A 112,159-nucleotide genomic window follows, 5' to 3' on the forward strand; every position below is an offset into this window, starting at 1 on the left:
GGTTGCTTCGCAGTTTGACCAACCCGACCTTGTCGACGACGCGCATGTCCGCATGCGGCGAAGCCTCCCGCACGCAACGGTGCGACGGGTGCACCAGTACCGGAGTTGCCTTGCAGCTGGCGTCGTATGAGCTGCCGAACCAGTTCATGGCTCCCGAAAGCTGGTTGGCATGGTCCTTGGAGATCGAGCGGCCGTCATTGTCCACGCCGCTCTTGCATTCGATGACCAGGAAGTTCAATCCGCCCAGAGCCCATAGATTGTCGGGTCCGCCGGATCTGAATTCGCGGTCGGGCCGCTGCGAACCGAACCCGAGCAACGAACCGAGATCGCGCATCGCTCCCTCGAACTGGTCGGTTCTCTCCTTGTCCCACTGCAGGTCGTCGCAAAGCGCGTTGACGTAGTAGACGAACTGGTTCGTGTCCAGAAAACGTCCCGCCATGTACTCCACCGCGGCCTTAGCCTGGCTTACGGCGGGCGAATCCAGCTTCACGAAGCCGATTCCGGCGATCGGCTTCACAACCCTGCGGTTAAGCGTGGAAGCGGACAGCAGGGTCTGCTGCGCAGCGACCGGATCTGTCCGATGGATAACTTCGGCAAGTTGCTGCTTGAGGTAACCCTTGGTCGCTTTTTCGCTTTCCAGGTTGACAGCGTCCTGTAACAGGCCGACCGCCACCGAATGCCGCGCGTCGCGTACGGCGTTGAATGCCTTGCGGACCGGCTCGGTGGACGGATCGACGTGGCTTGCCGCGCCCTCTGGGGTATTCGCCAGACGCTCGCGACCGGCACGCCACCAGTTCATCCCGTCTTCGGTATTCCGCTCCATGCACAGGTCGAGGATCGGCCGAAGATCGGAAATGGTCTTACCTTTGATTTGCCGGGTGACTTCGCGACCCATGTCCATCTGCGTCAACGTCGCCGGCGTCAGGAGCCCGCGGGAATCGGGCTGGTTGATCCTCTGGGTCAAGCGAGCGCCGAGCAGGAGCACGGCGCATCGATCCTCGCCCGACCGTACGCCTCTGCCCATCCCCTGTTCTATCCTCTGCATCTGGCGGCGGAGTTGGGACTGGGTATCCTCTAGGATGGCCGCTTCGTGCCGCTCGATAAGACCGTGCACCTCCGGAAGACCGTCGATGATCAACAGGCGGCATGCGTCGTCGGGAAGGTCGACACCGTCGTAACGGTTCACCAACACCGTCAACCCTACATGGCCCGCCTTCAACCCGGCCACGCCGGCGCTGATGTTTGACTTCATGAGAGTTTGGGAGGCGACGTCGGCCCAATACTTCGATCGCCGTTCGGACGGAACGATGACGACGACGTTGCGCGTTTGGGCCACGTCGGCCGCGAGCGACTTGACGTCGTCGTCGGTAATCGCATCGTTGACCTCGTGCGGCACGATGATCATGCGGTCGCCGATTTCACCGGCGCCCTTTGGCTTGATCGGGTCGGCAACGGCGACCGGATCCGCGTCGAACTGCTCGATCAGCATGCCGTCGTCCGCTAGTGTCGCAGTCATGTAGATGCGACGCTTGGCCTTGACGAAGCTCGGGATCACGTCGATCGGCAGGCACTTCGGAGCGATCTCGACGCCGCCTGCGCCGAACACGCATTGGCACTGCGACATCACCTCTTTCAGCAGCGGCCATGAGAACCGCAGCTGGTCGCCGTCGCGGTGCGGGTGCAAAAGGGCCAATACCTGGTCCTGCTTATCTTGCCATGCCCAGAACGGAACCGGCAAAAGGGAGTTAGGATCTTCGTTCTTGACCTCGACGTAGCCGACAAGCGATTGCTGCCGAAGAGAGTCTTCGAATAGGTCGAGAAGTTTGTCATAGGCAGGATGATCGGCCGCGAGCCGGATGGTGAACTGGCTGGCTACCGAACTCAGGCATGCATGCGCGTCGTCGATGACCACCGTTCCGACAGGTATCTGGACACCGTCGGATCCGACGCCGAAGATGGACCGTCCGTTGACAAGCCTATCGATATTGGCCACCGCGATAGAGCGGCCCGCCAGATAGTCCGCGCTACGCGGGTCGTCGGTCGCCGAAATGCCGAGCGCCTTGGCCTCTTCAAGCACTTGACCGACGAGATAGTTGTCGGGAGCCAGATACAGTGCAGGCCCCACGCCTTCGTTGAGCGAACTCTGGAGCGCGACGAGACCGACGAGCATCTTGCCGGAACCGGTGTTCATCTTGATGGTGTTGTCGGACCTGGTGCGCTTGATGTGCCAGCTATCGAGCACCTCGCCCTGGTTGTACGACAAGAACTTGAAACGCGGGTGGCGGATCAAGGTGGGAAAGATTTTGCGGGGTTCGGTGTTGGCGTTACCGGGGCCCTTGCCCCCGCCCAGCGAGCCGAAATCGAGCATCTTAAATCCTCAGGTAAGTATATGACGCTATCGCGCGATGATCTCACGTGATCACGCGAACACTAGGGCGATTCTCGCTCGATCAGTTCGATAATATGGCTTCCGATCCGCATTGCACGACGTAACGCCCATACGGCCCATGCTTGCATCCGGTTGGTCGAGCATACCGCGGGTCGGGAAGATTCAACCTGTCACCGCTCCACTGATTTGACGTCACCCTCGCGCTATCGGGCGACCCTGTCGATGAAGGCGTGAAACGCGACCAACTGCGATTTCACGAACTCGCGGGTAGGTTCGTCGGACAGCAGTCCTCCCTCACCTTCGAAGCCGCGTCGCCGATCATGACTTCCGGTTTGTTCATGGAATAGGCGTCCAGGAACACAAGGATCTGGCGGAGGTGGTATTGCGCTCTCGCCCCGCCGAGCGAACCGATGGATGCGGTCTGGATCAGGACCGGTTTCCCCGCGAACGGCGCCGGCTGAACGCGCGATATCCAGTCGAGTGCATTTTTGAGAACGCCGGGCACCGAATAGTTGTACCCCGGCGTGACGAAAGCGATCCCATCCGCACGGCGCACCTGTTCGGCCAAAGCCAGGACCTAACCCACGTAGGGTGACCGCAGCGGCCGCGTAGGATACGGCGGCCAAACCCATGTTGCCGCAATCACCACGCCGCCGACGGCGACGCCCAAAGTGCCCTTGGATTGAAAGCACCTATGTTTACGGACGAGGCATGCCTTGGCGCTCTGGAGGCGAGCCGCATTACCCGAACCTCCTCGCCGCAAAACTTGGAACGTACGCACAGAGTCAGTTTGCCTTTGCCGCCTGATTTGCGGTGGCCGCTATCGGCTTCGCGATGTTGGGTAGCTTGGGCTTCTCCATTCTGCCGGTCTTTGCCGCGATCGCCGTAGCTTTGGCGCAACGTCTAAGTCCGGCGTGAGCAGCGGCGTGCCGCTCACGCCGGACTGCTGGCTCACGCGCGTTCGAGGGCTACGGCAATGCCCTGCCCGACACCGACACACATTGTGGCCAAGGTTTCAGAACGCCGTGAGCTCCGCTGACTCCCCGAATTCGATATTGTCATAACCGACGATAGAGAGTTGCTCCGGCACATCCACGCCATTGACCTTGGCCCAACGCATCGCGCCAAGGGCGTACATGTCACCGGTTGCAAAGAGAGCCTTCAAACCAAGGTTTCGCTGGTTCAGCCGCTCCGTGGCCTCATAGCCAGCGGCCATACTGAAGCCGATGGGTTCACAAATCTGGTTGTCGTCAAGCGGAAGCCCGTGCATCCGATGAGCATGCTTGAATCCCTCGATTTTCAACGGTTTGTCCCCCAGCGGTTCAAGCGCGCCGATCTTGGTATGTCCCAGCGCGATGAGATGGGTAGTGGCATCGTATGACGCCTGGAATTCGTCCACGCCGACGGCATCGAGGCCCGTGTCGCGCATACCAGCATGACGATCGGGAAGTTATGGGATCGGAGTCGACGGAAATGATCCAAATTGGTGTGGTCTACCGGATAGATGAGCAGACCATCGACGCCATTGCGGCGGAACATGTCGATGGCGGCTATCAGGTCCGGTTCCCGCTGAGGTCTCACGGAAGTCGCTTGGGTGTGTCTTCGATATCCACAATGGCCCAACGGCGTCGCGGATCGGCCGTCTCCTCCTGCCGCAATGATCGCTAAGGCGCGCGGTACGGAACGCCGGACAATGTGACCTTGGTGGCGGAATACCCTTTGTATCTTAAGAAGGTTTCGACGCTGTGCGCTGTCAAAGTCTGCCGGGGGGACGGACCTACGACAACCTCTTTCAGCGGCAGCCGTCCTCCGTGCTTTTTCGAGCCGTTGTGGTCGCCGGTCCGCAGATAAGGGATGATTCCCGTCGGCCCGATACGAAATCGCAATCCCCCATCGTACAAGTCGGCCTGACGATGCGAGAGCACGATCCTGACTTCGGCTTCTTGCTTGAACGCCTCGTGCTTGAACCCCAAAATGCCCGCCGCGATCGCCTCGGAAAGATAGTCCACATAGTGACCGTCGTGCGCTCTCGGCATTCGATCGCCCATCGCGACGACGTCCAGGCCGTACTGTAGTTCAAAGCGTCGGATGATCGACAACAGAAGCACTCGCTTTTGCCGACCATCGTATATGGCTTTGTAAGGCATCTGCTCCGGACCGAAAAAAACCGGCACCTCGCCGTCGCCGGGCTTTGCCAGTACCAGGCACAGTCCTCCGGCCGCGTACCCACGCCACTGACCGAGGTCGTCCCGCGAGGTGGAAAAGCAAGCGACGAAATTTCCGAACTCCTGCGGGCTCGACAGTTTTTCGAGGACGCCCTCCAAGATCGACGCAAATCCCGAAATTCTCGAGCGACGCGATGCGTGGCCAAGTGTGTCGCGTGCCAGGCGCAGGCCTTCCAGGTTTTCCTCGGTGTCGTTCAGAAAGCGGTTGTCGGACGCCCAGAACCCGTTTTCTTCGACAATACCCTTCAGTCCGGACAGTGAGGTATAATGGTATAGATCGGTTCCGTGGCCGAAGACATTCTCGCGTCTCCCACGATGTGCGAGACGTCTATCGCCATTGTCGTCCGTACCGAAGAAGGCGGAAAGAAAACCTGTCCGGAAGGTCGCCTTCGATCCGGTTCCGGTACTCGAGTTGCTATCGTAGATGTCGGACGTCATGTCGGCCCCCGGCGCTGGCTATATTCCGAAGTTCCATTTTCGCGGTCACGGCGTCAAACGATACCCCGCCATATCGGCGAGAGTTGCCCGTAGGTTCGGCTTGCGGCGCCAAACCTTACTCCTTGAGGAGCATAGTCGAGTTTGTCGACGCCATGTTGTCACGGTGGCGCTCTCGAGCGGCCGATACGCCTCCGGGATCGCTACACCTCCATAACCGGAAGCGGAACTTGGACGCAGCTCGGGACGACGCACCGCGGTCACCGATCCGGATCTCGCTGCTCCGGCTTGGACGGAAGCAGGTGGGGCACGACCGCGAGGATGATCAGGATAATGAACGACGAAAGTACGGCGGTGGCCTCCAGACCCAGTCCCGCCATGACGCCGATGCCCGCCGTGGCCCAGATGTTGGCTGCCGTCGTCAGCCCTTCCACCTGGTTTTTGGCCGAGCGGACGATTATCGCTCCCGCGCCGAGGAAGCCGATGCCTTGTACGATGCCTTGCAGCACCCGCGACATGTCGCCGATGGCCATGCCGCTCTGTGAAGGACCGAGGACGAAAAGCGCGGCGCCCACAGCCACCAGCATATGCGTACGTACGCCGGCGCTACGCCCCTTGCGTTCCCTCTCGTACCCTAGGATGCCGCCGAGGATCGCCGCCAGCGCGAGACGCATGCTGATGCGGGTCAAGGTCGGAATGTCGGGCACGTCCGAAAACTCGTTTACGGCCGTAGACCAAATCTCGTCGAACACGGTAGCTCCCTGTCATCGTTGCCGAAGGACCTGACTAGCTTGTCACGGCGGTGGCGGAAACCCTTCTTCCCTCGCCCGGTCGGTCGTACGGGCAGGACAGGACGATATACCGGCGGCCGGGGACGACGAAGCCGGCCGGGCTCCGACCGCCGAGCGAGCCAACGGAGCGGACAGCAAGCCGCAATGTCATGCGCGCCTAACGGATCGCGGTCCCCCTCAAGGGTGCCGCACTTCCGGAGTTCACTCACGGAACACACTCCGACTTTGTTGCTCAGTAAGGTAGAGAGACCGGTCTCGCCTCGAAATGCACGACCGCAGCCCGGCCTTCGTACCGCGCCCGTGAAATCTCTTCGCGGGAAACCTCGAAGCCGAGCCCGCCGATCTCGGTTACGCAGTCTTTAATGCCGTGGACACCTGCCAGGAAGTCCCGGAAGGACTGCCGGGCCTCGCCCTTCGCGTCGTCAAAATTCTCGTTTACATGCATCTTCCACGGTCCCATCCAAATCCGTCGGATCAGAGTGGGCCCTGCCCGACGGGCAGTCAAACGCCCGTTTCGGAAACAGGTCCGCTCCCGTCGCACCGGACAGGCCGAGGTCAAGCGTCCTTTCCTGTCGGCGCGCCGACGTCGTAGGTCGGAATCTTGGCGATCGCCGCCAGGCAGACCTCGGGCCACAACGTGCCGTATTTCTGGCCGACGTTTTCGGCCGCGTGGCCGTCGATGCGGTTGACGACCTGCTCCTTGACGTCCGATTCCATGAACTGGCTGCGAACCCGGTGCCGCCAGCCGTGGTTGGGCGCCACGCTCTCGTCGGTGACGCCGACCGCCTCGCTCCGCACCCATTCGGCGATGCGCTGGCCGACCTTGACGGACTGCGGGTTCGCCGCGGCGCCGCCGCGCCGGCGCCCGGTGTCGTAGAACAGGCGCTCGCCCTTCTGCCTGCGGGCCCAGTCGACGAACCCCTGTTCGAGCAGATGGGGATGGACCGCGACCTCGCGCTGGCCGTGGTTCTTGGTGGTACCGGCCTCGGGCGTGATCCGGAGCATCCAGATCAGGGTGTCGTTCTTGGAATGCTTGCGCTGCAGAACGTCGTCGGGCCGCAGCTGAGTGATCTCGTTGACCCGCGCGCCGGTGTAGGCGCACAGCCACGGCACCCAGCGCCGGGCCGCGGCGCCGTACGCCGTCATCCGCTCCGGCGTCGGAGCGAGCGTGGCGCGCAGGATCGCCTCGGCCTCGGCTTGAGTAAAACCCTTGTCCTCGCGCGGGATCTTGCGTTTGCCCTGCTTGTCGAAACGGGCGTCGCCGTGCAGCGCCACCTGCACGTCCTCAAAGGGGTCGGTCGCGATCTTGCGGTTCTTCCTGGCCCATTTGAAAAAGGCGCGCGGATGCGCCAGGTCCGCATAGCGCACCGTCTGGAGCGCCACTTCCTTGATGCGCTTCTCCTTCCAGCGCACCGCGTCCGTGTCGGTCACCAGGCCCGGGATATCGTGGCCGAGGAAAGCGAACAGCGCCGCCAACACGGCCTTCTGGCGCTTGACCGAGGAAGCGCTCGGCTTCTTTTCGGCGAGATAGACCTCGTAGAGCGTCCGCCACGTCTCGGTCGAGCCGACCGCGGGGAAGCGGTCCGCCTGCGGGTCGGGGCCGTAGTCGCCCCGCGCGCGCCGGATCAGCGTCCGGTAGGCCTGGGCGAGGCCGGCCGCGGCGAGCAGGCACAGCGCGGCGAGAGACCTCTCGGTCAACTCCACGCCCCGCTTTTCGAGATACGGCCGCACCAAGGGGCCGATCTCGCGCCGCGCGATCCAGCGGGGTCTGCTGGTCAACGCCGTGCCCCAGGCCTGCCGCTCGTATCCGGGCTCGCGTTCGTGCGGCTCGAGGCAGATCTGGATCCCGCGCAGTTTCACCGTCCAGGCGTACTCCTCTCCCGGATCGCTCTCGTGCGCCTTGAGGAAATCGCGGTAGATCTCGCCGGCGAAGGCGGTCAGGGTCGCCTTGGGAAGGTCGATCGGGCCGCCGGTCGGGGTCGGCGCCTTAGGGCGCGACAGCAGATCGCGCCACTCCCGGTCGACCTGCAGGGCGACCTCCGCATGGCGGACCTTGGCCTCCTCGGCGTCGCGGGTGCCGAGCGAGATCTTGACCTCGCGCTTGCCTACGAGCGGTCTGAGACGCTCGGGCACGCCCTTGCGGAACATGTAGATGCCGGTCGACGGGTGAGCGCTCGGTCTGCTCATTTTCAGGACCACTTTTTGTACCACTCCTCTGTACCAAAGGGGTGCCGACAAGTCCAGATTTGCTGGGTTTTTCCCAATTTCCGGCGGTTTCCGCGGGAAATGGCGGAGAGAAAGGGATTCGAACCCTTGAGACGGTTCCCCGCCTACACACTTTCCAGGCGTGCGCCTTCGACCACTCGGCCACCTCTCCGCATCGCCTTGGCTCCGGGGTGGAAATCCCGGACAGGCCAGCTGTTAAGCCGGCGCGAGCGAGGCGCAATATACGCATCGGCGCTCCATGTGCAAGTGATCACGACACCGGGATGACGATTGTTTTTATCCCGGAGGGTTACCACCTTGTGAGCCAGGGTTGCCGCGTGGCACAATTGAACCTGCGCACGGGGTGGAACGAGGCGGGCCAAACTCGACTTATCCCCGGGAGCACGGGGAGAGACATGCGGCTGATCCTGAGAATTGCGGGCACCTGGCTGATCGGCCTGGCGGTGGTGCTATTGGTTATCGACGGCACGAAATCGCTCGGCGCCAATGGTTTGGTATTCACCAGCCTGGCCGACCTGTGGACAAGTGTGCATCAGGGCAGCCTGATCGCGCTGCAGGGGTTTTTCGCGGAGCGGTTCTTTGCCGATCTGCTTGGCGCAGCGCTCGAGGCGGTGCTGGACACGCCGGCCTTTGCTGTCGCTGGCGTGCCGGGTGTGGTGCTGGCCCTCATGGGGCGGACGCGACGGCGCGAGCAGTTTCTGCGCGCCGACCAGATCTGAAGCGGCCCGACGCCCGCAAGACAAAATGATGCAGTGAAAGGATGATGCGACATGTTTTTCAAGTCCAAGCCGACCACAATTCCCAGCGCTGCCGAGGCCCTGCCGGGGCGGAGCGTGGTGATGTCCGTAGCGCCGGAGCATTTCGTCAACGGGCAATCGCTGAAGGGCCCCTACCCCGACGACGCCGAGACTATCTATCTGGGGCTGGGATGTTTTTGGGGTGCGGAGCGGCTGTTCTGGCAGTTGCCGGGGGTGATCGTCACCGCCGTGGGCTATCAGGGTGGCTCGACGCCGAACCCGAGTTACGAGGAAGTCTGCTCGGGTCAGACGGGCCATACCGAGGCGGTCAAAGTGGTCTATGACCCCAAGCAGATCAGCCTCGACAAGCTGCTTAAAGTGTTCTGGGAAGAGCATAATCCGACCGAGGGCATGCGGCAGGGCAATGATGTCGGGACGCAGTATCGCTCGGCCATCTATACCACGACGCCGGAACAGGCCGCTGTGGTGGAGCAGAGCCGGGACGCCTATCAGGCGGCGCTGAGCAAGCAGGGCCTGGGGGCAATCACGACGGAAGTGGCTGAGGCGCAAGAATTTTTCTATGCCGAGACCTATCACCAGCAGTATCTGGCGAAAAATCCGCGCGGTTACTGCGGGCTGCAGGGGACTGGCGTGAGCTGCCCGATCGGGGTTGGCGTCGCTGCCGAATAGGCCAAAATCGAGTCACTTCAGGGTCGATCCGCGACAGCGGACCGGCCCTTTTCGTTAGCGGACTGTTAACATTGAGTGTCACCTATCCCGCCATCATGCGACGCGAGGGTTTCGAGGCCTTCGTGCTCGGCCTTCCGGCCGCGACTCTGGTCCGACAATGGCGCGATGATTCGGTCGCCAAGGTGGGTGGCAAGATTTTCTGCCTGCTCGACCGCGACCCTGGCGAGGTGTGGCTAAAAGTCTCCGACATGGCTTATGAGTTGCTGACCGAGCTGGACGGCATTCGCCCGGCGCCCTATTTCGCGCGGGCGAAATGGGTGGCGATTTCGGTCGGGAGCCCGCTCAGGGCAGACGAGATCGAGGCTTATATCACCGAAGCGCATCGCATCATTGCCGGCAAACTCAGCCGCAAGGTGAGGACCGAGCTCGGGCTTTAGTCAGGCAGGACCGCCAGCACGACCAGCGGGCTGTCGGGCAGGCTGACGTCATCGAGCCAGGCGGGGAGATTTCCGGCGGCATAGAGATTGGCGAAGCTGTCGGGGGCGCGGTCTTCGAGGCCGGCGACTTCGGGCATGCCGGGGCAGAGGACGACGAGGCCGATGCCGCGTTCGTCAAGAATCTCGCGCGCCGTGGCGATGGGGTCGTTGAAGAAGCGGAAGGTGTCGCGGACGCCGCGCTGGTTGCGGTGATAGGGGGCGGAAACAACCTCGTGCGGCGTATAAAGCAGCATATGGGCGCCCAGGTCGATCGGCGTCATGACGCGCTCGGGCGGCAGGGCGGCGAGATCGGCGAAGGCCGATGGGAGCAGGCAGGCCTCCTTGCTGGCGCGCACTTCTGCCACCTCCTGAGCACGACCGGGCCAGGTGTTGACCACAAGCGTCACGATCAGCGACAGCACGACGCCGGAAAAGACCAGCCAGCTGCCGAGCAGTCCAAAAATCTGCGGCAGGCGTTGTTTGGCGAGGTAGCGCTGGCGGGCGGCGACGATGAGCCAGGCAGCTGCGGGCATGGCTGGCATGATGGCGAGGCGCGCGCCGCGGATCTGGATCAGCATGATGAGGGCTGTGGCCAGCAGGAAAACCAGCAGCACCGCCCATTCGTCGCGCTGCTGCGGCACGCGCCAGAGGCGGACGAGGATGACCACCACGGCCAGCAGCGCCGGCAAGGCGACGGCCACGGTATAGGCCGGAAGATCGTGGATGGTGACGAAGAGCGGCCGCGCCTCGATGATGCCGGCAATCCAGTTCTGCTGCAGCCAGGGATCGAGTGCGGCATAGGGGCCGCCGAGGCATTGCGGATAGATCAGCACGATCGCTGCGACACCGGCGAGGCCGAGGACGGCGAGCGCTGCGAAGCGCTGCCAGGCGGCGCGCAGGGGCAGGAAGCTAGCCAGCGTGAAGACGAGCCCCACGACCAAGGCAATACCGACATAGAAGGGCGAGATGACGTCGCAGGCGGCTTCCAGCCAGCGGCTGGGCGGGCGGAAGATGGCGAGGTGGATCAAGGAGGCCGCGGCAAAGCTCAGGCCGAAGAGGCGCATAGTGCGGGCGCGCGCAGGATCAAAGACCCAGACCAGGCCCATGACCGCGATAGCGGCGCCGATCGGTGGCAGGGATTCGGTGGCGATGGCGAGCGCCGTTGCGGCAAAGAGGCCGCAGAACATGGCAAAGCGCGGGCGGCGCATGGCTTCGACAGCGGCCCAGACCATGGCAACCGTGAGCAGGATGATGACATTGTGATGGTCGACGCGGCCGGGGGTGAATTCGGCGGTGACCGCCGGGCTCAGTACCGGCAGGATCAGGGCGGGCAGCACGCCCTCGGGGCCGACGAGACGATTGGCCAGTAGCGCCGATAGCCAGAGCAGCAGTCCGAGCAGGGCCATGGGCCAGATGGCGCCGGCAGCCACCATGGCGGTATCGGCACCCAGGACGGGCGTGAAGAGCATGACCAGCAGGCCAATGGGCAGGTCGACGAGGCGCGACCAATGTAGCTCGGCGCCCCATGGCGTGTTGAGGCGATGGGCGGTCAGGTCATACCAGTTCTGGCCGTGGATGAAGTCGCGCACCATGACCATGCGCATGGCGTCATCGGTATCGGCGAAGAAGGGCTCGCCGGCGCGGCCGAAAGTGGCGCGCACCATCAGGATGACCACCGCAATGGCAAAGACCGCAAGGACGAGACGAAGGTCGGGGCGGCGCGTGTCGGTGGTCACGATGAGGTCCTGCGGTGAACTGGCCGCACGATGGATCGGGACGAGTTAAGATGGGGTATGGGGGGGCCTTGGGCCCTCGTCATTTCCGCTTGGCGCGCTTTGATCCCACCCCTATGGATCTGGATCCGCTTGCACAAGAAATGTGCATTGCGTTTCTTTTTCAGTCAATATACCAAGATGTTTCTTGTTTAATTCGCAGGTGCTGTGATGAGCGATGCCGTTGAGGGCCGGTGGGCCGAGATCTTTACGCCACGCTATGCGACGGTGACGCTTATCCTGTGCCTTGGTGTCGCGCTTCTGGCATTCAACGCGTTTCTTGCCTCGATTTCGCTGCCGACGGCGGTGCAGGAAATGGGTGGCGTGGCGCTGATTTCCTGGGCGCTGACGCTGTTCCTGGTGTTTGCCATCGTGGGTGGGTCGGGCGCGGCGCTGTTCAAGCAGCGGCTGGGCGCGCGGACGGCACTGCTGGTTTCGGCAGGCGTGTTCCTGCTGGGTACGGTGATTGCCGCCTCGGCCTCGTCGATGGAGCAGGTGCTGGTGGGCCGGGCGCTGCAGGGGCTTGGCGAAGGCGTGGTTTCGGCCATCTGCTTTGCGCTGATCCCGGAGCTCTTTCCATCGCGGCTGGTGCCGAAGGTGTTTGGCCTGCAGGCGATGATCTGGGCGATCGCGGCCTTTGGCGGGCCGGCGGCGGCTGGGCTACTGACCGAGCTGGTGTCGTGGCGAGCGGCCTTCCTTGTCAATGTGCCGTTCGTAGCGGTGTTTGCGATCATGGTGATGATCAAGGTGCCGGCACACTCGCCGGGCGATCAACGGGTGGTAAGCTTTCCCGGCTTGCGGCTACTGGTGATCGGCGTGGCCATCATGCTGGTGGCGCTGGCGGGCGTAGTGGCGCCGCTGTCGGCGACGGCGCTGCTGGTGGCCGCTGCCGTGCTGCTGGTGGGCGCCGTGTGGATGGATGGACGGGCGCGGGACCGGCTGATGCCACCCGATGCCTTCCGGCCGGTTTCGGTGGTCGGCACAGGGCTATGGATGGTACTGCTGATCAATGTCGCGGGAGCGGGCTCGGCCGTCTATCTCGTGCTGGTGGTGCAGGAAATGTGGGGCTACGGGCCAACGGCAGCGGGGGCGCTGGCAGCGGTGCTGGCCGTAGCCTGGAGCATGTCGGCCATTACCGTGGCCAATGTGCGCAGCAAGGAGACGCGCAAGATCCTGATCCGGCTGGGACCGGCGATGATCGGGCTGGGCCTGCTGCTGGTGCTGGCCGGGCTGGAACTCGATCAGGTGGTAGTGGTGATTGTGGGCCAGTTGATCATCGGTTCGGGCTTTGGCACCTGCAATGGGTATCTCAACCTCACCATGATGGAAGCGGCGAGCGATACGGAGCGCGACCGGACTTCGGCGCTGATGCCGACGACGCAATCGGCCGGCAATGCCATCGGGGCGGCGCTGGCGGGGGTGGCGGCCAATGCGGCAGGCATGGCGAGTGCCACGGGGGTCGCAGACGTGAAGCTGGCCGTGGTGCCGGTCTATCTGCTGGGCGCGGTGACGGCGGCGCTGGCGGCTGCCGCGGCCTGGCGGATGGTGGGGATGATCAGACCGCAAGACCAGAGCTCGAGTTTTGCGGCGGGGTAGAGAGTCCTCCACATTCACGATGTCATCCCGGCCTTGAGCCGGGACCCATCTCGATATGTCATCACGTCCGCTAGGTCTTCGTGCTGAACATGGCCACCTTGCGGCAAGCCACGGATCTCAGGATGGGCCCCGGCTCAAGGCCGGGGTGACACCGAGTGTGCGGTGGGCCCGGACGGCATTCCCAGAAATAAAAAGGACGGTGGCCGCAACCACCGTCCAGTTTGTCAGGGAGAAAACGAGATGCGGGACGTTACCCGCGGGGCTGAGGGACAATGCGCAGGTAGGGCTTGGGTTCCTTCCAGCCGCCCGGGAACTTTTCCTTGGCCGCATCGGCGGAAACCGACGAGGCGATGATGACGTCCTCGCCGTCCTTCCAGTTGACCGGGGTGGCGACCGAATATTTTGCCGTCAGCTGCAGCGAGTCGATGACGCGCAGCACTTCATCGAAATTGCGGCCGGTGGAAGCCGGGTACTCGATCTTGAGCTTTACCTTCTTGTCCGGGCCGACGACGAAGACCGAGCGCACGGTCAGCGTGTTGTCGGCATTGGGATGGATCATGTCGTAGAGCTTGGCGACTTCGCCCTTGGTGTCGGCGAGCAGCGGGAAGTTCAGAGCGGTACCCTGGGTTTCCTCGATGTCCTTGGCCCAGCCGCCGTGGTCTTCGAGCTTGTCGACCGACAGCCCAAGTACCTTGACGCCACGCTTGTCGAATTCGGGCTTGAGCTTGGCCGTATAGCCCAGCTCAGTGGTGCAGACGGGCGTGAAATTCTTGGGATGGCTGAAGAGCACCGCCCAGAAGCCATCGATGTAATCGTGGAAGTGGATCGGGCCTTCGGTGGAATCGACGGTGAAATCGGGGGCGGTGTCGCCAATCAAAATGGACATTCTTTAGCCTTTTCCTCGCGGGCCAAAGCCCGTCTATGCTTTGAGACAGAATATCGTACTCCTGGGCACGCTATGAAGCGGCAGGGAGCGGAATGCTTTTATATTCTGGCGGGTTAATGCGCCATGGCGTTCCAAGGCTCCCGCCCGGATCGAAATGCCGCCAGGCTAGCGCGCAGTCGGCACGCCGTTGGTCCAGGTGACCTGCTCGGTGTTGAGCGGAATGACCGAGAGGCTCATCTTGCCCGAGCCCTGCTGGATTTCGCGGGCATGCGCCAGGTAGATCAGCGAATTGTTGGCCTGGTCATAGACCCGGGAGACACGCAGCGACTTCCAGATCAGCGAACGCCCTTCCTTGAAGATTTCCTCGCCACCGCCGCGCAGGGAAATATCGCCGATGGTGATCGGGCCGGTGACCGAGCAATCGAGCGCGGAATATGAGGGGTCCTCGAACCAGTTGCCCTGGCTGATGCGATCGATGAAGGAGCGGTTGAAATAGGCCAGATGGCAGGTCACGCCAGCCACCTCGGGATCCGCCACCGCGTCAATGGAGATATCATTGCCGGTCCAGTCGACCCCAACATTGCCCACTTCGCGGCTATCGCCGCAGGCGGCGAGCGTGACGGCAATCAGGGCAGCAGTAGCAAGGGCGGCAAGGCGTTTCATCGGCGTCGCTCCGGCGGGGTTTGTTCCCATCACACATGGCCCCGCGGCGCGGCGACCACAAGAGTGTCAGTGGGTGTTTTCGCGCAGCTTCTTTTCGAGCAAGCGGACCAGCAGGGACAGTGAAATGGTCATGGTGAGATAGAGGAAGGCCACGACATTATAGGTTTCAAAGAAGAGGAATGTGCCGGAGGAATAGACCTTGCCAAGCTGGGTGATGTCCTGGACGCCGAGGGCCGAGACCAGCGCTGAATCCTTGATCATCGAGACGAAGTCATTGGCGAGCGGCGGCAGGATGGTGCGCAGGGCCTGGGGCAGGACGATGAGGCGGAAGCACTTCCAGCGGGAAAAGCCGAGGGCGCGCGCCGCCTCGATCTGGCCCTTGTCGACGGCTTCGATGCCAGCGCGGAAGATTTCGGCGATGAAGGCGGAATAGCAGACAGTGAGCGCGAGGATGGCGCGCCAGACGAAATCGAACTGGCGGATGGTGATGGTGGCATCGAGGGGCTGCAGCAGCCAGTTGACGGCACTGACGAGGCCGGGAGCACCGACGAAGGCGACGTAGAACAGAAAGACCAGAACCGGAATGCCGCGGATGATTTCCACGTAGAAGGTGGCGATCTCGCGGAAAACGCGGTTGCCGGAGGTGCGGGCCAGGGCGACCAGCAGGCCGATGAGCGTTGCCGCGGCAAAGGCGACCAGGGTCACCCAGACGGTGGTGATGACGCCGCCGGACAGGGCGCGGAAAATCTGGGCATAGGTGCCATTGGCGGTAATGCCCCAGAGGCCGAGCACGAAGAGCAGCGCGATGGCGAGCAGCCACCACGGGGTCTGGGAGAGGATGGAGGGTTTGCGGGGGATGTAGGTCATGAAAGGCGGGATCGCGACAGGGCCGCGATACCGGGATGTCCGTTATTGGGCCGAGTTATACTCGTAGAACCACTTCTGCTGCAGCGTGTCCATGGTGCCGTCGGACTTGATCTGGGCAAGGGCGGCGTTGATGGGGGCGGTCAGGTCGGAGCCGGGGGTGAGGATGAAGCCGAAGTCTTCCGAGCCGAGCGGGGTGCCGATGACTTTGAAGGCGCCGGGATTGGCGCCGATATAGCCATTGGCCGAGGTCTGATCCATCAGGACGGTATCGACGTCGCCCGACTGCAGTGCCTGGACCGAGGCGCCGAAGGTGTCGAAGAGCTTGATGCGCGGATTGGCTTCGTCGCCATCGAGCACATTGTAGACGGCGACATAGAAATTGGTGGTGCCGGCCTGGGCGCCGACCAGGTTATTGGTGTCAGCCGCAAAAGTGGCGGCGTCGGTGAAGCGGTCTTCGTCGGCGCGAACCAGCATCAGCTGTTCGGAGGTCAGATAGCTGTCGGAGAAATCGACCTGTTCCTTGCGTTCGTCATTGATGGTGATGCCATCCATGCCGACGTCGAACTGGCCATCGCGCACGGCCTGGATCATCACGTCCCAGGAGGTCAGCTCCCATTTGACCGTGGTGTTAAGGCGCTTGGCGATCTCGTTGAAGAGGTCATACTCAAAACCGATGCCTTCGCCGGTGGCCGGATCGGCAAAGTTGAGCGGGACATAGGCATTTTCGGTGACGGCGACGATTTCGCGACCGGCCAGATCGGGCAATGCGTCCCGGGCGGCGACGGGCAGGACAAGGGCGGTGAGCGCCGCAGCAGCGGCGAAAAGCTTGATGGCGGTCATGAGGCGGCAGTCTCCCGAGCAAGAATTTGCCGGGAGACTAGACCGAAGAAGTCGGGTTTGGAAATGGCTTTGTGACGCAATTACGTCCGCAGCATGCCGCCAGATTGCTTGGTGACAGCAGCGATAATGCTGGCCGAGACCTTGTCGATGTCTTCATCGGTCAGCGTCCTGTCGGCGGGTTGTATGATGACTTCGATGGCGACCGACTTCTTGCCCTCGCCGACATGGCTGCCCTCGAAGACGTCAAAGACGGTGACGTCCTTGATCAGCGCCTTGTCGGCCCCCTTTGCCGCCTTGAGGATGGCGCCGGCGGTGACCGCCTTATCGACGATAAAGGCGAAGTCGCGACTGAGCGGCATCAGGGCCGAGAGGTCGAGTGCCGGCTTGGTTTTGGTCGCCTTCCTGCGCGGTTCGGGCAGGGCATCGAGGTCGAGCTCGAAGGCTGTGACGGGGAAGTCGATGTCGAGTTCTGCGGCCCAGGCGGGATGCAGTTCGCCGAACCAGGCGAGAGTCTTGGGACCTTGGCGGACGACACCGCCGCGGCCGGGATGGCTCCAGGGGGCGGGCTCGGCAAGGATCTGCACCTTGTCGATGTCGTAGCCGAGTGCATCGAGCACGGCGGCAAGATCGGCCTTGGCATCAAAAACGCCGACGGCTTCGGGCTTGCCGGACCAGTGGCGGCCCGAACCATCGAGTTTTGCCGTGCCGGTGCGAATGCCGGTGGCATAGGTGTGCTGGCCATCGGGGTTTTCCGAGAGGAAGACCTGGCCGACTTCGAAGAGCGCGAGGTCGGAGGTGCCACGATTGGCATTGCGGCGCGCGGCCGACAGGAGACCCGGCAGGAGCGAGGGGCGCATGTCGGTCATGTCGGAGGCAATGGCATTGGCCAGCTGCAGGCCTTCGGAACCGCCGCCGAAGCGGGTGGCTTCGTCGTGGCTGATGAAGCTCCAGGTGACGGCTTCGTCGAGACCACGGGCGGCCAGCGAACGGCGGGCGATGCGGCGGCGGTTCTGGATGGTGGTCAGCATGCGCTGGGCGACATGAGTGAGGCGCGGCAGGGGTTCGAGCGGGACGTTGTCGACGCCGACCATGCGCATGACCTCTTCGACGAGGTCGGCCTTTTGCGTGACGTCGGGGCGCCAGGACGGCACCTTGACGGTGAGCTCATCGCCCTTGGCGTCGCTCGCAAAGCCGAGGCGGTCGAGGATGGCGACCACGTCGGCGGGCGCGACTTCGAGGCCGGTGAGGCGGCGGGTTTCGTTGAGCGGGAAGGTGACCACGGTATCGAGGAAGACGTCGTCGCCGGAGATCACCGGCTCCCGCGGCTCGCCACCGCAGAGATCGAGGACGAGGCGGGTGGCCAGTTCGAGGCCGGGTTCGGTCAAGGCGGGGTCGACGCCGCGTTCAAGGCGATAGCGGGCGTCCGAGACGATGCCGGTCTTGCGGCCGGTGCGGGCGATCAGGTCCGGATCCCAGGAGGCGCATTCCATGAAGACGTTGGTGGTCGCTTCGGTGACGCCCGAGCGGATGCCGCCCATGACGCCGCCGAGGCAGAGGGGACCCTTGTCATCGGCAATGACGGTCATGGTGTCGTCGAGGGTGTAGACCTTGTTATCCAGCGCGTCGAAAGCCTCGTTGCGCGCATTGCGCAGGACGGGCTGGCCCACGAGCGTGTCGGCATCATAGGCGTGCAACGGACGGCCCCAGCCGAGCGAGACGAGATTGGTGATATCGACCACGGTGTTGATGGGGCGCAGGCCCACGGCACGCAGGCGCGCCTGCAGCCACTCGGGGGACGGGCCGTTCTTGATGTTCTTCAAATAGCGACCAGCGAATTTGCGGATGGCCTTGGGTTCGTCAGCGTCGAACTGATGCGGCAGGGCGGCGATGGGGCTCACGCCCTTGGAGGCGACCGGGGACATGTCCGTGGTCTTGAGCGTGCCGAGGCCGAAGGCGGCGAGATCGCGCGCCACGCCATAGACGCCGGTGGCATCGCCGCGATTTGGGGTGATGGAAATATCGAAGACCACGCCGTCGATACCGGCGAAATCGACATATTTCACGCCGATGGGGGCATTTTCGGGAAGCTCGATGATGCCGTCATGGTCGTTGCTCAATTCCAGCTCGGCGGCGGAGCAGAGCATGCCGTTGGACACCTGGCCACGGATATTGCCCTTGCCGATGGTCATGTCCTTGCCCGGAATATAGGTGCCGGGGAAGGCAAAGACGGTCTTGAGGCCGGTGCGGGCATTGGGCGCGCCGCAGACGACGTCGATCAGTTCGCCGGTGCCGGCATCGACCTTGCAGACGCGGAGCTTGTCGGCATTGGGATGCTGTTCGGCGGAAACGACATGGGCGGTGACGAAAGCCGAGAGGGCCGCGCCCTGGTTTTCGACGCCTTCCACTTCAAGGCCAACCGTGGTGAGGGCCGTGGATATCTCATCGACCGAAGCGGTCGTGTCGAGGTGATCCTTGAGCCATTCGAGGGTGAACTTCATATTTTCGGCCTTTAACGGAAGTCTGACTTGGTGCCGGTGATCGGCGGTAACTGGCGGGAAATCTTGAACAGTTCGACGAGCACATTGGCAAAGCCCTGCGCGTCATCGATGGCTTTGTGCGTGTGGGCGACATGGCCATAGAATTCGGCCGGCAGCTTGCTCATGCCCCAGTCGAGATAGGGCGCACCACGCAAAGTGCCGGCCATGGTGTAGAGGCAGATGCCACCGCCGCGGAAAATCTGGCGGGTCTTGAAGGGACCTGACAGGGCGCGGGTGCCGGCAAATTCATCGAGATAGTGGTCCATCCACAATCCGTCGAAAATCATCGGCGCGGCGACGAAAACCTTTGGGCCGGGCAGGCTATCCACCCAATCGGCAAAGCGCGGCATGACTACCGAAGGCTCTTCGGCATTGGTTGTGGCCGCGGCCCAGGCTTCTGGCTGCGTCTGCCACCAAGCCATGGTGGTCTCGTTAGTGGTGCGATCGGGGCGCTGCAGGAGCTGGGCCTCGAACGTGCCATGCGGCGTGCCATCGGCTTCAATCGCCACCGAGGCAAAGCTCAGCATGGAATTATGCAGGGGCGTCGGCCCGTCGGCCTCGATATCGGTGACGATGAAGATGGGCGAGGCGACGAGATTATAGATGGCGCGGCCGGCGGGCAGGATTTCGACCAGCCGGAAGGTCTCGCAGACAACGTCCATATCGGGAGAGAAGCCGCCATTGCGGGCGAAGTAGCTTTCGTGGCCTTCACGCCAGGCGGCGTAATCGCCCTCGCCTTCCCGATCGGTGAAGGCGGGATCGATGTCGTCGAAATGCCGGATCTCGATGCTCTGGGTTTCGATGACGCAGGCCGGCTCGCCCGCGCCATTGCGCACCAGATCGCGCCGCCCGACCTGGGGCAACGGCTCCTTGCCCGGACCATAGTCACGCAATGCGCCACAGGTGGCGGTCTTCTTGCCGGAGAGGACAAGACCCAAAAGCTCATCAGCCAGTTCCGGCGAGTCACCGAAACTGAACTGGATGGCGCTTTGATAGTGGGGCGGAAGGGTGGTCACGAGTTCTTTTTCACGTAGTCATCGAGGACGTCGTTGATACGGCTCTGCCAGCCAGGACCGGTGGCGCGGAAATGTTCGACAATGTGATGGTCGAGACGCAGGCCGATACGGTCCTTGACTTCGGATTTCTGGGGGCCGCGCTGGCCGCGCGCCCGACCGTTGTCGAGCGCCTCCAGCAGTTCGGGAAAGTCCGTAATTGGTCGTGCTCGAGCAAAATCTTCAGCCGTAGCCTCAGGGATATCATCGCCCACGCGCTTTTCGAAGTCGTCCAAAGACTCGCCTGGACGTCGCCCGTCAAGCGTGCCGGGGATCCTTACCCTCGTCATATCTCTTGCATTCGCGCTCATTGGCTTTCCTCATGGAGATGATGCGAATTCTGTTACCGCGTGGCGTCCAACAGAAGGTGTGCAGGCGGTCATCGAGATAGCCGTAGGAAATAAAACGGGCTTCCTCATAATCTCTTCGCAGGTCGGGCCAGGTGCGAAGACTGTCTCGATCAACATAGACAAAATCGGCAAAATCGAGCCCTCGATTGACGAGCGCGTCCTGCCGCTTGTCTTCGTCCCACTCCAGTTCCATTCACTACCACACTTATTTAATTGTGGCCACGATCAAATCAAGAGCTGAGGCCTCCAAACAACGTCGGCAGGTCCAGCGGACGGAAGCCGTAGTGGTCGAGCCAGCGCTGGTCGGCGTCGAAGAAGGCGCGGAGGTCCGGCATGCCATATTTCAGCATGGCGATGCGGTCGATGCCCATGCCCCAGGCAAAGCCTTGGTAGACGTCGGGATCGAGGCCGGCATTGCGGATCACGTTCGGATGCACCATGCCGCAGCCGAGGATTTCGAGCCAGTCATTGCCCTCGCCGATCTTCACCTCTGACCCGGAGCGATCGCATTGCACGTCGACTTCCATGGACGGCTCGGTGAAGGGGAAAAAGCTCGGGCGGAAGCGCAGGGTGACATTGGGGACTTCGAAATAGGCCTTGAGGAATTCCTCGAGCACCCAGCGCAACTGACCGATATGGCTGGACTTGTCGATGACGAGACCTTCCACCTGATGGAACATGGGTGTGTGGGTCTGGTCGCTGTCATTGCGATAGGTGCGACCGGGCATGACCACGCGGATGGGGGGATCCATGGCGGGAGTGATGTAGCTTGCCGCCGGCTTCTCGTTGCTCTTTTGCATGACGCGCATCTGTACGGGCGAGGTGTGGGTGCGCAGCACCTTTTTCACCCCATCGGCACCGGGTTTCATGAAGAAGGTGTCGTGCATTTCACGCGCCGGGTGACCCTCGGGGAAGTTCAGCGCGGTGAAATTGAAATAGTCGGTCTCGATATCGGGACCTTCGGCGATGGAGAAGCCCATGTCCGAGAAGATGGCGGTGATTTCGTCGATGGTCTGGCTGATCGGGTGAATGCGGCCCTTTGCCGTCGGTGCGGACTGCAGAGGCAGGGTGATGTCGACGGTTTCGGCCCTGAGGCGAGCATCGAGGGCGGCGGACTTGAGGGTCGCGCTCCTCTGCTCGATCAAGCCGGCGATCTCCTGCTTGAGCCCATTGATGGCGGGACCGGCGCTCTTGCGCTCTTCGGGCGCCATGGTGCCGAGCGAGGCGAGGAGCGCGGAGACGCTGCCCTTCTTGCCCAGGGCCGAAACGCGTACGGCATCGAGCGCGGTCTCGTCACTGGTGGCGGCAATCGCAGCCGAAAGCTCGGCGCGGAGGGTGTCGATCTGGCTTTCGAGGGACATGGTATTTCTCAACTCGGACAAGTGCGGCGGTTAGATCAAAAGAAAACGCCCCGCGCTAGCCCCGAAGGACCAGCGCAAGGCGTTGATTTGACCTCAGCAGAGCTGGGGAGAGTTAGGCGGTGACGCGCTCGTGGGTCGTCTTTTCGACGCCTTCGAGGTAAGCGAGAGCAGCCTTGGCCTTGGCGACCAGCACGCCGAACGCTTCGGGCTGGGTGATCGCGAGATCGCTCAGCACCTTGCGGTCAACGGCAACCTCAGCCTTGCTGAGGCCGTCGATAAATCGACCATAGGTCAGGCCGTAATCGCGCACGGCAGCGTTGATGCGCTGGATCCAGAGAGCGCGGAAGTTGCGCTTCTTGACGCGGCGATCGCGGTAGGCGTACTGGCCGGCCTTTTCGACGGCCTGCTTGGCGATACGGATCGTCGACTTGCGGCGGCCATAATAGCCCTCCGCAGCCTTGAGAACCTTCTTGTGACGGGCGTGATTGGTAACGCCTCTTTTAACGCGTGACATGTGTCAGCTTCCCTTCAGCGTTAGCGGTTGTACGGCATGTACCACTTCACCAGACCCTCGTCGCCCTTGGACAGGATCTTGGTGCCGCGGTTGGTGCGGATGTACTTTGCGTTGTGGTTGATCAGGCGGTGACGCTTGCCAGCGACGCCTGCCTTAACGCGACCGGTCGCGGTGAAGCTGAAACGCTTTTTGGCGCCAGACTTCGTCTTCATCTTTGGCATTTTGCGGGTCCTTCAGAGTAGTTCGGATGGATTTGGCCCATCGCATTCAGAGACCGCCACGGCATGCCTTTTGGCCGGGCGATCCGGAGAAGTCGGCTCTATAGGGGGAATCCGGGGGACTGGCAAGGCCCGGCACGCTATTTCCGGCGCGGTTGATAGACCAGATTGACGCTCTGCCCCGACTGGCTGGAATGGATCAGCTCGAGCTGGACCGGCGGCTCGCCGGTATCGGCGAAAAGCCTGACGCCGGCGCCGATGACCACCGGCGCCACTTGAACCACGATCTGATCGACGAGGCCAGCCCGCAGCAGGGCCGAACCTAGTGTGGGTCCCAGAATGACGACCATCCGGCCATTGGCCGTGGTTTTGGCCTTTGCCACGGCGCCGGGCAGGTCATTGCCGTCGGCAAACATATAGCGTGCGTCATCAGGAAAGGGCCGGCGGGTGACGACATATTCGGGGATGTCATCGAGGCCATAGGCCTTGGGTACCTCATCCCAGGTCAGCGAGAGATCATAGCCGCGGCGACCGCCCAAGGTGCAGCCAATATTGGCCATGACCTCGTCGACGATGGGATTGTCGGGCGGCGGCCCGTCGGTTGGACCCATCATGAAGCCGAGGCTGTCGTTGCGATCGGCGGCAAAGCCGTCGAGGCTGATCGCGGTGTGCCAGATGACGCCGTCGCGCTTGAGCATTTAATCTCTCCTCGGGTGAAGGATATAGGAAAAATGCACCACTTGCAATATGCAAGTGGATTCTTCGGGTGATCACTAATGTCGATCGATCACGAGGCGGTGTTCACGACAGCGAAATAATCTTTGAAACCTTTTATCGGGCGAATGCGTAATTCCTACCGAGCTCGAAACGAACCGAGCAAGCGTTAACCAAAGGAATTCGTTATGAAATTCGTCAAGACCTTCGCCATTGCCGCCACTCTTGTTGCCGGTGTTTCGGCTGCCAATGCCAGCACGCTCAACACCACGCTGAACTCTTATGGCGACATCAGCTCGGCCCGCAGCGCAAGCGTGCTGACCGTCAACGAGACTGAAGCCAAGCTGCTCGGCTATGACACCGACGTGCACTCGATCCGTGCCCGCGTCGAGAATAACCAGGCGCTGGTCCAGACCCTCGAACGCCAGGGCTTTACCGTCGACCAGATCGTTGGTGCGACCGGTGGTGAGAACGACCTGACGCTGTTCGCCCTCTAATCTGCGTCAAAGCCTAGCAAGCGGCTGGCCCCATGGGGCCGGCCGTTTTCGTTTGCGCGTGGCGACGCAGGCTCAACGGATCAACAGGCGTTCGGTGCACACTTTGTTGCCGCTTAGTGAACATTCAAACTAGTGTGTTCAGAAAATCGGCAGATCGCTCTGGTGCGAGAGCGGTTTGAGGCCCATATGCCAATCGGGTTCGCAAGTGAGCGAGCCAGAGTTAGTTCAAGGAATTCGTTATGAATATCGTCAAGACCTTTGCCGTTGCCGCCGTGCTGTTTACCGGCGTTTCCGCAGCCAATGCCGCTACGCTCAACAGCGAGCCGAGCTCGGGCAGCGCAATCGGCAGTGCCCTCAGCGCCTCCGTGCTGACCGTCAATGACACCGAAGCTCGTCTGCTCAAGTATGACAATGACGTCGCCTCGATCCAGGCGCTGATCAACGGCAACCGCTTCCTCGTGCAGAGCATCGAAGCCCAGGGCTTCAGCGTTGAGAACATCGTTGGCGCCAGCGGCGACGAAAATGGCCTGACCCTGTTCGCGATCTGATCGCACAAAAGGGTTTTCCCAAACGGCCGGCCCCAGGGGGTCGGCCGTTTTGCATTTCAGCTGGCGCGGGCGCGATAGGCCTCGGGCCGCTGCTCACTGGAATAGACGCCGACGATGGTGTCGAGTTCGCTGGCCTGGGCCTGGCTCTGCTCGATGGCGGCATTGGTCTCTTCCACCAGCGCCGCATTGTCCTGGGCCACTTCATCCATTTGTTTCATTGCATCAAAGACCACGGCAACGGCGCGGGACTGCGCCTGGCTGGAGGTGGCGATGGCCTGCATGCGGGTGCTGTCGGCATCGACGGCCTGGCTGATGGCGGCAAGGGTGCGGGCGGCGTCTTCGGCAAGGCGGGAGCCGCCCTGAACGGCGGTGGCGGCTTCAGCAACGAGGCTCTTGATATCGGCCGACGCCTGGGCGGTGGACTGGGCGAGGCGGCGCACTTCCACCGCGACCACGGCAAAGCCCTTGCCAGCCTCGCCGGCCCGCGCCGCTTCGACCGAGGCATTGAGAGCGAGCAGATTGGTCTGGAAGGCGATGTCCTCGATCAGGCGGGTGACGGTGGCGATGCGGGCGGAGGCATCGGCGATGCCGGTCATGGCCTGGGTCATGCGGTCCATCACTTCGCCGCCGGTGCGGGCCAGCTCGGCGGATTTGTGGGCGCTGGTGGCGACCTGATCGGCCAGGGCAGCATTGCGGGTGATGTCGCCGGAGAGGGTCTCGATGGCATTGCTGGTGGTGTCGATGGCAGCGATCTGACGGCTGGTACGGGTCGAGAGATCGTTGGCGCCGTGCAGAATGTCATCGGTGGCGCGGCGCAGCATGCCCGAGGAGGTGGCGAGACGGGTCATGGTGTGCGCCAGACCTTCGGCCAGGGCATTGGTATCGGCCTGAAGTCGGCTGAATGCGCCCTGGTAAGTGCCCAGCATGCGGCGATTGAGGTCGGCGCTGGCGAGGGCTTCGAGCACCATGCCGGCATCCTGGAGGCCGCGAGCGACGGTTTCAAGCAGGGCATTGACGTGATCGGCGAGGCTATCGAGCTCGGGCATGCCATAGTTGCGGTTGAGCCGCTGGCTGAAATCGCCTCGGGTGGCAGCAGTGACGACGGCTTCGAGGTCGTGCTGCAGGGCTTCGCGACGGGCAGCGATCGTAGCGGCCTCACGCATGTCGTCGTCGCGGCGGGTGCTGTCGTCGCGGAGCTGGCGGCCGTTGGCGCCGAAAACTTCGAGGGCCGTGGCGATGCTGGCCAGTTCGCCGAGGCGATCGGCGACGGCGAGATTGGCGTCAAAATCACCCTTGGCCATGGCCTGCATGGATTGGGCGACCGAGCGGATGGCGCGGGACAGCCAGCGGGCGGTGACGAAGGCCAGCGCAATACCGACAATCAGGGCAATGCCGCCGGCGACGAGGGCTGACAGGCTGAGTTGGGTGCTCTGGGCAGCAGCAGCCTGGTCGAGTTCGGCCTGACGGGCGGCGGCCTCGTCGGCGTCATTGCCGAAGCTGGCGGCGAGGGCGGCGTCGATCTGGGCAACGTCGGTGCCGAGGCTCTGGCGCTCAACGAGGCGGGCGAAGACCTGATCGACCGTTGCAGCGAAGGTATCGAGTTCGGCAAGGACGGTATCAACGGCGGCTAGATCGGCGGTCTTGAAGAAGGTGGCGCGGAGCTCGCCGAGCGTGGTGCGGCTGGCATCGGCAAGCGTGCTGGCGGCAGCGTGAGCCGCGTCGTCAGGGGTGGCCAGCATGTCGGTGACGGCGATGCGCATCTGCAGCAGGTTCTGCATGGCGAGGCCGGATATGGCGGCGGCCTTGGCATTGAGGCCGGATGACTGGCTGGCCTGCTGGATCAGCGCGGCCAGCGTATTGGTGGCGTTGAGGCCGGCCTGTTCCATGGCGCCGCGCAGGGTTTGCACGTCACCATCGAGGGCGATCATGGTCTGGATGGCGGCGCGATATTGCGCGGTGCCTTCGCCGGGCACGGCGTCGACCAGCGACAGGGCTGCTTCGGCGGTCGCGGGGTCGGGCTGGCGCTGGTAGGTGGCCACGGCGAGGCGCGCATCGGAAAGAATACTGGCGTGCAGCGAGGCAGCGCCAGCCTCGTCGGTGGCAGCGCGGAATTGATCGAGGTTTGTCGCGCCCAGGTGGACGCTGCCCAGGGCGATCGCCACGATCAGCGCCATAAGCGCGATCAGGCTGCCAAAGGCGAAATAGATACGACCAGCAATGCTGAGACGCGACAGGTTCATTATGCGAGCCCTTGGTGTGACGTCTCCTCCCTGCCAGCCGGGTACCGGCGGGAGGTTAAGCCAAGGTCAATAGGTTCGTCATGCGAACTTCATAGAAGGCGGAGGACCGCAGAATGACTAGCTTCTTGATGTGAAACCATTTTTGGCAACGAGCATGGGCTCGAGGTGATCTTCGAAGAGCAGGCCTGGATTGGCGGCGAGGGCCGCTGCGTAGCGGGCCTCGGCATCGAGCGAGATGGTGAGGAAGGCGGCGAGGCCGTCAACGTCCTGCTGGCCGAGGCCATAGTGGCCGGCCTCAAGACGGCGCAGGATCTCGCGCTTGGAGGCGATCATGCCGGCGGCGATATTGCTGCCATTGCTCATCGAGTTCGAACGCTTGACGTAGTCATGCAGCGGCGTGCCGAGGTGGAACGAGAGGGGCACGGTGCGATAGAGCTGCAGCAAGAGCTCCAGATCGGTCATGTTGCTCATGGTGGGATCGTAGCGGCCATCGGTGCGGCGGCGATCCCAGAGCACCATGGAGTCCATCGAGAGGCTGACGAATTTATGCATACCGGGGGTGAGGACGCGATCGGGACCCTGGCCGACGAAGCGCAGGTGGGTGAAGTCATCGCTCATGACATCGAGCGCCGTAGTGACGATGGCGTGCTGCTCAAGGCCTTTGAGTGCCAGCTCAAGCTTTCGCGGTTTCAGGCGGTCATCGGCATCGAGGATGGCGCAATAGGGCGCGGTGATTTCGTCGAGCGCGACATTGCGGGCATTGGAGGCGCCGCGGCCGATGCCGCCACTGGACCGGTAGCGGATGCGCGGGTCGGCAAGGCCTGCTGCGGCAAGCATGGCGGCATAGTCGGCGCCATCGTCGGCCACGAGCCAGAGCTGCCAGTCGGCGTGGGTCTGGGCGAGGACACTCTGCACCGTGGTGACGATCGTGTCCTCGGCGCGATAGGCCGGGGTGATGATGGCGACGGTCTGGTCCAAGGCCTCTTCCCGCTCTTGAATGGGACGGCATCTGGTCCCATATGTCTCCCCAGACGCGCGATGCCACTCTCTATCGGGTCCGCGTCAATACGTTGCTTGATAATCAAGGACGGCGTGGATGTCGCGTATTTCGGTGTTTTCCGCCCCATTTCTCCTCGGCTTCGACAGTTTCGAGGAGCGAGTCGACCGGCTGGCCAAGTCCGCCGACGGCTACCCGCCCTACAATATCGAGCGCACCACCGATGCCGAAGGCACGGAACGGTTCCTGATCTCTATTGCCGTCGCCGGCTTTAGCGTGAATGAGCTGGACGTGCTGGCCGAGGACAACACGATCGTGGTCCGCGGCAAGCAAAAGGATGAAGCCGGCAAGGAGTTCTTGCATCGCGGAATCGCGGCGCGACAATTCCAGCGCAGTTTCCTCCTTGCGGAGGGGATGATCGTGAAAGATGCAACTTTAGGGCATGGTATGCTCGTTGTTGCTGTAGAGCGTCCGCAGACGCCCAAGATCGCCCGACGTATCGATATTCGCTCAGTTTGAGGAAAGGGCCGACGAGATGTATGAGAAACGCAACGAAAACCTGACGGCCGAAGCACTGAATCACCCGCTCAAGATGTTGACGCGCGCACAGTTCGCAGCGCTGGGCGGGGACGCCGTGGCCTATGTGCGCCCGGTCAGTGGGGCCATTTTGTCCACCATGATTCATGACGCCGAGTTCGAAGCCGAGGGCGATTACCAGCTGGTGATGTCTGCCGATGGCACGCCGCTGCTCGTCACCGACACCGAAGATGGCGTGCTGGACTGGCTGGGCGACAAGAATCTGGGTCTGGCGACCCTGCACTAGGCAGCAAAGAGAAATTTCAAAGGGCCCTCCGTTCGCGGAGGGCCTTTTCCTTTTTGCGAAGAGTGCACCCCAACCTGACTTCCGGAGGGACAGATCCAGTTTGTGGCAATATCCAGCCTCACCCACCGGCCGGATCCCTCCCCCTGTCAGGGGGAGGTTAGGTGGGGGTATCCGACGAAAAACAAGAGCCCCGGACCTTGGTCCGGGGCTTTCATAATTCTTGAGCCGAGTTCAGGCTGCGTAATTGGCTTCCGTCGGGGCCGTCAGGATGGCGCGGAGGCCAGCCGGATCGGAGGTCTGGCGCAGCTCGTCCACCACCGCTTCGGTGCGGAGGAGGCGCGCCACCTTGGAGAGCGCCTTGAGGTGATCGGCACCGGCGCCGGCAGGCGCGAGCAGCATGACCACCAGATCGACCGGCTGATCGTCAACCGCATCGAATTCGATGGGGTTGTCGAGCCGGGCGAAGAGCGCCACGACATCTTTCAATCCGGCGATCTTGCCATGGGGAATGGCAATGCCATTACCGAGGCCGGTCGAGCCAAGCTCTTCACGGCTGGTGATGGCCCCCAGAATATCGGCGGCATCGTGGCCACTGATTTCCGCGGCGCGGGTTGAAAGCGCTTCAAACAACTGGCGTTTCGTCTTTACGCCCGTGCAACAAAGCACGGCGCGCTCAGCCAGGATATCGGCCAATTCCATACAATCTGCCCTGGATCAACTTTGCTTACTGTGGCGCCGGGGCAGGATCAATTGGCCCCGAGAGCTGGATCAATCCAGCCAATATTGCCGTCGGAGCGGCGGTAAACCACATTCAGCCCGCCATGTCCAGCATGACGGAACATCACAACCTGTCCACCGGTCAGGTCCAGCTCCATCACGGCCTCTTCCACGGAGAGTTGGCGCAGGTTCTTGGTGGTCTCGGCAATCACCGGCGGTGCATAGTCTTCGTCGAGTTCCTCAAGCTCTCCATCGGCTCCGAAAACGGTATAGGAGGCGGTGAGACCATCTGACGCGCCGTTGAGGCCGCGCGGGCGCTGCTTGAGCTTGCGATTATAGCGGCGAAGGCGCTTTTCGATATTGAGCGCCATGACCTCATAGGCGCTGGTGGCGTCGCCGCCCTGGGCGCTGGCTTGCAGCATGGCGCCAGAATCGAGGTGAACTACGCAATCGGCGCGAAAGCCGATGCCATCGGGGGTGAGAGTGAGATGTCCGTCATAACCGCCGTCGAAATATTTACCGACCACGGCAGCGAAGTGATCCTCCGCCTTGCCGCGCAAGGCATCGCCAACGTCCATGTTCTTTCCCGAAACGCGTAAAGTCATGGCTTCCTCTTTCCTTTTGTCGTTGCTTGACGCCAGGATCTCGAAAAGCCGGTTCCCGGATTTTCGGGATCGCGTCTGACACATGCCATGTGGGGATGTGTCAGGCCCGATGCTAGACCCGTGCGCGTCCGGTACACAATGCTCAAGTGTCGCAGGCGGTTCGTTTATCGCTTGGACTTGGCCACACAATGGCCTTAGCCTTCGCGAGCGGTTAAGGGCGACAGGGTGATTTGCGCGAGGATTGGGGCACGCCCTCGTGGTTAGAGGCGTGGCACTAGCCGACTTGTTGAAGGTTCTTCTTTTGCCGCCGGCGGATCACTGAACTCGGGATGTTCATGCCTTCGCGGTATTTGGCGACGGTGCGGCGGGCGACGTCGATACCCTGCTCTTTCTTGAGCACCTCGGCGATGGTGTCATCGCTCAGAATATCACTCAGCGCTTCGGCATCGATGAGCTGGCGGATGCGGTGGCGCACCGCTTCGGCCGAGTGATCGCCGCCGCCATCGCTGGATGAAATGGCGGTGGTGAAAAAGTATTTCATCTCGTAGAGGCCGCGCGGCGTCGCCATGTATTTGTTGGAGGTGACGCGGCTGACGGTGGATTCATGCATGTCGATGGTTTCGGCGACCATCTTGAGCGTCATCGGCCGCAGATGGGCGATGCCATGGGTCAGAAAGCCGTCCTGCTGGCGGGTGATTTCGGCGGCGACCTTGAGAATGGTCTGGGCGCGCTGGTCAAGGCTCTTGGTCAGCCAGTTGGCCGTGGCCAGGCAATCGCTGAGGAAGCTCTTTTCGCCAGGATTGCGGGCCTTTTTTGTGACCGTCGCGTAATAGACGCGGTTGACCAGAACGCGGGGCAAGGTTTCGGAATTGAGCTCGATCTGCCAGGCGCCATCGGGACCGCGGCGCACGAAGACATCGGGTACCACCGCCTCGACCGGACCGGAATCAAAGGCCAGGCCGGGCTTGGGATCGAGCCGGCGCAGTTCGGCCAGCATATCGGTCAGGTCTTCGCGGTCGCAGCCAATGGCGCGCATCAGGCCGACCATATTGTGCTCGGCCAGCATGGACAGATTGTCGAGCAGCGCCATCATCATGGGATCGAGGCGGTCGCGGTCGCGCAGCTGGATGGCTAGGCACTCGGGCACCGAGCGCGCGAAAACACCGATGGGATCGCAGCCCTGCAGCGCTTCAAGCACGGCTTCCACATCCGGCAATTCAGCGCCGAGCTGGTCGGCAATGGTGTCGAGATCGGTGCTGAGATAGCCGGCCTCGTTGAGCCCATCGATCAGGTGGCGGGCGATGAGGCGATCCGCGGCCGTGCGCAGAATCATGTTGGCCTGATTTTCCAGGTGATCGCTGAGCAGGGGCTTGCTGGCGACGAACTGGTCGATGTCGGGCGCTTCGCCGCTCTCGCTGCTGCCATTGCGGTCGAGCCGGCTCTGCGGATTGAGCTGATCCTGCTGGGCCTGGTCGGGGAAGACGTTTTCGACGGCAGTATCATAGCCATCGGCGATGGCGTCGGCATCCTGGATGCGTTCGCCGCGCTCGACGGTATCCTCGTAGGCGCTGATTTCCTGGCTGCGCTCGGGTGGCTCGGGTGGTTCGACATCGCCGGGCTCGGCGCCATCCTCGCGCTCGAGCAGCGGATTGCGCAGCAATTCGGCATCGACGAAATCATTGAGCTCAAGGTGGCTCAGCTGCAGCAGACGAATCGACTGCATCAATTGCGGCGTCAGCGTCAGGCTTTGGGCCTGGCGAAATTCAAGACGCGGCGAAAGTGCCATTAACAGCTTACCCTAGCGCATACCGGTCCAATCCCGGCCTCTTCCCGGGCGGACCATGACCTATTTTTGTGCAGGGGGCAAGTTTAGAGGCAAGTATTGTGCCAACTACAGGGAGAAGCTTTCGCCGAGATAGACGCGGCGGGCGTCGGGGTCGGCGCTGATGGTTTCGGGGCGACCCTGAATCATCACCTTGCCGCCGTGGATGACATAGGCGCGATCGACCAGCCCCAGGGTTTCGCGCACGGCGTGGTCGGTGATCAGCACGCCGATGCCGCGGCGAGTCAGCTGGTGGACGAGGCCCTTGACCTCGCTGACGGCGATGGGATCGACGCCGGCAAAGGGCTCGTCGAGCAGCATGAAGACCGGATCGGCGGCCAAGGCGCGAGCGATCTCGACGCGGCGACGTTCACCACCGGAGAGCGAGAGGGCATTGGACTTGGCGATATGCTGGATGGAGAATTCCTCGAGCAGGGATTCCAGCCGCGCCTTGCGCTCGGCCCTGCCCTTCACGTGGTTTTCGAGCACGGCCATGATATTGCCGGTGACGGTGAGCCCGCGGAAAATCGAGGGTTCCTGCGGCAGGTAGCCGATGCCCAGCTGGCCGCGCTGAAACAGGGGCAGGCGGGTGATGTCGCGGCCATCGAGGCTGATTAAACCGGCGTCGGGCTTGAGCAGGCCCATGATCATGGTGAAGACAGTGGTCTTGCCGGCGCCATTGGGGCCGAGCAGGCCAACGGCCTCGCCGCGCCGCACGGCAATGGACACGTCGCGCACGACGCTACGCTTGCCAAAGCTCTTGGCCAGGCTATGGGCGACCAGCCAGCCGGTCTGGTCGATGCGGGGCTTGTCGGCGCTCTGGGTCATTGGGTGGTGAAGGTTCCCGTGACGCGGCCGGAGCTGCCGGTGGAGGTGAAGGTCGAGACATTGGTGGCAAGGTTCACCACCAGCTCGCCGGCCGCGACCGTGCCGCCAGAATTGGTCACATGCACATTGCCCGTGAGGCGCAGCAACTGGTCGGCGGGGGTGAAGACGGCGCGGTCGCCGGTTGCATCCTGGTCGGTGGTTTTCAGCCGCACCGAGCCGGTGGCAACGAAGGTCTTGATATCGCTGGTGCCGCCATCGCCATAGGTGGCCACGACCTTGTCGGCCCAGACATCGACCGTTGGATGGACGACTTCGACATTGCCGGTAAAGACCGCTTCCTGGGTGTTTTCATCGACCGTGAAGAGATCGGCGGTGATATCGACCGGCTGTTGCGCGAAGGCGGGATGCAGCGTGGCAGCGAAGGCCAGGGCGAGCAGAAAGCGCTTGATCATGGGGTCTGCATCTCGGTTGCGTCTGTGCCGGCGGTGGCAGCGCCGGGCGTATCGGGCAAGGTGACCGTGGCGCGGGTGAAAGTCCAGACCAGGTTTTCGGCATCATAGGTGATGCCTTCGGCGATGATCGTGGTGCCATCGGCATGGTTGATGGCAACCGGGCCTTCGCCGCGCAGGAACTGGGCCGCATAGTCGAAGATAGAATTGACAATGGTGCCGGTGGTTCCGGCGGAATCGGAAATCTGCGCCTCGTCACGAATTTCAACAATCTGCAGCGCGGTATCGAGAATGGCGTCTTCGGCTTCGACATTGCTGGTGTCGCCATTGGGGCGGCGCGTTTCAAGCGTCGCGCGGCTCAGGGCAATGCGGTTGGTGGCATTGGTGGGGGCCTGGGCCTCGGTGGCCGAGACAGTATAGGCCGTGCCGTCGTCCAGCGTGCCGGTATATTGGGGCGAATCGACCGTGACGTTTTCGCGGGTCACCTCGATGCGGCCAATGCCGAAGCGGCTGGCGAGGCTCGAGATATAGATCTGGCCGAGCAGGGCCAGCAAGGCGATGACGCCAAGCGCCGGCACGCCGATGCGCAGGATTGAGATCAGACGGTTGCGGACCATCAGGCCCTTGTAGATGGCCAGGCGCTGCGCCGCGTCAGCATGCAGGTTCATGGCCGCTCCGAACCGCTCAGCTATGGGCGAAAATATCGGTTTCCTGCCAGCCCAGGAGATCAAGCTCGCAGCGGGTCTTGAGGAAATCGAAGCAGGATTGCGCCAGCTCCAGCCGGTTTTCGCGGCGCAGCATGCGGTCGAGATGGCGCTTCAGGTCATGCAGATAGAGCACGTCCGAGGCGGCATAGTCGAGCTGGGCGTCGCTGAGCTTTTCGGCGCCCCAGTCGGAGCTCTGCTGCTGCTTGGAAAGGTCGACATTGAGCAGTTCGCGCGCCAGGTCCTTGAGACCGTGGCGATCGGTATAGGTGCGGACGAGCTTGGACGCGATCTTGGTGCAGTAGACCGGGCCGGTGACGACGCCGAAGCGGTTCCTGAGTGCGGCCACGTCAAAGCGCGCGTAGTGGAAGATCTTGGTGACGTCGGGATCGGACAGCAGCTTGACCAGATTGGGGGCATCGGTCGCGTCCTGGGGGATCTGCACGACATCGGCGCTCCCATCGCCGGGTGAAAGCTGGACGACGCAGAGCCGGTCACGATGGGGATCCAGGCCCATGGTCTCGGTGTCGATCGCCACTTCACGGCCGTAACGGGAAAGGTCGGGCAGGTCGCCGCGGTGCAATCGGATGGCCATAAGTCACTCGCTGAAATCTATATTGCATCCTGATGGCACAGCATCGGGGCAATGGGAAGGCGAGCCCCCATAAGAAAACCCCGGCCCGACTTTCGTCGGACCGGGGTTTTGAAACTGGTGCCCAGAAGAGGACTCGAACCTCCACACCTTGCGGTACACGGACCTGAACCGTGCGCGTCTACCAATTCCGCCATCTGGGCGCGGTGGTGTAACTAGGGGCGGGCGGACTTGATGTCAATGCGCTTTGTTGCGGCTTTGTGACTTTCCCAACAGGGGCCTACCAGTTGGCGCCGTCCCAGTGCTTGATCGCGGCGTGGTCGACCGATACGGGCGGCTCGAGACAGTTGACGTTGATCATCACCATGGCATTGCCCTTGCCGTCAGAGCCGCGGGCGAAGGACTCGATGCCGCAGGTCTTGCAGAAGAGATGCTCGATGTTTTCGGTGTTGAAGCGGTAGGTGGTCAAGTGATCCTCCCCGCTCAGCAGGGTGAAATCGCTGGCCGGAGCGGATTGCAGCACCCAGCCGAGACGGCGGCAGCGTGAGCAATTGCAGGTGCCCATGCCATCAAGCGCGGTGGTGACGTCATATTGCACGGCGCCGCAATGACACTGGCCGTGGTAGGTCCTGCTCTCGGACATTTTCGTGAACTCCGTTGCAAATTACTGGAACGAAACAAGAACACTTGTGACCAAGAGTCAAGCCGATTCCGGCTGGCGGGCATGGACAGGCGCGGCGGGCATGGGATAGAAGCGGGGCGTTGAGACCCAATATTTCCGGAGCCCAAGATGGACCGCAACCAGCCCAAGATCGTCACCATTTTCGGTGGCGCGGGATTTGTGGGAACCCAGGTCGTCGAGGCGCTGGCCAAGCGGGGCTATCGCATCCGCGTGGCGACGCGCCGCCCAAACCTGGCCGGTCCGGTCAAGATGTTCGGCAGCGTCGGGCAGGTACAGCCGATTCAGGCCAATGTGCGCAATCTTGCTTCGGTGCAGCATGCGGTGCGCGGCGCCGATATCGTGATCAACCTGGTCGGCGTCGGCTATTCGAGCGGCATGCAGAGCTTCGAGGCCGTGCATGTCGATGGCGCGCGCAATGTCGCTAGCGCCGCCAAGGCCGCAGGCGTGGCCACGCTGGTGCATATGTCGGCGCTGGGCGTCGATAGCGCCGCCGAGGTCAGCGAATACGCCAAGAGCAAGTTCGATGGCGAGGCGGCGGTGCTCGAGGCGTTCCCGCAGGCGGTGATCATGCGCCCGTCGATCCTTTTCGGCATGGGCGATGGCTTCTTCAATCTCCTCGGTACGCTGGCGCGGTTCTTCCCTGTGCTGCCGCTGATCGGGGGCGCTTCGCGTTTCCAGCCGGCCTATGTCGGCGACGTGGCGGAAGCTTTTGCGCTGGCGGCCGATGGCAAGGCCAAGGCTGGCAAGATCTATGAATTGGGCGGACCGCAGGTCGAAACGCACAAGGACCTGCTGGCTCGGGTACAGCGCGAAGCGGCGCGCAAGCGCCCGGTGCTGCCGCTGCCGGCGGGCATTGCCAAGCTGATCGCCCTGCCCTTCTCCTTCCTGCCGTTCCGGCCGCTGATCACTGCGGACCAGGTGGAATTGCTGGGGAAGGACAATGTGGTGAGCGAGGCCGCGATCAAGGACAAGCGGACCTTTGCCGGTCTCGGCATCACGCCGACCAGCATGGATACGATTCTGCCGACCTATATGTATCGCTTCCGCAAATATGGTCAGTATGACCGCGACAACGCCCCGGCGCCGATCCTCTAGTTTTCAGGCGCGTTTCCGGACCGAAAACCGGTAGCCACTTTTCCTGGAAATGCTTCGGCTATTCAGCGACCAGCACCAGCGCGAGACCACCCAGAATGGTCAGCGCGCCATAGAGCAGAAGGCCGACCGGTCCTTTGGATCGTGCGGGCTTTGCCGCTTTTGGCGGCGTTTTGATCGTGGTTTTTGGTTCGGTCATCATCTCCTCCTCAGGATGGAATGGACCTTTGGGGATCATGCGCCCGGCGGATGGGCTGCGCAAGCGGCTTTCCCGCGTTGCGCATCTCAGCAAAAACAATCGTAAGATATATCTTGAAAATCCCGACCTGGGCGCCGATCTTCTGTCTCAGTGCAACGTAAGATATATCGGAGACCCATCATGGGAAATAACTGGAGAGAAGGCGAACCCAATTGGCGGCGCATGGAGGCCATGGCGCGACGGGGCTGGGGGCGTTTTGCCCAGGGCATCGAAAGCGGCGAAGGCTGGGGCAATATGGGCGGCAATTTCCGCATCGGCCGCATGCTGGCCTCGGGCGACCTGCGCCTTGTGGCGCTCTACCTGATCGAGCAGCAGCCCCGGCATGGCTATGACCTGATCAAGGCGATCGAGGAAAAATCGGGCGGCTTCTATACGCCGAGCCCCGGCATCGTCTATCCGGCCCTGACCTTCCTTGAAGAGGCCGGCTATGTGACATCACAGGCTGATGGCAACAAGAAGCTCTATACGATTACCGACGAGGGCCGCAGTCATCTCGCCGACAATCGCGAGGCGATCGAGTCGACGCTGAATTTTCTGGCCAAGGCCGGCGAGCAGATGAACCGCTTCCGCGAATTCGCCAAGGCAGACTGGCCGTTCAATCGCGAGGAGGGCCCTGACTTCGGCAATCGCCCACCGCATCGCGGACATGGCCCCGGCTGGGGCCCAGGTGCGGATGCCGACCGCGACCTCAAGGACGTGGTTCCGGAGCTCAATGATGCCCGGCGTGACCTCAAGGCAGCGATCAAGAAGGCCCGCCGCGGGACGGAAGAGCAGCAGCGCCATGCGGCTGACATCCTCAAGCGCGCTGCCGCCGAAATCGAGGCGCTGGGCGACGACGACGTCGATATCTGATCGACATCTGAATGGCCGGAAGGCAGCTCGCGCATTCCACAATGCGGAATGGCAATGGCGTGCGGCCTTCCGACCTGCTTACTAACATGTTAGTGTCTGGATCATGCAGCAAGCTCCAGACACCATCCCCCATTCCACCCACAATCCGAGGCCTGATCGGCAGGCGGCCGGGGAGCGCGTGGCGGCGCGCCTCAAGGGCAAGGTCAGGGGCCGGGTCCATACCGATCCGCTGATGACCTATGCCTGGAGCGGCGACGCCAGTTCCTACCGGTTGATCCCGGCGGTAGTCGTCTTCATCAACAGCGAGGACGAGGTTCGTGCGGTGATGAGTGCCGCGCGAGCCGAGGGTCTGCCGATCACGTTTCGGGCGGCCGGAACATCACTGTCCGGTCAGGCTGTCACTGACGGCGTACTGGCGGTGCTGGGCGATGGCTGGCGCAAGCTCGACATCCATCCTGGCGCCGAGCAGATCACGCTGGGCCCTGCGGTGATCGTAGCGCAGGCCAATGCGGCGCTGAAAAAGCACGACAGGAAGATCGGACCGGATCCGGCGAGCCAGGCCACCTGCAAGATCGGCGGCGTGGTCAACAACAATTCATCGGGCATGTGCTGCGGGGTGGCGCAGAACACCTATCACACCATGGCGCGCCTCCGCATTGTGCTGACTGACGGCACCATGCTCGATAGCGGTGATGCCGCGAGCCGCGATGCCTTCCGGCTGAGCCACGCGGCGGTGCTCGACGGCCTGCATCAGCTGCATCATGAGGTAATGGCTGACGGTGAGCTGGTGGCACTGATCCGCAGGAAATACCGGATCAAGAATACGGTCGGCTATTCGCTCAATGCGCTGGTCGACTACCACGACCCGCTCGACATCCTGATCCACCTGATGGTGGGCTCAGAGGGGACGCTCGGCTTCGTTTCAGAAGTTACCTACAACACGGTGCCCGAACACCCGTTCAAGGCGACGGCACTCGTGCCCTTCCCCGATCCGTCGACTGCCGGCCGGGCAATCATCGAAATGGCCAATGGCGGGTTGCAGGTGACGACCGGGATCACCGCTGCCGAATATATCGAGCGGCGGGCGCTGGAGACGGTGGAGCATCTGGCGCCGATGGCGCCCCTGCTGCCCTGGCTGACCGAAACATCACCAGCCGTGCTGATCGACGTGACGGCACCTGACATGGCAGTGCTGGATTTGGAAGTAGCCAAGACCGAAGAGCTGCTGAAGCGGCACGGCGCGACGCATGTGGACTTTTCCACCGACGAGGCGCGCAGCCACGCGCTGTGGGATATCCGCAAGGGGTTCTTTGCCTCGGGCGGGGCAGCGCGGCCCAAGGGCACGGCGATGATGACCGAGGACGTGGCGGCGCCGATCGAGCGACTGGCCGAATTCGTGCTCGACATGCGGGCCCTGCTCGACAATCACGGCTATGAGGACGCCATCATCTTTGGACACGCGCTGGCGGGAAACCTGCACTTCCAGATGAGCGATGATTTCGCCCTACCGGGTTCCGCGGAGCGGTTCGACCTGTTCTCCAAGGCACTGAGCGACCTGGTGTCGGTGCAATATGGCGGCTCGCTCAAGGCCGAGCATGGCACAGGCCGGGCCATCGCGCCCTTTGTCGAGGCGGAATGGGGCGCCAAGGCCTATGGGCTGATGCGGCGCATTAAAGACCTCTTCGACCCCGAGGGCCTGCTCAATCCGGGCGTGCTGCTCAATGCCGATGACAAGGTGCATATCAAGAACCTCAAGGTCATGCCGCCGGCCGACGAGCTGGTCGACCTCTGCATCGAATGCGGCTTTTGCGAACCGGCCTGCCCCAGCCACCAGATGACGCTGTCGCCACGACAGCGTATTGCCGTGACGCGCGAGCGGGAACGCCTGCGCGCCTCGGGCGAGGACCCCGCGCTGCTCGAGCGGCTCGATGCCGATTTCCAATATCCTGGTCTCGACACCTGTGCGGCCTGCAACCTCTGCTCGATCCGCTGTCCGGTGGGGATCGAGACCGGCACGATGATCATGGGCCAGCGGGCGCAGCGGCGTGGGTCCACGGCGCGATCTGTGGCGGGCTTCGCGGCAGACCATCGCGGTACCGTGGAAAATCTGATGCGGGGCGGCGTGGGACTGGCCGATGCGGCACGCAAGGTGGTTCCGGCGGGAGCCGTCGAGGTTCTTACCGATACGGCGCGGCGGCTGACGGGCGAGCGCGTGCCACGGGTATCGCGGGCATTGCGGCATGGGCCGGGTGCGCCCAAGGCAAGGGACAATCGGCAGGACCCGCGCAGCAGCGGTTTCCCGGTGCCGATCGCGCAGACGGGACGGCCGGAAGTGGTCTATTTCCCGGCCTGCCCCAGCCGGATGTTTGGGGCCCCAAAAACCGAGCATGATCTGCTGTCGACGCCCGATGCCATGGTCAGGCTGCTGGAGCGGGCGGGCTATGATGTGGTCATTCCCGAGCATCTCAACGGGCAGTGTTGCGGCCAGCCGTTCCAGTCCAAGGGTTTTCCCGGTCAGGCAGCCGAAGTCGGTGGCGCGCTCAGGCGAGAACTGTCCATGCAGTCTGATGCCGGGCGGTTGAGCGTGGTCACCGATGCCTCGACCTGCGCCAAGCACCTCAAGGAATTTCCCGGCGACGCGCCAGTGGTGGATTCGAGCCAGTTCCTGCTCAGCCATGTGCTGCCCAGGCTGACGATCACGCAAAAGCTCGGTTCGGTGGCGGTGCATCACAATTGCTCAGCGCAGAGGTTGGGTGAGCAGGCGATGACGGAAAGGCTGGCGGCGGCCTGTGCTGATCAGGTTGCGGTGCTGAAATCGGTGACCTGCTGCGGCTATGCCGGCGACAAGGGCATGTTCTTTCCCGAACTCAATGCCCATGCGACGCGGTTCGCCAGACAGGACATTCCGGCGGGCTGCACCTTGGGTGTTTCGACGGTCAGCACCTGCGCCTCGGGGCTCAGCGAACATGCTGGCGTGCCCTTCGTGGGACTGGCGAGCCTTCTGGAATGGGCGAGCCGATAGAGCTTTTGTTGGTCGCGATTTCGAACCGCAAAAGTGATCGCCGCTTTTGCTGAAAACGCTCTGGCGTGACCTTTGCGCGGAAACGCGCTAGGGGAGGCTTCAGCAAGCCCCGGACGACCATGATCACCACCACCATTTCCACTCTCGGCCACAAGGGCGAGGGTGTCACTGAAATCGACGGCCAGAAAATCTTCGTGCCGCTGACCCTGCCGGGCGAGACGGTGGAGATCGAGGCCGATGGCGAGCGCGGCACGCTGCTGGGCGTCATCACACCCGCCGACAACCGGGTGGAGGCCTTCTGCAAGCATTTCGGCGCCTGTGGTGGCTGTCAGCTGCAGCATATGGACCGGGCGAGCTACGAGGCGTTCAAGATCGGGCTGATCGAGACGCCGCTGCAGTTTGCCGGGATCGAGGCCAAGGTTGGCCGCTTCATCGATGCTGCCGGTCAGGGCCGGCGGCGGGCGACGCTGCATGCGCGCAAGGAAGGCGCGGGCTATATGCGGCTGCGGAGCCATGAGGTGCATGACCTCGACGCCTGCCCGATTCTCTCGCCGGCCCTGGCCAGGGCGCCAGACATTGCCCGGGCAGTGATGCAGGCAGTCGGCGAGTCGGATGTGAGCCTCACCGCAACGCTAAGCGGGCTGGATGTGGTGATCCGCACGGAAAAGAAGCAGGCGCGGCATGATCGCGTGTCGCCACTGGTCGGCCGGTTCAAGCTGGCGCGACTGTCGATGAATGGCGAAATGGTGCTGCAGGCGCAGCCGCCGATTGTCGAAATGGGCAAGGCGCGGGTGGAAATCCCGATGGGCAGCTTCCTGCAGGCGACGGGTGAGGCCGAAGCCGTGCTGGCCGATTACGTGGTCAATGCCGTGGGCAAGGCCAAGAGCGTGGCGGACCTGTTCTGTGGCGTGGGGCCTTTTGCCCTGAGGCTGGCCGAGCAGCGGCCGGTCTTTGCCTTTGACAGTGACAAGGCCGGCATTGCGGCGCTGGACAAGGCGCGCCGCTTTACCAAGGGTATTCGCGAGGTGACGGCCAAGGCGCGCGACCTGTTCCGCGATCCGCTGACCCAGTTCGAATTGCCCTATGAAGCGGTTGTGCTTGATCCGCCACGGGCGGGTGCCGAGGCGCAGGTGCGCGAACTGGCCAAGTCGAAGGTGAAAAAAGTGATCATGGTGGCCTGTGACGCGCGCACCTTTGCGCGGGATGCCAAGATCCTGATTTCAGGCGGCTATTCGATGAGCGACCTGGTGGCCGTGGACCAGTTCACGCAGTCGACCCATATCGAAATTGCTGCCACATTCTCGCGCTAATCACGATTGGCGACGGAAACGCAACCAGCAGGGACTTGAGGCGTTTCCGCTACATCAATCAACAGACAAGCGACTGCCTGGGGCGGGTGTTGTCGCGTGGAGACAAACCATGCGTATGAATAAGATCATTGCCATCGGCGCCTTCTGTGCCGCAGCCGTCATTCCGGCCTTTGCTGCGACGGGTGAACCAAACGGCACCTTCGTTGACAGCTACGGCACGTCTTTCCAGTTCTCGCTGTGCGGTGACGGTACGGCGCTGTGCGGCGTGCTGACCAATCTTGAAGGTGAATCCGCCACCGAGGAAAACCTGGCCTTCGTCGGCAAGCAGGTGATGCAGGCCGAGCAGGTTGCCGAAAATGAGTGGAAGGGTGCGCTGGAAGCCGGTGGCATCAGTGCCGAGGCGACCGTGACCATGACCGGTCCGGACACGATCGACATCCAGGGCTGCCGCGCTGCCATCCTCTGCCAGACGCTGACCTATAACCGCGTTTAAGAGAATCTAGCCGAACTACCTCGGCGCGCGCTTGGCGAGAATTCGCTGCAGCGTGCGCCGATGCATATTGAGGCGGCGGGCCGTTTCGGAAACGTTGCGGTCGCAAAGCTCATATACCCGCTGGATATGCTCCCAGCGAACGCGATCGGCCGACATCGGGTTTTCCGGTGGCTCGGGCTTTTCCTCGCCGGTGGCGAGAAGGGCGTTGATCACGTCATCGGCATCGGCCGGCTTGCTGAGATAATCGGTGGCGCCAAGCTTTACCGCCGTAACCGCGGTGGCGATATTGCCATAGCCGGTCAGCACGACGGCGCGGGCATCGGGGCGCTTGGTGTGCAGCGCCGACACGACTTCCAGGCCATTTCCATCTTCGAGGCGGAGATCCACCACGGCATAGGCCGGGGGTTTTTCTGCAACGGCCGCAAGACCTTCGGCAACGGAGCCGGCTATGCGGACATCAAAACCACGACGCGCCATGGCGCGCTCGAGGCGCTGAAGAAAAGCTGCGTCGTCATCGACGAGCAGCAGGCTGGGGTCAGTGGCCAGGAGGTCTTCGATCGTGCTCATGGCCTTTCCATAAGGCTTTGCCGCGGAAAGGTCAAAAGATCGCAGCCCTTTCGGCTACCGTATTTTCCCTAGGGCTTATCCCGAAAAACCAGGTAATTCAGACCGCTGGATTTTCTGCCTCGATGGCCTTGCGCGGCCAGACGATGCGGGCGCGGGCATGACCATCGGGGGCGATGTTTTCGAAAGCGAGGCGGCCGCCGGTGCGTTCCAGCAGTGTCTTGGCGATGAAGACGCCCAGGCCCAGGCCTCCGGGCTTGTTGGCGTCGGGGCCATGCGGATCGCGGGGACGGCTGGTCAGATAGGGCTCACCCAGGCGCGCGATCAATTCGAGGGCAAAGCCGGGGCCGTCGTCGGTGATGGAAACCGAGACGGCATCATGATCCCAGGCGGCTTCGATGCGCACGGTGGTACGGGCGAAATCACTGGCGTTTTCGATCAGATTGCCCAGACCATAGAGCAGGCCAACGCCGCGCGGGAAGACCGGCGGCGGGCCGGAGGATTTTTCGTAATAGAACAGGATGGCCTTGCCGCGCCCCTCGTGCGGACGGGCGACTTCGGCCAACAGGTCGGTGAGCGGCACGGCAGCAAAGGGATCGTCGCCCTCGCTGCCCAGATTGCGCAGCTTGGCAAGAATGGCGCGGCAGCGCGCGGCCTGGGCGATGATCAGTTCCACGTCGTCTGCGAGGTCGCTGCCGGGCTCGGCGTCGGCGCGCATTTCCTTGGCGGCCAAGGCAATGGTGGATAGCGGCGTGCCCAGTTCATGGGCGGCAGCAGCGGCGAGGCCGTCAAGGGCGGACAGGCGCTCCATGCGGGACAGTGCGAGTTCGGTGGCGGCCAGGGCGTCGGCAATCTGGCGGGCGTCGTGGGCGACACGCATCGTATAGGCGGAAATGAAAACCACGCCGCAGATGATCGAGACCCAGATGCCGATGACATAGATGCGGTTGAAGACGATGCGCTCGGTCGGCTCCCAGGGTAAAGGCAGGTGCCAGACCGAAAGGATCGAGGCGAGCACCACGGCCAGCGCCGCCAAGGCAATGGTGACGCGCTGCGGCAGGGTGGAGGCCGAGACGGAGACTGGGGCCAGCAGCAGCAGCGAGAAGGGATTGTGCAGCCCGCCGGTCAGCGCCAATAGGCCCGCCAGTTGCAGCAGGTCGAAGACGATCTGGCTGGCGGCGGCGCGTGAGGTGGGTTGGTGGCTGTCACCGAGGTGGAAGACCAGCCAGAGATTGACACCGGCCGAGAGGCCGATCAGCGCAAAGCACTGCACCAGCGGCACGGGAAAGCCGAGGCCGAAAGCGACAAAGAGCACGCCGATGGCCTGGCCGCTGACGGCGAGCCAGCGCAAGAGAACCAGTGTCTGCAGGCGCAACGGCCGCCAGGTGGAGGGCAAGGGCAGGCCATCGGCCTGTGTCATGGTCATGTAAGGGCCCTTCCGGGGCAAATAGGCGCTCCGCCATAGTGAGGCAAAAACTGCATTTCAAGATCAAAAAACCATAGGCACAGCATTGATCCTACCCCAGGGCGGGCCACGTATTGATCATCGTGACTGGGAAAGTGAAATCGAAATGACCACAGCAATCATCAAACCTCAATGGTCCCCGCTGACCATCGCCCTCATGGTTCTGGGCTTCATCGCCTTCTGGCCGCTGGGCCTGCTTGTTCTCGGCTACATCCTGTGGGGCGAGAAATTCGGCGGCTCGCCGGAAAAGGCGCAGGCCTATTGGAACAAGGGCAAGAGCTGGTGCAGCTCCAACAAGGGCCACTATCGCAACTGGAACAACCAGAGGAGCCATGGCATGAACTCGAGCGGCAATGCAGCCTTTGACGACTATCGCGCCGAACAGCTCAAGCGCCTCGACGAAGAGCGCGCGCGGCTCGACGCCGAAATCGACGCCTTCCACGAATATATGACCAACCTCAACAAGGCCAAGGATCGCGAAGAATTCGATCGCTTCATGAACGAGCGCCGCGGCAGCCGCCAGGGCTATGGCGACGTCAAGCCGAGCGAATCCAACAATGACGGCTGGGGCAACAATACCTAAGCCCTACCGTCCAAGTCCTCCTGAAGTCGGTCCATCCCAACGACCGAACTGGCGCCCCGCAAGGGGCGTCTTTTTTGTTGGGCGTCATGGTATGATGTTTCGACTCAAATCCGGGGCCCAATGAACCTGTTTTTCCGCGCCAAGCCGAAAATCCCTGCCAGCACGACGATGGAAATCGACGGCGTGGCGGTCGCCATTGCGGTCAAGGTCAATGCGCGTTCCAAGAGCTACCGCCTGTCGCTGCCGAGCAGCGGGCCGGTGCTGACGCTGCCGCCGCATGGCAAGTGGGCCGAGGCGGAAGCGTTTCTGCATCGTCACCATAACTGGCTGGCAGCGCGCATAAAACGGGTGCCGGAAGCGACCAGTTTTGCCGAGGGTACGCTGGTGCCGCTGCGAGGCGTCGACCATCGGATCATTGCCACTGGCCGCGTTCGCGGGCGGGTGGAAGTGGCCGAGCTGGATGGCGAAAAGGTGCTGCTGGTGCCGGGAGATGCGGCGCATCAGGCGCGGCGACTGACGGATTGGCTCAAGGACGAGGCGCTGGCCGATCTTGAGATCCAGAGCGCCTATCATGCTGAGCGGCTTGGCGTTTCGATCAAGGCGATCCGCATGCGCGAGCAGAAGAGCCGCTGGGGTTCGTGCTCGTCGACAGGCAATATCAATTACAACTGGCGGCTGATCCTCGCCCCGCCTTTCGTGCTGGATTATGTGGCCGCCCATGAGGTTGCCCATCTTGTCGAGATGAATCATTCGGCCGCTTTCTGGGCGCAGGTGAAGAAGACCCTGCCGGACATGGAGAAGGGTCGGGCGTGGCTAAAAGCACACGGTCGGCAGTTGATGGCCTAAGCCTCAGCCACAACACAATGATTTGCCTATATCTTGCCGCAATGGCTGGCGTATGACCTGTGTCATGCGCCGCCTGATCACCCTTATCGTCATGATCTTTGCCTTCGCCGCCGTGGCGGGGCCGTCGGTGGCGCATGCGCATCGCTATGTCAGTACACCCATCGTGGTGCTGAACCTGGTGGACCAGAATAACCAGTCAATTCCAGTGGTTGTGGAGGTCCAGCGGGGCGACATCGACCTGGGCTCGGGCATTTCCATGCCCTGTGGCGCGCATCACGGGATTCCGGTGAGCGTGGACCAATTGGCGGTCTGTCCACCGGCGGCTGGCGTGATCATGAGCGTCGACGATGCGGCGCCGGTATGGTCCAGCATCAGAGTGCTGCGCCCGCCCAAGCATGCTTGACGACTTCTTGTAATCCTCTCGTCACCCTGCTTGCGGCCCGCTGGGCCAAGGATGTTTTCATGTCTACTCTTGCTCGCGCGACCCTGTCGCGCCGTACCATGCTGGCTGGTCTTGCCAGCGTGAGCGCCCTGGCCCTCGCCGGTTGCGCCACGACGACCCCTACCCAAACCGTACCGACCGGCCCGGTGCGTCATGCCGTGCCACCTGATGTGGCGATGATGTATGCCGCGCGGCCGGAGGAAGAATATCCTGTGCCGGCCGCCGACATTTCCATGGTCGATCCGCTCTATTGGCGGCAGGAGGTGGAGAATACCACCGGCCAGCCGGAAGGGCGCGTCGTGGTCGATACCGGGAACTACTTCCTCTACTGGACCATGCCGAACGGGCGGGCCATGCGCTATGGCGTGGGCCTCGGCCGCGCCGGGTTCGAATGGAGCGGGGAAGGCCATATTGCCTACAAGCGCAAGTGGCCGGTGTGGACGCCGCCGGGCGAAATGGTCGATCGCCAGCCCGAGTTGGAAATGTATCGCCACGGCCAGCCGCCCGGCCTGCTCAATGCGCTGGGCGCCCGCGCGCTCTATATCCACCAGGGCAATCGCGACACGATCTATCGCGTGCATGGCACGATGGACCCTTCCACAATCGGCAAGGCGGTCTCGAGCGGCTGCGTGCGGCTGCTGTTCCAGGACGTGATGGATCTCTATGACCGGGTGACACCCGGCGCACCGATCCTGGTGATCTAAGAAAAAAGGCCGCTCGAAGGAGCGGCCTTTTTGTTTTCTTGGACGCTTCAGATCCTCGGTGTCATCCCGGCCTTGAGCCGGGATCCATCTCGAGATGCCACCGCTGCCGCAAGGCCTATCATTCAGACCACCTTGCGGCCGTTGAAACGATCTCAGGATGGGCCCCGGCTCAAGGCCGGGGTGACACCGTGGGTGGGAGACAATATCTGCCTACCACTACATTCCTAGTTCTGCTGATCCCCGAAGATCAAATCCATCAGGGTGCGCTGTGAGCGCTCGTTCTGGATCGGAACGGGCTGGCCCAGGTCGCTGGGCGGCTGGATCTGTTGCGGCTGCATATATTGCTGGTTCTGTTGGGCCGGGGCGCTGGGGACCCAGACCTGCTGGCCGGTGGCCGGGTCGGTGACCAGGGTCATGGGCAGGCCGGTGGCCGGGTCGAGCGGGGCCTGGCCGACGCCATTGTTCTGCGGCTGCAGCGGATAGCCGGTGACCGGATCGATGGCCTGGCCCTGTTCCTGCGGCTGAACCACCTGATTGCCGCCGACGACCTGACCCACGACCTGGCCGGTGGCCGGATCGATCTGATTGCCATTGGCATCGACGAGATAGCCGCCGGTCGCGCCATTGTTGACCGGCATGCCGGTATTGGGGTCGATCTGCTGGCCGGTGATGGGCATGCCCGTCGCCGGATCGATCTGCTGGCCAGCATTGGCGTTCTGGCCGGTATCGATGATCGGATTGGCACTGACGGCGCTGGCGGGTGTGTATTGGCCGGTGGCCGGATCGTAGCGCATCAGCTGACCGGTGGCCGGATCGGTGGAGGTCTGGACCGGCTGGCCGCTATCGGCATCGAGATATTGCGTGACGAGCTGGCCAGTGGCCGGGTCGACGACCTGATTGGCGACCAGCTGGCCGGCATAGGAGCCGCCCGGAATGGCGGCGATCTGCTTGCCCTCATGCGCCTTGGTCATGAATTCGGACCAGATGGCGGCCGGGACGTTGCCGCCCGAAAGGGTGGTCTTGGTGTCATTGTCGTTGCCGAGCCAGACACCGGTGACCATGGCCGAGGTATAGCCGACGAACAGGGCGTCGCGGGCGTTCTGGGAGGTACCGGTCTTGCCACCGAATTCCCAGCCGCCGAGATTGGCGCCCTTGCCGGTGCCCACTTCCACGGCGGTTTCGAGCATATCGTTCATCTCGGCCAGGACCTTGGGCTCGACGACACGGCCGGGGCCGGCGTCGGAGGACTGGTAGAGCATGGTGCCATCCTTGGCCTGAATGGACGTGATGACATTGGGGATGACGCCCATGCCGCCATTGGCGAAGGGGGCATAGGCCGAGGTCAGTTCCAGAAGGTTCACTTCCTGGGTGCCGAGCGCGATGGAAGGCACGGCGGTCAGCGCCGAGGAAATGCCCATGCGGGTGGCCACATCGATAACGGCCGCGGGGGTGACATCGATGGCGAGACGCGCGGCAATGGTGTTGAGCGAATAGGCGAGGCCCTGACGCAAGGTCACGGTGCCGGCATATTTGCCCGAGGCATTGCGCGGGCTCCAGCCGTTGTATTCGAACTGGGCATCCTCGGCCAGGGTATCGGGCGTATAGCCCTTTTCCATGGCGGCCATATAGACGAAGGGCTTGAAGGTCGAGCCGGGCTGGCGCTTGGCCGTGACGGCGCGGTTATACTGGCTGGCCTGGTAGTCGACGCCGCCGACCATGGCACGGACCGTGCCATCGACATCCATGGCGACGAGGGCGCCCTGGCTGAAGCCGCGGTTGGGGCCTTCGGAGGCGACCTTCTCCTTGACGATGAATTCGGCGTCCTTTTGCATCTTGTAGTCGATCGTGGTCTGGACCACGACGTCGGACTTGATGTCGCCGATATAGGCGGTCATCAGCGATTCAACCCAGTCGGCCACATAGGATTCCGAGCCGGCGACGCGGGTGCGCACGGTCTGGTCGGGGTCGATGCGGGCGGCATCGGCCTCTTCCTGGGTAATGAAGCCGTCGCGGGCCATGGCGGCCAGCGACAGGCGCTGGCGCTCGATGGCACGCTCAGGATTGGATTTCGGATTATAGGCGGAAGGCGCAGGCAGAATGCCGGCCAGCATGGCGGCCTGACCCAGCGAAAGATTGCGTGCCGAGACGCCGAAATAGGTCTGCGCGGCGGCCTCGATACCTGTTGCACCGGCGCCGAAATAGACGCGGTTCATATAGAGTTCGAGAATTTCTTCCTTGGTATAGTTCTGTTCCAGCCAGACAGCGAGGATAGCTTCCTGCACCTTGCGGCCCAGGGTCTGGTCGGGGGTAAGGAAGAGGTTTTTCGCGACCTGCTGGGTGATGGTGGAGGCGCCACGCGTCACGCCACGCGCCTGGACCGACTCGATGGCCACGGAAACGAGGCCGATGGGATCGACGCCGAAGTGGCTCATGAAGCGTCGGTCTTCCGAGGCGATAATGGCCGCGGGCACGTAATAGGGCAGTTCGCGGAAGGTGACGGCTTCGCCGCCGGTGGCACCGCGATTGGAGATGAGGCTCCCGTCAGCCGCAAGGATGCGGATATTGGGCGGACGATCAGGAATGGCCCAGGTGTTGGACGAGGGCAATTGCGCGCCGTAATAGACGATGACGCCGATGACCGCGATGCCGCCCCAGAGGCAGGCAACAAAGCCCCACCAGAGCAGGCCCATGAGGAAACCGCCCGAACGGGAACGGCGCTTCTTCGGCTTTTCGGCCTTGCCACGACGTGGCGGCCTGGGTGGTTTGCCACCGCCACCATTGCCCTTGGTGGGCGTTGGACGCTCATCGGCAACGGAAAAGCCCATGGAATTGCCCATCGACGATCCCGAAAGGGACGGCTCTACACGCTGTCCGGCCTTGGCGCGCGGCTGGGCCTTGGGCTTGGTGCCCCTGGCTGGCTGATTGCCTACGCGATCATCGGCGGAAATGCGAAAATCCATCAAGCAGACCTTAGAAAACTGGTGCCTTTTGCCCGCTTCTACCCTGTTCGCCCGCGTCGGGGAATATAAGGTTGTCGAAAGGTTAAGGCTGAACCTGATCGTCTCACGGGCGCGGCTTATCCAGCACGAGCGCTATCCGCGCGATCACCAGACCCTTTTCCAAGTCAATTGTGGCCGGTTTATGTGGGGTTTTAGAGGTTTGATCCAGCTGTTGCGGGGGTGTCACAGCCCATGCCGCCATGGTAGGTGGCAGAAAAACCATTTGGAGCGCCAATGCCAGTTCTTGCCAGTACAGGTCTGCTCTACGCCGCGGCTGCGCTGGCAGAGATCGCCGGGTGCTTTGCCTTCTGGGCCTGGTTGCGGCAGGGGCAGTCCATATTCTGGCTGGTGCCGGGAGTCGCGTCGCTGGTGGCTTTTGCCTGGCTGCTGACGCTGGCGCCTGCGGATCATGCGGGGCGGGCTTTTGCCGCCTATGGCGGCGTTTATATCGTGGCGTCTCTGCTCTGGGGCTGGCTGGCCGAGGGGCGGATGCCGGATCGATGGGATGTGATCGGCGGCGCCATGGCGCTGGCGGCAGCCGGGATCATCCTGTTTGCGCCGCGCGACGCATGAAGGGTTCATCAATCGCGGCGACGCAATTGTTTCGACACAGTCGATGCCGATCATGGTGGCAGGGTAAGCCGGAGAGAGCATGCGACTGAAATTGATGGCTTTTATCGCCGTGCTTTGCTGTGTGGCTGTGCCGGTCCAGGCCAATGATGCGGCTACGCTGGAGCGGGCGCTGGGCGCGGCGACGGACACATTCGAGGCGGCGCTGCCAAAGCTCGGCCAGACCGAATTTGGCGTCGATGTCGCGGCCTATCGCGATGCGCTGACGCTGCAGCAGTTCCGTTCGTCCTATTGGGGCGGCACAGTCGACGTGGCGCTGGAGCGACGCGCCGAAGCGAGCGGGTCATGCGGGCGGTTTGCCGCCTTCGTGCGGGTGCCGCCAGAGAATGGCACGGTGCGGCTGGTGACCTGCCCACAGTTCTTCACGCCTGATGCCGATGCGCTGCGCGAGCTGACCATATTGCACGAGATGGTGCATGTGGTGGCGGGCACCGATGAGTGCCAGGCCATGGCCTTTGCCGCCAAGGTGGAAATGGCGGCAAAGGGGAGTTTCACGCCGGTCAGCGCCTATTGGCAGGCAAGCGGTTGCGCGGGCGGGCGATACGCCCTGCCCTAGCGCCAGCCCAGGGCCGGGGCGACATGCTTCAAAATGCTTTCGATGACATGGGCGTTGTATTCGACGCCGAGCTGGTTGGGCACGGTGAGCAGCAGGGTATCGGCTTCGGCGATGGCCTCGTCCTTCTTCAGCGCCTCGATCAACTTGTCGGGCTCGCCGGTATAGCCACGACCGAAGACGGCGCGCTTTTCGGGCTCGATATAGCCGAACTGGTCTTCCTCGGAGCGGCCGGTGCCGAAATACATGCGGTCCGTATCGTTGACGAGGGCGAAGATCGAGCGGCTGACCGAGGTGCGCGGTTCGTGGGCGTGGCCGGCTTCCTTGAAGGCTTCCTTGTAGAGACGCAGCTGCTTGGCCTGCTGGACATGCAGCGGCTCGCCGGATTCATCGAACTTGAGCGTCGAGGACTGCAGATGCATGCCGAGCTTTGCCGCCCAGATGGCCGTGGCGTCGCTGGCGGCGCCCCACCAGATGCGGTTGCGCAGGCCTTCTGAGTGGGGCTCCAGACGCAGCTTGCCCGGCGGGTTGGGGAACATGGGACGCGGATTGGGCTCGGCAAAGCCATTGCCCTTGAGGACTTCCAAAAAGACCTCGGTCTGCTCGCGGGCCATGTCGGCATCAGTCTTGCCCTCGCCGGGGGCGTAGCCGAAGTAGCGATAGCCGTCGATGACCTGCTCGGGCGAACCGCGCGAAATGCCGAGCTGCAGGCGGCCACCGGCGATCAGATCGGCAGAGCCGGCGTCTTCAGCCATATAGAGCGGGTTTTCATAGCGCATGTCGATGACTGCGGTGCCCAGCTCGATCTTTTTGGTCTTGGCGCCGGCAGCGGCCAGTAGCGGGAAGGGCGAGGCGAGCTGGCGGGCGAAGTGATGCACGCGGAAATAGGCGCCATCGGCCCCCAGTTCCTCGGCCGCCACGGCAAGATCGATGGATTGCAGCAGGGCATCGCCGGCCGAGCGTGTGCCGGACTGGGGCGAAGGGCTCCAATGGCCAAAGGAAAGGAAACCGATCTTCTTCATGATGCACCTGAATTTGCAGTCCAAACCGGACAAGGCTTACCTATGTGGCCGGTGACCTGCGAAAAAGCCAGATAGCAGGAACGCATTGTTCGGCGGCGTGAACGATGTGGCCAGGGTGAACCCTGTCGGGTGGGGTGCGTTGGGCTTTGTGGATTGCGGAGGAGATTTGCGATGACGGATCAGCCGGTAGCGAAAATGGTCGAGGTGGCGCCGGGCGTTAGTCTGTTCACCGAGGCCTGGGGAGAGCCGGAGAAGGGCACGTTCCTTCTCGCCATGGGCGCGACGGCATCGATGGTGTGGTGGCCGGATGGGTTGATGCAGGCGCTGGCCGATGCGGGTTATCGGGCCATCCGCTTCGATCATCGCGACACCGGGCAATCGACGACAGGTGCGCCGGGGGAGGTCAACTATGACCTCGATGCGCTGACGGGGGATCTTTTGGCGATCCTTGATGCCTATGAGGTGGAGCAGGCACATCTGGCGGGGATGTCGCTGGGCGGATATGTGGCGCAGATCCTGGCGTTGCGGCAGCCGGAGCGCGTGCTGTCGCTGACGCTGATCGCCAGCGAGCCGCTGGGGCAAGACTATCAGGGTGAGGGGATTTCCGATGACTTCATGGCGCATTTTGGCGCGATGAAAACGCTGGACTGGAGCGACCGGGATGCGGTCGGCGATTTTCTGCTGGGCGCGGCGCGGCTGAGCGCAGGGTCCAAGCCGGGATTCCAGGAGGGTGAGGCCCGGCGCCGGGTGGAGACGGAGATCAGCCGGGCGAGCACTATCCAGAGTGCGTTCAACCATTCGATGGTGGGGGGCAATGTGGACGGGCTCGATGTCGCTGCCATCAGCCAGCCGGTGCTGGTGGTGCATGGCACGGAGGATCCGATCATCGCTGTGGCGGCCGGGCGAAAGACTGCCGAGGTGGTGAAGGATAGTCGCCTGGTCCTGCTGGAGGGGCGCGGGCATGAGTTGCTGAAGCAGGATGTAGGGGTGATCGCGGGGGCGATGGTGGAGGTGGCTAAGCAGAATTAGCGGCTCGCTCGCTGCCGGACCCTTGCTGTATTACATGTATTACAAATGGAGCTTTGTCATGCCAGAGGTCTCGGACCCGATCACGCTGCGCCTGCCGCTCGGTATTCTCGAGGATGTGGAGGCGATTGCCGAGGGGTCAGACAGGACCCGAAGCTGGGTGATCGTGCGGGCCCTGAAATACTATCTGGCAAAAGAGGCCGAAGGCGGCATCTGCCTGTCGGTGCTGCGTGGGCGAGAGGAAGCTGCCGCAGGCGGCGGGCGCGAAGCCGATGAGTTGCTGGCCGAACTCGACGAAATCATCAGGAGCGGCAAGGCGGCGTGATGCGCGTCAGACTGTCGGCTGACGCCTTGCGTGGCAAGACCAATTCGGGCATTGCCAGTTTCAGGAACGTGATCCGACGGGGCCTGACCCTGCTGCATGATCGTCCGGGCGCCGGCTTTACAGACTCCAGGATCCCGATCCAGGGTGCGCGGCGCATCATCGTTGATGGCTGGTATTTCGACTATGACGTGATCGGTGACGCCATATGGGTGCATCGCATCACCAGTTCGGTGAATACGCCCTCGCTCAGCCATGAAGACGACTTCGACTATGAGCGGCCGCCGGCGGGCAGCTCAGAGTCCTGAGGCACGTGGGGATCGACCGTGTGGGACATCCGGGCCACTCGACCATAGGTCTCGTGGCCTGCTCGCCTAAAATCGCGCCACCGGCGCGATTTTGCAGCTTTGCTGCCGGCTCTCAGACGTCCAGATTGCTCACGCTGAGGGCGTTGTCCTGGATGAAGTCGCGGCGGGGTTCGACGAGGTCACCCATCAGGGCGGTGAAGATCTGATCGGCTTCGTCGGTCTGATTGATCTCGACCTTGAGCAAGGTGCGGGCGTTGGGGTCGAGGGTGGTTTCCCAAAGCTGGGAAGCGTTCATTTCGCCAAGACCCTTGTAGCGCTGGAGGGCGACGCCCTTGCGGCCGGAGTCGGTCACGGCCTTGAAGAGGGTCGCCGGGCCATAGATGGGAATCGTCTCGCCCTTGCGGGTAAGGGTCGGGACACCGCCGTAGATTTCGTCGAGGCGTTCGGCGAGCTGGCGCAGCTTGCGGGCATCGGCGCTGGCCAGCAGGGGCTTGTCGAGCAGGTGACGCTCGGCAACGCCGCGCACGGTACGCGAGAAGGCCAGCTCGTCTGCATCGGTGATTTCGCCGGCCCAGCCCTGTTCCCATTCGTCGGAAATGCGATCGAGGCGATTGCCGACGCGCTTGAGCACCTCGCCCATTTTGGCGGCATCGTTGAAGCCATCGGGATCAAGACCACCGACGATGGCCGCCTGCTCCACGAGGTTGCGATTGTAGCGCGTGTTGAGATTGTCGATGGCAGCGACAATGCTGCGCGACTGCTGCACGATGGCATGGAGATCGGGGCCGGCATGCTGGTGGCCATCGCGGGTGGTGAAGACGGCGTCTTCGAGCCCGGCGGCGATCAGGTAGTCGTTGAGTGCGTCTTCGTCCTTGAGATACTGCTCGGAACGGCCACGGGTGGCTTTGTAGAGCGGCGGCTGGGCGATGTAGACATGACCGCGTTCCAGAAGCTCGGGCGTCTGACGGTAGAAGAAGGTCAGCAGAAGCGTGCGGATATGGGCGCCGTCCACGTCGGCGTCGGTCATGATGATGATCTTGTGGTAGCGCAGCTTGTCGGCGTTGAACTCCTCGCGGCCGATGCCGGTGCCGAGCGCCGTGATCAGCGTGCCGACCTGGTCGGAGGAGATCATGCGATCAAAGCGCGCGCGCTCCACATTGAGGATCTTGCCGCGCAGGGGCAGCACGGCCTGATTGGAGCGGTCGCGGCCCTGCTTGGCGGAACCACCGGCGGAGTCACCTTCCACGATGAAGATTTCCGACTTTGCCGGATCGCGTTCCTGGCAATCGGCGAGCTTGCCGGGAAGCGAGGAGATTTCGAGCGCGCCCTTGCGGCGGGTGAGCTCGCGGGCCTTGCGGGCAGCCTCGCGGGCCGCAGCAGCTTCAGCCACCTTGCCGACGATGACCTTGGCTTCAGCGGGATGTTCCTCAAACCACTGGCCGAGCTTTTCGTTGACGATGTTCTCGACAACCGGGCGCACTTCGGAGGAGACCAGCTTGTCCTTGGTCTGGGAGGAGAATTTGGGGTCCGGCACCTTGACCGAGAGCACGCAGGTCAGGCCTTCGCGGGTGTCGTCGCCGGTCAGCGTGACCTTTTCCTTTTTGGAAATGCCCGAGCTTTCCGCATAGCCGACAACCTGGCGCGTCAGCGCGCCGCGCAGGCCGGCCAAGTGCGTGCCGCCGTCGCGCTGGGGGATGTTGTTGGTGAAGCAGAGCACGTTCTCGTGGTAGCTGTCGTTCCACTGCAGCGCGACTTCGACGGTGATGCCGTCCTTCTCGCTGATCATGGTGATGGGCGCCGGCACGACCGAAGTCTTGGACTTGTCGAGATATTGCACGAAGGCCTCGAGCCCGCCCTCGTAGAAGAGTTCGGTGGTCAGCGGCTCGGGATGGCGCAGGTCGCTCAGCAGGATGCGCACGCCGGAATTGAGGAAGGCCAGTTCGCGCAGGCGGTGTTCGAGCGTCTTGAAATCGAACTCGACCATGGTGAAGGTTTCGGTCGAGGGCAGGAAGGTCACAGCCGTGCCGGAGCGCCCGTCGTAAGTGGCGGGCTGCTTGTCCTCGACATAGGTGCCAACTTGCTTCAGCGGAGCGACGGCATCGCCATGGGCGAATTCCATCTCGTGGATTTCGCCATCGCGGTTGATGCGCAGGCGCAGCCAGACTGACAGGGCGTTCACCACGGACACGCCCACACCGTGCAGACCGCCAGAAACCTTGTAGGAATTCTGGTCGAACTTACCGCCAGCGTGGAGCTGGGTCATGATGACCTCGGCTGCCGAAACGCCCTCCTCGGCGTGAATGCCGGTGGGGATGCCGCGACCATTGTCGATGACCGTCACCGAGCCATCGGCATTGAGCGTTACCGTAACCAGATCGGCGTGGCCGGCCAGGGCCTCGTCGATGGCGTTGTCGACGACTTCATAGACCATGTGATGCAGGCCCGAGCCGTCATCCGTATCGCCGATATACATGCCGGGACGCTTGCGCACCGCATCGAGGCCCTTGAGCACCTTGATGCTGTCGGCGCCGTATTCACTGGCAGCAGTAGTTTCGGGAACGGGCTTTTCGCTATCGGTCATGGGGTCCGAATCAGTCGTTTTCTGGTGAAGTTTGTTCTATCGGAATGGGGGTATATCCCCAAGCAAAATGGGCTTTTGAAGGCTTTTGGCAGGGGATTGGCCACCCCTTTTCGTAGCCACGATTTTCAGTCTCTGGCCAGGCGCCCGTCCCTGACGATGATCATCTGCGCCCGATCACCCAGAGCTTCGAACAAAACCTTGTCGGTGCCGGTGAGAAAGCATTGAGTGCCAAGCCCGTCGAGCGCCGAAAACAAGGCCCGGCGACGATCGGGATCGAGATGGGCGGCGATTTCGTCGAGCAGCAGGAAGGGCGTGATCGACGTCCGCAGCTTGACCAGTCGCGCATGGGCGAGAATGAGCCCGATCAGAAGAGCTTTCTGCTCCCCCGTCGAGCCGAGGGAGGCCGGCATGGCCTTCTGCGCATAGGTGACTTCGAGATCCACTCTATGTGGACCAGATATGGTGCGTCCGGCCGCGCGATCAACCCCGCGGGAGGCCCGCCAGAGGGCGCTGAGGGCCGATTCCAGCGCTGCCGATGACGCGGGCTCGGCGCCCTGATCGAAGAGCGGCGTCAGCGCCAGATGGGCTGCGGGGAAGCTCTCGTCGTCGAGGCTCTGCTCGATCAACGCCTGGAGGTGATGGAGGCTATCGGTGCGGGCCAGATGAATGGAGGCGCCGAGTTCGGCCATCTGTGCCTCGATAGCCGAGAGCCAGGATGTGTCGCCATTGTCCTCAAGCAGGCGGTTGCGCTGGCGCATGGCCTTTTCGTAGTCGCTGACCGAGGCGGAATGGGAAGGAATGAGCGTGGTCACCAGCCGGTCAAGAAAGCGCCTGCGGTCGCCGGAGGGGCCGGAGAACAGACCATCCATGGCCGGGGTCAGCCAGAGCACGCGCAGATAATCGCTCATGGCCTCGATGGAGCGGGCGTTGGCGCCATTGATGCGCACACGACGCCCACCATCGGGCGAGGCGCCGGTGCCGATATCGGCGGGACCATCGTCGGTCTCGACTGTGGCCGCGACAGCCCAGGGCTGGTCGGAACCCTGGCTTTGCAGCGTGTCAAAGCTGGCGCCGCGCAGGCCTCGGCCGGGCGAGAGCACGGAGACAGCTTCGAGCAGGTTGGTCTTGCCGGCACCATTGGGGCCGGTCAGGACAACGTGGCGGGGATCGAGATCCAGCGCCGCCGCCGCGTAATTGCGGAAGGCGGTGAGGCGCAGGCGGGAGAGATGACGGATCGTGATGTCCCTGCCTTACACGCGCATCGGCATCAGCACATACAGCGCGCGGGTTTCGCCTTCGTCGCGGACCAGCGTGGGCGAGCCGGCGTCGTTGAACATGAAGACGGCGCTTTCGCTGCGGATCTGGCTGATGATGTCGAGCAGGTAGCGGGCATTGAAGCCGATCTCGAAACCGTCGGTGTCGAACTCGACCGCCAGCTCTTCGCTGGCCGTGCCATGATCGGGATTGGTGACCGAGAGTTCGAGCAGGCCATCCTTGGCCTGGAGCTTGACGGCCTTGCCACCGCGATCGGAGGCAATGGTGGAGACGCGATCGACGGCCGTGGCAAAACTCGCCCGGTCCACATTCATCTGCTTGTCGTTGTTCTTGGGCGTGACGCGATCGTAGTCGGGGAAGGTGCCCTCGATCAGCTTGGACAGCAGAACGACCGAGCCGACGGTGAAGCGGATCTTGGTGTCGGAAACTTCGATTTTCGCATCGCCTTCAGCGCCATCAAGGAGCTTCTGGACTTCGCCGACGGTCTTTTTCGGCACGATGATGCCCGGCATGCCGGCAGCGCCTTCGGGCGCCTCGATCTCGGCGCGGGCCATGCGGTGACCGTCAGTCGCGACGGCGCGCAGCACGGTGCCGATGTTGGACACATCGACCGTGTGGAAATAAATGCCATTGAGGTAGTAGCGCGTCTCTTCATTGGAGATGGCGAACTGGGTGCGCTCGATCAGCTCGCGGAAGCTCTGGGCCGGCATGGTGAATTCATGGCCGAAAGCGCCGGACTTGAGATCGGGGAAGCTGTCGGGATTGATACAGGCGAGGTTGAAGCGCGAGCGGCCGGAGGTGAGAACCATGTTCTCGCCGCCATCGGTTTCGAGGCGCACTTCGGCGCCATCGGCCAGCTTGCGGACGATTTCATAGAGCGTATGCGCCGGAACCGTCGTGGTGCCGGGGGTCGAGACCATGGCCGGCACGCTTTCAGTGACCTCGATGTCGAGATCGGTGGCGCGCAGTTCGACCTTGTCGTCACTGGCCTTGAACAGGACGTTGGCCAGAATGGGATAGGTATTGCGCCGTTCCACGACCCGGTGCACATGGCTCAGCGACTTGAGCAGATGATTGCGTTCGAGCGTGACTTTCATGCGAATACTTCCCTGAAGCGCCTTCAGGAAAAGTGGTTGCCACTTTTCCGTTTGAAGGCGCGAACGAACTATGCCTACGCGCTGCGCCCATGGCAGCAAGACCCCGGCAGACCGGGGTTGGACATTTACAATTTCATAACAGATTAGCAAGGGTTGGGTCGCCGCAGGGCGCGGAAATCCCCGATTTCACGCCGGCTTGCTTAACTGGAAAAGATGATCTGGATGGCGAAGTGCTGATGCGCCATCAGTCCGAAGTCGCGCAGACCTTCGAAAGGGGTGCAGCGATCGAGCGCCCTGGTGATGCTCTGGACGAGAACCGCGTTCTTTTTGACGGACTTGCCGTCCAATTCGATGTCGGGCTCTTCGGTCAGCGTGCCGTCGCCCTTGAAGTTGATGGTGATGGCGACATTGCGCCCCTCGTAGCTGGGCGGAACGCTCCAGCAGGCCGTCAGGGCCTGTCGGAGGTGGTTGCGAATGCCGTCCTGATCAACCACGGGTGGTGGTGGCGCAGGAGTCGGGACCGGAGCTTGGGAGTGGGCCGGCCCGGAGAGGCAGGCGAGGAAGAGCAGAATGGGGAGGTGCCGGATCATGATGGCAAGCTCGGGCATGGTGATGGCAGGAAAATGACAGAGGCCCTTGCCTGCGAAGGAAGGAGCCTCTGGGATTGCTGCCCTGCGCGCATAACGCTCCGGGCGTAGAAGTCTAAAATCGCTCCACAGGAGCGATCTTGCGCGTTGCGCCGACTTCTACTCTTCAAGCATTCTCTTGAGCAGTTCGATTTCCTGCGCCAGTTCGAGGTCGTCCTTGATCATCTGCTCGACCTTGCGGACGCTGTGCAGGACGGTGGTGTGGTCCCTGCCACCAAAGCGGCGGCCGATTTCGGGGAGCGAACGGGAGGTCAGCGCCTTGGCCAGGAACATGGCGATCTGGCGCGGACGGACGACGTCGCGCGAGCGGCGGGCCGAGAGCAGTTCGTTGCGCGGCACCTTGTAGTGGCGCGAGACGATCTTGAGGATGTCTTCGATGCGGACGCGACGGGCTTCGCGGGCCCGGATCAGGTCGCCCAGGGTCTTTTCGGCCAGCGGGACGGTGATCAGTTCGCCGGTCAGCTGGTTGGCAGCAACGAGGCGGTTGACGGCGCCATCGAGGTCGCGGCCATGGCTGATGACGGCACGCGCGACATAGTCAATGACGGGCGCCGGGAAATGCATGCCGAAGCGGGCGGTTGCCTGATCGGCGCGGCGCTGCACGATGGACTTGCGCAGATCGAGGTCAAAGCCCGAGATCGGGACCACAAGACCACCCGAGAGGCGCGAGCGAATGCGCTCATCGATCATTTCAAGATCGCGCGGCGGGGCATCGCCGGCCACAACGACCTGCTTGGCGCCGGTGAGGAGAGTACCAAGGGTATGGCCGAATTCGGTGGCCGACTTGCCCTGCAGGAACTGCATGTCATCGATCAGCAGCAGATCGACACGGCGCAGCCATTCCTTGAAGCCGAGCGCGGACTGGCGCTGCACGGCGGTGATGAAATGGTACATGAAGTGGTCGGCGGTCAGGTAGACGATGTTCTTGCTGGCATCGGCCGACTGCACGGCATGGGCAATGGCATTGAGCAGATGGCTCTTGCCCAGGCCCACGGTGGAATGAATGTAGACCGGATTGAAGGTCACGGTGTTGTTGGCGGCGGCATTGGCGATCTGGCGGGCAACGCCCAGGGCCATTTCATTGGCTTCGCCGGCCACGAATGTATCAAAGGTCATGCGCGGATCGATGGCGCTGCCGGCCAGGGCATCGCCCTTGCTGGCCGAATTGTCACGCACGAGGCGCGGCTGGCTGAGCTGCACCGGGGCGGGTGCGGCAGCGGCCTGGGTCGCAGGAGCGGTGCTATCGGACTGGGCAGCCGGCTCGGCAGCCACGGGGGCAAGGCGCGGACGGGCCTGGCCATTGACCCGCAGGGTTACCTGGATGCGGCTCACATGCTCGGCATCGAGGCGGAAGGCCTCGAGGATGCGCTCGGCATAATTGGACTGGACCCAGGAGCAGAGGAAGCGCGTGGGGGCCGAGAGATGCACCACGTCATCGACCATTTCCTCGAGCTCGAGGCGGGCGAACCAGGAGGCGAAGACATCATCGCCCACACCGGCCTTGAGCCGAGCGCGCACACGGTTCCACATATCGCGCTGGCCTTCGGAACTATCGGGAGTGCTCATGACAGGGTTTTCGCTCTGTTTGGTCGAAAGGGTGGAGGAGGTAGTGGCCTGAGCCCAACTGTCTCCACCGGCGGTCGCCTGTCGCATCATCTATAGTGCCCCAATTTTCACAATGCCGGACGCCCGCACAGCGACCCGGATTTATCTTCATGCCGTGGCCGCTATCCTTTCGGATGCAGGCCAAAGCTCCGCCACCTTGCCCACTGAGCGCGGACAATATTGCTCTGCCTGGCGGGATGGCCCGCCAGCGCCAAAACTAGTTCTGTCGTGGACCCGGTCAGATCGACCGAAGGTTTTGAACTAAACTTTGCCGGCCTCGATCGAACCGGAAGCCAAACATGCTACCAACACAACCTTCACCGGAACGAACCACTTGGCATTGCTGCCAAGGTGCCAAAACTAACGCCCTGAAATGACCCTGCCAACTTGGGTGGAACACTCTATTTTGGTGTTCTTTCCGCCGCTGACCAGATTACTTTAGAGGGTGGATTTTGGTGCCGCAACCGTGGAATCTGCAAAATGAGGGCTTGACTCTAAGGTTGTGTTTTTGGCTTCCGCAGCCCTCCGAAAAACCTTGCGAGCAAGGGCCTGTGACTCAAGGCAGAATCCCGTCACGGACCGTCATCGAAGGGTAAAAATATTATTTCCGTGACAGTCGCCTTTTAACGACCCGCCTGGTGCATGGCACCTCAGCGGGAGCGTAAAACCTTCTCTAACTCACTGGCATAGCTAGGAAAGTACAAAACGCACGCGGAACTGCGACAGGGGGTCGCTGGCGTCACACCGGCGACATAAAACTGTCAAACCGGAAAAGCTTGCCAGTATACCGACAAAGAAAATGGGCCCCTTGCGGGACCCAATTTCATCTACCGTCGGCTGCCAGTCAATGGGCGCCGCGGCTATCGGCTTCAGGCGCTGAGAGCCTTCACGCGGCTGTTGAGGCGCGAGATCTTGCGGGCGGCCAGGTTGGCATGGATGATGCCCTTGGTCGACGCGCGGTTGATCTCGGGAGCAGCTGCGTTGAGCGCTTCCATGGCGACCTTGTGGTCACCGGCGGTGATGGCTTCTTCAACCTTGCGGATGAAGGTACGGACGCGCGAACGGCGCGACTTGTTGACCGCGGTGCGGGCTTCGATCTTGCGGGTAGCCTTTTTGGCTGAAGGCGTATTGGCCATAACGGTCCTCTTTGCGTCCAACCGGCCAACAAGCGCTCGAGAGTCGCAGGCGTCCGGGGATAAAATGAAATCGGCGGCACATCGACTGCCGCCAAGTTGGGCGGTCTATAGGGGATGGGGCGCCAAGCGTCAACTGGATTCAATCCAGCGCAGGTCAGGGCTTCTTCTGGCACACGGGGCAGAAGAAGGTGGAACGGCCCGACTGGACGATCCGCGCGATGGTACCGCTACATAAAGGCGTGGGGCAAGGCTCGCCTTCACGGTCATAAACAGCAAAGCGATGCTGGAAATAGCCCGAGCCGCCTTCGGCATTGCGGAAGTCGCGCAGCGTCGAGCCGCCGACCTCGATGGCCTCCACCAGAACCTGGCGGACGGCATGGGCGAGATCTTCCAGCGCGACCTTGGGCTTGCCCCTCGCCGTCACCAGAGTCTGGGCATGGACGGTGGGCAGGATGTGGCTGCGGTGCAGGGCCTCGGCAACATAGATATTGCCCAGGCCGGCGACGACGCGCTGGTCGAGGAGGGCAGCCTTGATAGGCGACTTCTTTCCCTTGAACTTGTCGGCCATTTCATCGGCGTTGAAATCATTGCCCAAAGGCTCGGGGCCGAGGCCCTGCAGATAGGGGCTCTGCTCGGGGTCATCGAAGAGATCGATGAAGCCGAAGCGGCGCGGGTCGGCATAAATCAGGTGGCTCTTGCCGTGGGTGGGATGGGCAATGTCCCAGACCATATGGTCGTGCTTGGGCTCGGTGCCTGGCTCGTAATAGCGCGGCGGCTTGTCGATGCCGTGCTCGGCAAAGCGCCAGGAGCCGGTCATGCCGAGATGGCTGAGCACGGTCTTGCCATTGTCGAGCTGGATGAGGAGATATTTGGCCCGACGGCCGACCGCGGTGATGGTGGCGCCTTCGATGGACTTGGCCAGGCCTGTGGGGAAGGGAAAGCGCAGGTTTTCGCGGTTGAGCGTGACTTTGTCGATACGCGCGCCGACTATCCAGGGCTCAAGCCCGCGGCGGACGGTTTCGACCTCTGGTAGTTCGGGCATTGGCTTCTCTTTTACCTGTGCGTCTTTGTGCCATGGCAAAGCCGGATTGGGTTGAATATGGTGCGCGCCAAGAAAAACCTATAGGCGATAGCCATGACCAACGCGCAAGAAACCACTCATTTCGGCGAGCAGACTGTGGCGATGGATGACAAGCAGGGCATGGTCAATGCCGTGTTCCACAATGTCGCCGACCGCTATGACCTGATGAACGACCTGATGAGCGCCGGGGTTCACCGCCTCTGGAAAGACGCCATGGTCAATGAACTGGCGCCGCCCAAGACAGGTACCCGACCCTGGCGCGTGCTCGACATGGCGGGCGGCACCGGCGATATCGGCGAGCGCATCATCAATGCCTCGGTCGGCTATGCGCAAGTTGTCGTCAGCGACATCAATACGGACATGCTGCGCGTGGGCGCGGAGCGGGCCAAGAGCTGGCGCTATCCGGCGCAGGCAAAATTCGTCGAGGCCAATGCCGAAGAGCTGCCCTTCGAGGACAATAGCTTTGACGCCTATACGATTGCCTTTGGCATCCGCAACGTGCCGCGCGTGCAAAAGGCGCTGAATGAGGCCCATCGCGTGCTGAAACGTGGCGGGCGGCTGCTGGTGCTGGAATTTTCCCAGGTCGACGTGCCGGGGTTCGACGCTTTCTACAAGCTCTATTCGGACCGGCTGATCCCGCCCATGGGGAAGGTGGTGACCGGCGACAGCCAGCCCTATCAGTATTTCATCGAATCGATCCGCAAGTTCCCGGCACCGCAGGCCTTTGACGGCATGATCGCCCAGGCTGGCTTCAAGCGCGTGAAACACCAGAGCTTTACGGGCAATATCGCCACGCTGTTTTCCGGGTGGAAGATCTAGCCGATGATTTTGAGTGCCTATTATCGCCTGTTCCGGGCCGGTTTCGTGCTGGCGCGCGAGGGTGCGCTGTCGATCGTGTCGGAACTGCCACCGGCGCTGGCGCCGCTCAAGTTCGGCATCTGGCTCGGCCGCCTCGTTGAACGCCCCAGCGTGCGCAAGACGGGCCATGTCGAGCGGCTGAACAAGGCGCTCAACCGGCTCGGCCCGACTTATGTCAAATTCGGCCAGACATTGGCGACGCGACCTGATGTGGTCGGCCCCAAGATCGCCAATGACCTGGCGGGACTGCAGGACAAGATGGAGCCGTTTGATCCATCGCTGGTGCCGGACATCCTGACTTTGGCGCTGGGCGACAAGGCGGCGGAACTGACCGAACTGTCGGCCCCGGTGGCTGCCGCCTCGATCGCGCAGGTGCACAAGGCAAAACTCAAGCCCGCTGGCGGACCGAACAAGGTGGTCGCCGTCAAGGTGCTGCGCCCGGGCGTCGAGGGACGCTTCATGGCCGATATCGAAAGCTTTTATGCCGCCGCACGGCTGGCCGAGGGCTTCGTGCGTTCGACACGGCGGCTGCGGCCGATGGATGTGGTGGAAACGCTTGACCGTTCGGCGCGGCTGGAGCTGGATTTGCGGCTCGAAGCCGCCGCCATTTCGGAAATGGCCGAGAATATCAAGGATGACGAGGGCTTTGTCATTCCCGAGGTCAGCTGGGACCATGTGGCGCAGAATGTGCTCACCACGACCTGGGTGGACGGCATTCCGATCCGCGACCATGCGGCGCTCGATGCTGCCGGGGTGGATCGCAAGGTCCTGGCGAGCAAGGTGCTGCAAGGCTTTTTGAAGCATGCCATTCGCGACGGCTTCTTTCATGCCGACATGCATCCGGGAAACCTGTTTGCCGATCCGCGCACGGGCGATGTGATCGCGGTCGATTTCGGCATTATGGGCCGTATCAACCGCAAGGAACGGCGCTTCCTCGCCGACATCCTCTATGGCTTCATCACGCGCAATTATCGCCTGGTGGCCGAACGGCATTTCGATATCGGCTATGTGCCCAAGGACCAGTCGGTTGACGACTTTGCCCTTGCCATCCGCTCCATCGGCGAGCCGCTGCACGGCCGCACGGCCAGCGATATTTCCATGGCCAAGGTGTTGGGCCAGCTGTTCACCATCACGGACCTGTTCTCGATGCAGACGCGGCCCGAGCTGGTGCTGCTACAGAAGTCCATGGTGCTGGTGGAGGGCGTGGCGCGAGCGCTCGACCCCGATCTCGATATCTGGACCGTGGCAGAGCCCGTCGTTGGCGACTGGCTGCGCAAGGAAGAGGGCCCACTGGGGCGTTTCGAGGACATCAAGGACCACTTCAAGACCATTGCCGAGGCGGCGGGTCGGCTGCCGGTGATTGCTGCGCAGGCCGAACTGGCGCTGGCGGACTACCACGCCAACAAGGCAAGGCCACGCGATACGGTAATGCGCTGGGCGATCCTGGGGCTGATGGGCCTGGCTGGGGTCACCATGGCGGTGGCGCTGGTGCGCCTGCTCGCGCTGTCGTAACGTCCGGGCCAGCCATTGGGACAGTGCATGAGCAGAATCGCCAAATCCGTCGCCGGCCTGTTGCTGGCCCTGAGCCTTAGCGGCTGTATCGACGCCAGTCTCGACGTTGACCTGACCAGCAACACCACGGCCAGCGCCACGCTGACCCAGGTGATGCGCAGCGATTCCTATGTGACAATGAATGTCGTCGATACGATCGGCGGGGATACCTGGCTGGCCGGCATGAAAGCCGTAGAGGATGCCGAAAAGGCCATTGTCGATACCGAGGCGGACGGCAAGGACGCGTCGACCATCGTGGTGCCGCCCGAGCCAGAACCCTATTATTTCGTGGCCGACAGCTTCTGCACCCATGGCGGGCGCATGCTGGAGCGCGTCGATGGTGGCGCGACCTGCATGGACAGCAGCGAGGGGGAATTTGCCGATATTCACCTGGAACAGCTGGACGAGCAGGTGAGCTTCACGCCCGAGGAGGATGGGACAGTGCGGATCGCCATCTCCACCGCACAAGTGCTGCAGGCGGTGACGCCGCAGATGGATCTGACCACGGAATCCGAAGACATCGTGCTGGCGATGTTCAAGGACCGCAAGATCACCATCACATTCTCGGGCGACGCAGTCACCGAGACAAATATGAAACTGGCCAGGGATGAAAAGTCCGCCAGCCAGAGCATTCTCATTCTCGATCTGTTGACCGGCAAGTCTGAAATGCCTGCCGAATTTTATGCTGTGGTGCGTGCCCCATGACTGTTTCAGTGCCTGTTTCGATCAATCTCCGCTGGCTTCCGCATGGCGAGGGCCTGCCCCTGCCCCGGCAACAGACGGCCGGCGCGGCCGGGCTCGACCTGATGGCGGCTTTGGCCGATGGCGAGGTGCTGGAGATTGCGCCGGGCGATTATGCCAAGATCCCGACCGGCATGGCGATCGCCCTGCCCGAAGGATTTGAGGCGCAGGTGCGGCCGCGCTCGGGCCTTGCTGCCAAGCACGGCATGACCGTGCTCAACAGCCCCGGGACGGTGGACGCCGATTATCGCGGCGAGATCATGGTACTGCTGATCAACCATGGCAAGGAGAGCTTCCCCGTGCGGCGGGGCGAGCGCATAGCGCAGATGGTGGTGGCGCCGGTAAGCGCCGTTGTGCTGGTGCCGGTCGAGACGCTGGACGAGACGGCACGGGGCGAGGGCGGACATGGATCGACAGGTCGCTAGTCTTTTTGCCCTCTGCTTGCTGACCGGCCCAGCCTGGGCTGGCGACAGGGCGGGCCTGGACCTGATCGGCTATTCGCCGGACAGCCGCTATTTTGCCTTCGAGGAATTCGGCATCCAGGACGGGTCTGGCTCGGCATATTCGACGATCTATATGATCGACCTGCAAAGCGACGCCTGGGTCAAGGGTACGCCGATCCGCAAGCTGGCCGAGGGCGAGGCCGGCGCCCTGCCCGATGTCCGCGCCGAGGCGCTGGCTGCAGCGTCGGGCAAGATCGAGGAATTTGCCATCACGACGCCGGCCGAGCTGATTGCCGTCAATGCGGATGGCGTGCCGGGCAATGATGGGCAGAACCTCACATTCGGCATTCCTGGCTATTTGCCGGGTGACGTGAACGGCGCCTATGAATTGACGCTATCGACCTTCCCGGCAGAAACCACCGAGCCCTGCGGGGACTGGTTCGACTTCGAGCCGCTTGGCTTTTCGATCGAACTCACGGCTGGCGATGTGTCGCTTTTCTGGCAGCAGGATGGGCCCCCCCTGCCCCGCTCGCGCGGTTGCCCTTCAGCCTATCGCATCCACGGCGTGGCCATTCCGTTTATGGCGCAGGAGCCGACGGATGCCGTGGCGCTGATCTCGGTCTATCCGGGCGGCTTCGAGGGGCCGGACCGGCGCTTCATCGCGGTGCCGCTTGGCCAGTAATCCACTCTCGCCCGAAGAGACTGGACGCTATGCGCGCCACCTGACCCTCAAGGGCATGGGCGGCGCTGGGCAGCAGGCGCTGAAGCGGGCCAAGGTTCTGGTGGTGGGCGCAGGGGGCCTGGGCAGCCCGGTGGTGGCCTATCTGGCTGGCGCTGGGGTTGGGACGCTCGGCGTGGTCGATCATGACACGGTTTCGCTGAGCAATCTGCAGCGGCAGGTCATTCACAATCAGATCGGGCAGGGCAAGGCCGAGAGCGCGGCGCAGTTTGCGCATGCGCTCAATCCGCATGTCGCGATTGTCGTGCATGCGGAAGAGGTGACGGCGGAGAATGCCGAAAGCCTCGTCGCGGGCTATGACCTGGTGATGGACGGGACAGATAATCTGCTCACCCGGCGCGTGGTGGCGGCCGCTTGTGAAACGCTTGGGAAACCGCTGGTTTCGGGAGCGGTGTCGATGTTCGATGGGCAGGTGACGGTGTTTGCGCCGGGCGGGCCGCGTTTTGGCGAGCTTTATCCGGCTGAGGCCGACGACAGCGACCTGCCGAGCTGCGAGGCGACGGGAATCCTCGGGCCGCTGACCGGGGTGATCGGTACGCTGATGGCCATGGAGGCGATCAAGCTAATCACCGGGATCGGCGAACCGCTGGTGGGCCGCGTCCTCACCTATGACGGCAAGGGCGCGCGGTTTTCGGAGTTTTCGTATTAAGCCTCAGGCATCCGGGTGCTTGAACACCAGGGCAGCGTTGGTGCCGCCGAAGCCGAAGGAATTGGACAGGACCACGCCCAGGTCCACATCATCGCGGCGCTGGCGCAGGATGGGCATGTCCTCGAAGGCGGGATCGAGGACATCGATATTGGCGCTTTCGGCGATGAAGCGATGCTTCATCATCAGGATCGAATAGATCGATTCGTGCACGCCGGTGGCGCCCTGGCTGTGGCCGGTCAGCGACTTGGTCGCCGAGATCGGCGGGCACTTGTCCTCATTGCCGAAAAGGGCACGAATGGCCTCGATTTCCTTGAGGTCGCCCACCGGGGTCGAGGTGGCATGCGGGTTGATATAGTCGACCTTCTGGCTGACGTTGCGGAGCGCCATGCGCATGCAGCGCTCGGCACCTTCGCCCGAGGGTGCAACCATGTCGAGGCCGTCGGAGGTCGCGCCATAGCCGATCAGCTCGGCCCATATCTTGGCGCCACGCGCCTTGGCGTGTTCATATTCCTCGAGCACCAGCACGCCGGCGCCGCCGGAAATGACGAAGCCATCGCGATTGGCATCATAGGCGCGCGAAGCCTTTTCGGGCGTCGCATTATAGTTGGAGCTCATGGCGCCCATGGCGTCGAAGAGGTCCGAGAGGGTCCAGTCGAGATCCTCGTGACCGCCGGCAAAGACCACGTCCTGCTTGCCCAGCATGATCTGTTCCATGGCATTGCCGATGCAATGCTTGGAGGTCGCGCAGGCGGCAGTGATGGAATAGTTGATGCCCTTGATGCCAAAGGAGGTGGCAAGAGTGGCCGATGCCGTCGAGCCCATGGCCTTGGGCACGGCCAGCGGGCCGATGCGCTTGGGCGAGGTATTCTTGCGCACGATGTCCGCGGCTTCGACGATGGTGCGGGTCGAGGCGCCGCCCGAGCCCATGACGATGCCGGTCATGGGATTGGAAATGTCGCTGTCTTCGAGGCCTGCATCGGCAATGGCCTGCTGCATGGCCAGATAGTTCCAGGCCGCGCCCTTGCCCATGAAGCGGGTGACGCGGCGATCCAGCGCCTCGAAAGGATCGAGAATCGGATCGCCCTTCACCTGGCTGCGGAATCCCAGCTCGGCATAGTCCGGCGCGGCAATGATACCGGGTTTGGCGGCACGCAGGCTCGCGGTCACCTCATCGAGCGTATTGCCGATCGAGGAAATGATACCCATGCCGGTGACGACAACTCGTCTCATCGTGTCCTCGTTCTAGTCTTTTTCTGTGTGCGCCAATTGGTTCGACGCTTCATTTAGGAGCAAGATAGGCCGAACTTAAGGCCGTCAGGCAGATTTCTGTTCATGTAGCTGCGCATCGGTAAACAATCCAACGCGCAAATCCTTGGCTTCGTAGATCAACTTGCCGTCAGCCTTGACCCAGCCATCGGCAATGCCGAGCGTCAAACGCGAGCGCATGACGCGCTTGATGTCGATGCCATATTCGACAAGCTTGACGTCATTGGTGACCTGGCCGGTGAACTTGATCTCGCCACCCAAGGCGCGACCGCGGCCGGGCTGGCCGATCCAGCCAAGGAAAAAGCCGGTCATCTGCCAGACGGCATCGAGGCCCAGGCAGCCGGGCATGACCGGGTCGCCGATAAAGTGGCACTGGAAGAACCAGAGGTCTGGATTCACATCGAGTTCGGCGCGCACTTCGCCTTTGCCATAGGCGCCGCCAGTCTCGGAAATATTGGTGATGCGATCGAACATCAGCATGGGCGGTGCCGGCAGGCGCGCATCCATCTGGCCAGGCAGTTCGCCACGGCCATGCGCCAGCAATTCCTCGTATCCAAAACTGCTCTGCCGTTCGGCCATGCCCATATCCCCAGTTAACCCTCAAGCTTTCGTCTCGTATAGGCGCAGGGAATAAGGGTCAAGTCAGCCCCCGGCCCCATTATGCCCATTGGATGCAGGGCGACTTGTGCGAAATTTCTGCCCTAGTTATAAGCGAGTGAGCATTTTCCGGCCCTTTCGTCTATTAGGACCCAATGACCGAACGCAACCAGACCACCCGTGCCATGCCATCGCGCACGCCCTGCCTTACTGCCGTGCTGCGCATGGCCGGCCTCCGGCCGACCCGTCAGCGCGTTGCGCTGGCCGAACTGCTGTTCGGCGGGCCGCATCGGCATGTGAGCGCCGAGCAGCTGCATGGCGAGGCCACAGAGGCCAAGGTGGGGGTCTCCCTCGCGACCATTTACAACACGCTGCACCAGTTCCACGAAGCGGGCCTGCTGCGCGAGGTGGCCGTCGATGCCTCGCGCTCCTATTTCGATACCGACACGTCAGACCATCACCACTTCTACGTGGAAGACGAGCAGCGGATGATCGACATCCCGGCCTCTTCGGTCGAATTCCTGACGCTGCCCGACGCCCCCAAGGGGATGAAGGTCAGCCATGTCGACGTGGTCATCCGCGTGCGCAAGGCGCAGGGCTAGGCAATTCCATCCAGGCGTGTCCGGCCGGTTTGCTCCAGCAAGCCGGCCTTGTCTTTGGGTGATGGTGCGACTTGTCCAGCCCCTGCGGGCGGCTAAATCGCCTTCCCGGCCGGGTGACAGCGCCGATGCTATCCCCCATATTCGAGGCAATGATAACAGCCTCAAGGGTGGCCAATGAGCCAGAAGGTCAATCTGAACGCCTATTTCGAGCGAATCGGCTTTGCCGGATCGATCGCCCCGACCTTGGCGACACTCGAAACGATCCTGGGACTGCATCCCGCAGCAATCCCCTTCGAAAATCTCTCGCCGCTCCTGGGCGTGCCGGTCGAACTCGATCTCAAGGCAATCGAAAAGAAGCTGCTGGCCGAAAAGCGTGGCGGCTATTGCTTCGAGCATAACCTGCTGCTGGCGGCGGTTCTGCGCGAGCTGGATTTTCCGGTGAAGCTCCTGGCGGCACGGGTGCTGCCCGAGACCGAGCGCAAAACGCATATGCTGCTGCTGGTCGAAATCGGCGGGGCGCAATATCTGGCCGATGCCGGCTTTGGCGGCAATACGCCGACCGCGCCGCTGCGGTTGCGAGCCGACAGCGAGCAGCAAACGCCGCATGGCACCTATCGCCTGACCGGCGGCGATCCATTGTGGCAACTCGAAATCCAGATCGACGAGACATGGACGCCGCTGCACGCCTTCGAGACCACGGAAAAGACCGCTGCCGATTATGACGCAGCCAACGCCTATGTCTCCAGCGACCCGACTTCCCCTTTCACGACGGAACTGCGGGTGGCGCTGTCGCCCGCCGGCAAGCGGATCAAGCTGTTGAACAACAGGCTCAATATCCTGACCATCGGCGAGGGCACGGAAACGCGCGACATCAACAGCGTGGCGGAACTGCGCGAAGTGCTGACCACGGCTTTCGGCATTCAGTTGCCCGCTTCCGACCTGCTCGACCCCAAGCTGGCCGAGATCCTTGCCAGAGCCGGCGTCGCGGAGAGCTGACATGGCCCCGGTCGTGGTCGATCCTGCCAAGGTGACGGAATTTGCCAGCAAGGGCGATTTCTATGCCTGGCTGAGCAAGAACCACGACACGGCCGATGAGATCTGGATCCGCATCTTCAAGAAAGCCAGCGGCAAGCCGACGATCACGCCGATCGAAGCGATCGACGTGGTGCTGTGCTGGGGCTGGATCGACGCGATCAAGAAGTCTTACGACGATGAGAGCTTCGTCCAGCGCTATACCCGCCGCAAAAAGAAGAGCGTCTGGAGCCAGATCAACCGGAACAATGTGGCGCGGCTGGTCGACGAGGGAGAGATGACCGAGCATGGTCTCACCCATGTCGAAGCGGCCAAGGCGGACGGACGCTGGGACGCGGCCTATACAATCAGGATGGCTCCGCCAGAGGACCTGCTGAGTGCGATCAAGGCCAGTCCCAAGGCCCTGGCCAAGTATGAGACCCTCTCCAGCCAGAACCGCTTCGCGCTGACCTTTCGCACCATCAATCTCAAGACGGCGGCGGCGCGCGAAAAGAAGATCGCCGGCTTTGTCGCCATGCTGGAAAAGGGCGAGACGATCTATCCGCAGGGCAAGGGGACAGTCTGATGGCGCTGTGGTTCGCCTTCCTGCGCGGCATCAATCTGGGCAATCGCCAGGTCAAGATGGCCGCGCTCAAGACCTGCCTCGAAGCTGCCGACTTTGCCGCGGTGAAGACCGTGCTGGCCAGTGGCAATGTGCGGTTCGAAGCGACAGGCACGGCCGAGGCCATCAAGAACAGGATGGAAGCGGCGATCGAGAAACAGTTCGGCTTTGCTGTCGGCGTGATCCTGCGCGACGAGAAATCCATGCGGGACATGCTGGACAAGCATCCCTTTGCCGCTCTCGACCCCAAGGCCGATGTGACGCGGCATGTCGCGTTGTTCGGTGACGCCCTGCCCCGGGATCTGACGCTCGACAGCAAGCCTGGGCACACGGAAATCTTGCGCGTGGATCCACGGGAAATCTATATCGCCGGCTATCGCCAGCCCAATGGCCGCTATACCGAAGGGGTGGACGAGGTGATGAAGCCGCTCGACAAAAAGCTCAGCGTCACCATGCGCAACTGGAACACGATGGAGAAGATGCTGCCATGATCACCGTTTTCGGCTCGACCAATCTCGATCAGGTCGGCACCGTCTCCCGCCTGCCCAAGCCGGGCGAAACCGTGGCCGGTGGGACTTTTTCCATGGCGGCCGGTGGCAAGGGGGCCAACCAGGCGCTGGCCGCGCGGCGTGCCGGCGCGGAGGTGCGGCATGTGTCTGCCGTGGGGCAGGATGCCTTTGCCGATCTGGCGCTGGATCTGCTGAAAAAGGACGGCGTCGACCTGTCCGGGCTCAAGACGGTCGATGCCCCGACTGGCATTGCCATGATTTTTGTCGATGCCGAAGGCGAAAATGTCATCGCCATCCTGCCCGGCGCCAATGGAAAAGTGACGGCGGCCGATGCCGAGCAGGCGCTGGCCAAGGTCACCGGCGGCGTGCTGATGCTGCAGCAGGAAGTGCCGCAGGCGGCCACCGAACGCGCCCTCGACATCGCGCGGGAGAAGGGCCTGGTCTCCATCCTCAATACCGCGCCCTTCCTCGACAGCACTGCCGCGGTTGTCAAAAAGGCCAGCATTGTCATCGCCAATGAAACCGAATTTGCGCTTTTGAGTGGGCGCGGCCTCGACGAGCTTGATGCGGCCATGGCGGACTGGGCGAAGGCGAACAGCCAGACCGTCATCGTGACGCTGGGCGGCGATGGTGCGCGGGCGGCGACGGCCGATGGCAAGCTGATCACCGTGCCGGCGCTCAAGGTGACGCCAGTGGATACGGTCGGTGCCGGCGATACATTCTGCGGCTATCTGGCCGCCGGCCTCGATGCCGGGCTTGACCTCGAAGCGGCGATGAAGCGGGCGGCCGTTGCGGCCAGCCTTGCCTGCCTCAAACCGGGCGCGCAGCCGGCCATTCCCTATGCGAAGGATGTGGCGACTGCACTGACGGAATAGGGGTGGAGGGGACTGGCGGCATTCCGGTACTGACGGAGTGATCAGCTTGTCGGCACCTCGATCTTGCCGGCAGCGATCAACGCCTGCAGCGATTCATGGATGGCCTCAAGACTTGTGTAGCGCGGGTGGTAGCCAAGCCGCTGCCGGCTCTTCTCGATCGAGTGGCAACTGCTGCGGATGACGTGCCCACGGGTGTTCTCCCGGGCGTCCTCGGGCAGGTCCATAAGCCATTCCTCAAGCGGTTTGAACGCTAGATTGGGCTCTTTGCCGAACCAGCGATAGACCGCTTCGGCATAGCCCTTGAGCGTCACAGCCCGATCGGACACGGTGTTAAACACCTCGCCGATCGAGGCAGCCCGGTTCTGGATCGCGCAGATGATCCATTGCGCCACATCGTCGGCGTGGACGTGGTGCACCATTTCCAAACCGGAGTTCGGTAACACCAACTCGCCGCCGCGAGCGATGAGCGAGAAGGTTTCAGGGTTGGCATTCCCCTGCGGCGTAATCGGGTTCCAGCCCTCACCGACGATATGGCCGGGCCGGAATGCGGCAGCCGGGAAGCCATGGACGCGAGCCTGCTGCATCAACCATTTTTCGCTCTCGGCCTTGCCGCGTCCGTAGCTGTCGATCGGGCTCACCGGATCGGTCTCGGGCGAGGGCACGGTCGTGAGGCCGCCGTAGACCCAGATCGTGCTGCAGAAGATGTAGTGCTCGACCTTGCCGCGGATCGCCTCGACGACCTGCTTGGTGCTGGCGAGGTCGAAGGCGATCATGTCCACGACAATATCGCCATTCAGTTCGGCGATCCGCGCACCGAACGTGCCGTCCTTCTCTTCCGTGGCGCGGTCGATTGAGACGTTCTCGATGACATCCCAGGCGTGGTGCGAACGATATGGCTTGGTGCTGCCACGGCTGACATTCACGACCTCATGACCGAGTTCGACGAGGCGCGGAACTAGATAACTTCCAACATGGCCACTGCCGCCGATGATGATGATGCGTGACATGTCTGACCTGTATCGTGTGAGGAGCGCCGAAGGTATCAAACGCGGGCGCAGATGTCGTCTCTGCTTCGGGCACCAGGAGAGGGAGGCGCCAGTGACCGAGATGGGGTCGCAACCAGTCGAGCGGCTTGTTGCGCTCCGCAAAAACAAAACGGGCAGGTCTGGCGGACCTGCCCATTTTAGTTTCATCATCTAGCGCGTCGAAGCTTACTTCGGCGCGAGGACCATGACCATCTGGCGGCCTTCGGAGCGTGGCTGGCTCTCGACCTTGGCGATGGTTTCGGTCTGTTCCTTGACCTTGATCAGCAGCTGCATGCCCAATTCCTGGTGGGCCATTTCGCGACCACGGAAACGCATCGTCACCTTGACGCGGTCCCCCTCGTCGAGGAAGCGCTGCACGGCCTTCATCTTGGTCTCGTAGTCATGCGTGTCGATATTGGGACGCAGCTGGACTTCCTTGACCTCGATCACCTTCTGCTTCTTGCGCGCCTCAGCAGCTTTTTTCTGCGCGGCGTATTTGAAGCGGCCGAGGTCGAGCATCTTGGCGACCGGCGGCTGGGCGTTGGGAGAGATCAGGACGAGGTCAAGCCCCTGCTCCTGGGCTTCTGTGAGAGCCTCGCGGGTGCGGACGATACCGCGGTTCTCACCTTCAGCATCGATGAGCTGGACATCGGGGCTGGTGATATCTTCGTTCGAGAGCGGCCCATCTTTCTGGGGCGCGACTGGTCTCATTGGACGACGAATGGCACAGGATCCTTGTGTAATTTAGCCAAGTGGTGAAATCGGCCATAAAATCGTGTTAGCGGAGTGAGAAGTCAACAGGCAAACAGGCAGAATTTCAGGCCTGTTGCGCCATTGAAACGCCGCGATCAACTTTGTGGTTGCCGTGGCTAACGACTCGTTGCCGCGCCAGGACCGATAACATGACCATAACACAGAGCAAGCCCTTCCGCATCATGGTTGGTACGGACGACCAAAGCCGCGACATTGCGGTGGAACAGCGCGGGGGCAAGGGGCCGGGCCTGTTCTGGCTGGGCGGCTATCGATCGGACATGGTTGGCTCGAAGGCCCTGGCGCTCGATGCCCTTGGAGCCGAGCAGGGTTTTGCCGTGACGCGCTTCGACTATTCTGGCCACGGGGTTTCGGGCGGCAGCTTTGATCAGGGCACGATCAGCCGCTGGCTGGACGAGGCCGCGGCCGTCTATACCCTGACCGAGGGGCCGCAGATCATCGTGGGCTCATCCATGGGCGGCTGGATTGCGCTTCTCCTGGCGCGTCGACTGCTCGCCGCCGGCACACCGGCCCATGGCTTGGTGCTGATCGCGCCGGCGCCGGACATGACGCATGAACTCATGCTGCCCAGCTTCACACCGGAGGAGCATGAGGCGCTGCAGAATGTCGGTCATATCGACCAGCCGAGCGAATATTCGGAGACGCCCTATCGCATCACCCGCGCGCTGATCGAGGACGGCCAGCAGCATCTGCTGTTTGGCGGTGTCATCGAAACCGGCTGTCCGCTGCATATCCTGCAGGGCGGCAAGGACCCGGACGTGCCGCCAAGCCATGCGATCAAACTCGTGACGCATATATTGCACGATCCGGTAACGCTGACGCTGATCCCTGACGGGGACCACCGGCTGAGCCGGGACGAGGATCTCGTGCGGCTGCGGGAAGCGGTGCTGGGGCTGGTCTAGCGCGTCGTCAGCCTGGTTTTCTGCTGGCCCTGCGCGTCAAAGTTCTCCGGGGCCAGCCACCGCTCATACTCAGCACGTAAGGCTGGCCAGTCGCCATCGATCATCGAGAACCAGGCCGTATCCCGGCTTTCGCCTTTGAGGATCATGTCCTGGCGGAACAGGCCCTCATAGGTGAAGCCGAAGCGGGTGGCGGCGGCTTTTGATGGCGCGTTGAGATTGTTGCACTTCCACTCGAAGCGCCGATAGCCGAGGTCGTCGAAGGCGTGGCGGGCGAAGAGATAGAGGGCTTCGGTAGCCAGGGGCGTGCGGGCCATGGGCAGGCCCCAGTAGACGCCACCGATTTCGATGGAGCCGTGTTCGGGGCGGATGCGCATCCAGCCCTGCTGGCCAACAGCCTTGCCGGTCGATTGATCGACCACCGCGACATAGCGGTTCTCGCCCCAGACGGCATCGGTGATGCGCTGTTCCACTTCGGCCAGGCTTTCCGGCGCGGTCGAGAACAGCCAGCGGTAGCGCTCGGCGCCGCCGGGCATGGAGGAAATCTCGAAAATGTCGGCGGCATGCTTTTGCGCCAGCGGCTCGAGCCGGACAAAACGGCCGTCGAGCACGATCGGCTGGGGCGCGGACTTGGCCGGATGCAGATTGGTCATTTCTCGCTCTCCCAGATGGCGTCGAGGCTTTGGCGGTAGTTGGGATGCAGCAGCTCGATCCCCAGCGCCTGCTTGATGGCGGCGTTGGAGACGCGTTTGTTGTCCCGGTAGAAGCTTTTTTGCATTGGCGTGAACTCAGCCTGCTCGAAGGGCACTTCAGCCGGCGGGGCCATGCCCATGAGGCCAGCGGCGTAGGTCACGAGATCCTGCGGCGGGGCGGGTTCGTCATCGGCGAGGTTGAAGGTGCCACTAAGGCGCGCTTCGGCGGCCAGGGCGGTGATACGGCCAATGTCTTCCACGTGGATGCGGTTGAACACCTGGCCCGGCTTGATGACGCGGCGCGCCGTGCCGTCGCGCAGCTTGTCGAAGGTCGAACGGCCGGGGCCATAGATGCCGGCAAGGCGCAGGATGCAGAGCGGGACGCCGCGGTCAGCGGCATAGTCGCGCCAGGCCTGTTCGGCCAGGACGCGACGGTCGGAGCGATCATTGCGCGGCACAAGGGGCGCGCTTTCGTCGATCCAGGCGCCCTGGAAATCCCCATAGACGCCAACTGTGGAATAATAGCAGAGCCATTGCAGGTTCTCCGCGGCGTCGAGATCGGCGCGGTGATGCAGCAGCGCCGGATCGCCCGCCTCGCCCGGGGCAATGGAGAGAATGCCGTGACTGGCCTGTCGCAGGTCCTCGCCCAGGGTTTTGCCGGGCGTGGTGCCGTCGAAGACGTGGGTGCTCAGACCCTTGGCCGCTAGCGCCTGAGCCTTTTCGGCGGTGCGGACGGTGCCCCCAATGCTCGCGTATTCGCCCGATGTGCGCATGCGGATCGAGGCCTCTTTGGATGAATAGCCGAGGCCGAAAAAGAAGGCGTTCACTGCAGGCTCCCCGTCCATTCGCTGCGCACCGAGCTATCGCTTTCCCGGGGCAAATAGGCAAGGCTGAGCGCATCTGCCCGCTCCGGCGCCAATCGCCGCAGCGCCCAGATGGCGGCCCCACGCACCAGCGGGTCATCGGCGGTCAGCCGCGCCTCGACCATGGGCAAGAAGTCGGTGTTTTCCGAATTGCCAATGGCGATCAGCACGTTGCGCAGGAAGCGGGCGTGGCCGATGCGCTTGATGGGCGAGCCGGAGAACAGCGCCCGAAAGGCTTCGTCATCCAGTTGCACCAGATCGGCCAGTTGCGGCCGCTCGAACTCGGGGCGCGAGCGGAGCTTCGCCTCCCGGCTGACCGAGGCGAACTTGTTCCAGGGGCAGACGGCGAGACAGTCGTCGCAACCGTAGATGCGATTGCCCATGGGCACGCGAAATTCCAATGGTATCGGGCCTTTATGCTCGACCGTGAGGTAAGCAAGGCAGCGCCGCGCATCGAGCCGGAATGGCGCCGGAAAGGCGTTGGTCGGGCAGACATCGAGGCATCTGGTGCAGGAGCCGCAGCTTTCTTCATGCGGCTTATCCCCGGGCAGGTCAGCCGAGGTCAGAATGGCGCCCAGAAACAGCCAGGAGCCGAAGTCACGGCTGACCAGCACCGAATGCTTTCCCTGCCAGCCGAGGCCCGCCGCCTCGGCCAATGGCTTTTCCATCAGCGGCGCGGTATCGACGAAGACCTTGACCTCCTCGCCCGAGCGCCGCGCCAGCAGACCGGCGAGTTCCTTGAGCTTGCCCTTGATGATCTCGTGATAGTCGCGATTGCGGGCATAGACCGAGATCGTGCCCAGCGAGCGCTCGCCGAGAATGGCCATGGGGTCGGTTTCGGGGCCGTAGTTGATGCCGAGAAGGATGACCGACTTCGCCTCGGGCCACATGCCATTGGGACTGGCGCGGCGCTCGGCGGTCTCTGCCATCCAGTCCATGTCGCCATGCCAGCCTTGAGCCAACGCGGCCGCGAGCTTGGCTGGCAGGTCCGGCCGCGCATCGGCGGGCGCAATGCCAAAGCTCTCAAAGCCCAGCGCCAGCGCCCGGGCCTTGAGCTCGGCAACGAGCTTGTGGGGATCAGAAATCGAGATTGGCATAGCCCGGGTGGGGCGAGATGGCGACGACGCGGTCGTTGAGCAAGGTGCGGAAGGCGGGGCGGGATTTGATGCGGGAGTACCAGTCGCGGGTTTCGCCGGCCTTGCCCCAGTCGATGTCGCCCAGATAATCGAGCGTCGAGAGATGCGCTGCCAGGGCAAAATCAGCCAGGGTCAGCGTGTCGCCGGCCAGCCAGGCGCGGTTGGCGAAGATCCAGTTAAAATAGAGCATGTGCTCGTTGAGGTTGGCCTTGGCGATCCGCAGCACGGCCGGGTCGGGGGTGGCGCCACGCTGGTCGCGCTTGACGATCTTTTCCTCGAGCACATAGCGGGTGACTTCGTCGGCAAGCTTGAAGATGACCCATTCGACCAGGCGCCACATTTCAGCGCGCTGGCCGGGCTCGGCGGGGATCAGCCCCTCGACGACGGTGGGGGTATAGAGGTCTTCCACCGTGTGGATATTGGCGAGGATGCCAACCACGGGCTGGTCACTTTCGCCCAGGAAGATGGGCAGGGTGGCAGCCGGGTTGATCTCCAACAAATGCGCGTCACGCAACCAAGGTTTGATTTCTTCCATATCGAGCGGAACGCCATATTCGGCGCACATCAGCCGAATAAGCCGCGAGGACGGGTCGAGAGGATGATGGATCAGGCTCGGCATGGGTGACGCTCGTCTCTTTTTAGGGCCGCGGCAGCGGAGGCGCTGCTTGGCGCTGGTGGCGAACAACGCTAGAGCTTGCCGGTCGCACGACCCGATGGACTGAATTAGGGGATCAAATGAACGCCGATCAAGGTATTTTTGTGCCACTCATCCTGGGAATTCTCGAGGGCCTTACTGAATTCCTTCCAGTCAGCTCTACCGGGCATCTGCTGCTGGCCGGTCATTTCTTTGGATTGACGCAGCCGGCAACCTTCATCGTGCTGATCCAGCTGGGGGCAATCCTGGCTGTGGTGACGGTCTATTTCGCCAAGCTGGGCATGCTGATCCGCGATGCGCTGACCGGGAAGGCCTATGCCTGGCAGTTCGCGCTGTCGGTGATCCTGGCGTGTTTTCCGGCGGTCATTGCTGGCGTGTTATTGCGCGATTTCATCCAGGGGGATCTGTGGGAATCCGCAGCGCTGATCTGCTGGAGCCTGCTGATCGGCGGCGTGATCCTGCTGATTGTCGATCGCCTGCCGCTCAAGCCGAAGTATGACGATATCTACCAGTTTCCCTGGCATATCGCGCTGGTGGTGGGCCTTTTCCAGATGATCTCGCTGATCCCGGGCGTGTCGCGCTCGGGTTCGACCGTGGTGGGCGGCATGCTGTTTGGTGCCAGCAAGCGCGCGGCGGCCGAATTCACCTTCTTCATCGCCCTGCCGATCATGGTCGGCGCCTTTGGCTATGATCTCTACAAGAGCCGTGACCTGATCGATGGCTCCATCGCGCTCAATGTCGCGATCGGTTTTGCAGCGGCATTCGTCGCCGGCGCGGTGGTCGTGCGCTACCTGCTGAATTTCGTCAGCAAGTATGGCTTTGCGCCCTTTGCCTGGTGGCGCATTGCCGTGGGGCTGGCGGGGCTGGTCGCGATCTACGCTTTCGGCCGCTAGATACAAAAATCCCCGCAAAAGCGGGGATTTTCTTTTGGCTACTGTTCCAGCGGCTTGAAGGTGGCCGGGATGGAGAAGAAGGCGCGCGGGATCTGCACGTCCTTTTCGACGTCATAAAGCGAGAAGGTCAGCTCGGCGCCGCTCGGCTCGACCAAGCTCCACTGAGCCAGTTCCTTGGTGTCGGTATCAAAGACCAGCGACACCTGGACCGTGCCGGCCACGGTCTCGTCGATGATGGTGACGGACATGAAGCCATCCGACATGACGATGTCGACCACCTTGGCACTTAGCAGCTGCACCTTGTCGCCGAGGAACTGGCGCAGCGGGATCGAATCCTGCGGATAGGCGTAATAGGTCTCGTCGCGCCGGTTGAGCACGTAGAAGCCGCGGCCGATCGAGACGATTTCCTCGCGGCTTGGCGGGTTGTAGCGGAAAGCCACCTTGTCAGGGCGCTCGAGGAAAAAGGTCCCCTCGGTGCGACCACCGCTGGTGTCGATCTGCAGGAACCGGCCGACCATGGTGCGGATGGCCGAATTATGCGCATCGATTTCACCGACCAGCTGCTGCTCCTCGGGCGTCAGGGTCCGGCTTTGCGCCAGGGCCGGAAGGCTTATGGCAAAAGCGGCAGAAAAGCCGAGCAGCAGGGCGTCGCGTCGAATCATGAAAGTCGTCCCGGTAGGTAAGTCGATGTGCAGGCTAGCCTAGAAAGCAATTGCGGCGACAGGTGGTTCCGCAATGGTCTGAGGGCATGCCACAGAGCAGGCTTTCATCACGTTATCGCGTGTGGCGCGCTGGCCAAAATGAAAAGCCCCGGCACGGGACCGGGGCTTTGAGAGGTTGGGACAGTCTTTGGGCTTAATAGCCGTCGGCGTTGTTGCCGACGAGGATTTCGCGCTTGCCAGCGTGGTTAGCCGGGGAGATGACGCCTTCGTTCTCCATGCGCTCAATCAGGGTGGCGGCCTTGTTGTAGCCGATCCCCAGACGGCGCTGGACATAGGAGGTGGAGGCCTTCTTGTCGCTCAGAACGATATGGACGGCCTTGTCGTAGAGCTCGTCGCCCGAGCCGGCATAGCCGTCGCCGCCGGCGCTGCCACCGGAATCGCCACCGTATTCGCCGCCCTCGTCGTCTTCGGCCGTAACCGAATCCAGATAATCGGGTGCGCCCTGGCTCTTGAGATGGTTGACCACCGCCTCGACTTCACCGTCGGCCACGAAGGGGCCGTGCAGGCGCTTGGTGCGGCCGCCGGACGCCATGTAGAGCATGTCACCATTGCCCAGCAGCTGTTCTGCGCCCTGCTCGCCCAGAATGGTGCGCGAGTCGATCTTGGACGTCACCATGAAGGAGATGCGGGTGGGGAAGTTGGCCTTGATCGTACCGGTGATGACGTCGACCGACGGACGCTGAGTGGCCGTGATGATGTGAATGCCGGCGGCGCGGGCCATCTGGGCAAGGCGCTGGATGGCGCCTTCGATGTCCTTGCCGGCCACCATCATCAGGTCGGCCATCTCGTCGACGATGACGACGATATAGGGCAACGGCTCGAGGTCGAACTGCTCGCTCTCAAAGATCGCCTCGCCGGTTTCGCGGTCGAAGCCGGTCTGGACCGTGCGGGTGATGACCTCGCCCTTGGCCTTGGATTCGGTGACGCGCTGATTGAAGCCATCGATATTGCGGACGCCGATCTTGCTCATCTTGCGATAGCGATCTTCCATCTCGCGCACGGCCCATTTGAGCGCCACCACTGCCTTGTGCGGATCGGTGACGACCGGGGTCAGCAGATGAGGAATGCCGTCATAGATGCTCAGTTCGAGCATCTTGGGATCGATCATGATCATGCGGCACTGCTCGGGCGTCATCTGATAGAGCAGGCTGAGGATGAAGGTGTTGATACCCACGGATTTGCCCGAGCCGGTGGTACCGGCGATGAGCAGGTGGGGCATGCGGGCGAGGTCGGCGATGACGGGTTCGCCACCGATCGTCTTGCCGAGGCAGATGGGGAGCTTGCCCTTCATCTTCTCGAAATCGGACGACGCCAGCATTTCGCGGAAATAGACGGTTTCGCGGTTCTGGTTGGGCAGTTCGATGCCGATGGCATTGCGGCCAGGCACCACGGCGACGCGGGCGGAATGGGCTGACATCGAGCGGGCAATGTCGTCGGCCAGCGAAATCACGCGGCTCGACTTGATGCCGGGAGCCGGCTCGAGCTCGAACAGGGTGACCACAGGACCGGGGCGGACGTTGATGATGTCGCCCTTGACGCCGAAGTCCTGCAGCACTTCCTCGAGCTTGCGAGCCATGGCCTCGAGCCGCTCGGGCGCGTGCTCGGGCGAAGGGCCATTGTGCCTGGGCTCGGAGAGCAGGCTCAGCGGCGGCAGTTCGAAGCCGCCGGGCTCGTCGAGGAAGCTCGACTGGGCTTCGCGCATCATGCGCTGGCCCTGAACTGGACGCGGGGCGGGCGCCGTGACACGCGGCTTGGCCGGATCGACCGGATGGAAGCGGGAATCGCCGCGCTGCTGGTGATTGACCACAGGCTGGGTCGCTGGCAGATCCGGCACGAAGGGCACGGCGTCGTCCTCGACCTCGTCGGGATAGTCGAGTTCGGTGTCGTCATAGCTCGGGCGCGCGTTGATGCGGGGCGAGATGGACGGCTCCTCGCGATCGTCGGGCTCGGCAAAGCTCGGCTCGGCCTGGAAGGCCGGCTCGACGGGAGCATGAATGCGGCGGGTCGTCGGGGCCACAGACGGCTCGCGGCGATCGACCATGGGTTCGCGGCCATCCATGCTGGGTTCGACATCCTCGTCGCGCCAGCTGGCTTCTTCGGCAGCGCGGCGTTCGGCATGGCTGGCGCGGGCGCGGCGGAAGGCGGTGCGCAGCGAATAGCCCATGTGCACCATGGCGCCGAGCGCGACATCGAGCACGGGATTGGTCTCGGGTTCGTCCTCTTCCTCGACGGCGGGGACGCCCTTGCGGCCCGCTGCAGCAGCGGCAGACTTCTTGCGCGGACCGGTGGGCACGGATTGGCCGAGACCCATGGCGATCCAGAAGGTGGCCAGGGCCGGCACGGAAATGATGATGGCAAAGAGCACGGCGGTGACGGCCTGCGGCTTGTCGCCCGTGACAAGGGTAGCCAGCGCGGTAAAGCCATTGCCGACGAGGCCACCCAGGCCCGTGGGCAGCGGCCAGGTAACGGGCATGGCAACAAAGGACAGCACGCCGGCCACGAGGGCGGTGGCGACGATCCAGCTCAGGAAACGCATGCCCAAGTGGATTGGCATGCGGCGGCGCGCCAGCGTCCAGCCCCAGAGGGCGGGCGGTACGAGGAGAGCCAGTGCCGACAGACCAAGCGTCTGGAACAGGATGTCGGAGAGAGCCGAGCCCGGGAAGCCCAACCAATTGGCCGGCGCCTTGGCCGTCGCATAGGAAAAGCTCGGATCATCCACCGACCAAGAGGCCATGGATGCCAAGGCGATCGCCACGAAGCCGAGCAGGATGAAGCCTGCCAGACGCGCCGGAATGCGAATGGCCAGCGCCGGGGGCGGCGGGGGCATGGCCTTGGCCGAGCTGGCGCGCGATGCGCGCTGCGGCACAGAGCGGATTTCGTCGAGTACGGGCGAGGGAGAACTGGGCATGGGCGAACTCAATACTTGCCCGGCGCAAACCGGGCCCACATTGGCTTCATGCTAGATCGGTCTGGTTAACCCGAGGCTAACCATGGGCGGATTGACCGATGAACTGTCTCCCCCTCAAAAGAAAAGGCCCGCCGGAGGGGCGGGCCAGTCTGCCGCTTGCGTCGCGAGGGAGGAGCGAGACCGCGGGAACCTCAGTCGTGGGAAATAGATCGTGGGGTGCGGCCCGTGCCGTTTTGCGAGTGGGAAGCCTCTGTGGCGGGCCAAGAGGAAACACGAACCGCACGCCACGATCTATTGGCTTCGGCGGGCGGACCCGCCGAAGCCGAAGGCATTAGTTGTAAGCGCGTTCGCCGTGGGTCGAGAGATCCAGGCCATCGCTTTCGCTCGATTCGGGGACGCGGGCGCCGCCGAACAGGGCCTTGACGATGAACATGGCGATCAGCGCGACCACACCCGACCAGACGATGGCGATGACAACGCCGGTCAGCTGGATCATGAACTGGCCACCGATCGAGTAAGCGGCTGCATCACCCAGCGGGTAACCGCCGAGGCCAGGCGCAGCGACGATGGCGGTGCCGAGAGCACCGACGATGCCGCCGACGCCGTGGATGCCGAACACGTCGAGCGAGTCGTCATACTTGAGCAGGGGCTTGAGGTTGACGACGGCCCAGAGGCAGACGAAACCGGCGATGGCACCGAGGACAATGGCGCCACCGACACCGGCAAAACCAGCGGCCGGGGTGATGGCGACGAGACCGGCGACGGCACCCGAGACGGCACCGAGAGCCGAAGCATGACCACGGGTGATCTTTTCACCGATGACCCAGGCCAGGGCCGCAGCGGCGGGGGCCAGGACTGTGTTGATCAGGGCAACGGCGGTCAGGGCATTGGCTTCGAGATTGGAGCCGGCATTGAAGCCGAACCAGCCGAACCACAGCAGGCCGGTACCGGCATAGGTCCAGACCAGGTTGTGGGGCGCAATCGGCTCCTTTAGGTAGCCGAGACGCGGGCCAAGCACCATGGCGGCGACGAGAGCGGCCACACCGGAATTGATGTGAACCACGGTACCGCCGGCGAAGTCATAGGCGCCCATGCCGAACAGCAGGCCCGGGCCCGACCAGACCATGTGGGCCATCGGAATGTAGGAGAAGGTGAACCAGATAGCGAGGAAGGCCAGCAGCGCGCCCAGCTTCATGCGCTCGGCAATACCGCCGACGATGAGGGTGGAGGTGATGCAGGCAAAGGTCAGCTGGAAGGTCACGAAAACCAGCTCGGGCAGTTCGAAACCAGCCGAGAAGGTTGCAGCGCGGCTATCGAGCGTGACGCCATTGAGGAAGAATTTGGAGAAGTCGCCGACGAATGCGGAGAGACCGCCTTCGGTCGGGCCGGCGAAGGCCAGCGAGTAGCCATAGGCGACCCAGAGGATCGAGATCATGGCGAAGCCGAGGAAGACCTGGGTCAGCACCGAGAGGATGTTCTTGGCGCGCACGAGGCCGCCGTAGAACAGGGCCAGGCCCGGAATGGTCATGACGATGACGACCATGGTGGACACGAGCATCCAGGCCACGTCGCCCTTGTCGACAATGGCGGCGGCTTCTTCGACCACAGGCGCAGCGGCGTCCTGGGCGAAGGCTGGCAGCGCCAGCATGAGGGAGGCGAGGGCTGCCGTTCCCAGGATTTTTGACGTCTTTATCATCTGTTGTTTCTCCCGATGACGCTTAGAGGGCAGCCGCGCCGGTTTCACCGGTACGGATACGGGTGACGGCGAGCAGATCGAGCACGAAGATCTTGCCATCGCCGATGCGACCGGTCTGGGCGCTGTCGCGGATGGCGGTGGAGACGGCATCGGCCAGCGCGTCATCGACGGCGATTTCGACCTTCAGCTTGGGCAGGAAATGCACGGCATATTCCGTGCCGCGGTAAATTTCGGAATGCCCCTTCTGGCGGCCGTAGCCCTTCACTTCGGTCACGGTCATGCCGTGAACATCGAGCGAGTTGAGAGCCTGGCGAACCTCTTCGAGGCGTGATGGCTTGATAATTGCAATCACCAGTTTCATGAAAGCCCCTTTGCGTCTTGGCGCTGGTCTGGAATGCCCAGATAGACTCAAGAGCCGTGCCAACTCGGCGCCAAAGAAAAAACCCTTTTCCGCCAGAGACTTGGACGAGTGCCATTTTTGTGGGCGATCGCTGGTCGCTGGCTTTGCCTATTTTGTGCGCAGCGCGCGGGCGATTTGAGCAAGATTGCGGCAGACATGTGGCACTCGGTCCGCTTGCATCGCGATGGTCGGAACATGCAAATGGGCACAAGGAGAACTGGCATGAACGACAAAAGCGAAGCCTATGATGTGGTGGTGGTCGGCGGCGGACATGTTGGCCTGACGCTGGCCCTGGCGCTGGTGCAGTCCGCACGCGGCATCAGGGTGGCGCTGGTCGACCGGCGGCCGCTATCGGTGCCGCGCGACGCCCGAGCTTCTGCGATTGCTGCGGGCGTGAGGCGCGTGTTCGAGGCGCTGGGGGTATGGTCGGCAATGGCCGCGGCCAGCCAGCCGATGACGGCGATGCGGATTACCGATTCCGGTCACGGCGACATTGCGCGGCCACTGTTTCTCAGCTTTGACGGCGACGTGGCCCCTGGCGAAGCCTTTGCCCATATGGTGCCCAATAGCGTGAGCGCGCAGGCGCTGCTCGATGCGGTCAGCGGCAAGGTAGAGGTCATTGCGCCGGCAACCTTTACCGGTTTTGAGGCCGACGGTGCGCACGGACGTCTCACGCTGGGCGATGGACGCGTCTTGGTGGCGCCGCTGGTGGTTGCCGCTGACGGCGGCATGTCGGCACTGCGTGGCATGGCCGGAATCACGACGGCCGGGCACGACTACAAGCAGACCGGGCTAGTTACGACCATTGCCCATGAATTGCCGCATGATGGCGTGGCCTACGAGCATTTCCGCCCCGCCGGTCCCTTTGCCAGCCTCCCCTTGCCCGGTAATCGGTCCTCGCTGGTGTGGACCGAAACGAGCGAGAATGCCGCGCGATATCTGGCCATGGACGATGCCACCCTTGCTGCCAAGATCGAGGCGGTGATGGGCTCAACCCTGGGTGCCGTGACCCTGGAAGAGAAGCTTCAGGGCTTTCCACTGCGCCTGCAGATCGCCCGCGACTTCGTGGCGCCGCGCCTGGCGCTGGTGGGCGATGCGGCCCATGTCATTCATCCCATTTCTGGCCAGGGGCTCAACCTGGGGCTCAAGGATGTCGCGGCGCTGGCCGAAGTGGTTGTCGAGGCGATCAGGCTCGGGCTCGATCACGGCAGCGAGGAGGTTCTGGAGCGCTACCAGGCCTGGCGCCGGCTCGACACCACGCGCATGGCCGCAACCACCGATACGCTCAATCGCCTGTTTTCCAATGATATGGCGCCAGTCCGTGCCATCCGCGATTTCGGTCTCGGGCTGGTCGATCGGGCCGGGCCGGTCAAGGCGGCGCTGATCCGCACGGCGTCTGGCATTGGCGGAAACGGACCAAAGCTTTTGAGCGGGCTGCCGCTCTAACCCTTCAGTTCGGGCAGTTTCTTCAGCGATTCGGGATCGACATTGCGCGCTTCGTCGAGGCTGAGCAGGGGCACGCCCTTGACGATGGGGAAGGCCAGGCGAGCGGCGACAGAAATCAGTTCGCTCTTGTCCTCGCTCAGCGTCAGCCGCGTCTTGGTCAGCGGACAGACCAGCATTTCGAGCGTCCGGACGTCGAAGACATGACGGGGGCTGACGGCGGGCACCTGGCTCATGGTCAGTTCAGCGGCGAGGCATTGCCGGCGCCACGGGCGATTTCATATTCGGTCATGGCGATCAGCGTTTCGGCGCGCTGCTCCAGCGTCTGGGCCTCAAGCAGTAATTGCTTGTCGGCGGGACCATAGGGCCCGACCATGCAGCAGAAATTGACCAGGTCCGCCGTGCCCGTGCGCTCGATCTCGTCCCAGTTGAGCTCGATGCTGGCAAATTCGGCGTAGTCGCGCATCATCCTGACGAAGCGCTCGCGATCGACGGCCTCCTCGCCGAAATCGCGGGTGAAATCCTGCGCATAGTCGTCGGCGGCAATGACGCCCTGGCGATAGGGCGTCATCACCGTCAGTTCATGGGCCAGGCGGAAGCGCGTCACGCCTTCGAGGATGATGAAATAGCGGCCCTCGCCGCTTTCCTCGAAATGCGTCAGCCGACCAAGACACCCTACCGACTGCAGCGGAGAACGGCCCTTGGGGCTTTCCTCGCTGGTATCCTCGGGCTGGATCAGCCCGATCAACCGATCGCCCCGCAGCGCCGCGTCGACCATTTCTACATAGCGCGGCTCGAAGACATTGAGCGGGCGATGCGAAAAGGGCAATAGCAGCGCCCCGGTCAGCGGAAAGATCGGAACGGACTTCGGCAGGTCAGCCGGGCTGGCGGGGCGCTTCGGCATGCTTTTGGCCTTCGGGACTTAGGAGAAGAGAGCGGCGGACAGCAGGCGGCGGCCCTTGTTGGTGGCCGGATCGCGCGGACCCCAGGCGTCGAAGAATTCGAGCAGCTTCTTGCGCGCGCCATCCTCGTTCCAGGTGCGGTCGCGCTTGAAGATGGCGACCAGCGCCTCGGCCGCCTCGACGCGCTTGTTCTCGGCATTATAGGCCAGCGCCAGGTCATAGCGGGCCTGATGGTCGTCGGGATTGGCGGCGACGGCTGATTCGAGCGCTGCGGATTCGCTGAGGTCGGCCGCTTCGCCGAGCAGGCGAATCGAATTGACCAGCGAAGTATAGACATCGCCCTTGCGCTCTTCCTCGGGCAGCAGGTCGAGCGTCGCCTTGGCCTGCTCGGCCTCACCGGCCGCCATATAGATGCGCGCGAGGCCCAGCAGTGATACGGCGTGATCGGGCTGATGCTGCAGGACCATGCCGAAGATCTGCGCGGCACGTGGCAGATCACCAGCGGCCAGTGCCTCTTCGGCGGCCGCCACGGCCTCGGTGATCTGGGCTTCCATCGAGCCTTCTTCCGGCTGCGGTATCGGGCCGGCTGCAATCACCTTGTCGGCAAAACGACGCACTTCGCCCTCGGGCATAGCACCCATGAAGCCGTCCACGGGACGGCCGCCGGAAAAGGCGAAGACGGCCGGAATCGACTGAATGCCAAGCTGGCCGGCGATCTGCGGATTCTCGTCTATATTGATCTTGATGAGCCGAATCGCGCCGGCCTTTTCATTGACGACCTTTTCCAGCGCCGGGGTCAGCTGGCGGCAGGGACCGCACCAGGGCGCCCAGAAATCGACGAGGACCGGGGTATCGAGCGAGGCGTCGATCACATCGGCCTTGAACGCCTGGTCGGTCGAATCCTTGATCAGCGCCCCGACGGGTGGGGTGGACTGGGGAGCAGCGGCAACGCCATTGAACGGAGTGGACATGAGCGAATCTGGGCCCTTCAGAAACAAGGAAACTCTCTTATTTGCGGACCTTTCTGCGCCCGCAAACCATGGTGTGACAAGCCCCTCTATCCACAAGGCGGCACGAAGATGACGTGTTCGTCAAAATGTGGGTTGCAATCGAGGAACGTATTGGGCATATAGCGCCTCGTCGCCGGACAACAAGAGTGGACGGCAACAAACGGAGCGCGGGTGTAGCTCAGGGGTAGAGCATAACCTTGCCAAGGTTAGGGTCGTGGGTTCGAATCCCATCGCCCGCTCCAATCTTCCCTCCGCAAGGAAGATACGATCAAAAGGCCGAACCTGCGGGTTCGGCCTTTCGTCGTTTCTGGGCATAATTTCTTTTTGTAGCAGGCATGGCCGGCCACCGGGGCAGCCGACCAGCAACCTGTCAGGGCAATGTATGTCCCGCCGCCCTGAACAGCCGATACCACCCCTCGCGCGTCAGCTGCACATCCGAGCCGGCGGCCGAATCTTTTACGCGTGTGGGATTGGTGGTGCCCAGCACGACCTGGATATTGGCCGGGTGGCGGGTGATCCAGGCGACGGCGATGCCGGTGGGCGTGATCCCATACTTGGCGGCCAGTTCGTCGATGACGTCGTTGAGCTCGGCGAAGTTTTCGCGGTCGCCGAGGAACACGCCCTTGAAAAAGCCGTGCTGGAAGGGTGACCAGGCCTGCAGCATCATGCCGTTGAGGCGGGAATAATCAAGCAGGCCGTTGTCGCGCGACACCGACTGGTCGAGCCCGGCCATATTGGCCGCCACGCCTTGGGCGAAGAGCGGCGCATGGGTGATCGAGAGCTGGACCTGGTTGGCGACCAGGGGCTGTTTCACCGCGGTCTTGAGGAGTTCGATCTGGCCAGGCGTGTGGTTGGAGACGCCGAAATGGCGCACCTTGCCGGCCGCTGCGAGCTGTTCGAAGGCCTCGGCCACCTCTTCGGGCTCGACGAGTGTATCGGGCCGATGCAGCAGCAGCAGGTCGAGATAGCCGGTCTTGAGCGCGGCCAGGGATTCATCGACGGTTGCCAGAATGTGCTCTTTCGAGAAATCGAAATAGCCCTTGCGGATGCCGACCTTGGACTGGATGAAAATGGCCTCGCGTTCCGCACTGGTGAGCGTCACCGCCTCGCCGAAGCGCTTTTCGCAGAGATGGCGCTCGCCGCCATAGATATCGGCATGGTCGAAGGCATTGATGCCGGCATCGCGCGCCGCGCCGTAGAGCGTCTGGATTTCGGCGTCGCTCATCTTGGGGATGCGCATCAGGCCGAGAATGACGCTCGACACCTGGCGGGCGGAATGGGGCAGCTGGTAGGTCTTCATTGTTCTTGCAGCTCCGGAAAAGATATGGGGCAGGCTAGCACCCGCCCCATGGCCAGACTATGGAGCTTCAGAAAAAGCGGCAGCTACTCTTCTTCGCCGCCATCATCGCCATCATCCCCGCCGTCATCACCGTCATCGCCGGAATCATCGTCGGCATCATCCATGCCGTCGTCGTCGCTGTCGTCGGCATCGTCCACGCCATCGCCATCATCGTCGCCGTCTTCGGAATCCATGATGCCGTCGCCATCGCTGTCTTCTTCGGAGAATTCCTCTTCGCTGGTAAACTCCTCGCTCGACACGGTTTCCTCGATAATGGTCTCCGAGCTTTCATAGGTCTCGGTCAGCTCCTCGGAATATTCGGCGTAAAATTCTTCGTAGGAGAAGCTGGTTTCCACCGACCAGGCGGTCCAGCTGGCGACGCTGGCCATGTCGATGGCCGCTTCATAGAGCTCAAGCGTGATGACCCAGGAGGCGGTGCTCAGCACGCCGGCGCGATAGACGTCGAAGAGGAAATCGAAATCGCCCTGGAGGATCCAGTAGTAGACAATCTCGTCGAGTTCGATCGGGTCCACTATCTTGTGGCCATGCACTGCGGCAATCACGTCGCCCGGTTCGAGGCCGAGACTGTCCGCCACGCCACCGGGCTCGACGGCGAGGACCAGCACGCCCTCATCGGCCGGGTCGAGCACGAAAGTGTCGCGTACGACGTCGTCAATGGGCAGCAGCACGGCATCGAGCGCGCGCGAGACATAGGGGCTGGGCAGACTGACGTCGCCGGCCAGCGCATAGGCAGAAGTGGAATAGGCGAGCGGGGCCACGGCTAGGTGCGTCGCCGCGGCGGCCAGTACCAGGACTTTCGCTAATTTGAGCATTTCGGATATTCCCAAGGCGCCAGACATCTGGCCACGCTAGGGCGACGCCGTTCCTCGCCGGAAGTCGACCATTAAATTCCGCAGTGGAATATCAACTACTCACAAATGCCGCTGGACTTTTGCGGGGCGGATCGTCAGCGCGGCAGCAGGCCCAGGAAATCCGTCAATTCCCGCACGGCAGCGCTGCCGGCGCGGTTGGCGCCAATGGTCGAGGCCGAGGGGCCATAGCCGACGAGATGAACGCGTGGATCACGAGCAACCTGCGTTGCCAGCCGGCCGGTCATGGTGATGCCGCCCGACTCCTCGCGCAGCATGAGCGGCGCCAGATGGTCGAGCGCCGAGCGGAAGCCGGTGCACCAGAGGATGACATCGACATCGAGGGTGCGCCCATCTGCCCAGCGCACGCCGGTCGGGGTGATTTGGCTGAACATGTCCTGCCGCTTCAGAACACCGCGCCGGCGCATCGCCTCTATGGCCGGGGTGACCGGCAGGCCGGTGACGGACACCACGGCATTCGGCGGCAAGCCGGCGCGAACTCGATCTTCCACCAGCTTGACGGCGGCGCGACCCGCCTCCTGATCGAAGGGGCCGTCGCGAAAGCGCGGCGGGGTGCGGGTGACCCAGGTGGTGCGCGTCACCTGCGAGATCTGGTCAAGCAGTTGCAGCGCCGAAATACCGCCCCCGACCACCAGCACATGCTGGCCGGCGAAATCCTCGGCCCTGGTGAAATCGCGGGTGTGAAGATGTTTGCCCGTGAAGAGGTCATGGCCTGAATAGTCGGGTATATAGGGCTTTTCCCAGGTGCCCGTGGCGTTGATGATGCCGCGGGCGGAAAAGACGCCGCGGTCGCTTTCGACCCGCAGGCGCTCGCCACGCGGACAGACGACGCTGACCGTGGTGGGTCGCAAAACCTCGAGGCTGAAATGCTTCTCGTACTCGCCGAAATAATGCGGCACGGCGACCGAGGCGCGCACGCTGTCGTCGCCGCCGGCATGATCGGCAAAGCTCATGCCCGGCAGGTCATGCACGCGATTGACGGTGGTGAGGGTCAGCGACGGCCAGCGATATTGCCAGGCGCCGCCCGGCTGGGGCGCCTTGTCGAGCACGAGAAAGTCGCGGCCAGGCGTGAGGCCAAATTGTTTCAGATGATAGGCCGAGGACAGACCCGCCTGCCCCGCGCCGATGACGACAATGTCGAGCTTGAGGGCAATACGCACGCCCTGATCCTGATCCGCCACGCTGGCCCCCGGTGCTGGTGCTCCCCATGTATGGTGGCACCGCCCCGGCCGCAACCTCTGGGTCCGGAGGGTGTTCTACAGGCTCAAGGAGAATATTTATGGCCCATGTGACTTAGGATGTCGTCGAACACGATGGCGGTTTCGCCTATAAGGTTGGCGACGTGTTTTCCGAAACCTTCCCGACGCATCAGGCGGCGCACCAGGCCGCCGAGCAGGCGGCACGGCGCCAGCAGGTGGGCGGACAGGACGAGGCCATCCAGTATCAGGACAGCAAGGGCCAGTGGCACGAAGAACAGGCCGACGGCGGCGACCGGCCCGAGACCGACGTCGAGGATGACATCAAGGATTAGCCGCTAGATCGCATTGCCTTCCCCATCGAACAGATGCAGCCGCGCGGGATCGACATAGGCCGTGACATTCGAGCCGAGGTCGACGCTGCGCTGGCCTTCCAGCACGATGTTGAGCGGCTGACCGTCGGATGTCGTGGCATAGACCACGGTCTGGCCGCCGAGATTTTCGACGAGATCGACGCGCAGGTCGGCCAGCTTGATGCCGTCGCCCTGCGTCAGGGTGATGTGTTCCGGGCGGATGCCCAAGGTCGTGGTGCCGGTCGCGGCGCGCGGTACGGTCAGGGCATTGCCGGCGACCTTGACGACGCTGCCATCGGCTGTTGCGGTCAAAAAGTTCATCTTGGGCGAGCCGATGAAGCCGGCGACGAAAAGGTTTTTCGGATTGTTGTAGAGATCGAGCGGGGCGCCGGCCTGTTCGATGACGCCCAGGCGCAGGACGACGATCTTGTCGGCCATGGTCATGGCTTCCACCTGATCATGGGTCACATAGATCATGGTGTTGCCGAGGTCATTGTGCAGCTTGGCGATCTCGACGCGCATCTGCACGCGCAATTCGGCGTCGAGGTTGGACAGGGGCTCGTCGAAGAGGAAAATTTTCGGTTCGCGCACGATGGCGCGGCCGATGGCGACGCGCTGGCGCTGGCCGCCCGAGAGCTGCTTGGGCTTGCGCTGCAGCAGCGGCACGATCTGGAGGATCTCGGCGGCACGCTGCACGCGGACCTTGATCTCGTCCTTGGGCACTTTCGCTGTTTCGAGGCCGAAGGCCAGGTTCTGATAGACCGACATATGCGGGTAAAGCGCATAGGACTGGAAGACCATGGCAATGCCGCGCCTGGCTGCCGGGACCTCGTTCATGCGCTGGCCGTCGATCAGCAGGTCGCCGCCCGAAATGGGTTCGAGGCCGGCGATCATGCGGAGGAGCGTGGACTTGCCGCAGCCCGAGGGGCCGACAAAGACAGTGAACTCACCCGGATCGATATCAAGATCGACGCCGTGGATGACCTGCACTTCGCCATAGGCCTTGACGAGCTTTCGCAGCTGGATGCTGGTGGACATTGATCTCTCCTAAGCTGCGCGGAACTGGACCGGAACCCAGCTCTGATAGCAGGGGTGCTGCGTGGGGATGGGCAAGGCCACATCCTCATGGCTGGTCGAGGAATGGTAGAAAGCCGTAACGATTTCGAGCGCCCGGCGGGAATCCATGCTGGTGACCGGGAGCGGTGCGACCCCGATCAGCGCATCGTAAAAGCGGGCCATCTGCGTCTGGAAGCGCGAGGGCACGTGCTGCCAGTCCTTGAGTAGCTCGGCGATCTTTTCGGCCGTCTCGGCATTGCGCGGCTCGATGGTCCAGGGCTTGTCGCCCGGATTATAGGCGGCATGATCGCTTTCGAAGGTGACATTCTCGAAGGCAAAGCGCAGACGCGTCATGTTGCCGGCTGAGCCAAGCGTGGCGGTGAAACTGCCCAAAGCGCCATTCTGCATTTCGAGGCTGGCGGTGACGCAGTCTTCCACTTCGATCGCATTGACCCTGGTGGCGACGCGGCCGAACAGGCGTTTCACGTCGCCCATCAGATAGGTGAAGAGGTCATGCTGGTGGATGGCATGGGTCATCAGCACGCCGCCCAGCTCGCTGGCCCATTTGCCGCGCCAGGGCACGGCATAATAGTCGGGCCCGCGCTCCCACATGGTTTCAACGGTGCCGACGAAGGGCTTTCCGGCAATGCCGGCGTCGATAATGGCCTTGGCCTGGGCGATGCCGTCGCCGAAGCGATATTGAAACACCGGCATCAGCTTGCCCTTGCTGATCTTTTCCTGCGCCAGCACTTCATCGACCTGGGCGAGCGAGCCGACCAGCGGCTTTTCGCAGATGACGTGCTTGCCGGCCTTGAGCGCGGCCATGACCATGGGGAAATGCAGCATGGGCGGGGTGCAGATGTCGATGATGTCGATATCGTCCATGGCCAGCACATCGTCAAAGCTCGTGACGCGGCGCTCGACGCCGAACTCATCGGCGATCGGGGTCATGCGGTCGACATTGAGGTCGCAGAGCGCCAGCACGTTGAACTTGCCGGCATTGGGCACATAGCCTTCCACGATGTGGCTGCGGCCGATGCCGACGCCGATCACGGCGACGTTGAAGATCTTTTCGCTCATTGGGCCCACTCCGTGCCGCGTTCGGCCAGCTGTTGTGCGGTCAGCGCCAGCTTCATGGCGTTGAAGGCGCGTTCCTGCGGCATGGCCGTCTCGGTGCGATTGCGCACATCGTCGAGGAACTGCCGACCGAAAGGCCGATCGACCTTGGAACAGTCGACGTGGCGCGGACCTTCCTTGTTGACGATGAAGAGGTGATCGGTGCCGGGCTTGCCGGCAATGTCGATATATTTGCGCAGCTCGATATAGCCCTCGGTGCCCAGGATGGTGAGGCGACCGTCGCCCCAGGTCGGCAGGCCCTCGGGCGTGAACCAGTCAACGCGGATGTAGCCCGAGGTGTCGGCGGTCTTGAGATGCACGTCGCCGACATCCTGCAGGCCGGGGCGGTCGGGATGGTTGCGATTGGCCACGGTGGCCGAAGTCACCTCGGCATCGAGCGCATTGGAGAAGAACAGGAACTGTTCGAACTGGTGGCTGGCGATATCGCAGAGGATGCCGCCATAGCGCTGCCGGGTGAAAAACCAGTCCGGCCGGTTGTTGAGGCGCAGCGAATGGGGGCCGAGACCCACCGTATTGATGACCTTGCCGATGGCGCCCTGGGCGATGAGATTGCCGGCTTCGACGGTGGCGCGCACTTCGAAATGTTCCGAATAGAGCACCGAATAGATGCGGCCAGTCTCCTGCTGCACTTTCCGCAGTTCGGCGAGCTGGTCAAAGGTCGTCATGCCGGGCTTGTCGGTCAGCACGTCCTTGCCATGCTGCATGGCGGCAATGGAGATCGCCGCACGATCGGCCGGAATGGCCGAGGTCAGCACCACGCCAATGGCAGGGTCTTCCAGGATGGCACGCGGATCATTGACGCGCTTGGCCTGCGGATATTTTGCGCCGAAAGCCTCGGCGAGATCGTCTTCGACGGCGTGGAAGGCGGTGAACTGGGCACCGGCCTCGAGCAGGCAATCGACCTGGCCATAGATATGGGCATGATTGATGCCGATGGCGGCAAACTTGATGTCACTCATGGGTCTAGCGTTTCATACCAGTCGTGGCGATGCCCTCGATGAGCAGTCGCTGGAAGAAGAGGAAGAACAGGAAGATCGGCACAATGCTGAGCACGCTCATGGCAAACATGCCGCCGAAATCGGACATGCCGGTATTATCGGTGAAGGTGCGCAGGCCGAGCATGACCGTGTATTGGCGCAGATCGCTGAGGTAGATCAGCGGGCCAAAGAAGTCGTCCCAAGTCCAGATGAAGGTGAAGATCGCCGCCGTGGCCAGCACGGGCATGGAGAGCGGCATGATGATCTTCCAGTAGATGCGCCAGGGGCCAGCACCGTCCATGCGCGCCGCTTCGTCGAGCTCCTTGGGCAGGCCGCGGAAGAACTGCACCATTAGGAAGATGAAGAAGGCGTCGGCGGCGAGGAATTTCGGCACCACCAGCGGCAGGAAAGTGTTCACCCAGCCGATGTTGAGGAAGAGCACATATTGCGGAATCAGCGTGACCTGCGAGGGCAGCATCAGCGTCATCAGCATCATGGCGAACCAGAAGTTGCGACCGGCAAATTCGAGGCGCGCGAAGGCATAGGCGGTCAGCGAACAGGCCAGCACATTGCCGCAGACGCTGAGGATCGAGATGATGAAGGAGTTGATGAACAGCTGGCCAAAGCCGCCCCGCAACCCGTTCCAGCCGCGAATATAGGAATCGAAACTCCAGTTGATCGACGGCATGATGGAGGCGCCCGAGGTGAAGATCTCGTTCTCCGGCCGGAAGCTGGCTGCCAGCAGCCAGAGCAGGGGATAGAGCATCACGATGGAGGCGATGATCAGCGCGGCATGGGCCAGTACCGACATCAGCTTGCGTCTGGAGGGTGAGGTGGCCGTGACGACGGTCAGGCGCTCGACATCAGTCGTCATAATGCACCCAATACTTGCTGGTCAGGAAGGAGAAGGCGGTGAAGGCGGCGACGATCGCCAGCAGTACCCAGGCCAGCGCCGAAGCATAGCCCATGCGGAAGAAGCCGAAGGCCTCGTTGTAGAGGTAGAGCGTATAGAACAGGGTCGAATTGATCGGACCGCCCGTGCCGCCCGAGATGATGAAGCTCGGGGTAAAGCTCTTGAAGGCCTCGATGGTCTGGATGATGGCGTTAAAGAAGACCACCGGCGTCAGCATGGGCAGCGTGATCTTCCAGAACTGGCGCCATTTGCTGGCACCATCGAGGCTTGCCGCCTCATACATGTCCTGCGGAATCTGCCTGAGACCGGCGAGGAAGATGATCATCGGCGAACCGAACTGCCAGATGGCAAGAATGATCAGCGTCCAGAGCGAATAGTTGGGATTGGAAATCCAGCTCGGTCCGACAATGCCGAAATTGGCGAGCAGCTGATTGACCAGGCCGTTGCCGGCAAAGATCTGGCGCCAGAGGATGGCGATGGCCACCGATGCGCCGAGCAGGCTGGGCAGATAGAACATGGCGCGATAGATCGTCAGGCCCTTCATGCCGCGATTGAGCAACAGGGCCACACCCAGCGCGAAGGCCAGCTTGAGCGGCACCGAGAAGATGACGAAGAAGAAGGTGACCCGCATGGACGCCGAGAATTTCGGGTCATTGGTGAACATGCGGACATAGTTGTCCATGCCGGCCCAGCGCGGTGCGGTGAGCAGGTCGAAATGGGTGAAGCTGAGGTAGAAGGACGTCAGGATCGGCCCGATGGTCAGGCCGAAGAAGCCGATGAACCAGGGCAGAAGAAACAGGTAGCCGGGGGCGTGGTTCTGCCACACCCCGGACCAGTAGGATGGAGAGGCCACGCGGGCGGCTCCGGGCGAAGCTTTGGTATCGACCTGCGTGGCCATAGTCTCGTCTCCGTTAGGCGGAGCGTTGCAGAATGGCCGTGGCTTCGGTGACGAAGTACTGGCCGGCGTCCTCTGGCGAGCGGGCGCCGAAAGCGACTTCCTGGCTCAGCATACGGAGCAGGGAGATGTCGATTTCACCGGCCGCTGCTGGTGGCGGAGGCGGAATGGGGCCGAGCAAGTCACCTAGGTTGGACACATAGTCGAGCGCGATCTGGTCCTGCTCGCTGAGCTCGGGCGCGATCGAGGCGCGCACGGCTTCAAAGCAAGGAATGCCGCGCTCGACGCCCAGCACTTTTGCCGCTTCGAGATCATTGACGAAGAAGCTGAGATATTCGGCGGCCAGTTCCTTGTTGGCCGACGAACCGCCGATTGAGAAGAACATAGAGGGCTTGCGATAGTGACCGCCACCGACGCCGGCCGCGATGCGCGGATAGGAGGTGATGGTCAGCTTGTCCTGCATCAGGGTCTGGAAGGCGACCAGCTGGTTGGAGTTGGACGGCATCATCGCCGCCTTGCCCAGCACCACCATGGTCACTTCGAGCGGGCCGCCGGTATCGAGGGCCTGATCCTCGGCACTGACACAGATGCCGGCCTCGCGGAATTCGGCCCAGAGGGCAAACCATTCAGTCATTTCGGCAGCGGTAAAGCCAAGCTGGCCTTCGGCGGTATAGAGCGCCAGGCCCTTCTGACGCAGCCAGTTGTCGAGCATGGGCTCGGAGCCTGAACCGTCGGCAATCGCCTTCATGCCACCGCGGATATTGGCGGTCTTGAAGGCTTCACCCATGGCACGCAAGTCGTCCATTGTCGTGTCGCGATTGGGCGGCTCGATGCCGGCTTCCTCGAAGGCAGTCAGATTGACCACCTGGGCCACGGAATTGGCGCCAAGGCTGATGCCATAGAGCTTGCCGTCGACCTTGCCGCCCTCGAGCTGGTCTTCATCGAAGCCGTCGAGCTTGAGGCCGGCGCCGACATAGTCGTCGAGCGGGGCGATGGCGTTGCGCTTGGCGTATTCGACGATATAGCGATAGTCCATCTGGATGACGTCGGGGGCATTGCCGCCGGCGGTTTCGGTCGCCAGCTTGGGCCAGTAATCGGCCCAGCCAAGGAAGCTGGAATCCACCTGGGCGCCATTGGCGGTGGCGAAGAGTTCGTTGACGCCATAGGTGCGGTCAGCACGGGCCTGGCCGCCCCAGAAGAACTGGCGGAGCGAGGTGCCTTGAGCAAAGGCCGGCGTGAAACCGGCGACACCGGCAGCCACAAGAGCGGTCGAGCCCATCAGGAACTGGCGGCGATCGATACGGATAGTCATTCTGATATTCCTCCCATCAAAAATGTTGTGGCGGGCCCTGGCCCTTGCCTCGTGAAACGCAGCCTCCCCGCCGCTAAATCACCAACTGGTTACAAACCATGCGGATTGTTTGACTTGTCAATCCGGCGATACGTTCCTTCCCGAAGCTCCGTCTTCCAGCATTGCCAGAACCGGATGGTTACGACTAGCACGCGGCCTTTGGCGGAGGCAATGCACTTGTATGGAAGTTTGATGGCAAGCAGATTCCGCCCGTCATTCTCTCCCGTTGCCAACAGCATTACCCAGTCCGCACCAAATGAAAAATACGAAATGCTGGCTCTAGCCATAGATAAAATCTATGGTCAAAGCATGGACAAGTTGCTCAACCAATTTCTGGCCGTGGCCGATGCGGGCTCGATTACAGGAGCGTCTGCGGCCCTTCTGGTCACCCAGCCGACGCTCACCTTCAACATGCGCAAACTCGAGGAGCAGATCGGCGTCAAGCTGCTGCAGCGCTCGTCTCGTGGGGTGACGCTCACCACCTATGGCGAGACGCTTTACGAGAATGCACGGCTGATGCGGCGCCTGCATCACAATATGCTGGGCGCCATTGCCGATCAGCGCGAGCGCAGCGAACGCGGCATTTCCATGGGCTCGGGCTATTCGTGGTGGACGCTGTTTCTCAAGGACATGGTGGTGGACTATCAGCGCCAGTTTCCCAATGCGCCGGTGCATGTGAGCCTTGGCAACCAGTTGCGCTGCATGGACCAGTTGATCGCCGGGGATATTTCGCTGTTCCTGGCGCATGAATTCGAGGGGCTGAGCCCGCATGTCGGGGTCGAGTTCCTGCCACTGACACAGGTGCGGCACGGGTTTTTCGTGCGTCAAGGCCATCCCCTGTTGGGCCGCCCTCGTCGGGTCAGCGAGATCGAGGCCTATCCGCAGGCGACAACGACGCCACCGGAAAGCCGGCACCAGCGCTATTTCGACGCCAGCCGTCGCCATACGCGGGCAGAAACGGTGTTCGATCGCACCAGCTATGCCTTTGCCTCCAATGCGCTGGAGGCCTGCGTTGACTATGTGCAGAGCTGCGACGCGGTGTTGCGGCACAGCCAGGTCATGGAAGAGAGCTTTGCGCACCAGGGGCTGGTTGCGGTGGAACAGGCCGAAATGCCGCGCGAGAGCCGGATGGGGATTTACCTGCTCGCCGAGAGCCGGCACGAGGAGCGGATCGTTGATCTGGTCAGACGAATTGGAGAGGCAGCGGCTGCAGTCCTGCCTCCGCTTGCGTAAGCCTCAGTTTCGCGTCTTGAGGTAGTCCACCACCATCTGCACCGCCTGGGCCTCGCGCTCCTGCACCATGTCGATGCCGCTCAGATCGCGATCAAAGATGACCGACAGGGTCGCCATGTTGGAGACGTAGAAAAAGCCCAGCGCCGCGATGGAAATATAGAGCTGCACCGGATCGACATCGCGGCGGAAAATGCCGGCATCGGCGCCGCGCTCGACAATGGTGCGGATCTGTCCGACCAGCGGGGAATGCAGCGCCGGAATATCCGAGAGCGACTTCAGGAAACGCGCATTCTCGATGTTTTCCGTATTGAGCAGGCGCGGAAACCAGGGATTGGCGAGGAAGTGGCGGAAGGTGAAACGCACCAGCCGGTCCATGGCATCGACAGGACCATATTGATCGAGCGACAGCGCGCGCTCGCCGCGGCGGATTTCCTGATAGGCATCGAGCAGGACAGCCCGGTAGAGGTCCTCCTTGTTGCCGAAATAGTGGTAGAGCAGCCGCTTGTTGGCGCCGGCCAGCGTCGCAATGGCGTCCACCCGCGCGCCCTCGAAGCCACGCGCGGCAAATTCGGCCCGCGCCGCCACGAGGATGGCCGCCTTGGTCTTTTCCGCATTGCGCTGGCGCTTGGGGGCGTCAGCCTTGCGCGTCGGCGGTGCCGCGTCCGCGGCTGAAGAGGGGTCTGACACGCTTGGATACCGAGGGAATGGACATCAAAATCGTCGCGACGATGATCAGGCAGATAACAGCCGAGATCGGCCGGGTAAAGAAGGGGGTCGGATCGCCATTGGTCAACATCAACCCGCGTCGCAGGTTGAGATCGAGCAGGTCGCCGAGCACGATGCCCAGCACCAGCGGCGCCATGGGGAATTTCATCTCGCGCAGCAGGAAGCCGACGATGCCGAAAAACAGCATGACATAGACGTCGAACAGGCGTTGGGTGATGGCGAAAGAGCCAACAACGCAAAGCACATAGATGACCGCCATCAGGCGCTCGCGCGGTACCGAGAGCACCTTGATGAAGACCTTGGTCAGCGACAGGCCAAAGATCAGGTTGGCCAGCGTTGCCAGCAGCAGCATGGCGACGACCTGGTAGAGGAAGATCGGGTTTTCGACCATCAGCATGGGCCCGGGGCGAATGCCATGGATCAGCATGGCGGCGATCAGCACGGCTGCAGCGGCCGAGCCGGGCAAGGCCAGGGTCAGCGTCGGAATCATGGCGGCGGAGACCACGGCATTGTCGCCGGTTTCGGCGGCGATCAGGCCTTCCTGGCTGCCCTTGCCGAATTCTTCGGGATGCTTGCTGGCTTTCTTGGCGGCAGCATAGGAGCTCCAGGAGCCGACATCTTCGCCGACGCCAGGAATGATACCGACGAAAGTGCCGATGATGCCGGAGCGGATGATGGTCTTCCAATATTGGAAAATCTCGCGCAGCGTCGGCACGACGCGGTCATTGACCGGCACGATATTGGCCACGGCCGTGCGCTTCATCGAGGAGAGGATTTCGGCAAGGCCAAAGGCGCCGACCATGGCGGGAATGATATCGACACCGCCGCCCAGTGCTGGAATGCCGAAGGTGAAGCGCTGGTGGGCATGCAGCGTCTCCATGCCCACCATGGCAACGAGCAGGCCCAGGATGCCGGCGATATAGCCCTTGAGCGGCGTATCGCTGCCGGTCATCTGGCCCGAGATCACCACGCCAAACAGCGCCAGCCAGAAGAATTCATAGGAGCCGAATTTGAGCGCCGCTTCGGAGAGGATTGGCGCGATGATGGCGAGAAAGAAAATGCCCACCAAAGTGCCCAGTGTGGAGGACGTGGTGGCGAGACCCATGGCGAGACCCGCCTTGCCCTGCAGCGCCAGGGGGTGACCATCGAGCGTCGCCGCGGCATTGGCGGGCGTGCCGGGAATATTGAGCAGGATAGCGGTACGGCTGCCGCCATAGATGGCGCCGAGATAGACGCACATCAGCGTCAGGATCGCCTGGTCGGCCTGCATTTTATAGGTCAGCGTCACCAATAGCGCGACGCCCATGGTGGCGGTGAGGCCGGGCAGGATGCCGATGACCAGACCGAGCAGCGTCGCCCAGACCACATTGAACAGGCTGCCCGGCGTCAGGAAATGCGCCACGCCAGCGCCAAGGAGAACAAGACCGTCAAACATGGTTTTCTCCTAGGGCAGGCGAACGAGGAAGATGCGTTCGAAGACATAGTAGGTGCCGCCACCGCCAACGGCCGCAATGCCGAGCGCCCAGAGCAGGGCTGGCACGATGGGCTTTGGCGTATCGGCCATCACCGTCTCGAACAGCACGATGAAGGCGAAGATGAAGAGCCCGGCGGCCAGCCAGAAGGGCATGCGACCCATCAGGCCGAGCGTGAAGACCAGCGCCAGGCCGAGCACGACCAGCACACGCAGCGACGTCCAGGAAAACAGCAATTGTAGCAAAAGGGCGCCACTGCCCGGCGCGCTCAGCTTCCACGAGCGCAGGACCAGCAGGGAACCGCAGATGGTCAGGGCAATGCCCAGAAACAGTGGCACCAGACCGGGAATGGTGGCCGGATTGATGCGGCGCACTTCGAGCCGGTCCATGGTCCAGGAGAAATAGACCACGGCAACGCCCAGGGCGACGAGCAGGCAGGCGGTGATGAGATCGGCACGGGCCCGGACGGCCTCTTCGCTCGTATCCGGCATGCTCATGATGGCCTCGGGTCTGGGCTGCCGGGGCAGCAAAAGAAAAGAGGGTGAGGACGCGCCCCACCCTCGCCGGCTTATTGCGCGCCCACTTCGGTGCGCGTTTCGCAGTCGATGCCGATTGTCGCGGGATCATTGACCGCCTCGCCGCGGGCGACCGAGGAACAGGCTTCAAGGATCACCACCGGCATGGCAGCGGCGCGGGCATCGGCGCCATAGGAGGGCGCAAAGACGGCGCCGAAGGTTTCGGCATAGGTCTTGATGGCGTCCGAGGACATCACCTTCTCGCCCCAGATCTTGTCGAGCGTGGCGACGACTTCATCGGGCACGCCGACCGGCACGAAAATGCCGAAATAATCGGGTGCCAGTTCCATGTCCGGGATCCAGTCGGTGATCGGCGGAATGGGCTCTGCCCCTTCGAGCACCAGCGGCTGATCGGAGAGCACGGCCAGGGCCTTCAGACGACCACCGCGGATCAGCTCGGTCTGTTCCACCGCGAGCTGGGTGGTGACCATGGCCTCACCGGAAGCGGTCGCGATAGCAGCCGGACCACCGCCATCATAGGTAATCATATTGTAGTCAAAGCCATCGGCGGAATCAGAGAGCGCGGCGATGGCGGTGCCGCCCGAAGAGGTAATGCCGGCTGTCGCAACCGTCACTTCATTGCCGCGCGTCTTGAAGGCTTCCAGCAGCTGGCCGAAATCCTCGAACTCGCTGCCGGCGGGCACGGAGACCACCGGCACATTGGCGACGGAGAGATAGATGTGCCAGTCGTCGATATCGGTATCGGGCAGCAGGCCCGTCACCGAATAGGTGGCGTTGTTGGCAATGGCATTGGCGGTCCAGGTATAGCCATCCTTGACGGAATTGAGCACTTCCTGCGTGCCGATGGCGCCTGATGCGCCGGGCTGGTTGACCACAACCACATCGACGCCGAGCGCTTCGCCCAGAATTGGCGCGGTAACGCGGGTGACCTGGTCGGTCGAGCCGCCGGCGCCCCATGGCACAATCAAATTGATCGGGCGGTCCGGTTTCCACTCGGTCGCGGCGGCTGAATCCTGGGCGAAAGTCATGGTAGTCCCGAGCACCAGGAACGACGTTCCCGTGGCCAGGACGAGTCGCAATGTCTGCATCGTCCATCCTCCCTCTGTGGCGCCGGATCGGTTGTTTTGACTCTGGGCGCGAGGCAAAGACTGCGGTGCAAAAACAGTCGAGTCAAGCATGAAGTAACCATGTGGTGATTACTTTATCCGACGGCACGGGCGAAAATATCCTTTCCGATCCTCGACTTTGCTGTGTAACCCTTGGGCCGATCGGCACGCATTGCACTATGGCGTGCCTTGGGGAGGACTGATGGATATCGATCTGACGCGCTGGCTGATCATGGGCCTGGCGCTGGCTGCGGGCGCCGTGGTCAAAGGTGCCACGGGCATGGGATTGCCGTTGATTGCGCTGCCTGTGCTGACTTCCATTTTGGGCATTCAGCATGCCGTCGGGCTGATGACCGTACCGTTGATCGCGACCAATTTCTGGCAGGTCTGGCGCTTCCGCAGCGTGATCCGCGAAAGGGGCATGGGCTTCCTGCCCCGCTTTCTGGTTGCTGGCAGCGTGGGTATCGTCATCGGCACCTGGGCGCTGACCAGCCTGCCCGAGCGCCTGCTTGTCCTGACGCTGGGGCTTATTCTCCTCGCCTATGTGGCGCTGAAACTGGCCAAGCCGCATCTGATCGTCGGGCCGGAGACGGCGCAGCGCTTCGGGCCCTTGGCCGGCGCGGGCGCTGGCGTGCTGCAGGGCGCCACCGGCATTTCGGCGCCGATCGGGGTGACCTTCATCCACGCCATGGGCTTTGCCAGGGATCATCACCTGTTCGCCGTCTCGGCCATGTTCCTGACCTTTGCCGTGGTGCAATTGCCATCCCTGGCGGTGGCCGACGTGATGGAGCCGGAATGGCTGGTCGAAGGCCTTCTGGCGCTCGTGCCGATCCTGCTCTTCATGCCGCTCGGCCAATGGATCAGCGGCAAGCTCAGCCGCAAGGCGTTTGACCGGATGATCCTGATCTTCCTCGGCCTGCTTGGCCTCAAGATGGTTATCGGCCTCTAGGGGCGCACTCTCCTCTTGACGCCCTGCCCGGCCCACGCTAGCTAAGTAACTAAACAGTTACACGCTTAATGCGGATGGGAGGATATCGCGATGGCGGACAGACGGCTTGGACTGATCATGCACGGCGTCACGGGGCGCATGGGCTATAACCAGCACCTGGTGCGCTCGATCCTGGCCATTCGCGACCAGGGTGGCGTGACGCTCAGCAATGGCGACCGGCTCGTCGTGGACCCGATCATCGTCGGCCGCGACGGCGACAAGATCGAACGCCTCGCCAAAAAGCACGACATCAAGCGCTGGGGCACGGACCTCGATGCCGCGCTGGCCAATCCGGAAGACACGGTGTTCTTCGACGCCGGCACGACGCTGATGCGCGCTTCACTGCTGGAAAAGGCGCTGGCCGCCGGCAAGCATGTCTATTGCGAAAAGCCGACCTCGGATTCGCTGGAGATCGCGCTCAACCTCGCCAAGACCGCCCGCGCTTCGGGCCTCAAGCATGGCGTGGTGCAGGACAAGCTGTTTTTGCCCGGTCTGCTCAAGCTCAAAATGCTGCGCGACTCTGGCTTCTTCGGCGACATCCTCTCGGTGCGTGGCGAGTTCGGCTATTGGGTGTTCGAAGGCGACTGGCAGCCGGCGCAGCGTCCGAGCTGGAATTATCGCAAGGCCGACGGCGGCGGCATCATCCTCGATATGCTGTGCCACTGGCGCTATGTGCTCGACAATCTCTTTGGCGAAGTGCAGGCGGTGTCCTGCCTCGGCGCCACGCATATCCCCGAGCGCGTCGACGAGAAGGGCAATCGCTACAAGGCCGATACCGATGACGCGGCCTATGCGACCTTCGAGCTCGAAGGCGGCGTGATCGCCCAGATCAACTCGAGCTGGACCACCCGCGTACGGCGCGACGATCTTGTGACCTTCCATGTCGATGGCACCAAGGGCTCGGCCGTAGCGGGCCTGCACAAATGCTGGACGCAGCATCGGGTCAATACGCCCAAGCCGGTTTGGAACCCCGACCAGCCGCAGACCATGAACTTCTTCAACGACTGGGAAGAAGTGCCGGACAACTGGCCTGCGCAGAACGGCTTCAAGGCCCAGTGGGAAATGTTCCTCAAGCACGTCGCCGAAGATGCACCCTGGGAATACGGTCTCGAAGCCGGCGCCAAGGGCGTGCAACTGGCCGAGCTTGGCCTCAAGAGTTGGGCCGAGCGCCGATGGCTGGATGTGCCAAAGCTGGAGTTCTAGGCCATGGCCAGCATCAACCTGCCCAATCCCGACCGCTCCATCACGCCCTACACCCTGACCGGGGAGCCCATTCCCTTCGTCAAGCACAAGGCATCCGACTTCAACCGCATCGCCTATGCGGCCGCCCATGTGGTGGCCGACCCGCTTGCGAGCAATGATCCCTGGCTGACGCCGGCCATCGACTGGGCCACCACGCTCAAATTCCGTCATCGGCTATGGGATCTCGGTCTCGGCGTCGCCGAGGCGATGGATACGGCCCAGCGCGGCATGGGCCTGGGTTGGGCCGAGGCGCAGGAATTGATCCGCCGTGCCCAGGCCGAGGCCCGCACGCGCGACGATGCGCTGATCGCCTATGGCGCCGGCACCGACCATCTGACGCCCGGGCCGGATGTCACCATTGACGACATCATCCGTGCCTATGAAGAACAGGTCGGCTTCGTCGAGAGCCAGGGCGGCCGTGTCATCCTCATGGCTTCGCGCGCCCTCGCCTTTGCCGCCAAATCACCGGAAGATTACGCCAAGGTCTATGGGCGCATTCTCAGCCAGGTCAGACAGCCGGTGGTGATGCACTGGCTGGGCGAAATGTTCGATCCGGCGCTGGCCGGTTATTGGGGCAATGACGACCACGACAAGGCGATGGATGTCTGTCTCGACGTCATCGCCGCCCATTCTGAAAAGGTCGACGGCATCAAGATTTCCCTGCTCTCGGCGGAAAAGGAAATCGCCATGCGCCGGCGGCTGCCGCCTTCGGTCAAAATGTATACCGGTGACGACTTCAACTATGCCGAACTGATCGCCGGCGACGAGGAGGGCTTTTCGCATGCCCTGCTCGGCATTTTCGACGCCATCGCCCCGGCCGCCTCGGCAGGTCTCGCCGCACTGGGCAAGGGCAACAATAACGAGTTCTTCGATCTGCTCGAACCGACCGTGCCGCTGAGCCGGCATATCTTTGCCGCGCCCACCCGCTTCTACAAGACCGGCGTGGTCTTCCTCGCCTATCTCAACGGGCTGCAGGACCACTTCCAGATGATCGGAGGGCAGCAGTCGACCCGTTCGGTTCAGCATCTGAGCGAGCTGTTCCGCCTCGCTGACAAGGCGCGAGTCCTAAGTGACCCTCAGCTCGCCATTTCGCGCATGAAGGCGGTTCTCGATGTTAACAGTGTGCTAACCAAATGAGCCAACGTGCTATATCGCTGAATCTTGCCACCACGCGCCAGGTCTGGGGCTTCAAGGAAGCTGTCGACGGCTGCTTAAAGGCTGGCATTACGGCAATTTCTCCTTGGCGCGACCAGGTCGCTGCGGTCGGATTGGACGAAGCCGCCCGCATCGTCCGGGACAACAAGCTGCAGGTCACCGGCCTCTGCCGCGGCGGCATGTTTCCCGCCGAAACTGCCGAAGGCCGGCAGGCTCAGATCGACGACAACCTCCGCGCCATTGACGAGGCGGCCGCGCTCAATGCCGATTGCCTGGTGCTGGTTGTCGGCGGATTACCGGGCAGTTCCAAGGACTTGCCCGGTGCACGGCAGATGGTCAGCGACGGCATTGCCGCCATGCTGCCCCATGCCAGGGCCTGCGGCGTCAAGATCGCCATCGAGCCATTGCACCCCATGTATGCCGCCGACCGCGCCTGCGTAAACACGATCGACCAGGCCCTCGATATCTGCGAGGCACTTGGTGAAACGGTCGGCGTCGCCGTGGACGTCTACCATGTCTGGTGGGACCCCAATCTCGCGCAAGCCATTGCCCGCGCTGGAAGAATGAAGCGCATCTTCGCCCATCACATCTGCGACTGGCTGGTCCCGACCAGGGATATGCTGCTCGATCGCGGCATGATGGGCGATGGCGTCATCGACCTGCCGGCCATTCGGCAAATGATTGAAGACGCCGGCTTTTTCGGCCCACAGGAAGTGGAAATCTTTTCCCAGGACAATTGGTGGAAGCGTCCCGGCGACGAAGTGCTTAAGGTGATCAAGGAGCGGGTGGCGACGGTCTGCTGAGCTTTGAGGCCATCACGAAAGTGAGCAGCAGCAGGGGGATAAGCAGGGCAAAGGCCATACGAATGCCGAAGCCCTGCGCCACCGCGCCGATCAAGACCGGCGCGCCGAGATTGACGAATTGAAAGATCAGCGTCGTCGCGGCCACATTCTGGCTCGCCGGCCGATCGCCCAGCCGTGCCGCCGCCGAGAGCATCAGCGGATAAAGCACGCAGATGCCTAGACCCAGCAGGCCAAAGCCGGCGAGAGCCGCGAGGGCGTTGGGCGAAAAGACCACAAGCAGCATTCCGGCAATGGCGACACTGGCCAATACCCGCGCCACCATGACCGGACCGAAACGATCGATCCAGCGGTCCGCAACCAGCCGCCCCAACGCCATGGTGACCAGCAGCGCCGGCAGCGCCAGCGACTCGATCCAGGCGGCCACTTCGAAATTGTCGCGCAGGAAGATGATCGACCAGGCCCGCGCTGAACCCTCGGTCAGCCCGGCGCCCATGCCGAAAGCGACCAGACCGAGCGTCGCCAGGGTCGGCCAGGCCAGTTTCTTGCCGTTCTCGCCGGCATGCGGTCGGGGCGGGGTCGCTGGCATGGGCACGACGACGGTCCAGAGCAACAGACCTAAAATGGGCACCAGCGTCCACAGGTGCCAGGCCGGCGCTATGTCGAGCCCGCGCAGCGCCGCGCCCAGCAGCGAAGTGGTGAGAAAACCCACGCTCCAGACGCCGTGGCACGTGTTCATGATGCGCTGACCCGATGCCGCCTCGATGCGATCGGCTTCGACATTGATGGCGATATTGGTCAGCGAGAACCCCAGTCCATTGATGGCCAGCAGGGCGAACATGGCGAAGGGGTTGAGCAGCACCGTCACCAGCGCGGCGGAAATGGCCGAGAAGGGTAGCATGACCAGGATCACCTTGCGCGGCCCGATGCGCTCGATGATGCGGCTGGAAAACAGGAACATGCTGAGCCCGCCCAAAGGCTGGCCAATCAGCACCAGGCCCAGTTGCGCCTCGGAGAGGCCGATCTGCAGCTGGATGTCCGGGATGCGGGTGTGGATGGCGCCGACGGTCAGCGCATGGACGAAGAACAGCGCAATAATGCGCCAGCGGACGATGGGCATGAAACTCACAAAGGATAGTCTGGCCGGGCGGAACGAACGGCAATTCGTCTTAGGCTCACTTGGGGCCGGGGTCCATGAGCACGTGAATGCGATCAGCACCAAGCCGCGCCAGCTTGAGCATCAGCGCCTTGCGACGGGCTGGCGCCATTGGCGTATCGGGGCTGTCGCGCAGGATGGCGCCATCATGCGCATCGGCGACGATCAGGCCCTCGCTCTCGGGAAAAATTTCCGCTTCAAGTTCGGGTGGCTTGGCAAAGAAGAAGCGGTCGGAAAATTCGCGATATTCGTGCCACTTCCGGTCGACCTGGAAATCGATCAGGCTCGACTTGATCTCGACGATCCAGATTTCGCCCTTGGGACCGACACCCAGCACATCAGCGCGGCGGCCGGAGCGCAGGGTCACTTCGGCATAGCAGGCCATGTCATAGGTCTCGCGCAACAGCCGCATGACCCCGCGCTGGACGCGCAGGGCGGTAGCTGATTGGCGGAGATCGACGATCGGGCGCAGTTCAGTCCGCTGACTGTCAGCCATGCGGCGGGACCGGTTCGGGGGGCAGGCCGTGTGGGTCGTCCACCTTGCGCGTGCCCAGGGCAAAGCTCGATGCCCAGAGCCCAGCCAGCAGTAGCGGCAGGCAGATCAGATAGGAATTGCGGATGCCCAGATGTTCAGCGACGAAGCCGAGCAGCGGCGGGGCCATGAAGAAGACCACGAAACTCACCTGACCGAGCGCCGCGACATTGACCGCAGCGGGCCGGTCGGTGCGCTGGGCGGCCGCGGATACGGCCAGAGGGTAAACTGCCGAACAGCCAATGCCCATCAAGGCAAAGCCGAGTAGCGCCACGCCCGGCATGCCCTCCGGCGCCCAGCCCACCATCAACACGCCGACGCTGGCAAGGCTCAGCAGCACCATGGAAACATGGCGCGGGCCAAAGCGGGCGACGACAGGATCGGCGGTCAGGCGCATCAAAGCCATGAAGAAGGCAAAGAGCGTCAGGCCCATGCCGCTGACGAAAGGCTCGGTCGAAAAGATCTCGTCCATATAGATGGCCGACCAATCGATGCCGGCGCCTTCGACGAGGAAGGCGGCAAAGCCGATGAGGCAAAGCGGCAAGAGGCCCCAATTGGGGAAGGCGATCTGGTGACCGGTCTCGCCTTGCATGCGCGCTGGTTTTGGTGCTGGCCGGATGCCGGAAATCATGAAGCCACCGATCACCACCACAATGACGGCAACAAGGCCCAGATGGGCCTCGACCGAGAGGCCCGACTGGCGGATGCCGGCGCCGAACAGGGCGGTGACGAAGAAGCCGACGCTCCAGAAGCCATGAGCGCGGTTCATATACCGACCGCCTGTATGCATTTCGAGGCGATCGATTTCGACATTGAGATTAATTTCGAGCGCGCCGGACAGCAGCCCGGTCAAAAAGAGCACGCCGAAGACGAAGGGCGCAAAGCCCAACCAGGGAATGGTGGCAAAGAACAGTGCCGGGCCGAGCACGGTGAAGAAGGCCGTGGTGCGGACGCCAATACGCTCGATGATGGACGCGCCAAATGTCAGCGAGATCAGCGAGCCGATCGACATGCCGATCATGGTGAGGCCGAGCTGGCCCTTGTCGACCTGAAGGTGGGCCTGAATGTCAGGCAGGCGCGCCATCAGGGCGCCGGTGGTCAGCGCGAAGAGGAAAAAGCAGGCATAGAGACGGTGTTGCGGCGCAATGGTCATGGGGTGACAACCTTGGTGACCGGACGCGGCGCCAGGACCTGGGTGGTCGCAAGGCCGAGCAGAACCAGTGGAATGCCGACACCGAAAATCCAGTGCAGGCCGAAATGCTCACCGATATAGCCCAGCAGCGGCGGGCCGAGCAGGAAGGCGGTGAAGGAGAATTGCGCCAGTGCGGCGACATTGATGGCGGCCGGGCGGTCGGTCTGCTGGGCTGCCGCCGACATGGCCAGGGGGAAGAGGGCCGAGGAGCCGATGCCGATCAGTGCAAAGCCAAGATAGGCCACCCAGGCGAACCCGATCGAGGGCGCGAAGAAGACCAGCAGAACGCCAATGCCCATGACGGCAATCAGCACGCGAGCCACGAGGACCGGGCTGTAGCGATCGACGAAACCATCGGCAAAGAAGCGGGCAAGCGCCTGCGAACCGGCGACGGTCGCCACGGCGATACCGGCCCAGAAGGGCGTCGCCTCGAAAATATTGCGCATATAGATGGCCGACCAGTCGATGCCGGCGCCCTCCATGAGCATGGCGGCGATGCAGACGCTCACCAGCATCATGATGGTAGGGGTTGGCCGGGCGAAGTGGGGCGTTTCATCACTGCTCGAACCTGTGCGATGCGCAGCTGGCTGGAAGCGACCGAGGATGACAAGAGTGGCGACGAGAATGACCGGGGTCATGATCATCAGGTGATACTGCGGTGGCAATCCGGTCTGGGCGA

Annotated in this window: 113 protein-coding genes, 3 tRNA genes and 3 pseudogenes (2 of these 119 cut by a window edge); 43 read left to right on the plus strand and 76 right to left on the minus strand. The window is 62.7% G+C overall.

Annotated elements, in window-relative coordinates; all coding sequences use genetic code 11:
• The 8 genes from P0Y65_17135 to P0Y65_17170 form a co-directional block, all read right to left on the minus strand.
• Positions 1–2,368: the 5' portion of a helicase C-terminal domain-containing protein gene (locus P0Y65_17135; GenBank protein WEK03896.1), read on the minus strand. 137 nt of this gene lie to the left of the window's left edge; 2,368 of the gene's 2,505 nt are visible here — the first part of the coding sequence; its start codon is at positions 2,366–2,368; the stop codon falls past the left edge of the window.
• A gap of 274 nt (positions 2,369–2,642) precedes the next feature.
• Positions 2,643–2,957 carry an NAD(P)H-dependent oxidoreductase gene (locus tag P0Y65_17140; GenBank protein ID WEK03897.1) on the minus strand — a complete coding sequence of 105 codons (315 nt, stop codon included), beginning with the start codon at positions 2,955–2,957 and terminating at the stop codon, positions 2,643–2,645.
• Between the two features lie 447 nt (positions 2,958–3,404).
• The gene (locus P0Y65_17145; protein ID WEK03898.1) at positions 3,405–3,818 is read right to left on the minus strand and encodes a substrate-binding domain-containing protein; all 414 of its coding nucleotides are present in this window, start codon (positions 3,816–3,818) and stop codon (positions 3,405–3,407) included.
• Between the two features lie 235 nt (positions 3,819–4,053).
• Positions 4,054–5,052, minus strand: coding sequence for a hypothetical protein (locus tag P0Y65_17150; GenBank protein ID WEK03899.1), 999 nt, complete (start codon positions 5,050–5,052; stop codon positions 4,054–4,056).
• A 257-nt stretch (positions 5,053–5,309) separates the two neighbouring features.
• Positions 5,310–5,801, minus strand: coding sequence for an MgtC/SapB family protein (locus P0Y65_17155; GenBank protein ID WEK03900.1), 492 nt, complete (start codon positions 5,799–5,801; stop codon positions 5,310–5,312).
• Between the two features lie 271 nt (positions 5,802–6,072).
• Complete coding sequence (locus tag P0Y65_17160) at positions 6,073–6,285, minus strand: hypothetical protein (protein ID WEK03901.1); 213 nt, start codon at positions 6,283–6,285, stop codon at positions 6,073–6,075.
• Between the two features lie 110 nt (positions 6,286–6,395).
• A complete protein-coding gene (locus P0Y65_17165; GenBank protein WEK03902.1) occupies positions 6,396–8,039 on the minus strand; it encodes a hypothetical protein in 1,644 nt (547 codons plus the stop codon).
• Between the two features lie 88 nt (positions 8,040–8,127).
• Positions 8,128–8,217: transfer RNA gene (locus P0Y65_17170), tRNA-Ser, on the minus strand.
• Between the two features lie 244 nt (positions 8,218–8,461).
• Between P0Y65_17170 and P0Y65_17175 the strand changes: the two genes are divergently transcribed.
• The 3 genes from P0Y65_17175 (at position 8,462) to P0Y65_17185 (ending at position 9,930) form a co-directional block, all read left to right on the plus strand.
• Positions 8,462–8,785: a hypothetical protein gene (locus P0Y65_17175; GenBank protein WEK03903.1), complete on the plus strand. Its 324-nt coding sequence runs from the start codon at positions 8,462–8,464 to the stop codon at positions 8,783–8,785.
• A 51-nt stretch (positions 8,786–8,836) separates the two neighbouring features.
• Positions 8,837–9,493, plus strand: a complete 657-nt coding sequence (msrA, locus tag P0Y65_17180) for a peptide-methionine (S)-S-oxide reductase MsrA (GenBank protein WEK03904.1) — start codon at positions 8,837–8,839, stop codon at positions 9,491–9,493.
• A 71-nt stretch (positions 9,494–9,564) separates the two neighbouring features.
• Positions 9,565–9,930, plus strand: a complete 366-nt coding sequence (locus P0Y65_17185) for an MmcQ/YjbR family DNA-binding protein (protein ID WEK03905.1) — start codon at positions 9,565–9,567, stop codon at positions 9,928–9,930.
• Here P0Y65_17185 and P0Y65_17190 read toward each other — a convergent pair.
• A complete protein-coding gene (locus P0Y65_17190) occupies positions 9,927–11,705 on the minus strand; it encodes a hypothetical protein (protein WEK03906.1) in 1,779 nt (592 codons plus the stop codon). The genes P0Y65_17185 and P0Y65_17190 overlap by 4 nt on opposite strands.
• 207 nt (positions 11,706–11,912) lie before the next feature.
• Between P0Y65_17190 and P0Y65_17195 the strand changes: the two genes are divergently transcribed.
• Positions 11,913–13,337, plus strand: a complete 1,425-nt coding sequence (locus P0Y65_17195; protein WEK03907.1) for an MFS transporter — start codon at positions 11,913–11,915, stop codon at positions 13,335–13,337.
• A gap of 250 nt (positions 13,338–13,587) precedes the next feature.
• Here the strand turns inward: P0Y65_17195 and P0Y65_17200 are convergent, their stop codons facing one another.
• From P0Y65_17200 to P0Y65_17255, 12 genes and pseudogenes are all read right to left on the minus strand, one after another.
• On the minus strand, positions 13,588–14,223 hold the full coding sequence (locus P0Y65_17200) for a peroxiredoxin (GenBank protein ID WEK03908.1): 636 nt from the start codon (positions 14,221–14,223) through the stop codon (positions 13,588–13,590).
• Between the two features lie 165 nt (positions 14,224–14,388).
• Positions 14,389–14,886: a CreA family protein gene (locus P0Y65_17205; GenBank protein ID WEK03909.1), complete on the minus strand. Its 498-nt coding sequence runs from the start codon at positions 14,884–14,886 to the stop codon at positions 14,389–14,391.
• Between the two features lie 66 nt (positions 14,887–14,952).
• Complete coding sequence (locus tag P0Y65_17210) at positions 14,953–15,753, minus strand: amino acid ABC transporter permease (GenBank protein ID WEK03910.1); 801 nt, start codon at positions 15,751–15,753, stop codon at positions 14,953–14,955.
• Between the two features lie 42 nt (positions 15,754–15,795).
• Positions 15,796–16,593 (minus strand): transporter substrate-binding domain-containing protein, encoded by a 798-nt coding sequence (locus tag P0Y65_17215; GenBank protein WEK03911.1) that lies wholly within the window; start codon positions 16,591–16,593, stop codon positions 15,796–15,798.
• 80 nt (positions 16,594–16,673) lie between these two features.
• Complete coding sequence (gene pheT, locus P0Y65_17220; protein ID WEK03912.1) at positions 16,674–19,091, minus strand: phenylalanine--tRNA ligase subunit beta; 2,418 nt, start codon at positions 19,089–19,091, stop codon at positions 16,674–16,676.
• 659 nt (positions 19,092–19,750) lie between these two features.
• A pseudogene (locus P0Y65_17225) lies at positions 19,751–20,146 on the minus strand (ASCH domain-containing protein).
• Entirely contained in the window at positions 20,143–20,418 is a 276-nt protein-coding gene (locus P0Y65_17230; protein ID WEK03913.1) for a BrnA antitoxin family protein, read from the minus strand. Before P0Y65_17230 ends, P0Y65_17225 begins: the two are co-directional and overlap by 4 nt.
• 22 nt (positions 20,419–20,440) lie before the next feature.
• The gene (locus P0Y65_17235; GenBank protein WEK03914.1) at positions 20,441–20,725 is read right to left on the minus strand and encodes a BrnT family toxin; all 285 of its coding nucleotides are present in this window, start codon (positions 20,723–20,725) and stop codon (positions 20,441–20,443) included.
• A gap of 37 nt (positions 20,726–20,762) precedes the next feature.
• A complete protein-coding gene (gene pheS / locus P0Y65_17240) occupies positions 20,763–21,893 on the minus strand; it encodes a phenylalanine--tRNA ligase subunit alpha (GenBank protein WEK03915.1) in 1,131 nt (376 codons plus the stop codon).
• Positions 21,894–22,005: 112 nt separating this feature from the next.
• Positions 22,006–22,407, minus strand: a complete 402-nt coding sequence (gene rplT / locus P0Y65_17245) for a 50S ribosomal protein L20 (protein WEK03916.1) — start codon at positions 22,405–22,407, stop codon at positions 22,006–22,008.
• A 20-nt stretch (positions 22,408–22,427) separates the two neighbouring features.
• On the minus strand, positions 22,428–22,628 hold the full coding sequence (gene rpmI / locus P0Y65_17250; protein WEK03917.1) for a 50S ribosomal protein L35: 201 nt from the start codon (positions 22,626–22,628) through the stop codon (positions 22,428–22,430).
• A 137-nt stretch (positions 22,629–22,765) separates the two neighbouring features.
• Positions 22,766–23,323, minus strand: a complete 558-nt coding sequence (locus P0Y65_17255) for a dihydrofolate reductase family protein (GenBank protein ID WEK03918.1) — start codon at positions 23,321–23,323, stop codon at positions 22,766–22,768.
• A gap of 204 nt (positions 23,324–23,527) precedes the next feature.
• Here P0Y65_17255 and P0Y65_17260 point away from each other — a divergent pair, with 204 nt between their 5' ends.
• Positions 23,528–23,836: a hypothetical protein gene (locus P0Y65_17260; GenBank protein WEK03919.1), complete on the plus strand. Its 309-nt coding sequence runs from the start codon at positions 23,528–23,530 to the stop codon at positions 23,834–23,836.
• A 239-nt stretch (positions 23,837–24,075) separates the two neighbouring features.
• The gene (locus tag P0Y65_17265; GenBank protein WEK03920.1) at positions 24,076–24,384 is read left to right on the plus strand and encodes a hypothetical protein; all 309 of its coding nucleotides are present in this window, start codon (positions 24,076–24,078) and stop codon (positions 24,382–24,384) included.
• A 56-nt stretch (positions 24,385–24,440) separates the two neighbouring features.
• Here the strand turns inward: P0Y65_17265 and P0Y65_17270 are convergent, their stop codons facing one another.
• Both P0Y65_17270 and P0Y65_17275 read right to left on the minus strand, forming a co-directional pair.
• Positions 24,441–26,624, minus strand: a complete 2,184-nt coding sequence (locus P0Y65_17270) for a methyl-accepting chemotaxis protein (protein ID WEK03921.1) — start codon at positions 26,622–26,624, stop codon at positions 24,441–24,443.
• Positions 26,625–26,741: 117 nt separating this feature from the next.
• On the minus strand, positions 26,742–27,602 hold the full coding sequence (locus tag P0Y65_17275) for a glycosyltransferase family A protein (GenBank protein WEK03922.1): 861 nt from the start codon (positions 27,600–27,602) through the stop codon (positions 26,742–26,744).
• A 118-nt stretch (positions 27,603–27,720) separates the two neighbouring features.
• Between P0Y65_17275 and P0Y65_17280 the strand changes: the two genes are divergently transcribed.
• Positions 27,721–28,140 (plus strand): Hsp20 family protein, encoded by a 420-nt coding sequence (locus P0Y65_17280; protein ID WEK03923.1) that lies wholly within the window; start codon positions 27,721–27,723, stop codon positions 28,138–28,140.
• A gap of 16 nt (positions 28,141–28,156) precedes the next feature.
• Positions 28,157–28,444: a DUF1150 family protein gene (locus P0Y65_17285; protein ID WEK03924.1), complete on the plus strand. Its 288-nt coding sequence runs from the start codon at positions 28,157–28,159 to the stop codon at positions 28,442–28,444.
• A 231-nt stretch (positions 28,445–28,675) separates the two neighbouring features.
• Here P0Y65_17285 and P0Y65_17290 read toward each other — a convergent pair whose 3' ends face one another.
• The 9 genes and pseudogenes from P0Y65_17290 to P0Y65_17330 all read right to left on the minus strand — a co-directional run bounded on the left by P0Y65_17290 (position 28,676) and on the right by P0Y65_17330 (position 34,804).
• Complete coding sequence (locus P0Y65_17290) at positions 28,676–29,143, minus strand: PTS sugar transporter subunit IIA (protein ID WEK03925.1); 468 nt, start codon at positions 29,141–29,143, stop codon at positions 28,676–28,678.
• 47 nt (positions 29,144–29,190) lie between these two features.
• Positions 29,191–29,766 (minus strand): HPF/RaiA family ribosome-associated protein, encoded by a 576-nt coding sequence (locus P0Y65_17295; protein WEK03926.1) that lies wholly within the window; start codon positions 29,764–29,766, stop codon positions 29,191–29,193.
• A gap of 274 nt (positions 29,767–30,040) precedes the next feature.
• On the minus strand, positions 30,041–31,552 hold the full coding sequence (gene rpoN / locus P0Y65_17300; GenBank protein ID WEK03927.1) for an RNA polymerase factor sigma-54: 1,512 nt from the start codon (positions 31,550–31,552) through the stop codon (positions 30,041–30,043).
• 105 nt (positions 31,553–31,657) lie between these two features.
• A pseudogene (gene lptB, locus P0Y65_17305) lies at positions 31,658–32,380 on the minus strand (LPS export ABC transporter ATP-binding protein).
• 32 nt (positions 32,381–32,412) lie between these two features.
• Entirely contained in the window at positions 32,413–32,868 is a 456-nt protein-coding gene (lptA, locus tag P0Y65_17310; protein ID WEK03928.1) for a lipopolysaccharide transport periplasmic protein LptA, read from the minus strand.
• Positions 32,865–33,533, minus strand: a complete 669-nt coding sequence (locus tag P0Y65_17315; protein ID WEK03929.1) for a hypothetical protein — start codon at positions 33,531–33,533, stop codon at positions 32,865–32,867. Before P0Y65_17315 ends, lptA begins: the two co-directional genes overlap by 4 nt.
• 16 nt (positions 33,534–33,549) lie before the next feature.
• Positions 33,550–34,164 carry a ribonuclease H-like domain-containing protein gene (locus P0Y65_17320; GenBank protein ID WEK03930.1) on the minus strand — a complete coding sequence of 205 codons (615 nt, stop codon included), beginning with the start codon at positions 34,162–34,164 and terminating at the stop codon, positions 33,550–33,552.
• A 115-nt stretch (positions 34,165–34,279) separates the two neighbouring features.
• Positions 34,280–34,364: transfer RNA gene (locus P0Y65_17325), tRNA-Leu, on the minus strand.
• 77 nt (positions 34,365–34,441) lie between these two features.
• On the minus strand, positions 34,442–34,804 hold the full coding sequence (locus P0Y65_17330; GenBank protein ID WEK03931.1) for a GFA family protein: 363 nt from the start codon (positions 34,802–34,804) through the stop codon (positions 34,442–34,444).
• Between the two features lie 147 nt (positions 34,805–34,951).
• On the opposite strand from P0Y65_17330, the gene P0Y65_17335 reads away from it, so the two are divergent.
• The gene (locus P0Y65_17335) at positions 34,952–35,938 is read left to right on the plus strand and encodes a complex I NDUFA9 subunit family protein (protein ID WEK03932.1); all 987 of its coding nucleotides are present in this window, start codon (positions 34,952–34,954) and stop codon (positions 35,936–35,938) included.
• A 58-nt stretch (positions 35,939–35,996) separates the two neighbouring features.
• On the opposite strand, the gene P0Y65_17340 is transcribed toward P0Y65_17335, so the two are convergent.
• Positions 35,997–36,134, minus strand: coding sequence for a hypothetical protein (locus P0Y65_17340; GenBank protein WEK03933.1), 138 nt, complete (start codon positions 36,132–36,134; stop codon positions 35,997–35,999).
• Positions 36,135–36,314: 180 nt separating this feature from the next.
• On the opposite strand from P0Y65_17340, the gene P0Y65_17345 reads away from it, so the two are divergent.
• The 4 genes from P0Y65_17345 (at position 36,315) to P0Y65_17360 (ending at position 41,871) form a co-directional block, all read left to right on the plus strand.
• Positions 36,315–37,046, plus strand: a complete 732-nt coding sequence (locus P0Y65_17345; GenBank protein WEK03934.1) for a PadR family transcriptional regulator — start codon at positions 36,315–36,317, stop codon at positions 37,044–37,046.
• 103 nt (positions 37,047–37,149) lie between these two features.
• Entirely contained in the window at positions 37,150–40,068 is a 2,919-nt protein-coding gene (locus P0Y65_17350) for an FAD-binding and (Fe-S)-binding domain-containing protein (GenBank protein ID WEK03935.1), read from the plus strand.
• Between the two features lie 119 nt (positions 40,069–40,187).
• Positions 40,188–41,378 (plus strand): RNA methyltransferase, encoded by a 1,191-nt coding sequence (locus P0Y65_17355; protein WEK03936.1) that lies wholly within the window; start codon positions 40,188–40,190, stop codon positions 41,376–41,378.
• 109 nt (positions 41,379–41,487) lie between these two features.
• Complete coding sequence (locus P0Y65_17360) at positions 41,488–41,871, plus strand: hypothetical protein (protein WEK03937.1); 384 nt, start codon at positions 41,488–41,490, stop codon at positions 41,869–41,871.
• Positions 41,872–41,886: 15 nt separating this feature from the next.
• On the opposite strand, the gene P0Y65_17365 is transcribed toward P0Y65_17360, so the two are convergent.
• Both P0Y65_17365 and P0Y65_17370 read right to left on the minus strand, forming a co-directional pair.
• Positions 41,887–42,438: an ActR/PrrA/RegA family redox response regulator transcription factor gene (locus tag P0Y65_17365; GenBank protein WEK03938.1), complete on the minus strand. Its 552-nt coding sequence runs from the start codon at positions 42,436–42,438 to the stop codon at positions 41,887–41,889.
• Positions 42,439–42,535: 97 nt separating this feature from the next.
• Complete coding sequence (locus tag P0Y65_17370) at positions 42,536–43,861, minus strand: ActS/PrrB/RegB family redox-sensitive histidine kinase (protein ID WEK03939.1); 1,326 nt, start codon at positions 43,859–43,861, stop codon at positions 42,536–42,538.
• 145 nt (positions 43,862–44,006) lie between these two features.
• On the opposite strand from P0Y65_17370, the gene P0Y65_17375 reads away from it, so the two are divergent.
• The 4 genes from P0Y65_17375 to P0Y65_17390 all read left to right on the plus strand — a co-directional run bounded on the left by P0Y65_17375 (position 44,007) and on the right by P0Y65_17390 (position 46,475).
• Positions 44,007–44,483 (plus strand): DUF2852 domain-containing protein, encoded by a 477-nt coding sequence (locus P0Y65_17375; protein WEK03940.1) that lies wholly within the window; start codon positions 44,007–44,009, stop codon positions 44,481–44,483.
• Between the two features lie 120 nt (positions 44,484–44,603).
• Entirely contained in the window at positions 44,604–45,329 is a 726-nt protein-coding gene (locus tag P0Y65_17380; protein WEK03941.1) for a SprT family zinc-dependent metalloprotease, read from the plus strand.
• Positions 45,330–45,393: 64 nt separating this feature from the next.
• Complete coding sequence (locus P0Y65_17385) at positions 45,394–45,732, plus strand: hypothetical protein (protein WEK03942.1); 339 nt, start codon at positions 45,394–45,396, stop codon at positions 45,730–45,732.
• Positions 45,733–45,791: 59 nt separating this feature from the next.
• On the plus strand, positions 45,792–46,475 hold the full coding sequence (locus P0Y65_17390) for a L,D-transpeptidase (protein ID WEK03943.1): 684 nt from the start codon (positions 45,792–45,794) through the stop codon (positions 46,473–46,475).
• A 224-nt stretch (positions 46,476–46,699) separates the two neighbouring features.
• Here P0Y65_17390 and P0Y65_17395 read toward each other — a convergent pair whose 3' ends face one another.
• Entirely contained in the window at positions 46,700–49,435 is a 2,736-nt protein-coding gene (locus P0Y65_17395) for a PBP1A family penicillin-binding protein (protein WEK03944.1), read from the minus strand.
• A gap of 273 nt (positions 49,436–49,708) precedes the next feature.
• Between P0Y65_17395 and P0Y65_17400 the strand changes: the two genes are divergently transcribed.
• Positions 49,709–50,047: a YnfA family protein gene (locus P0Y65_17400; GenBank protein ID WEK03945.1), complete on the plus strand. Its 339-nt coding sequence runs from the start codon at positions 49,709–49,711 to the stop codon at positions 50,045–50,047.
• Between the two features lie 79 nt (positions 50,048–50,126).
• Positions 50,127–50,660: a hypothetical protein gene (locus P0Y65_17405; GenBank protein WEK03946.1), complete on the plus strand. Its 534-nt coding sequence runs from the start codon at positions 50,127–50,129 to the stop codon at positions 50,658–50,660.
• Here the strand turns inward: P0Y65_17405 and P0Y65_17410 are convergent.
• The gene (locus P0Y65_17410) at positions 50,657–51,679 is read right to left on the minus strand and encodes an LLM class flavin-dependent oxidoreductase (protein WEK03947.1); all 1,023 of its coding nucleotides are present in this window, start codon (positions 51,677–51,679) and stop codon (positions 50,657–50,659) included. The two genes, P0Y65_17405 and P0Y65_17410, sit on opposite strands and share 4 nt — an antisense overlap.
• Positions 51,680–51,850: 171 nt before the next feature.
• On the opposite strand from P0Y65_17410, the gene P0Y65_17415 reads away from it, so the two are divergent.
• From P0Y65_17415 to P0Y65_17425, 3 genes are read left to right on the plus strand one after another with little or no spacing between them, the layout of a single operon-like run.
• Positions 51,851–52,708 (plus strand): alpha/beta hydrolase, encoded by an 858-nt coding sequence (locus tag P0Y65_17415; protein WEK03948.1) that lies wholly within the window; start codon positions 51,851–51,853, stop codon positions 52,706–52,708.
• A 58-nt stretch (positions 52,709–52,766) separates the two neighbouring features.
• On the plus strand, positions 52,767–53,030 hold the full coding sequence (locus tag P0Y65_17420; protein ID WEK03949.1) for a ribbon-helix-helix domain-containing protein: 264 nt from the start codon (positions 52,767–52,769) through the stop codon (positions 53,028–53,030).
• Positions 53,030–53,335, plus strand: a complete 306-nt coding sequence (locus P0Y65_17425) for a hypothetical protein (protein WEK03950.1) — start codon at positions 53,030–53,032, stop codon at positions 53,333–53,335. The genes P0Y65_17420 and P0Y65_17425 overlap by 1 nt, the downstream gene beginning before the upstream one ends.
• 112 nt (positions 53,336–53,447) lie before the next feature.
• On the opposite strand, the gene gyrB is transcribed toward P0Y65_17425, so the two are convergent.
• The 7 genes from gyrB to mutM form a co-directional block, all read right to left on the minus strand.
• The gene (gyrB, locus tag P0Y65_17430) at positions 53,448–55,916 is read right to left on the minus strand and encodes a DNA topoisomerase (ATP-hydrolyzing) subunit B (GenBank protein ID WEK03951.1); all 2,469 of its coding nucleotides are present in this window, start codon (positions 55,914–55,916) and stop codon (positions 53,448–53,450) included.
• 125 nt (positions 55,917–56,041) lie between these two features.
• The gene (recF, locus tag P0Y65_17435) at positions 56,042–57,151 is read right to left on the minus strand and encodes a DNA replication/repair protein RecF (GenBank protein WEK06828.1); all 1,110 of its coding nucleotides are present in this window, start codon (positions 57,149–57,151) and stop codon (positions 56,042–56,044) included.
• Positions 57,152–57,166: 15 nt separating this feature from the next.
• A complete protein-coding gene (dnaN, locus tag P0Y65_17440) occupies positions 57,167–58,288 on the minus strand; it encodes a DNA polymerase III subunit beta (GenBank protein ID WEK03952.1) in 1,122 nt (373 codons plus the stop codon).
• Between the two features lie 200 nt (positions 58,289–58,488).
• Positions 58,489–58,878 (minus strand): hypothetical protein, encoded by a 390-nt coding sequence (locus tag P0Y65_17445; GenBank protein WEK03953.1) that lies wholly within the window; start codon positions 58,876–58,878, stop codon positions 58,489–58,491.
• A 156-nt stretch (positions 58,879–59,034) separates the two neighbouring features.
• Complete coding sequence (gene dnaA, locus P0Y65_17450) at positions 59,035–60,501, minus strand: chromosomal replication initiator protein DnaA (protein WEK03954.1); 1,467 nt, start codon at positions 60,499–60,501, stop codon at positions 59,035–59,037.
• 908 nt (positions 60,502–61,409) lie between these two features.
• Complete coding sequence (gene rpsT / locus P0Y65_17455) at positions 61,410–61,676, minus strand: 30S ribosomal protein S20 (GenBank protein ID WEK03955.1); 267 nt, start codon at positions 61,674–61,676, stop codon at positions 61,410–61,412.
• 154 nt (positions 61,677–61,830) lie between these two features.
• Positions 61,831–62,718 (minus strand): bifunctional DNA-formamidopyrimidine glycosylase/DNA-(apurinic or apyrimidinic site) lyase, encoded by an 888-nt coding sequence (mutM, locus tag P0Y65_17460; GenBank protein WEK03956.1) that lies wholly within the window; start codon positions 62,716–62,718, stop codon positions 61,831–61,833.
• Between the two features lie 93 nt (positions 62,719–62,811).
• On the opposite strand from mutM, the gene ubiE reads away from it, so the two are divergent.
• The 6 genes from ubiE to moeB are packed head-to-tail and all read left to right on the plus strand — an operon-like array spanning position 62,812 to position 67,738.
• Positions 62,812–63,576, plus strand: coding sequence for a bifunctional demethylmenaquinone methyltransferase/2-methoxy-6-polyprenyl-1,4-benzoquinol methylase UbiE (gene ubiE, locus P0Y65_17465; protein ID WEK03957.1), 765 nt, complete (start codon positions 62,812–62,814; stop codon positions 63,574–63,576).
• A gap of 3 nt (positions 63,577–63,579) precedes the next feature.
• Complete coding sequence (gene ubiB, locus P0Y65_17470; protein ID WEK03958.1) at positions 63,580–65,127, plus strand: 2-polyprenylphenol 6-hydroxylase; 1,548 nt, start codon at positions 63,580–63,582, stop codon at positions 65,125–65,127.
• A 27-nt stretch (positions 65,128–65,154) separates the two neighbouring features.
• Positions 65,155–65,871: a hypothetical protein gene (locus P0Y65_17475; GenBank protein ID WEK03959.1), complete on the plus strand. Its 717-nt coding sequence runs from the start codon at positions 65,155–65,157 to the stop codon at positions 65,869–65,871.
• Positions 65,868–66,332 (plus strand): dUTP diphosphatase, encoded by a 465-nt coding sequence (gene dut / locus P0Y65_17480; protein ID WEK03960.1) that lies wholly within the window; start codon positions 65,868–65,870, stop codon positions 66,330–66,332. Before P0Y65_17475 ends, dut begins: the two co-directional genes overlap by 4 nt.
• Positions 66,313–67,032, plus strand: coding sequence for a DUF2259 domain-containing protein (locus tag P0Y65_17485; protein ID WEK03961.1), 720 nt, complete (start codon positions 66,313–66,315; stop codon positions 67,030–67,032). The genes dut and P0Y65_17485 overlap by 20 nt, the downstream gene beginning before the upstream one ends.
• Positions 67,022–67,738 carry a molybdopterin-synthase adenylyltransferase MoeB gene (gene moeB, locus P0Y65_17490; GenBank protein WEK03962.1) on the plus strand — a complete coding sequence of 239 codons (717 nt, stop codon included), beginning with the start codon at positions 67,022–67,024 and terminating at the stop codon, positions 67,736–67,738. The genes P0Y65_17485 and moeB overlap by 11 nt, the downstream gene beginning before the upstream one ends.
• A 3-nt stretch (positions 67,739–67,741) precedes the next feature.
• On the opposite strand, the gene fabB is transcribed toward moeB, so the two are convergent.
• Together fabB and fabA are read right to left on the minus strand one after the other, a co-directional pair.
• Positions 67,742–68,968 carry a beta-ketoacyl-ACP synthase I gene (gene fabB, locus P0Y65_17495; GenBank protein ID WEK03963.1) on the minus strand — a complete coding sequence of 409 codons (1,227 nt, stop codon included), beginning with the start codon at positions 68,966–68,968 and terminating at the stop codon, positions 67,742–67,744.
• Between the two features lie 84 nt (positions 68,969–69,052).
• Positions 69,053–69,583 (minus strand): 3-hydroxyacyl-[acyl-carrier-protein] dehydratase FabA, encoded by a 531-nt coding sequence (fabA, locus tag P0Y65_17500; protein WEK03964.1) that lies wholly within the window; start codon positions 69,581–69,583, stop codon positions 69,053–69,055.
• Positions 69,584–69,756: 173 nt separating this feature from the next.
• Between fabA and P0Y65_17505 the strand changes: the two genes are divergently transcribed.
• From P0Y65_17505 to P0Y65_17525, 5 genes are all read left to right on the plus strand, one after another.
• Positions 69,757–70,203 carry a Fur family transcriptional regulator gene (locus P0Y65_17505; GenBank protein ID WEK03965.1) on the plus strand — a complete coding sequence of 149 codons (447 nt, stop codon included), beginning with the start codon at positions 69,757–69,759 and terminating at the stop codon, positions 70,201–70,203.
• 174 nt (positions 70,204–70,377) lie between these two features.
• Positions 70,378–71,199 (plus strand): arylamine N-acetyltransferase, encoded by an 822-nt coding sequence (locus P0Y65_17510; GenBank protein WEK03966.1) that lies wholly within the window; start codon positions 70,378–70,380, stop codon positions 71,197–71,199.
• Position 71,200: 1 nt separating this feature from the next.
• Positions 71,201–71,800: a YdeI/OmpD-associated family protein gene (locus tag P0Y65_17515; protein WEK03967.1), complete on the plus strand. Its 600-nt coding sequence runs from the start codon at positions 71,201–71,203 to the stop codon at positions 71,798–71,800.
• Positions 71,800–72,327: a DUF1697 domain-containing protein gene (locus P0Y65_17520; GenBank protein ID WEK03968.1), complete on the plus strand. Its 528-nt coding sequence runs from the start codon at positions 71,800–71,802 to the stop codon at positions 72,325–72,327. The genes P0Y65_17515 and P0Y65_17520 overlap by 1 nt, the downstream gene beginning before the upstream one ends.
• A complete protein-coding gene (locus tag P0Y65_17525) occupies positions 72,324–73,220 on the plus strand; it encodes a ribokinase (protein WEK03969.1) in 897 nt (298 codons plus the stop codon). The genes P0Y65_17520 and P0Y65_17525 overlap by 4 nt, the downstream gene beginning before the upstream one ends.
• A 41-nt stretch (positions 73,221–73,261) precedes the next feature.
• Here the strand turns inward: P0Y65_17525 and P0Y65_17530 are convergent, their stop codons facing one another.
• Together P0Y65_17530 and infC are read right to left on the minus strand one after the other, a co-directional pair.
• Positions 73,262–74,227, minus strand: a complete 966-nt coding sequence (locus P0Y65_17530; protein ID WEK03970.1) for an NAD-dependent epimerase/dehydratase family protein — start codon at positions 74,225–74,227, stop codon at positions 73,262–73,264.
• Positions 74,228–74,431: 204 nt separating this feature from the next.
• Positions 74,432–74,968: a translation initiation factor IF-3 gene (gene infC / locus P0Y65_17535; GenBank protein WEK06829.1), complete on the minus strand. Its 537-nt coding sequence runs from the start codon at positions 74,966–74,968 to the stop codon at positions 74,432–74,434.
• A gap of 179 nt (positions 74,969–75,147) precedes the next feature.
• Between infC and P0Y65_17540 the strand changes: the two genes are divergently transcribed.
• Complete coding sequence (locus tag P0Y65_17540) at positions 75,148–75,918, plus strand: alpha/beta hydrolase (protein ID WEK03971.1); 771 nt, start codon at positions 75,148–75,150, stop codon at positions 75,916–75,918.
• Here P0Y65_17540 and P0Y65_17545 read toward each other — a convergent pair.
• Genes P0Y65_17545 through P0Y65_17560 form a run of 4 tightly spaced genes read right to left on the minus strand, consistent with a single transcriptional unit; the run spans position 75,915 to position 79,225 of the window.
• Positions 75,915–76,568, minus strand: coding sequence for a GNAT family protein (locus P0Y65_17545; GenBank protein WEK03972.1), 654 nt, complete (start codon positions 76,566–76,568; stop codon positions 75,915–75,917). The genes P0Y65_17540 and P0Y65_17545 overlap by 4 nt on opposite strands.
• Positions 76,565–77,434, minus strand: coding sequence for an NAD-dependent epimerase/dehydratase family protein (locus P0Y65_17550; protein WEK03973.1), 870 nt, complete (start codon positions 77,432–77,434; stop codon positions 76,565–76,567). Before P0Y65_17550 ends, P0Y65_17545 begins: the two co-directional genes overlap by 4 nt.
• Positions 77,431–78,567 carry a tRNA epoxyqueuosine(34) reductase QueG gene (queG, locus tag P0Y65_17555; GenBank protein ID WEK03974.1) on the minus strand — a complete coding sequence of 379 codons (1,137 nt, stop codon included), beginning with the start codon at positions 78,565–78,567 and terminating at the stop codon, positions 77,431–77,433. The genes P0Y65_17550 and queG overlap by 4 nt, the downstream gene beginning before the upstream one ends.
• The gene (locus tag P0Y65_17560) at positions 78,548–79,225 is read right to left on the minus strand and encodes a glutathione S-transferase family protein (protein WEK03975.1); all 678 of its coding nucleotides are present in this window, start codon (positions 79,223–79,225) and stop codon (positions 78,548–78,550) included. Before P0Y65_17560 ends, queG begins: the two co-directional genes overlap by 20 nt.
• A gap of 116 nt (positions 79,226–79,341) precedes the next feature.
• Between P0Y65_17560 and P0Y65_17565 the strand changes: the two genes are divergently transcribed.
• Positions 79,342–80,154 (plus strand): undecaprenyl-diphosphate phosphatase, encoded by an 813-nt coding sequence (locus P0Y65_17565; protein ID WEK03976.1) that lies wholly within the window; start codon positions 79,342–79,344, stop codon positions 80,152–80,154.
• Between the two features lie 38 nt (positions 80,155–80,192).
• Here the strand turns inward: P0Y65_17565 and P0Y65_17570 are convergent, their stop codons facing one another.
• The 4 genes from P0Y65_17570 to P0Y65_17585 all read right to left on the minus strand — a co-directional run bounded on the left by P0Y65_17570 (position 80,193) and on the right by P0Y65_17585 (position 85,841).
• The gene (locus P0Y65_17570) at positions 80,193–80,816 is read right to left on the minus strand and encodes an outer-membrane lipoprotein carrier protein LolA (GenBank protein WEK03977.1); all 624 of its coding nucleotides are present in this window, start codon (positions 80,814–80,816) and stop codon (positions 80,193–80,195) included.
• 193 nt (positions 80,817–81,009) lie between these two features.
• Positions 81,010–83,703, minus strand: coding sequence for a DNA translocase FtsK (locus P0Y65_17575; GenBank protein WEK06830.1), 2,694 nt, complete (start codon positions 83,701–83,703; stop codon positions 81,010–81,012).
• 412 nt (positions 83,704–84,115) lie between these two features.
• On the minus strand, positions 84,116–85,480 hold the full coding sequence (locus P0Y65_17580) for an ammonium transporter (protein ID WEK03978.1): 1,365 nt from the start codon (positions 85,478–85,480) through the stop codon (positions 84,116–84,118).
• Positions 85,481–85,502: 22 nt separating this feature from the next.
• Entirely contained in the window at positions 85,503–85,841 is a 339-nt protein-coding gene (locus tag P0Y65_17585; protein WEK03979.1) for a P-II family nitrogen regulator, read from the minus strand.
• Between the two features lie 261 nt (positions 85,842–86,102).
• On the opposite strand from P0Y65_17585, the gene P0Y65_17590 reads away from it, so the two are divergent.
• On the plus strand, positions 86,103–87,326 hold the full coding sequence (locus P0Y65_17590) for an FAD-dependent oxidoreductase (protein WEK03980.1): 1,224 nt from the start codon (positions 86,103–86,105) through the stop codon (positions 87,324–87,326).
• On the opposite strand, the gene P0Y65_17595 is transcribed toward P0Y65_17590, so the two are convergent.
• The 3 genes from P0Y65_17595 to P0Y65_17605 are packed head-to-tail and all read right to left on the minus strand — an operon-like array spanning position 87,323 to position 89,196.
• The gene (locus P0Y65_17595; GenBank protein ID WEK03981.1) at positions 87,323–87,559 is read right to left on the minus strand and encodes a Trm112 family protein; all 237 of its coding nucleotides are present in this window, start codon (positions 87,557–87,559) and stop codon (positions 87,323–87,325) included. The two genes, P0Y65_17590 and P0Y65_17595, sit on opposite strands and share 4 nt — an antisense overlap.
• A gap of 2 nt (positions 87,560–87,561) precedes the next feature.
• Positions 87,562–88,227: an LON peptidase substrate-binding domain-containing protein gene (locus P0Y65_17600; protein ID WEK03982.1), complete on the minus strand. Its 666-nt coding sequence runs from the start codon at positions 88,225–88,227 to the stop codon at positions 87,562–87,564.
• An 18-nt stretch (positions 88,228–88,245) separates the two neighbouring features.
• Positions 88,246–89,196 (minus strand): co-chaperone YbbN, encoded by a 951-nt coding sequence (locus P0Y65_17605; protein ID WEK03983.1) that lies wholly within the window; start codon positions 89,194–89,196, stop codon positions 88,246–88,248.
• 206 nt (positions 89,197–89,402) lie between these two features.
• On the opposite strand from P0Y65_17605, the gene P0Y65_17610 reads away from it, so the two are divergent.
• Positions 89,403–89,477, plus strand: a tRNA-Gly gene (locus P0Y65_17610).
• A gap of 128 nt (positions 89,478–89,605) precedes the next feature.
• On the opposite strand, the gene P0Y65_17615 is transcribed toward P0Y65_17610, so the two are convergent.
• From P0Y65_17615 to P0Y65_17625, 3 genes are all read right to left on the minus strand, one after another.
• Positions 89,606–90,535: an aldo/keto reductase gene (locus P0Y65_17615; protein WEK03984.1), complete on the minus strand. Its 930-nt coding sequence runs from the start codon at positions 90,533–90,535 to the stop codon at positions 89,606–89,608.
• Positions 90,536–90,618: 83 nt separating this feature from the next.
• The gene (locus tag P0Y65_17620) at positions 90,619–91,407 is read right to left on the minus strand and encodes a PDZ domain-containing protein (GenBank protein WEK03985.1); all 789 of its coding nucleotides are present in this window, start codon (positions 91,405–91,407) and stop codon (positions 90,619–90,621) included.
• A 134-nt stretch (positions 91,408–91,541) separates the two neighbouring features.
• Positions 91,542–92,645, minus strand: a complete 1,104-nt coding sequence (locus P0Y65_17625) for an NAD(P)-binding domain-containing protein (GenBank protein ID WEK03986.1) — start codon at positions 92,643–92,645, stop codon at positions 91,542–91,544.
• 98 nt (positions 92,646–92,743) lie between these two features.
• Between P0Y65_17625 and P0Y65_17630 the strand changes: the two are divergent.
• Positions 92,744–92,995, plus strand: a pseudogene (locus P0Y65_17630) (DUF2188 domain-containing protein).
• Between the two features lie 3 nt (positions 92,996–92,998).
• Here P0Y65_17630 and ugpC read toward each other — a convergent pair.
• The 6 genes from ugpC to P0Y65_17660 are packed head-to-tail and all read right to left on the minus strand — an operon-like array spanning position 92,999 to position 99,303.
• Positions 92,999–94,051: a sn-glycerol-3-phosphate ABC transporter ATP-binding protein UgpC gene (ugpC, locus tag P0Y65_17635; GenBank protein ID WEK03987.1), complete on the minus strand. Its 1,053-nt coding sequence runs from the start codon at positions 94,049–94,051 to the stop codon at positions 92,999–93,001.
• A gap of 9 nt (positions 94,052–94,060) precedes the next feature.
• On the minus strand, positions 94,061–95,149 hold the full coding sequence (locus P0Y65_17640) for a Gfo/Idh/MocA family oxidoreductase (GenBank protein ID WEK03988.1): 1,089 nt from the start codon (positions 95,147–95,149) through the stop codon (positions 94,061–94,063).
• Positions 95,146–96,165, minus strand: a complete 1,020-nt coding sequence (locus P0Y65_17645) for a Gfo/Idh/MocA family oxidoreductase (protein WEK03989.1) — start codon at positions 96,163–96,165, stop codon at positions 95,146–95,148. Before P0Y65_17645 ends, P0Y65_17640 begins: the two co-directional genes overlap by 4 nt.
• Before the next feature lie 4 nt (positions 96,166–96,169).
• A complete protein-coding gene (locus tag P0Y65_17650; protein WEK03990.1) occupies positions 96,170–97,057 on the minus strand; it encodes a carbohydrate ABC transporter permease in 888 nt (295 codons plus the stop codon).
• The gene (locus P0Y65_17655; GenBank protein WEK03991.1) at positions 97,047–97,994 is read right to left on the minus strand and encodes a sugar ABC transporter permease; all 948 of its coding nucleotides are present in this window, start codon (positions 97,992–97,994) and stop codon (positions 97,047–97,049) included. The genes P0Y65_17650 and P0Y65_17655 overlap by 11 nt, the downstream gene beginning before the upstream one ends.
• Before the next feature lie 13 nt (positions 97,995–98,007).
• Positions 98,008–99,303: an extracellular solute-binding protein gene (locus tag P0Y65_17660; GenBank protein ID WEK03992.1), complete on the minus strand. Its 1,296-nt coding sequence runs from the start codon at positions 99,301–99,303 to the stop codon at positions 98,008–98,010.
• Positions 99,304–99,651: 348 nt separating this feature from the next.
• Here P0Y65_17660 and P0Y65_17665 point away from each other — a divergent pair, with 348 nt between their 5' ends.
• Complete coding sequence (locus P0Y65_17665) at positions 99,652–100,575, plus strand: LysR family transcriptional regulator (GenBank protein ID WEK03993.1); 924 nt, start codon at positions 99,652–99,654, stop codon at positions 100,573–100,575.
• Positions 100,576–100,578: 3 nt separating this feature from the next.
• Here P0Y65_17665 and P0Y65_17670 read toward each other — a convergent pair whose 3' ends face one another.
• The 4 genes from P0Y65_17670 to P0Y65_17685 all read right to left on the minus strand — a co-directional run bounded on the left by P0Y65_17670 (position 100,579) and on the right by P0Y65_17685 (position 104,397).
• Complete coding sequence (locus P0Y65_17670; GenBank protein WEK03994.1) at positions 100,579–101,262, minus strand: TetR/AcrR family transcriptional regulator; 684 nt, start codon at positions 101,260–101,262, stop codon at positions 100,579–100,581.
• A complete protein-coding gene (locus P0Y65_17675) occupies positions 101,210–102,736 on the minus strand; it encodes a tripartite tricarboxylate transporter permease (protein WEK03995.1) in 1,527 nt (508 codons plus the stop codon). The genes P0Y65_17670 and P0Y65_17675 overlap by 53 nt, the downstream gene beginning before the upstream one ends.
• A gap of 9 nt (positions 102,737–102,745) precedes the next feature.
• Positions 102,746–103,270, minus strand: a complete 525-nt coding sequence (locus P0Y65_17680) for a tripartite tricarboxylate transporter TctB family protein (GenBank protein WEK03996.1) — start codon at positions 103,268–103,270, stop codon at positions 102,746–102,748.
• Between the two features lie 71 nt (positions 103,271–103,341).
• Positions 103,342–104,397, minus strand: coding sequence for a tripartite tricarboxylate transporter substrate binding protein (locus P0Y65_17685; protein WEK03997.1), 1,056 nt, complete (start codon positions 104,395–104,397; stop codon positions 103,342–103,344).
• Positions 104,398–104,617: 220 nt separating this feature from the next.
• Here P0Y65_17685 and P0Y65_17690 point away from each other — a divergent pair, with 220 nt between their 5' ends.
• From P0Y65_17690 to P0Y65_17705, 4 genes are all read left to right on the plus strand, one after another.
• Positions 104,618–105,364, plus strand: coding sequence for a sulfite exporter TauE/SafE family protein (locus P0Y65_17690; protein WEK03998.1), 747 nt, complete (start codon positions 104,618–104,620; stop codon positions 105,362–105,364).
• Positions 105,365–105,454: 90 nt separating this feature from the next.
• Positions 105,455–106,606: a Gfo/Idh/MocA family oxidoreductase gene (locus P0Y65_17695; protein ID WEK03999.1), complete on the plus strand. Its 1,152-nt coding sequence runs from the start codon at positions 105,455–105,457 to the stop codon at positions 106,604–106,606.
• Between the two features lie 3 nt (positions 106,607–106,609).
• Positions 106,610–107,782, plus strand: a complete 1,173-nt coding sequence (locus tag P0Y65_17700; GenBank protein WEK04000.1) for a dihydrodipicolinate synthase family protein — start codon at positions 106,610–106,612, stop codon at positions 107,780–107,782.
• A complete protein-coding gene (locus tag P0Y65_17705; protein WEK04001.1) occupies positions 107,779–108,603 on the plus strand; it encodes a sugar phosphate isomerase/epimerase in 825 nt (274 codons plus the stop codon). The genes P0Y65_17700 and P0Y65_17705 overlap by 4 nt, the downstream gene beginning before the upstream one ends.
• On the opposite strand, the gene P0Y65_17710 is transcribed toward P0Y65_17705, so the two are convergent.
• The 4 genes in view from P0Y65_17710 to P0Y65_17725 are tightly spaced (at most 55 nt apart) and all read right to left on the minus strand, a layout consistent with a single transcriptional unit that may run on beyond the window.
• The gene (locus P0Y65_17710; protein ID WEK04002.1) at positions 108,575–109,720 is read right to left on the minus strand and encodes an MFS transporter; all 1,146 of its coding nucleotides are present in this window, start codon (positions 109,718–109,720) and stop codon (positions 108,575–108,577) included. The genes P0Y65_17705 and P0Y65_17710 overlap by 29 nt on opposite strands.
• Positions 109,721–109,775: 55 nt before the next feature.
• Positions 109,776–110,252 carry an MmcB family DNA repair protein gene (locus P0Y65_17715; GenBank protein ID WEK04003.1) on the minus strand — a complete coding sequence of 159 codons (477 nt, stop codon included), beginning with the start codon at positions 110,250–110,252 and terminating at the stop codon, positions 109,776–109,778.
• Positions 110,245–111,441 (minus strand): MFS transporter, encoded by a 1,197-nt coding sequence (locus P0Y65_17720; GenBank protein ID WEK04004.1) that lies wholly within the window; start codon positions 111,439–111,441, stop codon positions 110,245–110,247. The genes P0Y65_17715 and P0Y65_17720 overlap by 8 nt, the downstream gene beginning before the upstream one ends.
• Positions 111,438–112,159, minus strand: partial view of an MFS transporter gene (locus P0Y65_17725; protein ID WEK04005.1) — the 3' portion only. The gene runs 460 nt beyond the window's last position; the window shows 722 of its 1,182 coding nt (coding positions 461–1,182); the start codon falls outside the window, past its right edge; it ends in the stop codon at positions 111,438–111,440. Before P0Y65_17725 ends, P0Y65_17720 begins: the two co-directional genes overlap by 4 nt.

This window comes from Candidatus Devosia phytovorans (assembly GCA_029202405.1).
GTDB lineage: Bacteria > Pseudomonadota > Alphaproteobacteria > Rhizobiales > Devosiaceae > Devosia > Devosia phytovorans.

Bases quoted from the DNA above. Each gene is read 5' to 3' on its own strand.
- P0Y65_17145 (WEK03898.1), bottom strand. From the start codon at position 3,818: ATGCGCGACACGGGCCTCGATGCCGTCGGCGTGGACGAATTCCAGGCG.
- P0Y65_17150 (WEK03899.1), bottom strand. From the start codon at position 5,052: ATGACGTCCGACATCTACGATAGCAACTCGAGTACCGGAACCGGATCG.
- P0Y65_17160 (WEK03901.1), bottom strand. From the start codon at position 6,285: ATGCATGTAAACGAGAATTTTGACGACGCGAAGGGCGAGGCCCGGCAG.
- P0Y65_17175 (WEK03903.1), top strand. From the start codon at position 8,462: ATGCGGCTGATCCTGAGAATTGCGGGCACCTGGCTGATCGGCCTGGCG.
- msrA (WEK03904.1), top strand. From the start codon at position 8,837: ATGTTTTTCAAGTCCAAGCCGACCACAATTCCCAGCGCTGCCGAGGCC.
- P0Y65_17195 (WEK03907.1), top strand. From the start codon at position 11,913: ATGAGCGATGCCGTTGAGGGCCGGTGGGCCGAGATCTTTACGCCACGC.
- P0Y65_17200 (WEK03908.1), bottom strand. From the start codon at position 14,223: ATGTCCATTTTGATTGGCGACACCGCCCCCGATTTCACCGTCGATTCC.
- P0Y65_17205 (WEK03909.1), bottom strand. From the start codon at position 14,886: ATGAAACGCCTTGCCGCCCTTGCTACTGCTGCCCTGATTGCCGTCACG.
- P0Y65_17210 (WEK03910.1), bottom strand. From the start codon at position 15,753: ATGACCTACATCCCCCGCAAACCCTCCATCCTCTCCCAGACCCCGTGG.
- P0Y65_17215 (WEK03911.1), bottom strand. From the start codon at position 16,593: ATGACCGCCATCAAGCTTTTCGCCGCTGCTGCGGCGCTCACCGCCCTT.
- pheT (WEK03912.1), bottom strand. From the start codon at position 19,091: ATGAAGTTCACCCTCGAATGGCTCAAGGATCACCTCGACACGACCGCT.
- P0Y65_17235 (WEK03914.1), bottom strand. From the start codon at position 20,725: ATGGAACTGGAGTGGGACGAAGACAAGCGGCAGGACGCGCTCGTCAAT.
- pheS (WEK03915.1), bottom strand. From the start codon at position 21,893: ATGTCCCTCGAAAGCCAGATCGACACCCTCCGCGCCGAGCTTTCGGCT.
- rplT (WEK03916.1), bottom strand. From the start codon at position 22,407: ATGTCACGCGTTAAAAGAGGCGTTACCAATCACGCCCGTCACAAGAAG.
- rpmI (WEK03917.1), bottom strand. From the start codon at position 22,628: ATGCCAAAGATGAAGACGAAGTCTGGCGCCAAAAAGCGTTTCAGCTTC.
- P0Y65_17255 (WEK03918.1), bottom strand. From the start codon at position 23,323: ATGCTCAAGCGCGACGGCGTCATCTGGCACACCGCGATCAGCCTCGAC.
- P0Y65_17260 (WEK03919.1), top strand. From the start codon at position 23,528: ATGAAATTCGTCAAGACCTTCGCCATTGCCGCCACTCTTGTTGCCGGT.
- P0Y65_17265 (WEK03920.1), top strand. From the start codon at position 24,076: ATGAATATCGTCAAGACCTTTGCCGTTGCCGCCGTGCTGTTTACCGGC.
- P0Y65_17270 (WEK03921.1), bottom strand. From the start codon at position 26,624: ATGAACCTGTCGCGTCTCAGCATTGCTGGTCGTATCTATTTCGCCTTT.
- P0Y65_17280 (WEK03923.1), top strand. From the start codon at position 27,721: ATGTCGCGTATTTCGGTGTTTTCCGCCCCATTTCTCCTCGGCTTCGAC.
- P0Y65_17285 (WEK03924.1), top strand. From the start codon at position 28,157: ATGTATGAGAAACGCAACGAAAACCTGACGGCCGAAGCACTGAATCAC.
- P0Y65_17290 (WEK03925.1), bottom strand. From the start codon at position 29,143: ATGGAATTGGCCGATATCCTGGCTGAGCGCGCCGTGCTTTGTTGCACG.
- P0Y65_17295 (WEK03926.1), bottom strand. From the start codon at position 29,766: ATGACTTTACGCGTTTCGGGAAAGAACATGGACGTTGGCGATGCCTTG.
- rpoN (WEK03927.1), bottom strand. From the start codon at position 31,552: ATGGCACTTTCGCCGCGTCTTGAATTTCGCCAGGCCCAAAGCCTGACG.
- lptA (WEK03928.1), bottom strand. From the start codon at position 32,868: ATGATCAAGCGCTTTCTGCTCGCCCTGGCCTTCGCTGCCACGCTGCAT.
- P0Y65_17315 (WEK03929.1), bottom strand. From the start codon at position 33,533: ATGAACCTGCATGCTGACGCGGCGCAGCGCCTGGCCATCTACAAGGGC.
- P0Y65_17320 (WEK03930.1), bottom strand. From the start codon at position 34,164: ATGGCCATCCGATTGCACCGCGGCGACCTGCCCGACCTTTCCCGTTAC.
- P0Y65_17330 (WEK03931.1), bottom strand. From the start codon at position 34,804: ATGTCCGAGAGCAGGACCTACCACGGCCAGTGTCATTGCGGCGCCGTG.
- P0Y65_17335 (WEK03932.1), top strand. From the start codon at position 34,952: ATGGACCGCAACCAGCCCAAGATCGTCACCATTTTCGGTGGCGCGGGA.
- P0Y65_17340 (WEK03933.1), bottom strand. From the start codon at position 36,134: ATGACCGAACCAAAAACCACGATCAAAACGCCGCCAAAAGCGGCAAAG.
- P0Y65_17345 (WEK03934.1), top strand. From the start codon at position 36,315: ATGGGAAATAACTGGAGAGAAGGCGAACCCAATTGGCGGCGCATGGAG.
- P0Y65_17350 (WEK03935.1), top strand. From the start codon at position 37,150: ATGCAGCAAGCTCCAGACACCATCCCCCATTCCACCCACAATCCGAGG.
- P0Y65_17355 (WEK03936.1), top strand. From the start codon at position 40,188: ATGATCACCACCACCATTTCCACTCTCGGCCACAAGGGCGAGGGTGTC.
- P0Y65_17360 (WEK03937.1), top strand. From the start codon at position 41,488: ATGCGTATGAATAAGATCATTGCCATCGGCGCCTTCTGTGCCGCAGCC.
- P0Y65_17365 (WEK03938.1), bottom strand. From the start codon at position 42,438: ATGAGCACGATCGAAGACCTCCTGGCCACTGACCCCAGCCTGCTGCTC.
- P0Y65_17370 (WEK03939.1), bottom strand. From the start codon at position 43,861: ATGACCATGACACAGGCCGATGGCCTGCCCTTGCCCTCCACCTGGCGG.
- P0Y65_17375 (WEK03940.1), top strand. From the start codon at position 44,007: ATGACCACAGCAATCATCAAACCTCAATGGTCCCCGCTGACCATCGCC.
- P0Y65_17380 (WEK03941.1), top strand. From the start codon at position 44,604: ATGAACCTGTTTTTCCGCGCCAAGCCGAAAATCCCTGCCAGCACGACG.
- P0Y65_17385 (WEK03942.1), top strand. From the start codon at position 45,394: ATGCGCCGCCTGATCACCCTTATCGTCATGATCTTTGCCTTCGCCGCC.
- P0Y65_17390 (WEK03943.1), top strand. From the start codon at position 45,792: ATGTCTACTCTTGCTCGCGCGACCCTGTCGCGCCGTACCATGCTGGCT.
- P0Y65_17395 (WEK03944.1), bottom strand. From the start codon at position 49,435: ATGGATTTTCGCATTTCCGCCGATGATCGCGTAGGCAATCAGCCAGCC.
- P0Y65_17400 (WEK03945.1), top strand. From the start codon at position 49,709: ATGCCAGTTCTTGCCAGTACAGGTCTGCTCTACGCCGCGGCTGCGCTG.
- P0Y65_17405 (WEK03946.1), top strand. From the start codon at position 50,127: ATGCGACTGAAATTGATGGCTTTTATCGCCGTGCTTTGCTGTGTGGCT.
- P0Y65_17410 (WEK03947.1), bottom strand. From the start codon at position 51,679: ATGAAGAAGATCGGTTTCCTTTCCTTTGGCCATTGGAGCCCTTCGCCC.
- P0Y65_17415 (WEK03948.1), top strand. From the start codon at position 51,851: ATGACGGATCAGCCGGTAGCGAAAATGGTCGAGGTGGCGCCGGGCGTT.
- P0Y65_17420 (WEK03949.1), top strand. From the start codon at position 52,767: ATGCCAGAGGTCTCGGACCCGATCACGCTGCGCCTGCCGCTCGGTATT.
- P0Y65_17425 (WEK03950.1), top strand. From the start codon at position 53,030: ATGCGCGTCAGACTGTCGGCTGACGCCTTGCGTGGCAAGACCAATTCG.
- gyrB (WEK03951.1), bottom strand. From the start codon at position 55,916: ATGACCGATAGCGAAAAGCCCGTTCCCGAAACTACTGCTGCCAGTGAA.
- dnaN (WEK03952.1), bottom strand. From the start codon at position 58,288: ATGAAAGTCACGCTCGAACGCAATCATCTGCTCAAGTCGCTGAGCCAT.
- P0Y65_17445 (WEK03953.1), bottom strand. From the start codon at position 58,878: ATGATCCGGCACCTCCCCATTCTGCTCTTCCTCGCCTGCCTCTCCGGG.
- dnaA (WEK03954.1), bottom strand. From the start codon at position 60,501: ATGAGCACTCCCGATAGTTCCGAAGGCCAGCGCGATATGTGGAACCGT.
- rpsT (WEK03955.1), bottom strand. From the start codon at position 61,676: ATGGCCAATACGCCTTCAGCCAAAAAGGCTACCCGCAAGATCGAAGCC.
- mutM (WEK03956.1), bottom strand. From the start codon at position 62,718: ATGCCCGAACTACCAGAGGTCGAAACCGTCCGCCGCGGGCTTGAGCCC.
- ubiE (WEK03957.1), top strand. From the start codon at position 62,812: ATGACCAACGCGCAAGAAACCACTCATTTCGGCGAGCAGACTGTGGCG.
- ubiB (WEK03958.1), top strand. From the start codon at position 63,580: ATGATTTTGAGTGCCTATTATCGCCTGTTCCGGGCCGGTTTCGTGCTG.
- P0Y65_17475 (WEK03959.1), top strand. From the start codon at position 65,155: ATGAGCAGAATCGCCAAATCCGTCGCCGGCCTGTTGCTGGCCCTGAGC.
- dut (WEK03960.1), top strand. From the start codon at position 65,868: ATGACTGTTTCAGTGCCTGTTTCGATCAATCTCCGCTGGCTTCCGCAT.
- P0Y65_17485 (WEK03961.1), top strand. From the start codon at position 66,313: ATGGATCGACAGGTCGCTAGTCTTTTTGCCCTCTGCTTGCTGACCGGC.
- fabB (WEK03963.1), bottom strand. From the start codon at position 68,968: ATGAGACGAGTTGTCGTCACCGGCATGGGTATCATTTCCTCGATCGGC.
- fabA (WEK03964.1), bottom strand. From the start codon at position 69,583: ATGGCCGAACGGCAGAGCAGTTTTGGATACGAGGAATTGCTGGCGCAT.
- P0Y65_17505 (WEK03965.1), top strand. From the start codon at position 69,757: ATGACCGAACGCAACCAGACCACCCGTGCCATGCCATCGCGCACGCCC.
- P0Y65_17510 (WEK03966.1), top strand. From the start codon at position 70,378: ATGAGCCAGAAGGTCAATCTGAACGCCTATTTCGAGCGAATCGGCTTT.
- P0Y65_17515 (WEK03967.1), top strand. From the start codon at position 71,201: ATGGCCCCGGTCGTGGTCGATCCTGCCAAGGTGACGGAATTTGCCAGC.
- P0Y65_17520 (WEK03968.1), top strand. From the start codon at position 71,800: ATGGCGCTGTGGTTCGCCTTCCTGCGCGGCATCAATCTGGGCAATCGC.
- P0Y65_17525 (WEK03969.1), top strand. From the start codon at position 72,324: ATGATCACCGTTTTCGGCTCGACCAATCTCGATCAGGTCGGCACCGTC.
- P0Y65_17530 (WEK03970.1), bottom strand. From the start codon at position 74,227: ATGTCACGCATCATCATCATCGGCGGCAGTGGCCATGTTGGAAGTTAT.
- P0Y65_17540 (WEK03971.1), top strand. From the start codon at position 75,148: ATGACCATAACACAGAGCAAGCCCTTCCGCATCATGGTTGGTACGGAC.
- P0Y65_17545 (WEK03972.1), bottom strand. From the start codon at position 76,568: ATGACCAATCTGCATCCGGCCAAGTCCGCGCCCCAGCCGATCGTGCTC.
- queG (WEK03974.1), bottom strand. From the start codon at position 78,567: ATGCCAATCTCGATTTCTGATCCCCACAAGCTCGTTGCCGAGCTCAAG.
- P0Y65_17560 (WEK03975.1), bottom strand. From the start codon at position 79,225: ATGCCGAGCCTGATCCATCATCCTCTCGACCCGTCCTCGCGGCTTATT.
- P0Y65_17565 (WEK03976.1), top strand. From the start codon at position 79,342: ATGAACGCCGATCAAGGTATTTTTGTGCCACTCATCCTGGGAATTCTC.
- P0Y65_17570 (WEK03977.1), bottom strand. From the start codon at position 80,816: ATGATTCGACGCGACGCCCTGCTGCTCGGCTTTTCTGCCGCTTTTGCC.
- P0Y65_17575 (WEK06830.1), bottom strand. From the start codon at position 83,703: ATGCCCCCGCCGCCCCCGGCGCTGGCCATTCGCATTCCGGCGCGTCTG.
- P0Y65_17580 (WEK03978.1), bottom strand. From the start codon at position 85,480: ATGATAAAGACGTCAAAAATCCTGGGAACGGCAGCCCTCGCCTCCCTC.
- P0Y65_17585 (WEK03979.1), bottom strand. From the start codon at position 85,841: ATGAAACTGGTGATTGCAATTATCAAGCCATCACGCCTCGAAGAGGTT.
- P0Y65_17590 (WEK03980.1), top strand. From the start codon at position 86,103: ATGAACGACAAAAGCGAAGCCTATGATGTGGTGGTGGTCGGCGGCGGA.
- P0Y65_17595 (WEK03981.1), bottom strand. From the start codon at position 87,559: ATGAGCCAGGTGCCCGCCGTCAGCCCCCGTCATGTCTTCGACGTCCGG.
- P0Y65_17600 (WEK03982.1), bottom strand. From the start codon at position 88,227: ATGCCGAAGCGCCCCGCCAGCCCGGCTGACCTGCCGAAGTCCGTTCCG.
- P0Y65_17605 (WEK03983.1), bottom strand. From the start codon at position 89,196: ATGTCCACTCCGTTCAATGGCGTTGCCGCTGCTCCCCAGTCCACCCCA.
- P0Y65_17615 (WEK03984.1), bottom strand. From the start codon at position 90,535: ATGAAGACCTACCAGCTGCCCCATTCCGCCCGCCAGGTGTCGAGCGTC.
- P0Y65_17620 (WEK03985.1), bottom strand. From the start codon at position 91,407: ATGCTCAAATTAGCGAAAGTCCTGGTACTGGCCGCCGCGGCGACGCAC.
- ugpC (WEK03987.1), bottom strand. From the start codon at position 94,051: ATGTCCACCAGCATCCAGCTGCGAAAGCTCGTCAAGGCCTATGGCGAA.
- P0Y65_17640 (WEK03988.1), bottom strand. From the start codon at position 95,149: ATGAGCGAAAAGATCTTCAACGTCGCCGTGATCGGCGTCGGCATCGGC.
- P0Y65_17645 (WEK03989.1), bottom strand. From the start codon at position 96,165: ATGAGTGACATCAAGTTTGCCGCCATCGGCATCAATCATGCCCATATC.
- P0Y65_17650 (WEK03990.1), bottom strand. From the start codon at position 97,057: ATGACGACTGATGTCGAGCGCCTGACCGTCGTCACGGCCACCTCACCC.
- P0Y65_17655 (WEK03991.1), bottom strand. From the start codon at position 97,994: ATGGCCACGCAGGTCGATACCAAAGCTTCGCCCGGAGCCGCCCGCGTG.
- P0Y65_17660 (WEK03992.1), bottom strand. From the start codon at position 99,303: ATGACTATCCGTATCGATCGCCGCCAGTTCCTGATGGGCTCGACCGCT.
- P0Y65_17665 (WEK03993.1), top strand. From the start codon at position 99,652: ATGGACAAGTTGCTCAACCAATTTCTGGCCGTGGCCGATGCGGGCTCG.
- P0Y65_17675 (WEK03995.1), bottom strand. From the start codon at position 102,736: ATGTTTGACGGTCTTGTTCTCCTTGGCGCTGGCGTGGCGCATTTCCTG.
- P0Y65_17680 (WEK03996.1), bottom strand. From the start codon at position 103,270: ATGAGCATGCCGGATACGAGCGAAGAGGCCGTCCGGGCCCGTGCCGAT.
- P0Y65_17685 (WEK03997.1), bottom strand. From the start codon at position 104,397: ATGCAGACATTGCGACTCGTCCTGGCCACGGGAACGTCGTTCCTGGTG.
- P0Y65_17690 (WEK03998.1), top strand. From the start codon at position 104,618: ATGGATATCGATCTGACGCGCTGGCTGATCATGGGCCTGGCGCTGGCT.
- P0Y65_17695 (WEK03999.1), top strand. From the start codon at position 105,455: ATGGCGGACAGACGGCTTGGACTGATCATGCACGGCGTCACGGGGCGC.
- P0Y65_17700 (WEK04000.1), top strand. From the start codon at position 106,610: ATGGCCAGCATCAACCTGCCCAATCCCGACCGCTCCATCACGCCCTAC.
- P0Y65_17705 (WEK04001.1), top strand. From the start codon at position 107,779: ATGAGCCAACGTGCTATATCGCTGAATCTTGCCACCACGCGCCAGGTC.
- P0Y65_17710 (WEK04002.1), bottom strand. From the start codon at position 109,720: ATGCCCATCGTCCGCTGGCGCATTATTGCGCTGTTCTTCGTCCATGCG.
- P0Y65_17715 (WEK04003.1), bottom strand. From the start codon at position 110,252: ATGGCTGACAGTCAGCGGACTGAACTGCGCCCGATCGTCGATCTCCGC.
- P0Y65_17720 (WEK04004.1), bottom strand. From the start codon at position 111,441: ATGACCATTGCGCCGCAACACCGTCTCTATGCCTGCTTTTTCCTCTTC.